Annotated in this window: 103 protein-coding genes (2 of these 103 only partly in view); 79 read left to right on the top strand and 24 right to left on the bottom strand. The window is 29.6% G+C overall.

Annotated features, from left to right (window positions below; genetic code table 11):
• A protein-coding gene (locus CLV86_RS01605) for a hypothetical protein (protein WP_076733147.1) crosses the window boundary here: on the bottom strand, positions 1–276 show its 5' portion. It extends 207 nt beyond the left edge of the window; the window shows 276 of its 483 coding nt (coding positions 1–276); the start codon lies at positions 274–276; its stop codon lies beyond the left edge, outside the window.
• Positions 277–395: 119 nt separating this feature from the next.
• Between CLV86_RS01605 and CLV86_RS01600 the strand changes: the two genes are divergently transcribed.
• The gene (locus CLV86_RS01600) at positions 396–3,308 is read left to right on the top strand and encodes an FAD-binding and (Fe-S)-binding domain-containing protein (protein ID WP_121048862.1); all 2,913 of its coding nucleotides are present in this window, start codon (positions 396–398) and stop codon (positions 3,306–3,308) included.
• Here CLV86_RS01600 and CLV86_RS01595 read toward each other — a convergent pair.
• Positions 3,300–4,151, bottom strand: coding sequence for a UDP-2,3-diacylglucosamine diphosphatase (locus CLV86_RS01595; RefSeq protein WP_076733149.1), 852 nt, complete (start codon positions 4,149–4,151; stop codon positions 3,300–3,302). The genes CLV86_RS01600 and CLV86_RS01595 overlap by 9 nt on opposite strands.
• A 235-nt stretch (positions 4,152–4,386) precedes the next feature.
• Between CLV86_RS01595 and aroC the strand changes: the two genes are divergently transcribed.
• From aroC to CLV86_RS01545, 10 genes are all read left to right on the top strand, one after another.
• Complete coding sequence (gene aroC / locus CLV86_RS01590; protein WP_121048859.1) at positions 4,387–5,445, top strand: chorismate synthase; 1,059 nt, start codon at positions 4,387–4,389, stop codon at positions 5,443–5,445.
• 100 nt (positions 5,446–5,545) lie between these two features.
• Positions 5,546–6,871: a dicarboxylate/amino acid:cation symporter gene (locus CLV86_RS01585; protein ID WP_076733151.1), complete on the top strand. Its 1,326-nt coding sequence runs from the start codon at positions 5,546–5,548 to the stop codon at positions 6,869–6,871.
• A 155-nt stretch (positions 6,872–7,026) separates the two neighbouring features.
• Positions 7,027–8,064, top strand: coding sequence for a glutathione synthase (gene gshB, locus CLV86_RS01580; RefSeq protein ID WP_076733152.1), 1,038 nt, complete (start codon positions 7,027–7,029; stop codon positions 8,062–8,064).
• Positions 8,065–8,113: 49 nt separating this feature from the next.
• The gene (locus CLV86_RS01575; RefSeq protein ID WP_121048856.1) at positions 8,114–9,130 is read left to right on the top strand and encodes a DUF6624 domain-containing protein; all 1,017 of its coding nucleotides are present in this window, start codon (positions 8,114–8,116) and stop codon (positions 9,128–9,130) included.
• A 47-nt stretch (positions 9,131–9,177) separates the two neighbouring features.
• A complete protein-coding gene (locus CLV86_RS01570; protein ID WP_121048853.1) occupies positions 9,178–10,008 on the top strand; it encodes a sulfurtransferase in 831 nt (276 codons plus the stop codon).
• Positions 10,009–10,011: 3 nt separating this feature from the next.
• On the top strand, positions 10,012–10,347 hold the full coding sequence (locus CLV86_RS01565; protein ID WP_076733154.1) for a hypothetical protein: 336 nt from the start codon (positions 10,012–10,014) through the stop codon (positions 10,345–10,347).
• Positions 10,348–10,387: 40 nt separating this feature from the next.
• The gene (locus CLV86_RS01560; protein WP_121048850.1) at positions 10,388–11,218 is read left to right on the top strand and encodes an N-formylglutamate amidohydrolase; all 831 of its coding nucleotides are present in this window, start codon (positions 10,388–10,390) and stop codon (positions 11,216–11,218) included.
• Positions 11,219–13,054, top strand: coding sequence for a peptidase MATCAP family protein (locus CLV86_RS01555; RefSeq protein WP_121048847.1), 1,836 nt, complete (start codon positions 11,219–11,221; stop codon positions 13,052–13,054). It begins immediately after the preceding gene.
• A 98-nt stretch (positions 13,055–13,152) separates the two neighbouring features.
• Entirely contained in the window at positions 13,153–14,193 is a 1,041-nt protein-coding gene (locus CLV86_RS01550; protein ID WP_121048844.1) for a glutathione synthetase, read from the top strand.
• A gap of 203 nt (positions 14,194–14,396) precedes the next feature.
• A complete protein-coding gene (locus CLV86_RS01545) occupies positions 14,397–14,639 on the top strand; it encodes a hypothetical protein (RefSeq protein WP_121048841.1) in 243 nt (80 codons plus the stop codon).
• A 75-nt stretch (positions 14,640–14,714) separates the two neighbouring features.
• Here the strand turns inward: CLV86_RS01545 and CLV86_RS01540 are convergent, their stop codons facing one another.
• Entirely contained in the window at positions 14,715–15,146 is a 432-nt protein-coding gene (locus tag CLV86_RS01540; RefSeq protein WP_121048838.1) for a thiol-disulfide oxidoreductase DCC family protein, read from the bottom strand.
• A gap of 28 nt (positions 15,147–15,174) precedes the next feature.
• Positions 15,175–16,728 carry a T9SS response regulator signal transducer PorX gene (gene porX / locus CLV86_RS01535; RefSeq protein ID WP_121048835.1) on the bottom strand — a complete coding sequence of 518 codons (1,554 nt, stop codon included), beginning with the start codon at positions 16,726–16,728 and terminating at the stop codon, positions 15,175–15,177.
• Between the two features lie 38 nt (positions 16,729–16,766).
• Here porX and CLV86_RS01530 point away from each other — a divergent pair, with 38 nt between their 5' ends.
• From CLV86_RS01530 to hisIE, 20 genes are all read left to right on the top strand, one after another.
• Positions 16,767–17,990, top strand: a complete 1,224-nt coding sequence (locus CLV86_RS01530) for an HD domain-containing protein (RefSeq protein ID WP_121048832.1) — start codon at positions 16,767–16,769, stop codon at positions 17,988–17,990.
• 118 nt (positions 17,991–18,108) lie between these two features.
• Positions 18,109–19,137 (top strand): UDP-3-O-(3-hydroxymyristoyl)glucosamine N-acyltransferase, encoded by a 1,029-nt coding sequence (lpxD, locus tag CLV86_RS01525; RefSeq protein WP_076733162.1) that lies wholly within the window; start codon positions 18,109–18,111, stop codon positions 19,135–19,137.
• Complete coding sequence (locus tag CLV86_RS01520) at positions 19,124–20,530, top strand: bifunctional UDP-3-O-[3-hydroxymyristoyl] N-acetylglucosamine deacetylase/3-hydroxyacyl-ACP dehydratase (RefSeq protein ID WP_121048829.1); 1,407 nt, start codon at positions 19,124–19,126, stop codon at positions 20,528–20,530. Before lpxD ends, CLV86_RS01520 begins: the two co-directional genes overlap by 14 nt.
• Positions 20,531–20,553: 23 nt before the next feature.
• The gene (gene lpxA, locus CLV86_RS01515; RefSeq protein WP_121048826.1) at positions 20,554–21,339 is read left to right on the top strand and encodes an acyl-ACP--UDP-N-acetylglucosamine O-acyltransferase; all 786 of its coding nucleotides are present in this window, start codon (positions 20,554–20,556) and stop codon (positions 21,337–21,339) included.
• 19 nt (positions 21,340–21,358) lie between these two features.
• Positions 21,359–21,925, top strand: coding sequence for an elongation factor P (gene efp, locus CLV86_RS01510; protein ID WP_076733165.1), 567 nt, complete (start codon positions 21,359–21,361; stop codon positions 21,923–21,925).
• Between the two features lie 24 nt (positions 21,926–21,949).
• Complete coding sequence (locus CLV86_RS01505) at positions 21,950–22,885, top strand: UDP-3-O-(3-hydroxymyristoyl)glucosamine N-acyltransferase (protein ID WP_121048823.1); 936 nt, start codon at positions 21,950–21,952, stop codon at positions 22,883–22,885.
• Positions 22,886–23,290, top strand: a complete 405-nt coding sequence (locus CLV86_RS01500) for a nuclear transport factor 2 family protein (protein ID WP_076733167.1) — start codon at positions 22,886–22,888, stop codon at positions 23,288–23,290.
• Between the two features lie 117 nt (positions 23,291–23,407).
• The gene (gene sucD / locus CLV86_RS01495) at positions 23,408–24,280 is read left to right on the top strand and encodes a succinate--CoA ligase subunit alpha (protein WP_076733168.1); all 873 of its coding nucleotides are present in this window, start codon (positions 23,408–23,410) and stop codon (positions 24,278–24,280) included.
• Positions 24,281–24,427: 147 nt separating this feature from the next.
• Positions 24,428–25,174: a 3-oxoacyl-[acyl-carrier-protein] reductase gene (fabG, locus tag CLV86_RS01490; protein WP_121048820.1), complete on the top strand. Its 747-nt coding sequence runs from the start codon at positions 24,428–24,430 to the stop codon at positions 25,172–25,174.
• A 12-nt stretch (positions 25,175–25,186) separates the two neighbouring features.
• Positions 25,187–25,726 carry a hypothetical protein gene (locus tag CLV86_RS01485; RefSeq protein WP_121048818.1) on the top strand — a complete coding sequence of 180 codons (540 nt, stop codon included), beginning with the start codon at positions 25,187–25,189 and terminating at the stop codon, positions 25,724–25,726.
• 1 nt (position 25,727) lies between these two features.
• Positions 25,728–27,761, top strand: coding sequence for a vWA domain-containing protein (locus CLV86_RS01480; protein ID WP_121048815.1), 2,034 nt, complete (start codon positions 25,728–25,730; stop codon positions 27,759–27,761).
• A 17-nt stretch (positions 27,762–27,778) separates the two neighbouring features.
• Positions 27,779–28,591 (top strand): prohibitin family protein, encoded by an 813-nt coding sequence (locus CLV86_RS01475; RefSeq protein ID WP_121048811.1) that lies wholly within the window; start codon positions 27,779–27,781, stop codon positions 28,589–28,591.
• 256 nt (positions 28,592–28,847) lie between these two features.
• Positions 28,848–29,705: an ATP phosphoribosyltransferase gene (hisG, locus tag CLV86_RS01470; protein ID WP_121048807.1), complete on the top strand. Its 858-nt coding sequence runs from the start codon at positions 28,848–28,850 to the stop codon at positions 29,703–29,705.
• On the top strand, positions 29,706–30,989 hold the full coding sequence (gene hisD / locus CLV86_RS01465; RefSeq protein ID WP_121048804.1) for a histidinol dehydrogenase: 1,284 nt from the start codon (positions 29,706–29,708) through the stop codon (positions 30,987–30,989).
• A complete protein-coding gene (gene hisC / locus CLV86_RS01460) occupies positions 30,989–32,023 on the top strand; it encodes a histidinol-phosphate transaminase (RefSeq protein ID WP_121048801.1) in 1,035 nt (344 codons plus the stop codon). Before hisD ends, hisC begins: the two co-directional genes overlap by 1 nt.
• Positions 32,023–33,162, top strand: a complete 1,140-nt coding sequence (hisB, locus tag CLV86_RS01455) for a bifunctional histidinol-phosphatase/imidazoleglycerol-phosphate dehydratase HisB (protein WP_121048798.1) — start codon at positions 32,023–32,025, stop codon at positions 33,160–33,162. Before hisC ends, hisB begins: the two co-directional genes overlap by 1 nt.
• A complete protein-coding gene (gene hisH, locus CLV86_RS01450) occupies positions 33,162–33,743 on the top strand; it encodes an imidazole glycerol phosphate synthase subunit HisH (protein ID WP_121048795.1) in 582 nt (193 codons plus the stop codon). Before hisB ends, hisH begins: the two co-directional genes overlap by 1 nt.
• 132 nt (positions 33,744–33,875) lie before the next feature.
• Positions 33,876–34,610, top strand: coding sequence for a 1-(5-phosphoribosyl)-5-[(5-phosphoribosylamino)methylideneamino]imidazole-4-carboxamide isomerase (hisA, locus tag CLV86_RS01445; protein WP_121048792.1), 735 nt, complete (start codon positions 33,876–33,878; stop codon positions 34,608–34,610).
• 1 nt (position 34,611) lies between these two features.
• Positions 34,612–35,367, top strand: coding sequence for an imidazole glycerol phosphate synthase subunit HisF (gene hisF / locus CLV86_RS01440; protein ID WP_121048789.1), 756 nt, complete (start codon positions 34,612–34,614; stop codon positions 35,365–35,367).
• Between the two features lie 93 nt (positions 35,368–35,460).
• On the top strand, positions 35,461–36,060 hold the full coding sequence (gene hisIE, locus CLV86_RS01435) for a bifunctional phosphoribosyl-AMP cyclohydrolase/phosphoribosyl-ATP diphosphatase HisIE (protein ID WP_121048787.1): 600 nt from the start codon (positions 35,461–35,463) through the stop codon (positions 36,058–36,060).
• Between the two features lie 91 nt (positions 36,061–36,151).
• Here hisIE and CLV86_RS01430 read toward each other — a convergent pair whose 3' ends face one another.
• The 3 genes from CLV86_RS01430 to CLV86_RS01420 all read right to left on the bottom strand — a co-directional run bounded on the left by CLV86_RS01430 (position 36,152) and on the right by CLV86_RS01420 (position 38,784).
• Complete coding sequence (locus tag CLV86_RS01430) at positions 36,152–37,396, bottom strand: S41 family peptidase (protein ID WP_121048784.1); 1,245 nt, start codon at positions 37,394–37,396, stop codon at positions 36,152–36,154.
• Positions 37,397–37,491: 95 nt separating this feature from the next.
• Positions 37,492–38,289, bottom strand: coding sequence for a LytTR family DNA-binding domain-containing protein (locus CLV86_RS01425; protein ID WP_121048781.1), 798 nt, complete (start codon positions 38,287–38,289; stop codon positions 37,492–37,494).
• Between the two features lie 75 nt (positions 38,290–38,364).
• Positions 38,365–38,784 (bottom strand): hypothetical protein, encoded by a 420-nt coding sequence (locus tag CLV86_RS01420; protein WP_076733181.1) that lies wholly within the window; start codon positions 38,782–38,784, stop codon positions 38,365–38,367.
• Between the two features lie 93 nt (positions 38,785–38,877).
• On the opposite strand from CLV86_RS01420, the gene CLV86_RS01415 reads away from it, so the two are divergent.
• From CLV86_RS01415 to CLV86_RS01390, 7 genes are all read left to right on the top strand, one after another.
• Positions 38,878–39,660, top strand: a complete 783-nt coding sequence (locus CLV86_RS01415) for a tRNA pseudouridine synthase A (RefSeq protein WP_121048778.1) — start codon at positions 38,878–38,880, stop codon at positions 39,658–39,660.
• 149 nt (positions 39,661–39,809) lie between these two features.
• Positions 39,810–40,313: a Dps family protein gene (locus CLV86_RS01410; protein WP_076733183.1), complete on the top strand. Its 504-nt coding sequence runs from the start codon at positions 39,810–39,812 to the stop codon at positions 40,311–40,313.
• 56 nt (positions 40,314–40,369) lie between these two features.
• The gene (locus CLV86_RS01405; protein WP_121048774.1) at positions 40,370–41,269 is read left to right on the top strand and encodes a mechanosensitive ion channel family protein; all 900 of its coding nucleotides are present in this window, start codon (positions 40,370–40,372) and stop codon (positions 41,267–41,269) included.
• A gap of 45 nt (positions 41,270–41,314) precedes the next feature.
• Positions 41,315–41,470 carry a DUF1328 family protein gene (locus tag CLV86_RS01400; protein ID WP_076733185.1) on the top strand — a complete coding sequence of 52 codons (156 nt, stop codon included), beginning with the start codon at positions 41,315–41,317 and terminating at the stop codon, positions 41,468–41,470.
• A 77-nt stretch (positions 41,471–41,547) separates the two neighbouring features.
• A complete protein-coding gene (locus tag CLV86_RS01395; protein WP_076733186.1) occupies positions 41,548–41,748 on the top strand; it encodes a hypothetical protein in 201 nt (66 codons plus the stop codon).
• Between the two features lie 26 nt (positions 41,749–41,774).
• A complete protein-coding gene (locus CLV86_RS14195; protein WP_170148501.1) occupies positions 41,775–41,915 on the top strand; it encodes a hypothetical protein in 141 nt (46 codons plus the stop codon).
• An 89-nt stretch (positions 41,916–42,004) separates the two neighbouring features.
• The gene (locus CLV86_RS01390) at positions 42,005–42,679 is read left to right on the top strand and encodes a DUF2461 domain-containing protein (protein WP_121048771.1); all 675 of its coding nucleotides are present in this window, start codon (positions 42,005–42,007) and stop codon (positions 42,677–42,679) included.
• On the opposite strand, the gene CLV86_RS01385 is transcribed toward CLV86_RS01390, so the two are convergent.
• Positions 42,676–43,092, bottom strand: a complete 417-nt coding sequence (locus CLV86_RS01385) for a glyoxalase (RefSeq protein ID WP_121048768.1) — start codon at positions 43,090–43,092, stop codon at positions 42,676–42,678. The genes CLV86_RS01390 and CLV86_RS01385 overlap by 4 nt on opposite strands.
• A gap of 110 nt (positions 43,093–43,202) precedes the next feature.
• Here CLV86_RS01385 and CLV86_RS01380 point away from each other — a divergent pair, with 110 nt between their 5' ends.
• Together CLV86_RS01380 and CLV86_RS01375 are read left to right on the top strand one after the other, a co-directional pair.
• Positions 43,203–44,093 (top strand): DUF72 domain-containing protein, encoded by an 891-nt coding sequence (locus tag CLV86_RS01380; protein ID WP_121048765.1) that lies wholly within the window; start codon positions 43,203–43,205, stop codon positions 44,091–44,093.
• Between the two features lie 2 nt (positions 44,094–44,095).
• Positions 44,096–44,488 (top strand): acyl-CoA thioesterase, encoded by a 393-nt coding sequence (locus tag CLV86_RS01375; RefSeq protein WP_121048762.1) that lies wholly within the window; start codon positions 44,096–44,098, stop codon positions 44,486–44,488.
• Here CLV86_RS01375 and CLV86_RS01370 read toward each other — a convergent pair whose 3' ends face one another.
• Both CLV86_RS01370 and CLV86_RS01365 read right to left on the bottom strand, forming a co-directional pair.
• Positions 44,489–45,718 (bottom strand): TlpA disulfide reductase family protein, encoded by a 1,230-nt coding sequence (locus tag CLV86_RS01370; RefSeq protein ID WP_121048759.1) that lies wholly within the window; start codon positions 45,716–45,718, stop codon positions 44,489–44,491.
• 40 nt (positions 45,719–45,758) lie between these two features.
• Complete coding sequence (locus CLV86_RS01365; protein WP_121048756.1) at positions 45,759–46,040, bottom strand: DUF3817 domain-containing protein; 282 nt, start codon at positions 46,038–46,040, stop codon at positions 45,759–45,761.
• A gap of 102 nt (positions 46,041–46,142) precedes the next feature.
• Between CLV86_RS01365 and CLV86_RS01360 the strand changes: the two genes are divergently transcribed.
• The 3 genes from CLV86_RS01360 to CLV86_RS01350 all read left to right on the top strand — a co-directional run bounded on the left by CLV86_RS01360 (position 46,143) and on the right by CLV86_RS01350 (position 52,869).
• Positions 46,143–48,974 carry a M16 family metallopeptidase gene (locus tag CLV86_RS01360; protein ID WP_121048753.1) on the top strand — a complete coding sequence of 944 codons (2,832 nt, stop codon included), beginning with the start codon at positions 46,143–46,145 and terminating at the stop codon, positions 48,972–48,974.
• 124 nt (positions 48,975–49,098) lie between these two features.
• A complete protein-coding gene (locus tag CLV86_RS01355) occupies positions 49,099–50,013 on the top strand; it encodes a serine hydrolase (RefSeq protein ID WP_076733194.1) in 915 nt (304 codons plus the stop codon).
• 21 nt (positions 50,014–50,034) lie between these two features.
• Positions 50,035–52,869, top strand: coding sequence for an Npt1/Npt2 family nucleotide transporter (locus CLV86_RS01350; protein WP_121048750.1), 2,835 nt, complete (start codon positions 50,035–50,037; stop codon positions 52,867–52,869).
• Here CLV86_RS01350 and CLV86_RS01345 read toward each other — a convergent pair.
• Both CLV86_RS01345 and CLV86_RS01340 read right to left on the bottom strand, forming a co-directional pair.
• Complete coding sequence (locus tag CLV86_RS01345) at positions 52,866–54,170, bottom strand: serine hydrolase (protein ID WP_121048747.1); 1,305 nt, start codon at positions 54,168–54,170, stop codon at positions 52,866–52,868. The genes CLV86_RS01350 and CLV86_RS01345 overlap by 4 nt on opposite strands.
• A 7-nt stretch (positions 54,171–54,177) precedes the next feature.
• Complete coding sequence (locus CLV86_RS01340; protein WP_121048744.1) at positions 54,178–57,081, bottom strand: PEP/pyruvate-binding domain-containing protein; 2,904 nt, start codon at positions 57,079–57,081, stop codon at positions 54,178–54,180.
• Positions 57,082–57,303: 222 nt separating this feature from the next.
• Here CLV86_RS01340 and CLV86_RS01335 point away from each other — a divergent pair, with 222 nt between their 5' ends.
• From CLV86_RS01335 to CLV86_RS01295, 9 genes are all read left to right on the top strand, one after another.
• A complete protein-coding gene (locus CLV86_RS01335; protein ID WP_121048741.1) occupies positions 57,304–57,810 on the top strand; it encodes a peroxiredoxin-like family protein in 507 nt (168 codons plus the stop codon).
• Positions 57,811–57,829: 19 nt separating this feature from the next.
• Positions 57,830–58,879, top strand: coding sequence for an NAD(P)-dependent alcohol dehydrogenase (locus CLV86_RS01330; protein WP_121048738.1), 1,050 nt, complete (start codon positions 57,830–57,832; stop codon positions 58,877–58,879).
• 45 nt (positions 58,880–58,924) lie between these two features.
• Entirely contained in the window at positions 58,925–59,830 is a 906-nt protein-coding gene (locus CLV86_RS01325) for a YihY/virulence factor BrkB family protein (RefSeq protein ID WP_121048735.1), read from the top strand.
• A 158-nt stretch (positions 59,831–59,988) separates the two neighbouring features.
• Positions 59,989–61,380, top strand: a complete 1,392-nt coding sequence (locus CLV86_RS01320; RefSeq protein WP_121048733.1) for an NAD-dependent succinate-semialdehyde dehydrogenase — start codon at positions 59,989–59,991, stop codon at positions 61,378–61,380.
• Positions 61,381–61,483: 103 nt separating this feature from the next.
• A complete protein-coding gene (locus CLV86_RS01315) occupies positions 61,484–62,080 on the top strand; it encodes a GNAT family N-acetyltransferase (RefSeq protein ID WP_121048729.1) in 597 nt (198 codons plus the stop codon).
• 38 nt (positions 62,081–62,118) lie between these two features.
• On the top strand, positions 62,119–63,429 hold the full coding sequence (locus tag CLV86_RS01310) for a DEAD/DEAH box helicase (RefSeq protein WP_121048726.1): 1,311 nt from the start codon (positions 62,119–62,121) through the stop codon (positions 63,427–63,429).
• Between the two features lie 146 nt (positions 63,430–63,575).
• Complete coding sequence (locus tag CLV86_RS01305; RefSeq protein WP_055444847.1) at positions 63,576–63,767, top strand: cold-shock protein; 192 nt, start codon at positions 63,576–63,578, stop codon at positions 63,765–63,767.
• A 110-nt stretch (positions 63,768–63,877) separates the two neighbouring features.
• A complete protein-coding gene (locus CLV86_RS01300; protein WP_121048723.1) occupies positions 63,878–65,218 on the top strand; it encodes a DEAD/DEAH box helicase in 1,341 nt (446 codons plus the stop codon).
• Positions 65,219–65,227: 9 nt separating this feature from the next.
• Positions 65,228–66,766 (top strand): SDR family NAD(P)-dependent oxidoreductase, encoded by a 1,539-nt coding sequence (locus CLV86_RS01295; protein ID WP_121048720.1) that lies wholly within the window; start codon positions 65,228–65,230, stop codon positions 66,764–66,766.
• Between the two features lie 8 nt (positions 66,767–66,774).
• On the opposite strand, the gene CLV86_RS01290 is transcribed toward CLV86_RS01295, so the two are convergent.
• Positions 66,775–67,680, bottom strand: a complete 906-nt coding sequence (locus tag CLV86_RS01290) for an EamA family transporter (protein WP_076733206.1) — start codon at positions 67,678–67,680, stop codon at positions 66,775–66,777.
• A 328-nt stretch (positions 67,681–68,008) separates the two neighbouring features.
• Here CLV86_RS01290 and CLV86_RS01285 point away from each other — a divergent pair, with 328 nt between their 5' ends.
• The 8 genes from CLV86_RS01285 to CLV86_RS01250 all read left to right on the top strand — a co-directional run bounded on the left by CLV86_RS01285 (position 68,009) and on the right by CLV86_RS01250 (position 78,464).
• On the top strand, positions 68,009–69,859 hold the full coding sequence (locus CLV86_RS01285) for an OmpA family protein (protein WP_121048716.1): 1,851 nt from the start codon (positions 68,009–68,011) through the stop codon (positions 69,857–69,859).
• Between the two features lie 222 nt (positions 69,860–70,081).
• A complete protein-coding gene (locus CLV86_RS01280; protein ID WP_249037435.1) occupies positions 70,082–71,098 on the top strand; it encodes a serine hydrolase domain-containing protein in 1,017 nt (338 codons plus the stop codon).
• Between the two features lie 247 nt (positions 71,099–71,345).
• Positions 71,346–73,106, top strand: coding sequence for a helix-turn-helix domain-containing protein (locus tag CLV86_RS01275; protein WP_121048711.1), 1,761 nt, complete (start codon positions 71,346–71,348; stop codon positions 73,104–73,106).
• A 197-nt stretch (positions 73,107–73,303) separates the two neighbouring features.
• A complete protein-coding gene (locus tag CLV86_RS01270; RefSeq protein ID WP_121048708.1) occupies positions 73,304–74,428 on the top strand; it encodes a serine hydrolase domain-containing protein in 1,125 nt (374 codons plus the stop codon).
• Positions 74,429–74,485: 57 nt separating this feature from the next.
• A complete protein-coding gene (locus CLV86_RS01265; RefSeq protein WP_121048705.1) occupies positions 74,486–75,127 on the top strand; it encodes a hypothetical protein in 642 nt (213 codons plus the stop codon).
• A 30-nt stretch (positions 75,128–75,157) separates the two neighbouring features.
• Entirely contained in the window at positions 75,158–76,024 is an 867-nt protein-coding gene (locus CLV86_RS01260) for an SDR family oxidoreductase (RefSeq protein WP_121048702.1), read from the top strand.
• Between the two features lie 66 nt (positions 76,025–76,090).
• Positions 76,091–77,194, top strand: coding sequence for a serine hydrolase domain-containing protein (locus CLV86_RS01255; protein WP_121048697.1), 1,104 nt, complete (start codon positions 76,091–76,093; stop codon positions 77,192–77,194).
• Between the two features lies 1 nt (position 77,195).
• Entirely contained in the window at positions 77,196–78,464 is a 1,269-nt protein-coding gene (locus tag CLV86_RS01250) for a S41 family peptidase (protein ID WP_121048694.1), read from the top strand.
• A gap of 863 nt (positions 78,465–79,327) precedes the next feature.
• On the opposite strand, the gene CLV86_RS01245 is transcribed toward CLV86_RS01250, so the two are convergent.
• From CLV86_RS01245 to CLV86_RS01230, 4 genes are all read right to left on the bottom strand, one after another.
• Complete coding sequence (locus CLV86_RS01245; RefSeq protein WP_121048691.1) at positions 79,328–82,606, bottom strand: P-loop NTPase fold protein; 3,279 nt, start codon at positions 82,604–82,606, stop codon at positions 79,328–79,330.
• A 393-nt stretch (positions 82,607–82,999) separates the two neighbouring features.
• The gene (locus CLV86_RS01240) at positions 83,000–84,751 is read right to left on the bottom strand and encodes an amidohydrolase family protein (RefSeq protein ID WP_121048688.1); all 1,752 of its coding nucleotides are present in this window, start codon (positions 84,749–84,751) and stop codon (positions 83,000–83,002) included.
• 62 nt (positions 84,752–84,813) lie between these two features.
• Positions 84,814–85,674: a mechanosensitive ion channel family protein gene (locus tag CLV86_RS01235; protein WP_121048685.1), complete on the bottom strand. Its 861-nt coding sequence runs from the start codon at positions 85,672–85,674 to the stop codon at positions 84,814–84,816.
• Between the two features lie 5 nt (positions 85,675–85,679).
• A complete protein-coding gene (locus tag CLV86_RS01230; RefSeq protein ID WP_121048682.1) occupies positions 85,680–87,500 on the bottom strand; it encodes an SLC13 family permease in 1,821 nt (606 codons plus the stop codon).
• Positions 87,501–87,762: 262 nt separating this feature from the next.
• Between CLV86_RS01230 and CLV86_RS01225 the strand changes: the two genes are divergently transcribed.
• On the top strand, positions 87,763–88,065 hold the full coding sequence (locus CLV86_RS01225; RefSeq protein ID WP_076733218.1) for an HPF/RaiA family ribosome-associated protein: 303 nt from the start codon (positions 87,763–87,765) through the stop codon (positions 88,063–88,065).
• Between the two features lie 59 nt (positions 88,066–88,124).
• Here CLV86_RS01225 and CLV86_RS01220 read toward each other — a convergent pair whose 3' ends face one another.
• The 3 genes from CLV86_RS01220 to CLV86_RS01210 all read right to left on the bottom strand — a co-directional run bounded on the left by CLV86_RS01220 (position 88,125) and on the right by CLV86_RS01210 (position 92,150).
• Positions 88,125–89,357, bottom strand: coding sequence for a class I SAM-dependent rRNA methyltransferase (locus CLV86_RS01220; RefSeq protein ID WP_121048679.1), 1,233 nt, complete (start codon positions 89,355–89,357; stop codon positions 88,125–88,127).
• A gap of 3 nt (positions 89,358–89,360) precedes the next feature.
• Positions 89,361–90,482: a DEAD/DEAH box helicase gene (locus tag CLV86_RS01215; protein ID WP_121048676.1), complete on the bottom strand. Its 1,122-nt coding sequence runs from the start codon at positions 90,480–90,482 to the stop codon at positions 89,361–89,363.
• 114 nt (positions 90,483–90,596) lie between these two features.
• Positions 90,597–92,150 (bottom strand): DEAD/DEAH box helicase, encoded by a 1,554-nt coding sequence (locus CLV86_RS01210; protein WP_121048672.1) that lies wholly within the window; start codon positions 92,148–92,150, stop codon positions 90,597–90,599.
• A 101-nt stretch (positions 92,151–92,251) separates the two neighbouring features.
• Between CLV86_RS01210 and CLV86_RS01205 the strand changes: the two genes are divergently transcribed.
• From CLV86_RS01205 to CLV86_RS01170, 8 genes are all read left to right on the top strand, one after another.
• Entirely contained in the window at positions 92,252–93,067 is an 816-nt protein-coding gene (locus CLV86_RS01205; protein WP_121048669.1) for a DUF1853 family protein, read from the top strand.
• A gap of 94 nt (positions 93,068–93,161) precedes the next feature.
• A complete protein-coding gene (locus tag CLV86_RS01200; protein ID WP_121048666.1) occupies positions 93,162–95,459 on the top strand; it encodes a type IA DNA topoisomerase in 2,298 nt (765 codons plus the stop codon).
• A complete protein-coding gene (locus tag CLV86_RS01195; RefSeq protein ID WP_121048663.1) occupies positions 95,460–96,035 on the top strand; it encodes a pseudouridine synthase in 576 nt (191 codons plus the stop codon).
• Positions 96,036–96,105: 70 nt separating this feature from the next.
• Positions 96,106–97,353, top strand: a complete 1,248-nt coding sequence (locus CLV86_RS01190) for a mechanosensitive ion channel family protein (RefSeq protein ID WP_121048660.1) — start codon at positions 96,106–96,108, stop codon at positions 97,351–97,353.
• Between the two features lie 85 nt (positions 97,354–97,438).
• Positions 97,439–98,116 carry a TetR/AcrR family transcriptional regulator gene (locus CLV86_RS01185; protein ID WP_121048657.1) on the top strand — a complete coding sequence of 226 codons (678 nt, stop codon included), beginning with the start codon at positions 97,439–97,441 and terminating at the stop codon, positions 98,114–98,116.
• A complete protein-coding gene (locus CLV86_RS01180; RefSeq protein WP_121048654.1) occupies positions 98,116–99,780 on the top strand; it encodes a peptidase domain-containing ABC transporter in 1,665 nt (554 codons plus the stop codon). Before CLV86_RS01185 ends, CLV86_RS01180 begins: the two co-directional genes overlap by 1 nt.
• 1 nt (position 99,781) lies before the next feature.
• Positions 99,782–101,128 (top strand): HlyD family secretion protein, encoded by a 1,347-nt coding sequence (locus tag CLV86_RS01175; RefSeq protein ID WP_121048651.1) that lies wholly within the window; start codon positions 99,782–99,784, stop codon positions 101,126–101,128.
• 1 nt (position 101,129) lies between these two features.
• The gene (locus tag CLV86_RS01170) at positions 101,130–102,515 is read left to right on the top strand and encodes a TolC family protein (protein ID WP_121048648.1); all 1,386 of its coding nucleotides are present in this window, start codon (positions 101,130–101,132) and stop codon (positions 102,513–102,515) included.
• A 60-nt stretch (positions 102,516–102,575) separates the two neighbouring features.
• Here the strand turns inward: CLV86_RS01170 and CLV86_RS01165 are convergent, their stop codons facing one another.
• Both CLV86_RS01165 and CLV86_RS01160 read right to left on the bottom strand, forming a co-directional pair.
• Positions 102,576–103,028 carry a cold-shock protein gene (locus CLV86_RS01165; protein ID WP_076733231.1) on the bottom strand — a complete coding sequence of 151 codons (453 nt, stop codon included), beginning with the start codon at positions 103,026–103,028 and terminating at the stop codon, positions 102,576–102,578.
• Between the two features lie 98 nt (positions 103,029–103,126).
• Positions 103,127–103,819 (bottom strand): hypothetical protein, encoded by a 693-nt coding sequence (locus tag CLV86_RS01160; protein WP_076733232.1) that lies wholly within the window; start codon positions 103,817–103,819, stop codon positions 103,127–103,129.
• A 426-nt stretch (positions 103,820–104,245) separates the two neighbouring features.
• Here CLV86_RS01160 and CLV86_RS14395 point away from each other — a divergent pair, with 426 nt between their 5' ends.
• Positions 104,246–104,380 (top strand): hypothetical protein, encoded by a 135-nt coding sequence (locus tag CLV86_RS14395; RefSeq protein WP_262495103.1) that lies wholly within the window; start codon positions 104,246–104,248, stop codon positions 104,378–104,380.
• Between the two features lie 60 nt (positions 104,381–104,440).
• Here the strand turns inward: CLV86_RS14395 and CLV86_RS01155 are convergent, their stop codons facing one another.
• Positions 104,441–106,429 carry an alpha-ketoacid dehydrogenase subunit alpha/beta gene (locus CLV86_RS01155; protein ID WP_170148500.1) on the bottom strand — a complete coding sequence of 663 codons (1,989 nt, stop codon included), beginning with the start codon at positions 106,427–106,429 and terminating at the stop codon, positions 104,441–104,443.
• A 146-nt stretch (positions 106,430–106,575) separates the two neighbouring features.
• Here CLV86_RS01155 and CLV86_RS01150 point away from each other — a divergent pair, with 146 nt between their 5' ends.
• From CLV86_RS01150 to CLV86_RS01125, 6 genes are all read left to right on the top strand, one after another.
• Positions 106,576–107,523 carry an isopenicillin N synthase family dioxygenase gene (locus CLV86_RS01150; RefSeq protein WP_076733235.1) on the top strand — a complete coding sequence of 316 codons (948 nt, stop codon included), beginning with the start codon at positions 106,576–106,578 and terminating at the stop codon, positions 107,521–107,523.
• Between the two features lie 76 nt (positions 107,524–107,599).
• Entirely contained in the window at positions 107,600–107,926 is a 327-nt protein-coding gene (locus CLV86_RS01145; protein ID WP_076733236.1) for a translation initiation factor, read from the top strand.
• Between the two features lie 3 nt (positions 107,927–107,929).
• Positions 107,930–108,859, top strand: coding sequence for a DUF1835 domain-containing protein (locus CLV86_RS01140; protein WP_121048643.1), 930 nt, complete (start codon positions 107,930–107,932; stop codon positions 108,857–108,859).
• Entirely contained in the window at positions 108,860–109,729 is an 870-nt protein-coding gene (locus CLV86_RS01135; protein ID WP_121048640.1) for a nucleoside phosphorylase, read from the top strand.
• 4 nt (positions 109,730–109,733) lie between these two features.
• The gene (locus CLV86_RS01130) at positions 109,734–110,588 is read left to right on the top strand and encodes a substrate-binding domain-containing protein (protein WP_121048637.1); all 855 of its coding nucleotides are present in this window, start codon (positions 109,734–109,736) and stop codon (positions 110,586–110,588) included.
• A gap of 1 nt (position 110,589) precedes the next feature.
• Positions 110,590–111,096 (top strand): hypothetical protein, encoded by a 507-nt coding sequence (locus tag CLV86_RS01125; protein ID WP_121048634.1) that lies wholly within the window; start codon positions 110,590–110,592, stop codon positions 111,094–111,096.
• Here CLV86_RS01125 and CLV86_RS01120 read toward each other — a convergent pair.
• Positions 111,083–111,748: a uracil-DNA glycosylase gene (locus tag CLV86_RS01120; protein ID WP_121048631.1), complete on the bottom strand. Its 666-nt coding sequence runs from the start codon at positions 111,746–111,748 to the stop codon at positions 111,083–111,085. The genes CLV86_RS01125 and CLV86_RS01120 overlap by 14 nt on opposite strands.
• Positions 111,749–111,894: 146 nt before the next feature.
• Between CLV86_RS01120 and CLV86_RS01115 the strand changes: the two genes are divergently transcribed.
• The 3 genes from CLV86_RS01115 to CLV86_RS01105 form a co-directional block, all read left to right on the top strand.
• On the top strand, positions 111,895–113,388 hold the full coding sequence (locus tag CLV86_RS01115) for a YfcC family protein (RefSeq protein ID WP_121048628.1): 1,494 nt from the start codon (positions 111,895–111,897) through the stop codon (positions 113,386–113,388).
• 17 nt (positions 113,389–113,405) lie between these two features.
• On the top strand, positions 113,406–114,536 hold the full coding sequence (locus CLV86_RS01110) for an FAD-dependent monooxygenase (protein ID WP_121048625.1): 1,131 nt from the start codon (positions 113,406–113,408) through the stop codon (positions 114,534–114,536).
• 208 nt (positions 114,537–114,744) lie between these two features.
• A protein-coding gene (locus tag CLV86_RS01105) for a hypothetical protein (protein ID WP_147427008.1) crosses the window boundary here: on the top strand, positions 114,745–115,343 show its 5' portion. Its footprint extends 367 nt past the window's final position; 599 of the gene's 966 nt are visible here — the first part of the coding sequence; it begins with the start codon at positions 114,745–114,747; its stop codon lies beyond the right edge, outside the window.

Below are 115,343 nucleotides of genomic sequence, written 5' to 3'. Positions count from 1 at the left end.
ACCAACACCAGCGTACCAGTTAAAATTTCCGTCTAATAACCAAACCCATTGGTATAATCCTGCAAGCTTAAATCCATCATAATTACTACCAGAACGAATACCAAGGTCTGCTTCTAAACGATTATTGTCTCCTAAAGCACGTTGGTATGATATTTCGGCACCAAATCCATCACTATCTCCAATTCGTAATCCAATAGCATTTTCTGAAATTTCTTGTGCAGTTGCAGCATAGCTAAATCCTATTACAGCTACTACTAATAAAAGTACTTTTTTCATATTTTTAAGTTTTAGTTAATTTATAATTAGCTAATTTACAAATAACATTATTTTATGTTAAAAAGTTAAAGCTAATCTTTAGTTAATAATTGTTAAGTTATCTTAAATTTGGTTTTATAATGAGTGAAACAATTACTTCTTCAATATTAAATACTTTAGATAACGAACTTGATGGCGAATTACATTTTAGTGATTTAATTAAGCGCCTTTATGCAACAGATGCTTCTGTATATAGAATGCTACCTTTAGCTGTTTCGTATCCAAAGTCTTATAAAGATATTAAAAAATTAATAACTTTTGCTTCTAAATATAAAACTTCTTTAATTCCTAGAACAGCAGGAACATCATTAGCAGGACAATGTGTTGGAAATGGTATTGTAGTAGATGTATCTAAACATTTTAATAAAGTTTTAGATTTCGATAAAGAAGCGCAAACAGTAACGGTACAGCCAGGTGTTGTAAGAGATGAGCTTAATAATTACTTAAAACCTTTTGGATTATTTTTTGGACCCAATACATCAACCTCAAATCGTTGTATGATTGGTGGAATGGTAGGTAATAATTCCTCTGGAACAACATCTATTAAATATGGTGTAACCAGAGATAAAGTAATTAAACTTAAAACTATTTTAAGCGATGGTAGTGAGGTTACGTTTAATAAGTTATCAAAAGAAGCACTTATAAACAAAAGCCAATTAAATACTTTAGAAGGAAAAATATATAGAACAATTTGTTCTGAAGTATTTACTGAAGACACAAAACAAGAAATACAGAATAATTTTCCAAAACAAGAAATACATAGAAGAAACACTGGTTATGCAGTAGATGAATTAATAAATAACAATGAAGCTTTTAATCTTTGTAAATTATTAGCAGGTAGCGAAGGTACGTTAGCGTTTACAACTGAAATTACGTTAAAACTAGATAAACTTCCTCCAAAAGAGAGTATAATGGTTGCTGCTCATTTTAACTCTATAACAGATTGTTTAAAAGCTGTACAGCCAACAATGCTTCACAATTTATTTACTTGTGAAATGATGGATAAAACCATTTTAGATTGTACTAAAAATAACAAAACACAAGCAGAAAACAGGCAATTTATTCAAGGAGATCCGCAGGCTATTTTAATGTGTGAGATTAAAGGAGAAGACCCAGCAGATGTTCAAGAGCAGGCAAATAAGCTTATAAAAACACTTGAAGAAACAGGTTTAAGTTATGCTAATTTTAGTTTACAAAATAAAGATATCCATAAGGCAAACGAATTAAGAAAAGCTGGTTTAGGGCTACTGGGAAATATAATTGGAGATAAAAAAGCAGTAGCTTGTATAGAAGATACAGCTGTTGCACTTCCAGATTTAGCCAATTATATTTCAGAATTTTCTGCTTTAATGAAAAGCTATAAACAAGATGCTGTTTATTATGCACATGCTGGAGCTGGCGAATTACATTTAAGACCAATACTAAATCTTAAAAAAGAAGAAGACATTATATTATTTAGAAAAATAACTACAGATGTTGCAGCTTTAGTAAAAAAATACAATGGATCGTTTAGTGGAGAACACGGCGATGGTATTGTTCGTGCGGAGTTTATAAAATTTATGATTGGTGATAAAAATTATAACCTTCTAAAAAAAATCAAGTATTGTTTTGATCCAAAAAACATCTTTAATCCAGGAAAAATTGTAGATGCATTACCAATGGATAAAAACTTACGCTATACTAGCAATAGAGAAGAGCCTAATATTAATACCATTTTAGACTTTTCTTCATCACAAGGTATTTTAAGAGAAGCCGAAAAATGTAATGGCTCTGGAGATTGCAGAAAACTTCCAGAATTTGGTGGTACAATGTGCCCAAGTTATCGCGCAACTAGAGACGAGAAAGACACTACTCGAGCAAGAGCAAATGCTTTACGTGAATATTTAACACATTCTGAAAAAGCCAACAAGTTTAACCATAAAGAATTAAAGCAAGTTTTCGACCTCTGTTTAAGTTGTAAAGCTTGTGCTAGCGAGTGCCCAAGTAGTGTAGATGTTACTGCTTTAAAAGCCGAATTTCAATACCAGTATTTAAAAGAAAATGGAGTTAGTTTAAGAACTAGAATATTTGCTTATAATAACAAATTAAACAGTGTTGGTAGTAAGTTTTCATGGTTTACTAATTTTATTTTTTCTAATAGTTTAACATCTTTAATTCTTAAAAAAAGTTTCAGTATTGCTCAAGAAAGAAGTCTTCCTTTAATTTCAAGCAAAAGTTTAAATAAGGAGTTTCAACTATTTAAAAATAAGGATTTTATAAAAACACCAATTAAAACAGTTTTTTTATTTAATGATGAGTTTACAAACTATTTAGATACAGAAATTGGAGTAGATGCAATTACACTTTTACATGCATTAAATTATAATGTTAAAGTAATTAATAATAAAGAATCTGGACGTGCATTTATATCTAAAGGTTTATTGAAGCAAGCAAAAAAAGTAGCAAATGATAATGTTGAAATTTATAAAGATATTATATCTGAAAAAACACCGCTTATAGGTATTGAGCCTTCGGCAATTTTAACCTTTAGAGATGAATATTTAAAATTAGCAGACAATAAACTTTCTGCAAAAAAAATTGCAACACATACGTATTTAATTGAGGAGTTTTTGAGTAATGAAATTGCTATAGGGAACATTAAATCTTCACAATTTAGTCAAGAAATAAAAACAATTAAATTTCATGGGCATTGTCATCAAAAATCGCAAAGCAATCAAATACATAGTTTTAATATTTTAAACTTACCTAAAAACTACAAAGTAACTATTATACCTAGTGGATGTTGTGGTATGGCAGGAAGTTTTGGTTACGAAAAAGAACATTTTAAAATAAGCATGCAAATTGGAAATCAAACGTTGTTTCCTGCCGTAAAAAAAGCTGCTACAAATACTATAATTGCTGCTAATGGAACAAGTTGTAGGCATCAAATAAAGGATGGAACAGGTAAAAAGGCTTCACATCCAATAAGTATTTTAAAAAATGCTTTAGCGTGATGCTTTTATATCGTCTGGATTTAATATTGTAATTGCTGCAACAAGTTCTTTAAAGTCCATTTCTTTAAGTTCACTATCTGCAAAAAACGGTGTACGTTTATCATCCTTATAACTATAAAGCTTCCATCTTTTGAATTGATATTCTAAAGCGGTAAAATTCTCAACCCAATCTCCAGAATTTAGATACGTAGTTTCTCCGTTTTTATTTTTTTTAATTAGCATTTTTGGTTGATGTATATGTCCGCAAACCACATAATCATAACCTTTTTCTATGGCTAAATCGGAAGCAACATCTTCAAAATCGCTAATATACTTTACGGCTTGTTTTACACTGTTTTTAATTTTTTTAGAAAGAGAAAATTTCTCTTTTCCCATGTTCACTAATGCCCAATTAACCAAACGGTTTATTAAAATTAATAAATCGTAACCATACCCGCCTAATTTAGCTATCCATTTAGCATTTTGTATAGAGGCATCAAAAACATCACCATGAAAAAACCATGCTTTTTTATTATCGATTTCCATAACTAATTTGTTAACTATTGAAATATTACCAATTTTAGTGTCGGTAAACTTTCTAAGCATTTCGTCATGATTTCCTGTAATATATACTACGTCAACACCTTGTGCAGCGAAGTCCATTATTTTTTTAATTACCTTTAAATGAGATTTTGGGAAGTAACGTTTGCTAAATTGCCAAATATCTATAATATCTCCATTTAAAATTAATGTTTTTGGATTTATACTTTCAAGGTAAGTAAGTAATTGCTTTGCATGACATCCATATGTCCCTAAATGAACATCAGAAATAACAACAACCTCTACTTTTCTTTTAATATTCAAATCAAATTAATTTTAATACAAAGATTAAAACTATTAGTTAATGTAATATTATGTAGATATTATAAAAAGATGCTATTTTGTTAATAGTAAGTAAAGTATTTAGGCTTAATGTTAATTTAGTATTAATTAGAATTTGAAAAAAAATAGCGAATGTTGTATTTTAAATAGCTGTAATAATTAAAATACAATTTTTGTTTCTGTAATATTACTTTTACATTAGCATAAAATAAAATTTATGGCAGGAAATTCCTTTGGCAAACTATTTAATCTCACGACTTTTGGCGAATCTCATGGAGTTGCTATTGGTGGTGTTATAGATGGTTGTCCTCCAAATATAACATTAGATTTAGAAGCTATTCAAAACGAAATGAATAGACGCAAACCAGGACAGTCTTCTATTGTTACACAACGTAAAGAACCAGACGAAGTTAAATTTTTATCTGGTATTTTTGAAGGTAAAACCACTGGAACACCAATTGGTTTTATAATAGAGAATGCCAACCAAAAGTCTAAAGACTATTCACACATAAAAGACTCTTACAGACCTAGTCATGCCGATTATGTTTACGATAAAAAATACGAGCATCGTGATTATCGTGGTGGTGGAAGAAGCTCTGCAAGAGAAACAGCAAGTAGAGTAGTTGCTGGTGCCATTGCAAAGCAAGTACTTAAAGATATAAAAATTAATGCTTTTACATCTTCAGTAGGCGATATATTTATAGATAAACCATATCAAGATTTAGATTTTTCTAAAATAGAATCTAATGCAATACGTTGTCCAGATGAGTCTACAGCAGAAAAAATGATAGCTCGTGTAAAAGAAATTAGAAAACAAGGAGACACAATTGGAGGTACAATAACTTGTGTAATTAAAAATGTTCCTGTCGGTTTAGGAGAACCTGTTTTTGATAAATTACATGCAGATTTAGGTAAAGCAATGCTTTCTATAAATGCTGTAAAAGGTTTTGAATATGGAAGCGGTTTTTGTGGTGCTAAAATGAAAGGTAGTGAACATAACGATTTATACAATCAAGATGGTACTACTAAAACAAACCTTTCTGGTGGTATTCAAGGCGGAATAAGTAACGGTATGGATATTTATTTTCGTGTAGCTTTTAAACCTGTTGCCACAATTATGCAAAACCAAGACACTATAGATAAAGATGGTAATATTGTAGAAATGCAAGGAAAAGGACGTCATGATCCTTGTGTGGTACCTAGAGCAGTACCAATTGTAGAAGCAATGGCTGCTATGGTTTTGGCAGATTTTTATTTGCTTAATAAAATGTACTAACTTAATTTTTTAAAAAAGTAATTTATAATAAAACTAACTACTAAATTTTCCTTATTTATAGTATAAACTCTATTAAATCTAAGGATAAAACAATTATAATATGAAATTAGCATTACACTGGAAAATAATTATCGGAATGATTTTAGGTATCATCTTTGGATTCATAATGAACTCTGTAGATGGTGGAAGAAATTTTGTTTCCGATTGGATTGCTCCATTTGGAAAAATCTTTATTAACCTTTTAAAGCTAATTGCAGTACCTTTAATTTTAGCATCGTTAATTAAAGGAATTTCAGATTTAAAAGACATTTCTAAAATAAAGAAAATGGGTTTACGTACCATATTAATTTATGTTGGTACAACAGTAGTAGCAATAGTAATAGGATTAACTATTGTAAATACTATAAAGCCAGGAACAGGAATGCCTCAAGATACTATTGAGAAAATAAAAATGAAATACGAAAATGATGCTGGAGTATCAGATAAATTAATGAAAGCATCTGCTCAAAACGATGCTGGACCGTTACAAGCATTAGTAGATATTTTCCCAAGTAATATATTTACAGCTTTAGGAGAAGCAAAAATGCTTCAAGTTATCTTTTTTGCTTTATTTGTAGGTATTTGTTTATTGTTAATTTCAGAGAAAAAAGCAAAACCTCTTGTAGATTTCTTCGACTCGTTAAACGAGGTTGTAATGAAAATGGTAGACCTAATAATGTTATTTGCTCCATATGCTGTTTTTGCATTAATGGCAAATGTTATTATAGCTTTTGATGATACAGAAATTCTTTTAAAACTTTTAACCTATGCTTTATGTGTGGTTTTTGGATTAGCTCTTATGATTGGGTTTTATCTAATTTTAATAAAAGTATATACAAAAAAGTCGCCTTTATGGTTTTTAAATAAATTATCTCCAGCACAATTGTTAGCGTTTTCTACAAGTTCTAGTGCGGCAACATTACCTGTAACTATGGAGCGCGTAGAAGAACATTTGGGTGTAGATAAAGAAGTTGCTGGTTTTGTTTTGCCAGTTGGCGCTACCGTAAATATGGATGGAACAAGTTTATACCAAGGTATTGCTGCAGTATTTATTATGCAGGTTATTTGGCCAGAAGGTTTAACATTTACAAACCAATTAATAATTATAGCTACAGCTTTATTAGCTTCTATAGGTAGTGCTGCAGTACCAAGTGCAGGTATGGTAATGTTAGTAATTGTTTTAGAATCTATTGGTTTTCCTGCAGAATTATTACCAATTGGTTTGGCTTTAATTTTTGCAGTAGACAGACCTTTAGATATGTGTAGAACAGTAGTAAATGTTACAGGTGATGCAACAGTATCTATGATGGTTGCAAAATCTTTAGGCAAATTACACGACAATCCTAAACCTAAAGAATGGGATGATAATTACGAAGCTGTAAAATAATTTTAACTGTTTTTTTCTAACATTTTAAATTATTTATATTAAAAAATATCAAAGATTTCATTGTTTTATTAATTTTAAAATAATGAAATCTATTTTTTTATTAAATAATTTATAAATTATCTATAAATTTATACAACAAACCAAAACCAAAAAATATGAATGTTTGCTTTATAATGTATCCATGGGATCAAATAGATGCAGAAAATGATACAAGCTTAGCTCTAATTAAAGAATGTGTAAAACGTGGACATGGTGTTGCTATTTGCACACCAGCCAATTTAACTATTAGAGATAGTGTAACAAATGCATTTTGTAATGTTATTGGGCGTATGGATAAAGTACCTACCACACTTAAAGCATTCTATAAAAAAGCTACTTTACGTGAAGAAATGCTACCGTTAGCAGGTTTTGATACTATTTTTTTTAGAGCAAATCCGCCATTAGATCCAATTATGCTTAACTTTTTAGATTCGGTAAAAGATGATGTCTTTATAATGAACTCTTTACAAGGAATGCGTGAAGCTAATAATAAATTATATACAGCAGCTTTTGGAGATGCACACAGTAATATAATTCCTAATACACACGTATCTAAAAATAAAAACTATTTAATTCAACAAATTAAGGAGTCTAAAGCAGATAAAATGATTTTAAAACCTTTAAATGGTTTTGGAGGTTCCGGAGTAATTTTAATTGAAAAATCTGCAATGAATAATATTAATTCATTACTAGACTTTTATATAAATAGCAGTGACGGTTCTTCAAACTATGTTATTTTACAAGATTATATTGAAGGAGCAGACCAAGGAGATGTAAGAATATTAATGCTTAATGGAGAATATATAGGAGCAATGAAGCGTGTACCTGGTACAGACGATCATCGTTCAAATGTTTCAGCAGGAGGAAGTATAGCAAAACACTCTTTAACTAAAACAGAAAAAGCACTTTGTAAACAAATTGGTCCTAAATTAGTAAAAGATGGATTGTATTTTGTTGGTATTGATGTTATAGGAGGAAAGCTTGTAGAAGTTAATGTAATGTCTCCTGGAGGTATAACTTACATGAATAAAGTTTATAAAAATAAATTTAAATTAGAAGAGAAAGTAATAGACTTTTTAGAAAGTAAAGTGTTAGATAATGTACAGGCATTTAATCGTTTATCTAAATTGCGTAAAACTGTAGAAGATGCTTAAACAATTTGAGTTTTATTATTTATAAAATGTAACATTAATATATACTGCCATGAAAAATGTCCTATTATTAGTACTTGTAATAATTTTTACCTCTTGTAAAAATGAAGGTGTAAAAAAAGAAAATGTAAAGAAAGAAGTAATTAAGGAGCTTTCATTAGAGCAAAAGGAAAAATATCAAACTTTAAAAAATGAAGCTTGGAGTCTTTATGAAACTCAAGAATATTTAAAATCAGCAAAAAAGTATTCTCAAGCATTTAAAAGTACTAATAATAGAAGTAATAATACAGATAGATATAATGCGGCTTGTTCGTGGGCTTTAGCTAATCAAAAAGATTCTGCATTTGTTCAATTATTTAGAATAGCAGAAAAAGGTGAATATTCAAGTTATAGTCATATAACAACCGATCCAGATTTAGCAAGTTTGCATACAGATAGCAAATGGAATCAATTATTGGAAATTGTAATTGCAAATAAAGAAAAAAAAGAGGCAAATTTAGACAAACCATTAGTTGCTATTCTAGATACTATATACAATGAAGATCAAGGGTTAAGAAGAGAAATAAAGACTATTGAAGAAACCTATGGTAGAGACTCTAATGAAATGAAAGCACATTGGGATGCTATTGCAAAAAAGGACTCTATAAATTTAATAAAAATTCAAAAAATATTAGATGAGCGTGGCTGGTTAGGTCAAGATGTTATTGGCGGAAGAGGGAACATGACCTTGTTTTTAGTTATTCAGCATTCACCATTAGAAGTTCAAGAAAAATACTTACCAATGATGCGAGATGCAGTTGCAAAAAATAATGCTCAACCAAGTAGCTTAGCATTGCTAGAAGACAGAGTTGCTTTAAGAATTGGTAAAAGACAAATTTACGGTAGCCAAATAGCCAGAAATCAAGAAACAGGCGAGTTTTATGTTTCTCCTTTAAAAGATCCCGAAAATGTAGACAAAAGAAGAGCAGAAGTTGGTTTAGGACCACTATCAGAATATGTTTCTAATTGGAATATAGATTGGAATGTTGAAAAGCATAAGCTAATGACAGAGAAAATGGAATCTAAATAGAAAATGTAATTACACTTTTTATAATTAAAAAGAAAAAAGGTTTAATAATGTCTATAATTAATAATATTGAAAATATAGTTTCGGCAGAGTGGTTAAATAATCATTTACAAGCAGAAAATTTATTGGTTTTTGATGCTACAATTTCTAAAGTTGTAGGAGATGTTTCTGCATTATCTAATTATAAAATACCTAAAAGTCAATTTTTCGATATAAAAAAGAAGTTTAGTAACATAAAATCTCCTTTTCCAAACACAATTCCATCTGTAGCTCAATTTCAAAAAAATGCTCAAATACTTGGCATCAATAATAATTCGGTAATAGTTGTTTACGATGATCATGGTTTATATTCCAGCGCAAGAGCATGGTGGTTATTAAAAACTTTTGGTTTTAAAAATGTTGCTATACTAGATGGTGGCTTGCCAGAGTGGAAGGCAAAAAACTTTAGCTTAGAAGATAAATCGGTTAAAAATGTTTTTAAAAAAGGGAATTTTAATGCCGTTTATAACCCAAATAAAGTGGTATATTTTGAATCTTTAGAAGCAATATCAAAAGATAAAAACTTTAAAATTATAGATGCAAGATCTAGTGATAGATTTAATTGTATTGTTGCAGAACCTAGAGAAGGTTTAAGAAGTGGTGTTATTCCATCATCAATAAATTTACCGTTTAATCAAGTTTTAGTTGGCAACAAATTAAAAACAAAAAAAGAATTACAAGAAATATTTAAAAGCTTAGCAAAAGAACATCAACACTTAGTGTTTACTTGTGGTTCTGGTATTACAGCTTCAGTTTTAGCTCTTGCAGCAACAGTAGCAGGATATAACAATAGTGTTTACGATGGATCGTGGACAGAATATGGAACATTAACAATAGCATAAATTATGGATACATCTAAAAATTGGTCTAAAAACGAACTGGTAGCCTATATACTTTTATATGTTGCAAATTCAGATTTGCACGAAACTAACGAAGAAAAAGAATTTATAAGATCTAAAGTAGATAAAAAAACTTACGCCTCAATCCATAAAGAGTTTGATAGAGATAACGATTATCAATGCATTCAAAAAATACTAAAAAGTGTAAATGAGCACGACTATTTTAGAGATGATTATGCAGGTCTTTTTGCAGATATAAAATTATTACTTTATGCAGATGGAGAAGCCAATACTATGGAAGAAGCTACATTAAAATTTTTACGTAAAATTTTAAAGGAATAAATAAAATTGCCTTTCTTCATTATTAATTTAAACCTTTAATATGGAAAAGTTATCCATTTCTCAAATAGTCGATAAAATAAATGCAGAAGAAACCTTTCATGCCGTTTCTACAGATTATTCCTTTACTCTTAAAATAGATAATTATGTACATTACGTTTGTGGTGCTGTACACGATGGGCACCAATTTCGTAAAGAGTTATGGGATAATTGCTTGCATACAGAATATGAGCGTTGGTACGAAGAAGATCCAGAGACCAAAACCATGGTAAACTCTCATCCAATAGTTATAGCTGGTATGGATTCAAGGTTTGAGTACGATTTAAATCGTAGTCCTGAAACAGCAATCTATAATGATGCTTGGGGAAAAAAATTATGGAAAACACCAATATTAGAAAATCAAAAACAGAAATCACTTTTAAAGCATGAAGCTTTTTATAAAGTAGTCCACGCCTTAATTTCTAAAATTGAAGACAAATTTGGAGTTTGTATTGTATTCGATATGCATAGCTATAATTGGAAGCGTTGGGATAGAGAAGTACCAACCTGGAATTTAGGTACGGACAACATCGATAATAAACGATTTGGCAATCATATAGAAATTTGGAGAGAAAGTTTATCACAAATAAAACTTCCTAATGGTATAAAATCCACATCAAAAATTAACGATACCTTTAGAGGTAACGGTTATTTTTTAAAGTATATTACCCAGAATTTTAGCAATACTTTAGTTCTAGCTACAGAAATAGCTAAAATTTACTGCGACGAGTATAATTATATTATATTTCCAGAAGTTGTGGCAGCAGTAGAACATCAATTAAGAGATAGAATTAAAAAAAATTCCGAAATTTTTTACAAAAATTTTTCAAGATAAATGACCAATACAAAAGCACCAATAGATATAATTGAAAATCTATGTAACTCCATTTCAAATAATAAACCTTTAAATATCAATTTACCAGAAAATGGCTTATTACATATAGATAAATTATTACCTTTTATATGTGTTTATAGATTTAAAAAACCAGATGTATATTTTTCTAGATTACTAAAAACACAAGCGTCATATATATTAGCTCACGAATCTCTTGATATATCGAATATTATCGACGCAATTAGAAAAGAATCTTCAAAAAAGTTTAATACATTTTTGTTAATAGAATGTTGGCCAGATAACGAGAGTAACAGTTCTAAATTTAAAATCTCTTGTCCAGTAGATAAAGCACCTGGAACAGTAAAAAGTTTAACAGAAGGGTTTAATGAGTTAAACGATATCTATCCCAATGTATCTACAGAAGTTTCTAATACAACAATTAGGCACCCTAAACACTTAAATAGCTTAATAAACCTTGAAGATTCTAAAAAAACAGGAACATTAGTTTTTGGAATTTCTGTTCCAACACTTTATAAAAATGACGAAACAGAAGAATTATATTCTCTGTTCTTTAGAGAATTTTATACTATTTTTTCTGAAACTATAAAGAAAGCTGTTTTCGAATTTATTAGAATTCAAACGTCAGATGATTTTAAACATTACTTAATGTTAGGAAAAACACATATAGACGATGTTACAATCCAGTCTGATGCAGAGTTAGCCGAAATAAGTTCTGGCATGTCTTTTCTTTTAAGAACTACACCAGTAAACAGTACAGAAGAATGGGAAGTTTTTAAAAAAAATAAATTTAAAAAAACACCATCCTTTAAATATAGGCTAATAGCGTTAGATCCAGAATTAGAAAAGCGTAAGCTCTACAATATTCCAATGGACAAAATAGAAGATCCAACTATTGCTTTTATTCTTCGAGGCAAACGTTTAGAGATTGAAAAACAATTAACTATGCTAGAAGAGCGTGGTACAAAAAACTTTCGTTTTGTTGGAGAAAGTCTTTATGGAGTTATAAAAAAGAACGTTTTAAAAGAATCAAAAAAAATATTAAAAGCTTTCCCAAAACGCGAAGAGATAAAAAGTAAAGAAAGATATAACTGCTCTGAGTTTGCAGCACATGCACAAAAAGAATTAGATTATTATAATTCAAAATTCCCAAATTTAAACCTTACACTTGAAGTAAGAAACGATGTTGCAGGTATAATGGTTTCTAAAACAAAACTATTAATTAACGATCAAATATCTTTAGATGCTAATAGGTGCGACGCTTTAATACAACATGAGGTAGCAACTCATATTTTAACCTATTGTAATGGAAAAAGACAACCATTAAAACAAATGTACGAAGGTTTTGAAGGTTACGATCAATTACAAGAAGGTCTTGCCGTGTTAGCAGAGTATTTAGTTGGAGGACTAACAGTAAACAGATTAAGGTTATTAGCCGGACGTGTTATAGCAGTAAACTCTATGGTAAATGGAGCAGATTTTATAGAGACTTTTAAATTATTAAAGAAAAAATATAATTTTTCAGATCGTATTTCATACTATATAACAATGAGAGTTTATAGAGGTGGAGGTTTAACTAAAGATGCCGTGTATCTTGCAGGATTAATAGACTTATTAAAGTATATTAAAAAAGGAGGAAAACTTGAAACCCTATATACTGGTAAGTTTAATACAAATCATATAGAATTAATTGAAGAGTTACTTCATAGAAATGTACTTAAATCTCCAGAGTTACCAAGATTTTTAGAACGTAAAAGCGTTCAAGAAAGATTACAAAAACTTAGAAAAGGTATCGCTATTTCAGAATTAGTAAATTAAAATGATAATTTATTGTGAAATGAGTCCTAATACATTGTTAAAGCGTTAATTACTTATAAAGAGAAATGGTATTTTAGAGAGAATCAAAACTAAAATACATGAAAATTGCTTTTATAATAAACGACCACGATACCGAAAAACCAAATTATACAACACCAGGTTTAGGTTATGCAGCCTATAAACGCGGACATGATGTTTACTTTATAGGTGTTGGAGAGTTGTCTTACGCATCTAAAGGTCATTTATCTGTACGTTGTAAAACTATAAATGAGAAAAAATTTAATTCACAAGAAACTTATTTTAAAGCTGTACAAAAGGAGAAGTTTACCAGAATAACTTCTGAGGATTTAGATGTTTTATTTCTTAGAAATAATCCTGCAGATGAAATTAACGAACGCGATTGGGCACAAAATGCAGCATTTATATTTGGAGAAATAGCTATGCGTAATGGTGTAATTGTTTTAAACCATCCAAATAGTTTAGCCGGAGCAGTTAACAAAATGTATTTTCAGCATTTTCCAGAAATTTTAAGACCTAAAACAATAATATCAAGAGATCATGATGAAATTAAAGCTTTTTTTAAAAAGCAAAAGCAAAAAATGATTTTAAAACCATTACAAGGTTCAGGTGGCACCAATGTATTTATGATGGATAAAAAAAATGAACATAATTTAAATCAAACAATAGATGCTATAGCAAGAGATGGTTACATAATTGCTCAAGAATATTTAACAGAAGCAAGTAAAGGTGATACTAGATTAATTTTAATGAATGGAGAGCCTTTACAAGTTGACGGCAAATATGCTATAATGCAACGTGTAAATTCTTCTGATGATATTAGAAGTAACATTCATGCTGGAGGCAGACCAGAAGCTGTAAAAATGACCGATAAAATTATGAAATTAGCAGATATTGTTAGGCCTAAATTAGTTCAAGACGGAATGTTTTTAGTTGGAATAGATATTGTTGGAGACAAACTAATGGAAATTAATGTGTTTAGTCCTGGTGGTTTAAATGTTATAAGCGAAATGTATGATGCCGATTTTTGTACTCCAGTAATTAAAGCTATAGAAAAGAAAGTGTACTATAAAAATATGTATTCAGATTATTTATTTAATAGTAGGTTAGCAACGTTATAATATTAATTAAAAACTAAAACTTTAGCTGAATAGAAATGTTTAGCTTTTTTTTTAAATAAATTTTACAAAAAGTGTATTTGGTCGATTATTTATGTAATATTATCTCGTAAATCAAATACTTTGACAGTTTACCGATTTTTTTTAAAGTAAACACACAAAGCGCTATATATTAGCAGTGTAAATCCTACTTAATTACCTAAATAATGAAATTTTTAACAACATTACTTTTATTACTTTTTGTTTCTTTTGCCTCAGCTCAAGAAAATAAATCCCTCGAAAAAAAAGAATTAAAATCCGAAGCAACTAATACATTAGCTGTTGAAAAAACTGTTGTTATAAGCGTTAAAGGAATTAAGACAATGGAAGAAATTGACATTGAAAATTACAACAAAGCATCTTATTTAAAGTTAATTGCTTCAAAAAAGCAAAAACCTAAAATGTGCTAATATTATTTAGTTATCCAATTTTAATAAAAATAAAAAAGTCTGAAATTTAAATTTCAGACTTTTTTATTTCAAATACTAATTAATTTCACCTAAAAATTTAGCTTTTAATTTTGGAGTAGGAATCCAGCAAGATTCTTTTTTGCCATACCACTTGTAACGGTTTTTAGCAACAAAATCGTAAACCCAATTGCGTATAAAAGTTGGGACAATTAAAAAAGCAATCATTAAATTTTGTGGAAAACCTAAATGTTTCGCTGTATGTAATGCTGCAGATGATTTTATTTTTAAATCATTATTCTTTGGCGAATACAGTAAAATAGAATCGGTCTTCGAAGTATCAATTTTAAAATGTTCTAATATTTTGTAACCAACATCGCTTTGCAAAGCAGCAAACATAAATTTATCTTTTTTATCACGTTCTATAACATATTGAACAGAAGCATTGCAAAGGTTACAAACACCATCGAATAGGATTAATTTTTTATTATTTGGTAAGCCGTTTATCATTCTATAAAAATACGAAATGGTATGTTTATTATTTAGGATTTAAAACAACAAAAGGAATAATCATCTCCTCTAAAGATACGCCTCCATGCTGGTAAGTGTTTCTATAATAGCTTACATAATGATTGTAATTGTTTGGATAAGCAAAAAACAAATCGCTTTTAGCAAAAATAAAAGAACTATTCATAGATAATGAAGGTAAATGAATTGTTTTAGGGTTTTTAGCAGCTAAAACATCCTTATCTTCATAACTTAAACTTCTACCGGTTTTATAACGTAAATTTAAACTTGTATCTCTATCGCCTATAACTTTAGATGGGTTTTTTACATTAATAGTACCATGATCTGTAGTAATAATTAACTTAAAACCCATTTGTTGAGCTTGTTGTATCATTTCTAATAACGGAGAGTTTTTAAACCAACTTTGCGTTAAAGAACGGTAAGCTTTATCGTTAGAAGCTAGTTCTTTTACAACATCCATTTCGGTTTTAGAGTGCGATAACATATCTACAAAGTTGTAAACAACTACTGTTAAATCGTTATCCTTTGTACCTTTAAAATTATCTGCTAATTTTTTTCCATTTTTTAAGTTTGTAATCTTATAATACTCGTGCTTAAAATTAGTAAGGCCAAGTCGCTTCATTTGCGCTTCTAAAAAATCGTTTTCATGTAAGTTTTTACCACCTTCATCTGTATCATTTTTCCATAATTCAGGATGAAGTTTTTCCATATCACTAGGCATTAATCCAGAAAAAATTGCATTTCTGGCATATTGCGTTGCAGATGGGAGTATACTATAAAAAGGAGTTTCACTTTCTTTTTTATAATGGTTAGCAACAAAAGGTTCGAACGCTTTCCATTGGTCGTAACGTAAATTATCAACAACAACTAATAATGTTGGTTGTTCCTTACTAAGTTCGGGTACAATTTTATCTTTAAATAAATTGTAAGATAGTGTAGGTGCATCAACATTTGGTTCAAACCAAGTTGGGTAATTTTTATCAATAAATTTACCAAATTGAATATTTGCTTCATTTTTTTGAGATTCTAAAATTTCAAACATTCCAGAATCTTCAATATCTTCTAGTTGCATTTCCCAATAAATTAGTTTTTGGTATAATGTAGCCCATTCTTCATGACTATTTACCATAGCCATATCCATAGCAATTTTTCTAAATTCTTGTTGGTAATTAGATGTTGTTTTTTCTGAAACCAAACGCGAATGATCTAAGTTTTTCTTTAAACTTAGTAAAATTTGATTAGGGTTTACTGGTTTTATAAGGTAATCGGCAATCTTATTACCAATAGCTTCTTCCATAATATATTCTTCCTCACTTTTGGTAATCATAACCACAGGAAGTGTGTCTTGTTTTTCTTTTATCTCGTTAAGCGTTTCTAAACCTGTTAAACCTGGCATATTTTCGTCTAAAAATACAATGTCAAATTTTTCGTTTTCTAAAATTTCAAGTGCTTCACTACCACTATTACATTTTGTAACTAGGTAGTTTTTTTGTTCTAGAAAAATAATATGTGGTTTTAATAAATCGATTTCGTCGTCAACCCAAAGTATTTTTATTTTATCCATGTATATTTGTTTAAGTAAATCAATTAAAAATTATCAGTTTGCAAAAAAGTAACAAACTTAAAATATTAAACGACCCAATTTACGGATTTATTACTATCCCTAATTCCTTAATATACGATTTAATTGAACATCGTTATTTTCAAAGACTACGTCGTATTACTCAAATGGGAATGAGTTATCTGGTTTATCCTGGAGCCCATCACACAAGATTTCATCATGCCATAGGATGTATGCATTTAATGCAAAAAGCTGTGCAAGTACTTAGATTTAAAGGTGTTGAAATTTCTGAAGACGAAAAAAATGCGTTGTTTATAGCTATATTATTGCATGATATTGGTCATGGTCCATTTTCTCATGCTATGGAACATAGTATAGTAAATGGTGTTTCTCACGAGCATATTTCAATGCTTTTTATGGAGAAATTGAATGCAGAATTTAACAACGATTTAACGTTGGCTATTCAAATTTTTAAAGGTGAATATCCAAGACAATTTATGTGCGAGCTTATTTCTAGTCAAATAGATATGGATCGAGCAGATTATTTAAAACGAGACAGTTTTTACACAGGAGTTGCCGAAGGTAATATAAATAGTGAGCGTTTAATTACAATGCTTAATGTAAAAGATAATAAACTAGTAGTTGAAGACAAAGGCATTTACAGTGTAGAAAAGTTTTTAGTAGCAAGACGTTTAATGTATTGGCAAGTATACCTACACAAAACAAGTTTAGCTGCAGAACAGTTATTAATTAGAGTGCTTAAACGTGCTAAAGAATTAACAAAAAATGGAGTAGAACTAACAGCGAGTAAGGCATTACAATATTTTTTAAATGAAGAGATAAATCTTGAAAACTTTACAACAAAAAGTCTTGAAACATTTTCTAAGTTAGACGATTACGATATTGTTTCTGCCATGAAAGCTTGGCAAGATTATGATGATTTTGTATTAAAAAACCTATGCCGAATGATAATTAATAGAGATCTTTTAAAAGTAAAGATTAAGAAAAGAGAGATTAAAGAATCTTTATTAATAGAGCATAAAAACAATTTAATGTCAAAATATTCTATTACTGCAGAAGAAGCAGATTATTTTATATTTACAGGTAAAATATCTAATCAAGCTTATACTCGAAAAAAACAAGGAATTAATATTTTACATAGAAACGGAAAAATTGAAGATGTAGTAAAAGCTAGTGATCAATTAAATTTTAAAGCACTTTCTAAGCCTGTTACTAAATATTATGTTTGTTACCCTAAAGTATAATTTTATGCATTAAACTTTAATACTAAACTAAATTGTAAAATTTAGTACTAAGTCAATCAAACAAACAACTTAATAACTTTTAACATTATATGATACATTTTTTCTATTTTTGCGAGAGATGAAATTTACAGCAGAACAAATAGCTGGTATTTTAGAAGGTGATATTGTTGGTAATCCACAAGTAGAAGTTTCTAAACTATCAAAAATAGAAGAAGGTGTAGAAGGTGCATTAACCTTTTTGGCAAATCCAAAATACACACCTTATATATATAGTACAAAAGCATCAATTGCTATTGTAAATAAAGATTTTGAGCCAGAACAAGAGATTTTAACAACCTTAATAAAGGTTGACGATGCTTATAAATCTTTTTCAAGGTTATTAGAATACTACAATCAAGTAAAGTTTAATAAGTTTGGAATAGAGCAACCATCGTCTATATCAGAATCGGCAACATTAGGTAAAGATATTTATGTTGGTGCTTTTAGTTATATAGGAGATCATGTAAAACTAGGTGATAACGTAAAAATTTTTCCAGGATGTTATATTGGAGATAATGTAACAATTGGAGACAATACAGTTGTATTTGCAGGAGCAAAAATATACTCAGAATGTATAATAGGTAAAAACTGTGTTATAAATTCAGGAGCAATTATTGGAGCAGATGGCTTTGGTTTTGCACCTAATGAGGTTGGTGAGTATGATAAAGTTCCACAAATTGGAAACGTTATCTTAGAAGATTTTGTAGATGTTGGTGCTGCCACAACTATAGATAGAGCAACCTTAGGATCTACAATTATAAGAAGAGGAGCAAAATTAGATAATCAAATTCAAATAGCTCATAATGTAGAGGTTGGAAAAAATACCGTAATAGCAGCACAAACAGGAGTAGCAGGTTCTACTAAAATTGGCGAAAATTGTCAAATTGGTGGTCAAGTAGGTATTGTTGGGCATATTACAATAGGTAACGGTGTTAAAATTCAAGCACAATCTGGAATAGGAAGAAATGTAAAAGATAATGAAGTCTTACAAGGTTCTCCAGCTTTATCTTATGGCGATTATAACAAATCATATGTTTATTTTAAAAATTTACCAAAACTAGCTAAAAGTATAAACGCATTAGAAAAAAAAGGACATGGCAATAGTTAATTCGGAAATCAAACAAAAAACCATTGAAAAGGAAGTCTCTTTAACAGGTGTTGGTCTACATACAGGAAAAGACGTTACTTTAACTTTTAAACCTGCTCCAGTAAATTCTGGATTCGCTTTTAGGCGAATAGATTTAGAGGGAAATCCTATAATAGAAGCAGATGCCAATTACGTAACAAATACACAACGTGGTACTTGTTTAGAAAAAAACGGAGTAAAAATACAAACATGTGAACATGTTTTAGCTGCTTTTATTGGTTTAGATATAGATAATGCAATTATAGAATTAGATAATTCTGAACCACCTATAATGGATGGATCTTCAAAATTCTTTGTCGAAGCAATAGAAAAAGCAGGAATAGTAGAATTAGAAGCATTTAGAGAAGAATATATTGTAAAGGATGTAATTTCTTATACAGATGAAGAATCTGGTAGTGAAATTTTGGTAATGCCTTCAAAAGAGTATCAAATTACTACTATGGTAGATTTTGGCACTAAAGTTTTAGGAACACAAAACGCAACGCTTAATAAATTATCAGACTTTAAAAAAGACATTGCAGACTCAAGGACTTTTAGCTTTTTACATGAACTAGAATCTTTATTAGAACATGGTCTTATAAAAGGAGGAGATTTAAATAATGCTATTGTATATGTAGATAAAGAACTATCTCCAGAAACAATGAAAAAACTGCAAATAGCTTTTAAAAAAGATAATATTGCAGTAAATGCCAATGGCATTCTAGATAATTTAACTTTGCATCATCCTAATGAAGCAGCTAGACATAAACTATTAGATGTAATTGGAGATTTAGCTTTAATAGGCACACGTATTCGTGGAAAAGTTATAGCAAATAAACCAGGACATTATGTAAACACTCAGTTTGCAAAAAAAATGTCTAAATTAATTAAAAATGAAAGACGTAATAATGTTCCTGCTATTAATTTGAATCAAACACCATTAATGGATGTTAATCAAATTATGGATATGTTACCTCATAGACAGCCATTTTTGTTAATAGACAAGGTATTTGAGCTTACAGAGAATAAGGTTATTGGTATGAAAAATGTTACCATGAACGAAGAGTTCTTTAAAGGTCATTTTCCAGGAGCGCCAGTTATGCCCGGTGTTTTAATAGTAGAAGCAATGGCTCAAACAGGAGGAATTCTTGTATTAAGTACTGTTCCAGATCCAGAAAACTACCTGACATTTTTTATGAAAATGGATAAGGTTAAATTTAAACAAAAAGTAGTACCAGGAGATACCTTAATTTTTAAATGCGAATTAATAACTCCTATTAGAAGAGGTATTTGCCATATGCAAGGTTATGCGTATTCTAACGGAAAATTATGTGCAGAGGCAGAATTAATGGCGCAGATATCTAAAATTAAATAATATTACAAAATAACATCAGTATAATGAACCAACCACTAGCATATGTTCATCCAGGAGCAAAAATTGCAAAAAATGTAGTTATAGAACCTTTTACAACTATTCATAATAATGTTACCATAGGAGAAGGAACTTGGATTGGAAGTAATGTTACAATTATGGAAGGTGCTCGTATAGGTAAAAACTGTAACATATTTCCTGGATCAGTAATATCAGCAGTACCTCAGGATTTAAAATATAATGATGAAGACACCCTTACTATAATTGGAAATAACGTAACAATAAGAGAATGCGTTACAATTAATAGAGGTACAACAGACAGGATGAAAACTGTGGTTGGAGACAATTGTTTAATTATGGCATACTGCCATGTTGCACACGATTGTATAGTTGGAAATAATTGTATTTTTTCTAATAACTCTACATTAGCAGGACATATAACTATTGGTGATTATGTTATTCTTGCAGGAATGACCGCAATACACCAATTTTGCTCAATAGGAAGTCATGCCTTTGTAACAGGAGGATCTTTAGTTAGAAAAGATGTTCCTCCATTTGTAAAAGCAGGAAGAGAGCCTTTATCTTACGTTGGTATAAACTCAGTAGGTTTAAGACGTAGAGGTTATGAAACAGAAAAAATTAGAGAAATTCAAGATATTTATAGAATACTCTACCAAAAAAATTATAATAACACACAAGCTGCAGGAATTATAGAAGCAGAAATGGAAGCAACCACAGAACGTGACGAGATTCTTCAATTTATTAAAAATTCTCATCGTGGAATAATGAAAGGTTACTTTAAATCTAATTAAAAAATAAAAAAAACAAAATATGGCAACTACTTCAGATATTAGAAACGGACTATGCATAAAATACAATAACGATATTTATAAAATTATTGAGTTTTTACATGTAAAACCTGGTAAAGGACCAGCTTTCGTTCGTACTAAAATGAAAAGTGTAACTAACGGCAAAGTAATAGATAATACATTTTCTGCTGGACATAAATTAGAGGACGTTAGAGTAGAAACTCATAAATTTCAATATTTATATAATGATGGAGAATTCTATCATTTCATGAATGAGTCAGACTACACACAAATCAGATTATTAGAATCTGCATTAGATACTCCTAAATTAATGAAAGAAGGAGAAATTGTAACTATACAAATTAATACAGAAGATAATATGCCATTATCTGTAGATATGCCGGCAACAGTAATTTTAGAAGTTACTGCAACAGAGCCAGGTGTTAAGGGAAACACTGCAACAAACGCTACAAAGCCAGCAACTGTAGAAACAGGAGCAGAGGTAAACGTTCCTTTATTTATTAATGAAGGAGATAAGATAAAGGTTGAAACAGAAAAAGGTACTTATAAAGAACGTGTAAAAGAATAAAAATAGTTTACAGCATTTAAATTTATGAAATTCCCAAATCCACATACCTTAAAACAAATAGCTCACTTAATTAATTGTGATTATGTAGGAGCAGAAGATTTTCAGGTACTTGGCATGAACGAGATTCATGTTGTGGAACCTGGAGATATTGTATTTGTAGATCACCCTAAATATTATGATAAAGCATTGCAATCTGCAGCTACAATTATCTTAATAAATAAAAATGTAGAATGTCCAGAAGGAAAGGCTCTATTAATTAGTGACGATCCTTTTCGTGACTTTAATAAGTTAACGCTTCATTTTAAGCCTTTTAAATCTGCAACAGCAAGTATATCCCCATCAGCTAAAATAGGTGCAAATACAACAATTCAACCTAATTGTTTTATTGGACATAATGTAACAATTGGAGATAATTGTATTATTCATGCAAATGTTACTATTTATGATGATACAATTATAGGTAATAATGTTAATATTCATTCTGGAACCATTTTAGGAGCAAGCGCATTCTACTATAAAAATAGACCAGAAGGATTCGACCAACTAAAATCAGGAGGAAGAGTTGTAATAAAAGATAATGTAGATATAGGTGCACTTTGTACAATTGATAAAGGCGTTACAGGAGATACAACAATAGGCGAAGGTTCTAAACTAGATAACCAAATACAAGTCGGACACGATACAATTATTGGTGAAAAATGTTTAATAGCATCACAAGTTGGGATTGCAGGTTGTTGTATAATTGAAGACGAAGTAACTATTTGGGGACAAGTAGGTACTAACAGCGGGATAACTATTGGTAAAAAAGCGGTAATTCTTGGTCAAACAGGAGTTACTAAATCTGTTGCTGGTGGAAAAAGTTATTTTGGAACACCAATAGAAGAAGCAAGAGTAAAATTAAAGGAGTTAGCCCATGTTAAGCAAATTCCTAATATATTATATCAATTAAAAAATAAATAAATGTCTGCTAAGAAAATTGTTAAAGCTTTTTACGATTCAAATTTGGCTAAAGATGAAAATCTAATCGATATGTTTCATAACGATTGTGTATTACATTGGAATAGTAGTCAAGGTTTTACCACTTTAAATAAAAGTGAAATAGAAGAAAAACTTAATGGTGTAAAAGAATCTTATTTATCATTTACCTATAGACTTAGCCATCTTTTAGAAGACGATAATATAGTAACTGCTAGATATACAATTTATTACACCACAATAGAAAGACCATTAAAAGAAGAGCCTTTAGCACATTTTATCTCAATTTGGGAAATTAAAGACGGAAAAATGTATAAAGGATACGAAATTAGTCAGAAGTTAGATGAGAGTGTTGAGAATTTAACCTCATTTTCTAAAATAAAAATATAAATTCATTTAAAAAATAGCTTTCAAAAACTTACTTTTGTGGCAAACAATTAAAAATAACTCCATTTTTGTTTCCTTTTAGGAAATGTCTTGTAAGACAATGGTACAAAACTTATATAAATGAGCGTTTTAGTAAACAAAGATTCAAAAATTATTGTTCAAGGATTTACTGGTAGTGAAGGTACATTTCACGCTGGACAAATGATTGAGTATGGAACAAATGTTGTTGGTGGTGTAACTCCAGGAAAAGGAGGGCAAACACACTTAGACAGACCAGTTTTTAACACAGTAGAAGAAGCTGTAACAAAAGCAGGAGCAGATACTACAATTATTTTTGTACCGCCAGCTTTCGCAGCAGATGCTATAATGGAAGCTGCAGATGCAGGAATAAAAGTAATTATTTGTATTACAGAAGGAATTCCTGTTGCAGATATGATTAAAGCTTCAGATTATATTAAAGATAAAGCTTGCCGTTTAATAGGACCTAACTGTCCAGGAGTAATTACTCCAGGTGAAGCAAAAGTAGGTATTATGCCAGGTTTTGTATTTAAGCAAGGTAAAGTAGGTATTGTTTCAAAATCTGGAACATTAACTTACGAAGCTGCAGACCAAGTTGTAAAACAAGGTTTAGGTATTACTACTGCTATTGGTATTGGTGGAGATCCAATTATTGGAACTACAACAAAAGAAGCTGTAGAGTTATTAATTAATGATCCAGAAACAGAAGCTGTTGTAATGATAGGTGAAATAGGTGGGCAGTTAGAAGCAGATGCTGCAAACTGGTATAAAGAGTCTGGAAGTAAAAAACCAATTATTGGTTTTATTGCTGGAGAAACTGCACCTGCAGGTCGTACAATGGGACATGCAGGAGCAATTGTTGGAGGTAGTGATGACACTGCACAAGCTAAAAAAGCAATTATGAAAGATTGTGGAATACATGTTGTTGATTCTCCAGCAGAAATTGGAAAAAAAGTAGCAGAAGTTTTAGGATAAAATTTCTTTAACAATATATTTTAACCTCACAAATACTTTAATTTGTGAGGTTTTTTTATTCTGAACAACTTTGTAATTACTATATTTGAATTACTAAAAATTAATCATCCTAAAACCGTAGGGAATAGAATTAAACCAATTTTTTATATGAAACTTTTAGAAGGAAAAACAGCTATAATCACTGGAGCAAGTAGAGGCATTGGAAAAGGAATCGCACAAGTTTTTGCACAACAAGGTGCTAATGTGGCGTTTACATACAGTTCTTCTGTAGAAGCAGCAAACGAGCTTGAAAATGAATTAAATGCTTTAGGGATTAAAGCAAGAGGATATAAAAGTAATGCAGCCAGTTTTGAGGAAGCACAACAATTAGCAGAAGATGTTTTGGCAAACTTTGGAAGTATAGATGTATTAGTTAATAATGCAGGTATTACAAAAGATAATTTGTTAATGAGAATGGGAGAAGAGGATTTTGATAAAGTAATCGAAGTAAACCTTAAATCTGTTTTTAACATGACAAAAGCTGTACAACGTACTATGCTTAAACAACGTAAAGGCTCAATTATAAATATGAGTTCTGTTGTTGGAGTGAAAGGTAATGCTGGACAAACAAATTATGCAGCGTCTAAAGCTGGAATAATTGGTTTTTCTAAATCTGTAGCTTTAGAGTTAGGTTCTAGAAATATTAGAAGTAACGTTATTGCACCTGGTTTTATAGAAACAGAAATGACTGCTAAATTAGACGAGGAAACAGTTAAAGGTTGGAGAAATGCAATACCTTTAAAACGTGGTGGTACGCCAGAAGATATTGCTAATGCTTGTGTGTTTTTAGCAAGTGATATGTCTGCATATGTAACAGGACAAACGTTGAATGTTGATGGAGGCATGTTAACCTAAATCTTAATTATAGTGAATAAATTAATCTATTCTTTAACCTTATTTGTATTATGTTCAACAGTTGCATTTTCGCAAGATTGGATTAATTATAAATCTGAAGACTTAGCGTTTATTGCAGAGTTTCCATCACAACCAAAAAGAACTTTAGAAACTGTAGATACTTCTGCTGGAAATCTTGATATGCATATGATTATGTGTAAACCATCAAGTGATAACAACAATCTTGTTTATAGTATTATTAGATCAGATTATCCTAAATCATTATTTGAGGATGCAAATGCAGAGTTTAATAATGATACATTAGATAGAGCTGTAGATGGAGCCGTTAATAATGTTAATGGAGAACTTTTATATAGTAACAAAGTCACATTTAATGGCTTTCCAGGAAAAAATGTTAAAATAAAAATATCAGGTGGTTTTATATATATAAATGCTTATTTAGTAAATAATACTATGTTTATAGCACAAGTTATATGTTTAATAGAGAATGATGAAAATAAATCTATTAATAGGTTTTTTAACAGTTTTGATATAATAAAAGTAAAAGAATAATTTGTCTACACAAACTATATTATACATCATATTAGCTGGAATTATAGCGCTATTATTAGCGCTTTTCCATTATAAATATAAAGCTAAAGGCGCGTCTAGAAAGAATGCGCTTTTTGCATTATTACGGTTTATAAGCATATTTAGCGTGCTTTTATTGCTTATAAATCCTAAATTTAATCAAGTAACAGTTTACAACCAGAAACCAAACTTGGTTTTAGTAGTAGACAATTCAAATTCAATAGCACATCTTAATCAAGAGAACAACGTTTCAAAAATTGTAGAAGATTTAAAGAACAATCAATCATTAAATAATAAGTTTACAATAGATGTATTCTCTTTTGGTAATACACTTCATACTTTAGACACTTTATCCTTTAAAGAAAAACAAACTAATTTAGATAAAGTATTTAAGGAATTAACACAGATATATAAAAATACAGTATCTCCAACCATTATAATATCAGATGGAAATCAAACCTATGGTAATGATTACGGGTATACAGCAAAAAAATATAATCAACCAATATATCCTATTGTTGTTGGCGATACTACACAATATTCAGATTTAAAACTTAAGCAACTTAACGTTAATAAATATGCGTTTTTAAAAAACAAGTTTCCAGTAGAAGCTATTTTAGTCTATAATGGTGAAGAAAATATTAATACTAAGTTTGTTGTAACTTCAGGAAAAAACACAATATTTTCTAAAAATATTAGCTTTAATAAAATAGAAAATTCTAAAATTTTAAACTTCACACTACCAGCAAATAATGTTGGTGTAAAAAGTTATAAAGCAACATTAATTCCTACAGAATCAGAAAAAAATACAACTAATAACAGTAAGAATTTTGCGGTTGAAGTAGTCGATGAAAAAACTAAAGTGGCTATTGTCAGTTCTGTTTTACATCCAGATTTAGGTATGCTTAAAAAAAGCATAGAAGCTAATGAGCAACGTAAAGTGGTTTATTTGAAACCACAAGAAGCAATAAGTCAATTAAATGATTTGCAATTAGTTATTGTGTGCAATCCAAACAATTCATTTAAGAATTTGTTTGAAGCTTTAAAGCTTAATAATAAAAATAAATTTGTAATTGCAGGACCCAAAACAGATTTTAATTTTTTAAATACAGTTAGTGATTATTACCAACATGATATTATTTCTCAAACCGAAGATTACCAAGCAAAGTTAAATGCAAATTATAATTCTTTTATAGTCGATGATTTAGATTTTGAATCTTTTCCACCATTAATATCAAATTTTGGAGAGCCTTCATTTTCTGTTCCTTTTGAAAGTATTCTTTATAAAAAAATAAAATCTATTAATACCGAAGAGCCTCTTTTGGCAACCTTCGAAATTAATAAAAGACGAGAAGCTATTTTATTTGGTGAAAATCTTTGGAAATGGAGATCACAAAGTTTTATAAACAATAAAAGTTTTAATCAATTTGATAACTTCATAGGAAAATTAGTTCAATATTTAGCTTCAAATAAGCGTAAAAATAGATTGGATGTTGACTATGAATCTTTCTATCAAGGAAGTAGTAATATCATTATATCTGCTCAATTTTTTAATAAAAATTATGAGTTTGATGCCAATGAAAACCTTAATATAATTGTTACAGATAGAATTAATAAAACATCTAAAACAATTCCTTTTATATTAAAAAATAATAATTATCAAGTAGATTTAAGTGATTTAGCAGCTTCAGATTATACGTTTACTGTTAAAGCTACTAGTGAAAATATTTCAAAATCTGGAAACTTTAAAATACTAGAGTATAATATAGAGCAACAATTTTTAAATGCTAATATTTCAAAATTAAAAACTATTGCAAATCAAAGTAATGGAACTAGCTATCATTTTAACGACTATAAATCTATAATTAATGATTTGCTAAATGATGAACGCTATAAACCAATTCAAAAAAGCAGCAAAAATATTGTACCTTTAATCGATTGGAAATACCTTCTTGTGTTAATAGCATTATCGCTAGCAATAGAATGGTTTATGAGAAAATATAACGGATTAATATAATTTTAAAAAAAAATAAAATGGATAAATTACCAAAGTTAGGAGTACCAGTAATAATTGGAATTGTTGTAGTAATATTTTTAATAATTAAATCTGCAGTTACTATTGGTCCTGGAGAAGGTGGCGTTATTTTCGAACGCTTAGGAAATGGTATAAATACAGATAAAACCTATGGAGAAGGTTTTCATATTGTAGCTCCTTGGAATGATATGATTGTTCGCAAAGTGCGTCAACAATCAATCTCAGACCAAATGAATGTACTTTCTGTTAATGGTCTAGAAGTAAAAGTTAACGGTACTATTTGGTACGAACCAGAATACAGTAAATTAGGACTTTTAATAAAAACTAAAGGAGAAGATTACGAGCGTGAATTACTTGATCCTGCCGTAAATGCTGCGGCAAGAAGTGTAGTTGGGCGTTACACACCAGAACAGTTATATTCTAGTAAAAGAGATTTAATAGAACAGGAAATTTTAGACGAAGTTACAAAACTATTAGAAGGACAATACTTAAATGTAAAGCGTGTTTTAGTTGAAGATGTACAATTACCACCAACTATTAGACAAGCAATTGAACGTAAATTAAAGCAAGAGCAAGAGTCTTTAGAATACGAATTTAGATTAGTTACAGCTAGTAAAGAAGCAGATAAACAACGTATTGAAGCACAAGGTAAAGCAGATGCAAATAAAATTTTAAGTGCATCTTTAACAGATAAAATTCTGCAAGACAAAGGTATTGAAGCTACTGTAAAGCTTTCAGAATCAAACAATAGTAAAGTAATTGTTATTGGTTCTGGAGATTCAGGAATGCCAATAATTTTGGGAAATCAATAATAGATAATAATTAATTAATACATATTAATTAGGATTTGTAAAATTATTTTCACAATATTTGTACATACAAAAAATAAAACAATGACTTTTATTCAATTACATCATCATTTTCATACTTGCACTCAAGCGAGCTGAAGATGTATTGACTAAAATCAACATATTTTTAAAACCGTTTGAGTAAATCAAGCGGTTTTTTGTTTTTATACAATTTACTAAATGATTTACTCAAGCTTTCAAAAAATAAAAAGAAACCAAAATGAGTAAATTAAAAATTGCAGTTCAAAAATCAGGAAGACTTAACGAGGATTCTATGCAAATCCTTAAAGCTGTTGGTATTTCTATAGACAATGGTAAAGACCAATTAAAGGCTTCGGCTAAAAATTTTCCTCTAGAAATTTTTTACCTACGTAATGGAGATATTCCACAATACCTTAAAGATGGTGTGGTAGATGTTGCTATAATTGGCGAAAACGTACTTATAGAAAAAGGAAACGATATTAAAATTGCCGAAAAATTAGGCTTTTCATCTTGTAAAGTGTCTGTTGCAGTACCAAAAGGCGTAAAATATAATTCGGTTAAAGATTTAGAAGGAAAGCGCATTGCAACTTCATATCCTAACACAGTAAATCAGTTTTTAGATAAAAACGGAATTAAAGCAAACTTACACATTATTAATGGTTCGGTAGAAATTGCACCAAATATTGGTTTAGCAGATGCTATTGTAGATATTGTTTCTAGCGGAAGCACACTATTTAAAAACGGTTTAAAAGAAGCAGAAGTTATTTTAAAATCGGAAGCAGTATTGGCTGTGTCTCCTAAAATTTCTGAAAACAATCAAGCCATTTTAAATAAATTACAATTTCGACTACAGTCTGTTTTAAAAGCAAGACAATCGCGTTATGTATTGTTAAATGCACCAAACAATAAGGTGGATGACATTATAAACATTCTTCCAGGTATGAAAAGTCCAACAGTTTTACCACTTGCTAAAGAGGGTTGGAGCTCAATTCACTCTGTGATAAATAAAAATGATTTCTGGGAAATTATAGACGAGTTAAAAGAAAATGGAGCAGAAGGCATCCTAGTTTGTCCAATTGAAAATATGGTGATATAAATGAAAACTATTAGCAATCCTAAACAATCAACTTGGTCTACTATTTTAAAACGACCAACACAAACCGTTAACGATATTGAAACTACAGTCACTCAAATTTTTGAAGATGTACAACGTAACGGAGATCAAGCAATAGCAAAGTACACGCAATTATTTGATGGAGCAGAATTAGCGTCAAATACTGTAACTACTGAAGAAGTAGAAGTAGCAAGTGCTAAAATTTCTACCGAATTAAAACAAGCTATTCAAGAAGCAAAAAGCAATATCGAAACCTTTCATAAAGCACAAAAAACCGAAAAAATTATTGTGCAAACTGCCGAAGGTGTTAACTGCTGGCAAGAAAAAAGAGCCATTCAAAAAGTTGGGATCTATATTCCTGCTGGTACTGCACCTTTATTTTCAACCGTTTTAATGTTAGCTGTTCCAGCTCAAATTGCAGGTTGTAAGGAAATCGTATTATGTTCGCCTCCAAATAAGGAAGGAAACATTGCTAACGAAATTTTATATACAGCACAATTATGTGGTGTTACTAAAATTATTAAAGTTGGTGGCATTCAAGCCATTGCTGGTTTAACCTTTGGAACAGAAAGTATTCCAAAGGTTTATAAAATATTTGGACCAGGAAATCAATACGTTACTGTAGCAAAGCAATTAGCTACTAAATATGGTGTGGCAATCGATATGCCAGCTGGACCAAGTGAATTATTGGTTGCTGCAGATAATAGCTCAAATCCTGCTTACGTAGCTTCAGACTTATTAAGTCAAGCAGAACATGGTATTGATAGTCAAGTAATTTTATTGTCAGATTCTTTAAAATTAGTCCAAGAGGTGCAAAATGAAATTGACAAACAGATTGAAGCATTGCCAAGAAAAGATATAGCTAAAAAAGCCATAAAAAACTCTAAAGCTATTATAATGGAAGACGCCAATGCTGCATTAGATATAATTAATGACTATGCTCCAGAACACTTAATATTATGCACTAATGATAATGATTTTTTTGTGAATAATATCATTAATGCAGGATCAGTATTTATAGGTAATTATACACCAGAAAGCGCAGGAGATTACGCATCAGGTACCAATCATACTTTACCAACAAACGGTTTTAGCAAAGCATATTCTGGAGTAAATTTAGACAGTTTTACAAAAGCCATTACATTTCAAAAAATTACTAAAGAAGGTATTCAAAATATAGGAAAAACTATAGAGTTAATGGCTGAAGCCGAAGGTTTGCAAGCACATAAAAATGCAGTAACTCTTCGTTTAAATGATTTAAAGTAATGAACACAACATTCAACATAAATAACCTAGTTAGAGCTAATATTAAAGCTTTAAAACCATATTCATCTGCAAGAGATGAGTTTAAAGGAACAGCAGATGTGTTTTTAGATGCCAACGAAAATCCGTTTGGAGAGTTAAACCGTTATCCAGATCCACAGCAATCAAAAATTAAGGAAAAATTATCTACCATTAAATCTGTAGAAACAAACCAAATTTTTATTGGTAACGGAAGCGATGAAGTTATCGATTTAGCCTTTCGTATTTTTTGCGAACCAGGAAAAGACAAGGTCTTAACTTTTATACCAACGTACGGAATGTACGATGTATCTGCAAACATCAATAATATAGAGGTGATTAAGCAACCTTTAATAAACGATTTTCAAATTAACTTAAATCAATTACAACCGTATTTAGATTTTCAAGATGTAAAAATCATTTTTATTTGCTCGCCAAACAATCCAACAGGAAATACAATTAACACTGATGATATTGAATATATTCTTGAGAATTTTAATGGTATCGTGATTGTAGACGAAGCTTATATCGATTTCAGTTCGCAAGCATCATTTATTAAAAATATAAATAAATTCAATAATCTAATTGTAAGTCAAACCTTTAGTAAAGCTTGGGGATTAGCAGGTGTTAGAGTAGGCGTTGCTTATGCTAGCGAAGCCATTATTGCACTTTACAATCGTGTAAAACCTCCTTATAACGTAAGCACTTTAAATCAAGAAGTAGTTTTAGAATGTTTAAATAATCAATCTGAAGTTTCTAAAAATATCGAGACTATTCTTTCAGAAAGAACAAAGTTAAAAGACGCTTTAAATCAGCTATCTATCGTTAAAAAAATATATCCAACAGATGCTAATTTTTTATTGGTTGAAGTTGATAATGCAGATAAAACCTACCAGTATTTAATAGATAAAAAAGTAATTATAAGAAACAGAAATACTCAAGTTGAGAATTGTATTCGAATTACTGTTGGAACTGCTGTTGAAAACCAAAAACTAATTGAAGCTTTAAAAAATATATAATGAAAAAAGTACTATTTATAGACAGAGACGGAACCTTGGTATTAGAGCCACCTGTAGATTATCAACTAGATAGTTTAGAGAAATTAGAGTTCTACCCAAAAGTATTTCAATACATGGCTAAAGTAGCTTCAGAGTTAGATTTTGAGCTAGTTATGGTAACCAATCAAGATGGTTTAGGAACCGATTCTTTTCCCGAAGATACCTTTTGGCCCGCACAAAACAAAGTAATTTCAGCATTCGAAAAAGAAGGTGTTGTTTTTTCTGAAGTGTGTATAGACAAAACATTTCCGCATGAAAATGCTGAAACACGCAAACCAAGAACAGGTTTATTAACAAAGTATTTTGATAAAGCCGAATATGATTTAGAAAATTCATTTGTTTTAGGTGATCGCATTACAGACATGGAATTGGCTAAAAATCTAGGAGCAAAAGGTATATTTTTATCTGAAGATCCTGAATTAGGAGCAGATGAAATTGAAAGTTCAAAACAAGCCATTTTAGATTGTATCGCATTAACAAGTACAGATTGGCAAGCGATTTACGAGTTTTTAAAACTAAATGATCGCGTAGAAGAAATCACGCGTAACACCAACGAAACCAAGATATATATTAAATTAAACCTTGATGGTTCTGGTAAAAATAATATCGATACTGGTTTAAAGTTTTTCGACCACATGTTAGACCAAATTGGTCGTCATGGTGCTATGGATTTAACCATAAAAGTTGATGGCGATTTAGAGGTTGATGAGCACCATACCATTGAAGATACTATGATTGCTTTAGGTAAATTATTCAACAAAGCTTTAGGTAATAAATTAGGTATCGAGCGTTACGGTTTTTGTTTACCTATGGACGACTGCTTAGCACAAGTAGCAGTTGACTTTGGAGGTCGAAACTGGTTAGAATGGGAAGCCGGTTTTAAACGTGAAAAAATAGGCGATATGCCAACCGAAATGTTTTTCCACTTGTTTAAATCATTTACAGATGGAGCAAAATGTAATTTAAATATTAAAGCAGAAGGCACAAACGAACACCACAAAATAGAAGGTATTTTTAAAGCCTTTGCAAAAGCTATGAAAATGGCTGTAAAACGTGATGCAAATAAAATGTTTTTGCCATCAACTAAAGGGATGTTGTAATGAAATTAGTAATAATAAATTACGGAGCAGGAAATATAAAAAGCATTCAGTTTGCCTTTAAACGTTTAGGTTACGATGCTATTTTATCAAATAATCCTGATGAGATTAAGGCAGCAGATAAAGTTATTTTTCCTGGTGTTGGTGAGGCAAGTTCTGCAATGCAAATGCTAAAAGAAAGTGGTTTAGACACTTTAATTCCAACTTTAAAACAACCAGTTTTAGGAATTTGTTTAGGCATGCAATTGATGTGTAAATCTTCAGAAGAAGGTAATACCAAAGGTTTAGGTATTTTTAATGTAGATGTAAAGCGTTTCAATAATACAGTTAAAGTACCACAAATGGGATGGAATACAATAACCGATCTAAAATCTAAGCTGTTTAAAGGTATTAAAGACGAGGCATTCATGTACTCTGTACATAGTTTTTATGCAGAAGCTTGTAAAGAAAGCATTGCCACAACTACATATAGTGTAGATTTTGCTTCAGCTTTACAAAAAGATAACTTTTATGGTGTACAATTTCATCCAGAAAAATCATCTGTAGCAGGAGAACAAATATTAAAGAATTTTATAGCTCTTTAGTGTGTTATTCAGTACTTGTAATTCAGAATATAAAATAAAAAACAACGCATTGTTATTCCACACTTAATGTGGAATTCACAATAAAAGAATGAATATTAATTAAAAAGATTCCCACTTTCGTGGGAAATGAATATGAGAATAATACCAGCAATAGATATTATAGACGGAAAATGTGTACGCTTAACAAAAGGCGATTACAATACCACTAAAATTTATAATGAAAACCCACTTGAGGTTGCAAAACAGTTTGAAGGTGCAGGAATAGAGTATTTACACATGGTAGATTTAGATGGTGCAAAAGCCGATCATGTTGTAAACTACAGAGTTTTAGAGCAAGTTGCATCTAAAACAAACTTAAAGATTGATTTTGGAGGTGGTTTAAAATCGGATAACGATATAATTACAGCATTTAATTCTGGAGCAAAACAAATTACAGGAGGTAGTATTGCTGTTAAAAACAGAGATATGTTTGAGCGTTGGATAAGTAAATATGGTTCTCAAAAAATCATTTTAGGAGCAGATTGTAAAAATGAAAAAATAGCCATTAGTGGTTGGTTAGAAGAAAGTAGTTTAGAGGTAATTCCATTTATAAAAGATTACCAAAAACAAGGTATTCAATATGTGGTTTGTACAGATATTTCAAAAGACGGAATGTTAGAAGGCCCATCAGTAGATTTGTATAAAAAAATAATTGAAGAATGTACAAACGGTAGTTCTGGTCAGTCCATAAAGCTTATAGCTTCTGGTGGAGTAACGACTATTGAAGATTTAGAAACGCTTTCTGCAATTAATTGCGAAGGTGTAATTATAGGTAAAGCGATTTACGAAAACAGAATTACATTAAAAGAATTAGAACGATTTTTATAATATGCTTACAAAACGAATTATACCATGTTTAGACATTAAAAACGGAAGAACCGTTAAAGGTGTCAATTTTGTAAACCTTCGTGATGCTGGAGATCCTGTAGAATTAGCGAAGCAATATGCTGTAAAAGGTGCAGACGAGCTGGTTTTTCTAGATATTTCGGCGACTTTAGAAGGACGAAAAACCATGATTGATATGGTTTTAAAAGTTGCAGAACACGTTAATATTCCGTTTACAGTTGGTGGAGGAATTTCATCTATTGAAGATGTAGATGTGCTTTTAAAATCTGGAGCAGATAAGGTTTCTATAAACTCTTCAGCTGTAAAAAGACCAGGATTGGTTAACGAATTGGCTAATAAATTTGGTAGCCAATGTGTTGTGGTTGCTATAGATGCTAAACAAATTAATGATGAATGGATAGTACATTTAGCAGGTGGAAGTATTCCAACCGATTTAAATTTATTCGATTGGGCTAAAGAGGTTGAAAGTAGAGGTGCAGGAGAAATTTTATTTACCTCAATGAATAACGATGGTACCAAAGCAGGTTTCGCAAATGAAGCTTTAGCTAAGTTATCAGAAACTTTAAATATACCAATTATAGCTTCAGGTGGAGCAGGAAACGTTCAACATTTTATAGATACCTTCAAAGAAGGAAAAGCAGACGCAGCATTGGCTGCAAGCGTATTTCATTTTGGTGAAATTGCAATAAAAGATTTAAAAGAAGTATTAAGAGATAATAATATAGCAGTACGACTATAAGTCGTCATGCTGAACTTGTTTCAGCAGCTCATTAAAAAATAATAAGATTGCCTCAGCAAATAAAATTTGCTTCGCAATGACAAAGCAAAAATTATGAACATAGATTTTAATAAAAACAACGATGGTTTAGTACCAGCAGTAATTCAAGATGCCACAACAAAAAATGTATTGATGTTGGGTTACATGAATGAAGAAGCGTTTAATAAAACTAAAGACACCAAATTGGTTACTTTTTTTAGCAGAACCAAAAACCGTTTATGGACTAAAGGTGAAGAAAGCGGAAACGTTTTAAATCTGGTTGATATTAAGCTAGATTGCGATAACGATACATTGTTAATTCAAGCAAAACCAAAAGGTCCAACATGCCATACAGGAAGCGATACGTGTTGGAATGAACAAAACGATGAAAATTTCGGTTTTATTTCTAAATTAGAAAACACTATTGAAAGTCGTGTAAAAGTAGGAGACTCAGAGAAGTCTTATGTGGCGTCATTATTTGCAAAAGGTATAAATAAAGTCGCTCAAAAAGTAGGAGAGGAAGCAGTAGAAGTAGTTATTGAGGCAAAAGATGATAATGACGATTTGTTTTTAAACGAAAGCGCAGATTTATTGTTTCATTATTTAATGTTATTGCAGGCTAAAGGATTTAAACTTAAAGATGTGGTTAACGTTTTAAAAGGAAGAGAAAAATAAAAAAGCTGTTACAATGTTTGTAACAGCTTTTATCTAATGTTGAAATAGAAAGTTTAATCGCGCATTAGAACTACGTTATTTTATTGTTTATTTATTCGTTTTCGGTTGCAATAACTTCTAAAGTTTGAGCTATCCAATCACGATTAAAATCTAAAGGATATTCTGGCACAATGCCTTTTCCTTCGTATTGTAAGTATTCGCTAAAGTCCATGTCTGTTGGTTTTATATTAAAATATCCAGAAGGTGTATTGTAGTTGTAGCCATAATTCATACCATAAGCAATAATACCTCTTGTGGTTTGGCCTAAATGTTTTGCACTTTTTAACTTTTTAAGTTTAATAGTAAACTGTTCGCCATTACTACCTGTAAAACAGTTGGTTAAAATGTAAACGTTTTTCTTTTTTAATAATTTTATAAAAGGATCTGATAATTTTTTATTTCCGCCTCCATTACTTCTTAAATCTACAATTACATTTTCAGCAGTTAAATCTTTTTTCATTTTATTGTAAAAAGTCTTAAAAGCGTTCTTATTTTTTTTACTAAATGAACTAAAATTCCCAAAATACATGTATTGTGTATTGCTATTTAGTTGTTTAAACTCCCAATCAGATTGATTTTTAATTGGTAACTCTGCATTAGCTGTATTTCCTTCTTTTTTATAGGCCCAAAGTCGACCATTTTCAAAAGAAATACTCCTTACAAAACCTGGAATTCTTGTAACAGGATGATAATAATAAAGGTTGTATTTAATACCGTTTGTTGGCGTTGCTTCAAAAATAATTTCTCCAGGTTCCCATTGTTTTAAATCACTACTTAGTACAACACCAATTAGCTTATTTTTATCTGCTGAGAAATATATGCCAATTTTTTGTGATTCGTTATAACTGTAAATTCCTTCTAATTCAGCTTCATTTTTTTGTGTTAATTTGTCCTTAAGCGTTTGAAGATGATGTTTTGTTTTGGGATGATTTTTAAATGTATCTGTTGTTTTAAAATCTATTATTTTGGTGTCGTCCTTAGTGTCTTCTTTAGATAAATAAAGTTCGTTGAATGTTAAACTACAATGCACATCGTTAATTAAAACCATTTGTTGTAGTAATAATTTATAACAAGTTTCAATAGGCATTTGTGCTTTCATTTTTGAAGCTAATGTTTTATATGTTTCATTAAAAACATCTAATTTTTCACCTTTTATTTGATCTTTATATGAAGGCATTGCTTTTAATTTTTCAATTACAAAATCTAAATCGGTTTTACAATCGCAAGTTTTATTTTGTGCAAAAGAGAAATAAATTCCGAAGAAAAAAACTAAAATAAAAGTGGTTACATTTTTCATGATTATTGAATTTTATTGATTAAACTTTCTGAAACAAAGATATGTTTCAAATTTAAACAAACTCAATATTAATAGGTGTTTGGGGCGAAATAATACTATGTTGTGGCGAAATTAAAAGTGTTTTTTACTTTTTCTAAATAGGTTTTAGAGATTGGCACTTTAACATCGTTAGTAAGTAATATAAAATGCTTTCCTTTTTCTATTTTCCAAGATTGAAAATGATAAGGATTAATAATATTAGAGCGATGTGTTCTTAATAATTCTGGAAAGCTATCTTCAATAACAGATAGTTTATTTCTAATAAGACTCTTCTTTATATTTTGACCAGAAAGATATAAAACTTCAATATAATTGTCTGAAGATTGAATGGTAATTAAATCATTTAAATGTAATTTTAAATTCTCGTAATTGCCTTCTCCATTAATTTCAATTTTTTTATCCTCTAGTTTTTTTTCATGATACTTACCAAAAGCAAAACGACCAATTATAATAATAGGTAATATTACAGAAAGCGCAGGAAAAAAAATAGATTTTACCATATATAGTAACGTATATGGATTGGGCTCGTTAATTACTACTACGTATAAATACAGTAGTCTGGCTAATATTATGGAAACAATAGCTAGACATATTATAAAAATAATTTCATGCTTTAATTTCCATGCTTGTTTACTGTTTTTAAATAGAAAACATTGTAGTGGTAAAAACAAGTAATATGAAATAGCGCCAATTAATCCGTAGAGTGGAAGATAGGTTAGTTTTTCTGTAGTATTTAATTCAGAAACATCTAAAGGTTCTGTAAAAAACAGAAAAATAAAAACCCAAATAGCTATGGATAAACCAATGATTATATGGTGTTTTAAATTTGGATCAAAAGGATATTTAAGTTTCAAAAAATATAATAAGTATAGAATAAAGCATCAGTTTTATAATATAGTACTGATGCTTTAAACTGTTTACATAACTTTTTATTTAAGCCAACCTTTTTGTTTAAAAAGTCTTGCTAAAAGAACAAATATTATAGCAAAAACAATAATCATTATAGTCATGCCTATACTACTTGCGTAACCATTAATTAAAATATAACTCATTTGAATTAACACAGCTAAAAGTGATAATAACATTAGAGTATAGCCTAATTTTTTTCTCAATAAAATAAAAACAAAACCAAAGAATCCTGCAAATACAGCTATAGCAAAAGCAGCAGTAACCCAAGTAGGAGTGTTAGCTACAATATCTAACTGTTCTTGGGTATACATTGCTCTATGGCTTTCTGTATTAAAGGCTTGTTGCAAATAAGCATTTACTCCCATTCCGTTCCAAATAAGCCCAATTACAGCTATAATCCAGAACCAAATTGGTGGTTTCTGTGTCGAGTTTTCTGTCATAATTTTAAGTTTTAGTTAGTTATTAGTATTACAATTTATAAAAATTTTGTTTAATGCTATTAATAAGTTTACTTTCGAAATCAATTTCAAGCAATGTTTACAAAAAAATTCTATTATTTAATAAAGCTTCAATATTTAGGCTACCGTTTTCATGGTTGGCAAAAACAACCAGATGTAAAAACATTACATTTAATGGTAGATCGCACTTTAAATTTTATACTAGAAGGAAAACGATTTAAAAGTTTGGCTTCTGGAAGAACAGATGCAATGGTATCTGCAGAAGAAACAGCGATAGAATTATTTGTATATGAAGAAATAGGTAATAAAAATGATTTTTTAAAACTCTTTAATACTAATTTACCTCAAGATATTAGAGCATTATCTATTAAAGAGGTAGATGAGAAATTTAATATCATTAATAACCCAAAAGTAAAAGAATACATTTATTTATTTGCTTTTGGAGATAAGTTTCATCCATTTTGCGCACCAATATTAACAACAATCTTGGATGATTTAGATGTAGAAATAATGAAGAAAGGAGCAAAGCTCTTTGAAGGTGAACATTATTTAAAAACCTATTGTTATAAACCATCTGATAACGGAATTTACAATCGAGAAGTTCTAACTTGTGAGATTGTAGAAAATACTATTTACACAGCAAACTTTTTTCCAAAGAAAAGTTATTTACTTCGTGTAAGAGGAAAAGGCTTCATGAGAAACCAAATACGTTTAATGATGGGTACTCTAATAGACCTTGGTAAAGGTAAATTAACTTTAGACGATATAGAAGCTTCTTTAAAGCCTAATAACACTATAAAAATGGAGTATATAGCTCCTGCATCAGGCTTAATTCTTAAAAGTCTTGATTTCGAATAATTCTGTTAATTAAATTAACAACACTTCATTTTCATTAACATAATTTAAGTTAATAAATTTCTAATTTGGTTAAAAGCCGTTAAATCAAAGAGATACAAATGCATATATGCCTATATTGATAATAGAACCAAAAAAAACTATTATAAATTATGAGCTATTTGAATATGCAAGATGAAAAACTACTACCAGTAGTTATGGAATTAAATACTTTATTATCCGATTACCATTTATACTATCAAAAATTAAGAACTTTCCATTGGAACATTCTAGGAAAGAATTTTTTCGATTTACATATTAAATTCGAAGAAATGTATAATGATGCACAATTAAAAATTGATGAAATAGCAGAGCGTATTCTTACACTTAGGCATCATCCAGTGAGTAAATTTAGCGATTATTTAAAAATTTCTTCACTTAAAGAAGTTTCGGGTATGACTACAGATAAGGATATGGTAGACATTTTGCTAGAAGACCACAAACTTATACTGTCTCAAATGAGTACAGTTATACAAAAAGCAGAAAATGCTGGAGATGAAGGTACAATAGACCTTATTGGCGCTTACATTCGTGAATTAGAAAAAATGAGTTGGATGTTAAATGCATGGTCTAAAAGCACTAACGATCAATTAAAACGTGATGAAGTTAAAAGTTAATTTTTTCAAGGTAGAAAAGAAAATTAATTAACAATAACTTTATAATAACAAGAAAAATGACAGAAGAGTTAAATAGAGCTTATGAGCTATTATCTGATAAACTTATAGGATGGTTTAATGCCATTGTAAAAAACATTCCAAACTTAATAATAGCAATTATTGTTTTAGTTGTTTTTTACTACATATCTAAATATGTATCTAGAATTATTGGAAAGTTAGTATCTAAAAAAGTACACCAAGATTCTTTAGTTAATATTATAACCAAGATTGTTGCAATAGTAATTATAGCAGCAGGTTTATTTCTGGCACTAGGAATTTTAAATCTTAGTAAAACACTAGAAACATTAATAGGAGCAGCAGGAGTATCTGGTTTGGTAATAGGTTTAGCCTTACAAGGCACATTAAGTAACACATTTGCAGGTATTGTTTTAAGTTTTAGAAAAAGTATAGAACTAGGGCATTGGGTAGAAACAAATGGTTTTGCAGGTGAAGTTGTAGAAATTAGTTTAAAAAACTTTGTTGTAAAAGAAGCAGATAATAAACTAGTAATGATACCAAATAAATCCATATTGGAGAATCCGGTTAAAAACTATTCTTTAACCAAAAAAATGCGAATTATTGTAAGTTGTGGCGTTGGTTATGAATCAGACTTGGAGAAAGTAAAGCAATTAACAAAATCGGCTATTGCAAAACAATTTGCAGAAGTTGAAAAAGAAGAAGATGTAGAGTTTTATTACCAAGAATTTGGAGACAGTTCCATCAACTTTATAACAAGATTTTGGATTAAGGGAAACAAAGCAAAAGATAAAATTACAGGACAAAGTGATGCTATTATAGCTATTAAAAAAGCATTCGATGCAGAAAATATTAACATTCCTTTTCCTATTAGAACGCTACAGTTTGATAACAAATTAAGCTTAGCAAAAAATGAGAAATTTAACGAGGCAGAAGCCTAATAAATTTATATAAAAACAATTATTAATCACTAAAAACTAAAAATTATGTTACGTTGGACAATCACATTTATTATTATTGCAATAATCGCCGGAGTTTTAGGCTTTGGTGGCATTGCAGGAGGAGCAGCAGGAATTGCTAAAATATGTTTCTTCATATTTCTAGTATTATTCGTACTATCTTTAATTAGAGGAAAAAGATAATTTATCAATTTGTATTTTCAATTAAATTTAATTGTAAATTTATTTAATGAATTAACAAAATCTAAATTTTAAAAACAATGAAAAAATTATCATACCTTTTTATACTAATGTTCTCTCTATCAATATTTTTAACAAGCTGTAGAGAAGAAAAGAAAACACCTGAAGAAAACATAGAAGAAGTAATGGAAGATGTTAGCGATGACATTGATAATGCTTCAGACGATGTGCAGGATGCTATTGAAGATGTACAAGAGGAAATAGAAGAAGTTGAAGACTAATTTTAAATAACTTAAAACCAAAAACAATGAAAAAATTACCATATTTATTTATCGTACTGTTTACAATGTCTATTGCTTTATCAAGCTGTAGAGAAGAATCAACAGGAGAAAAAGTAGAAGATGCAGTAGAAGATGTTGCAGATGATATTGAAGACTCAGTAGATTAATCTATCTAAATTAAATACTAAAGTCTCAGATTCGTAATTCGAGTCTGAGACTTTTTTGTATTTTTATATTCTCATTTTTAAACTAAAATATGATTTCTAAAAAAGTACTTGATTTTTTAAAAGCTCTAGAAAAAAATAATAACCGAGATTGGTTTAACGATAATAAAAAAGAATTTAAAACTTTAGAAACAGAAGTTAAAGAGTTTTATAATGCTATAAACCAAAAATTAAGTATTCACGACGAAATCGATAAAGTAAAAGCCTTTAGAATTTATAGAGATGTTCGTTTTTCTAAAAACAAACAACCATACAAAACTAATTTTGGAGCTTCTTTTCATAGAGTAAAACCTAGATTACGCGGTGGTTACTATTTTCATATTCAACCTAATAACCAAAGCTTTTTAGCTACAGGTTTTTGGGCTCCAGAAAAAGAAGATTTATTGCGAATAAGAAAAGAGTTTGAGATGGATGACCAAGAGATTAGAGAAATTATAAATAATAAAGCCTTTAAATCTATTTGGGGAGAACTTGAAGGAGAAGAATTAAAAACAGCTCCAAAAGCTTTCGATAAAGAGCATCATGCTATAGATTTAATTAGAAAAAAACAATTTGTATTTACTAAAAAACTTACTGATAAAGAAATACAGAGTAAAGAATTAATAGATATTATAGATCAATCGTTTAAAGCCATCAGGCCATATTTTAATTATATGAGCGACGTCTTAACTACAGATTTAAATGGTGTATCTTTAATTGATGGTTAAACAGCTATAAGTGTCTCTGCTTTTTCAAATAATTGAATATTGCTTTGTAAACGTTGAATAACAATATTCATCATGCGTTTGTTTAATGCCGATGAATTTTCTATATAAATTTTATATTCATCTGTAGTAAATTGGCCTATTACCATACCTTTTAAAGAATTTCTAAATTTAATATCTTTATGTATAGCATTATCTATATAATGCAAGCGTCTCTCAGTAGTAAGTTCATAAAAAACGTTCTTATGTTTTTTAATGTAATTTTTAAAAATAGCTATAAGCAAATCATTTTGTAATTTAATAATAGGACGTAAAGTTATGTTTTGAAAACGTTCATCTTTACTCATATTATCACTTATTTTAATAGAATCTATTGTAGGCCTAATATCTAATAGTTGTAAGTCTCTAGTTGTCATATCATAAGGGTTTTTATAAAAATATTAATTATATAACTATAATGATTTCATATAGTAATTTCTTGTTAACTGTTTTATGAACAATTACCTTTAACTTATAAAATATAAATATGAAATTTGGAAGCGTTGATAATCCAGAATTAATAGACTTTACTTTACCCAAAGACCATAAAGACACTAAACGTGTTTTAAATTTGGTTAAAGACGATAACATAGCAGAAATATATGTTGGTTGTGCAAAATGGAATAGAGCAGATCTTAAAGGATTTTATCCTAGAGGAACAAAAGATGAATTAGCTTACTATTCTACACAATTTAATGCTATCGAGTTAAATGCAACGTTTTACCGCATATTTCCTGCAGAACAATTTGCTAAATGGTACCAAAAAACACCTTCAAATTTTAAGTTTTTTCCAAAATTAAATCAAGAGATTTCTCATTGGAAAAGATTACAAGACACTAACGCTATTGTAGAAAACTACTTATATAATGCCTCAAATTTACAAGAAAAATTAGGAACAGTTTTTTTGCAAATGCATAATAATTTTGCGCCTAAAGATTTTAATCGTGTTATAGATTTTGTAGAGAGTTGGCCAAAAGAAATTCCGTTAGCAATAGAGTTTAGGCATACAGATTGGTATAATACAGAGGTTTCCGAAGAATTATATAAACTGTTAGAAACAAACAATATTTCTAATATAATAGTAGATTCTGCAGGACGAAGAGATATTATGCATATGCGTTTAACAAACAGCACAGCATTTGTAAGATACGTTGGAGCAAATCACCAAAGCGATTACACTCGTTTAGACGAGTGGATAGAACGTATAAAACAATGGACAGCACAAGGCATTAAAGAGATAGATTTTTTTATACATCAAAATTTAGAAAAAGAATCGCCTTTACTGGCAGCCTATTTTATTAAAAAATTAAATAATGAATTGGGATACAATTTAAAAATTCCAAATCAAGATAATGAACCACAACAAAATTTATTTTAAATATGAGATTTCATACAAGAAAATGGGTGAAACCCGAAGATTTAAATCCTAATGGAACACTTTTTGGCGGAAGATTATTAGCTTGGATAGATGAAGAAGCAGCGTTATATACCGTTGTACAGTTAAATAACTCTAAAATTGTTACTAAATACATGAGTGAAATTAATTTTAATAGTAAAGCTGTAGAGGGCGATATTGTTGAAATTGGTATGGAGGTTAAAAAATTTGGTAAAAGCTCAATTACTCTAAAATGTGAAGTTAGAAATATGATGACTAGAGAAACCATTATAACCGTAGAAGATATTATTATGGTTAACCTTGATGAGGATGGTAAACCTAAACCACACGGAAAAACAAAAGTTGAGTTTGTAAAAGATAGGCTAAAAGATAAATAACTATTCTTTTAGCAGCTCTTTTATACGGTTTTCTAAAGCGCTACCAGAAATTTTTTCGCTGGCAATATTACCATTTTTATCAATTAATAATTTAAATGGAATAGATTCTACACCATATCTAAATGCTATTCTTTTATTTTTATCAATAATATGGTAGTCCCAAGTTAAACCATCTAGTGCAATAGCATTAAGCCACTCTGCTTCGCCTTTGTCTTCACTTACGCTTAAAATCTCAAATCCTTGGTTTTTATATTTATTATATAAAGATACTAGCGTTGGGTTTGTTGCTCGACAAGGCGCACACCAGCTTGCCCAAAAATCTACTAAAATAACTTTTCCTTTTGGTATAGAATTTAAAGAAAGCGCTTGCCCATAAGGATTTAAACCGTCAATTTTATAGGCCTTTGGCCTGTATTCATTTTTAAAAGACTGCTCAACTTTTTTAGCAACAACAACAGGTAAGCGTTTTTCAATATTACTTTCTTTAATAACAATTAAAGAGTCAATACGCTTTGCAAACTCTATATCACGTAATTCTTGAGATAATCCATTATATAAAGCTCTTAATGTTTTAGAATTATATGTTTCTAAATTATCGTTTATTAACATAGCAGAAAAATAAGAATCGGAATGATTTTTAATAAACGACTTTACATATTCATTTTGCTCACTAAATAACTCTAGTCTTCCTTGCCTTAGTGTTTTTAAGTTTTGTGAAGAAAAATCGCCTTTCATACCATAGTACAAAGCAATACCTTTGTCTTTAAAGTCGGTCATTTGCGAAATGTAATCTAAATATTCTTTTTGAATTTTAGATGCTGAATATACCGTTGAAAAATCTACGCGCTTATTTAGAAAAACATAAATATCGGATGCATCAACTAAAAAAGAAAATCCTTTATTTTTATTCTTAACGTTAGAGATTTTATATATAGATGGTGTTTCTGCAGATCCTTTAAATTTAAAATTAGTGTTAATAACTTTAGTAGAATCTATTAAATCAAAAGTATCATCTTCAGCTTTAAATAAATAAACGTAAGTATCATTATCTAAGAAAGATACTCCATTAATTAAAAACTCATTATCAAGCCTAGTATTAACTTTAACAACAGTGTTAGATAATGTGTCTTCTTCTTTAGCTGTATTTGTTGGTTCTTTAGCAGAAAAAGACTCGCAATTAAATAAAAATAAACAGCAAGCAATTAGTAAAAAGCGAGGGAAACTAGACATAAATTCAGTATTAATTACTGAATATTACAACATTTTTCGATTAAGCCAACGGCTTTAAATATTTTTTATCAACATAAAAAGTTCCAAAAGGAATAAGAGAACCCAATAAAATTAATATAAAGGTTTTTGAATTCCACTTGTAAGTTGTGCGCAAAAATATAGCTATAGCAATGTAAGCTACAAATAATAAACCATGAGGCATACCAAGTAACTTAACATATTCATCACTACCATCAGGTAATCGTTTATATATTGCAGCAACCATTAATAATAAATACGAAACACCTTCCAAAAAGGCAACAATTCTAAAGGTTTTTAGCATAACATTTTAATTATAAAAAAAGCAAAGTTAATAAAAGTGGATTTTGAAATAGCCATTTTTATATTTAATATTTATCTTTAACAAAAACATAAAATTTTAACCATGAAATTATTAAAACTTTGTACTTTATTCAGTTTATCTATCGTGTGCTTTAATTGCTCAAATAATAATTCTAAAGAGCTTAATGTTAGTGAGAAAGAATTTAAAATAGAATATGAAAAATTTACTTTAGATAATGGATTAGAAGTTATTTTACACGAAGATCATAGCGATCCTATAGTAGCAGTTGCAACATTAATGCATGTAGGCTCAAACAGAGAAAAACCAGGACGTACTGGTTTTGCACATTTTTTTGAGCATATGAGTTTTAATGATAGTGAAAACGTTCCAGTTGGAGCCAATAGAAAAATGATACCAGAGTGGGGAGGAAGCAGAAACGGAGGGACATCAAACGATTATACAGTATATTATGAAGTAGTACCAAAAGATGCTTTCGAAAAAATTTTATGGATAGACTCAGACCGTTTTGGTTACATGATTAATACCGTAACAAAAGAAGCTTTAGAACGAGAAAAACAAGTGGTTAAAAACGAAAAACGTCAACGAGTAGATAATGCAGCTTATGGTTATACAGATGAAATTAAACGTAAAAATCTTTATCCAGAAACACATCCATATAATTGGACTGTAATTGGAGCATTACCAGATTTACAAGCAGCAACAATAGACGACGTAAAAGAATTTTATAAAAAATATTATGGTGCAAGTAATGCATCGTTAGTAATCGCTGGTGATATTAATATAGACGAAACTAAAAAGCTGGTAGAGAAATGGTTTGGCGAAATACCTAGCGGACCTAATGTAGAAAGCTTACCACCAATGCCTGTAACGCTAGACAAAACAAAATCCTTATACTTTGAGGATAGTTTTGCAAAATTACCAGAATTACGCATGACATTTCCTACTGTTGAAGAATACAATAAAGATAAATATGCTTTAGAAATTTTAGGTCAGTTATTAAGCGGAAGTAAAAAATCACCATTATATCAAACTATAGTAGAAGAACAAAAATTAGCACCAAGAGTTAGTACGTATCAAAGCAGTAGTGAATTAGCAGGAGAGTTTGTTTTTAGAGTGCGTGCAAATGCTTTTGTAGATTTAGATAATGTTAAAACCGCTATTAATGAAGGATTAGAACGTTTTGAAAACAATGGCGTAAATGAAAAAGACTTAAATAGAATTAAAGCAGAGTTAGAAACTAATTTATATAGAGGAATTAGTACCGTTTTAAATAAAGCTTTTCAATTAGTACAAGATAACGAGTTTAATGGAGACCCAAGTTATATAACAGAAACAGCAAAATTAACAAACGCAGTAACTGCCGAAGATGTTATGCGAGTTTACAATAAATACATAAAGAATAAACATTATGTAATGACTAGTGTGGTGCCAAAAGGCAATTTAGATTTAGCAGTGGCAGAATCTAAACAAGCAAGTGTGTGGATTGAAGAAGTAAAACAAGATGTTGCTAATGAAGAAGTAAGCCAAGGAGCAGAAGCTGTTTACGAAAAAACTAAAACTAAGCACGATAGAAGTGAGCCAGAATTTGGAGAACTACCATTATTTAAATCGCCTAAAGTGTGGACAGATACCTTAGAAAATGGAATGGCTATTTATGGTATAGAAAATAACGAAGTACCTTTAGTGCAATTCGATATTACTATTCCTGGAGGACATTTATTAGATCCAGAAAATAAATCTGGAGTAGCTAATTTGCTTAGTGATTTAATGATGGAAGGTACCGCAAATAAAACACCAGCAGATTTAGAAGAAGCTATTGGTTTATTAGGAGCAAGTATAAATACATATTCATCTAACGAAGATTTTCATATAACAGGTACCTGCTTAGCTAAAAACTTCGATAAAACTATAGCACTAGTAAAAGAAATAATTTTACAACCACGTTGGGATGTAGATGAATTTAATAGACTTAAATCGGCTTTAGAAACAAGTTTAAAAGATAGAGAGTCTAACCCAAATAGTATTGCTTCAATGGCTTATAATAAGTTAATTTATGGCGATAACCATATCTTGTCAATACCAAGTTCTGGAACGCAAGAATCCATAAGCAATATTAGTATTCAAGATTTAAAAAATTATTTCAAAAATTTATCACCAGAAAACGCATCATTTCATATTGCAGGAGCTTTAAATAATAATGAAGTAAAAAGCACATTAAGTACACTAAACGAATGGAATGTAAAAGCTGTTAACATACCAGATTTTCAAATAACCAATACAGTCTCAAAAAACAAACTATATTTTATAGATTTTCCAGGTGCTAAGCAATCAGTTTTTCAAATAGGAAAATTAGCATTATCTAAAGAAAACGAAGAGTTTAATAATTTAAATTTTGCAAACGAAATTCTTGGTGGAGGATCAAGTGGTAAATTATTTCAAACATTAAGAATAGAAAAAGGTTATACTTATGGAGCATATTCGGGAATTTCATCTAATAAAGAAATATCTCCCTTTACAGTAAGAACTAGTGTTCGAGCAAATGCAACATTAAAATCTTTAGAAATTATAAAAAATATGATTAGTAATTATGCTAACGATTTTACAAACACAGAAGTAGAACTTACTAAAAATAAAATTTTAAAAGGAAACACTAGAGCTTATGAGAGTCTTGGAGCACAATTAGGAATGCTTAGAAATATTAGTAAATATAATTTATCTAAAACATTTACAGAAGAAGATCAAGAGGAGTTAATTAACATGACATTAGAAGACTACAAAAACATAATTAATAAATATCTTAACGAAGAGGATATGATTTATGTAGTAGTAGGCGATAAAAAAACACAGTTTGAAGAGGTAAAAAAACTTGGGAAGACTATAATTGAATTAGATATTTATGGTAATAAACTATAAAACGTATATATTTGATTTTCAAAACGTTATTTAAATAAAATTAACAACAAATTATGAAAATAATTTATGACCTTTGACGTTTATTATCTAGATTATATATATCACTTAATTTTTAAAACAATAAATGAAACACATATTTAAAAACACAATTGTAATATTATTAATGTTATTTGGTTTTTTAGCGTTTTCACAAAACGATTTGCCTTTAAATGCTGATGACCAGATATATCCAATTTCAAATCTACAAGATAACGAACTTCAAAAGTTATTAAAAACAGAAATTAATTTAAATGGTAAATGGAAAAAGCTAATTGAAAATAAAAAAATGTCAATTGGTATTGTAGACTTATCCGACCAAAGCAACATAAAATACGCTGGTTTAAACGACGACCACATGATGTATGCTGCTAGTTTACCTAAAATAGCTATTCTTTTAGCTGCAATGGATGCTATAGATAAAGGAGAGCTAAAAGACACTGAAGAAGTAAGAAAAGACATGCGTTTAATGATTAGTAAGTCTAACAATCAAGCATCAACAAGAATGATTGATCGTGTAGGTTACGAGAAAATTGAAGCAGTTTTAAGAGCTCCAAATACAAATCTATATGATGAGAAAGAAGGAGGAGGACTTTGGGTTGGAAAAAGGTATGCTTCAGGAGGAAGACGTTATCCAGAACCAATGAAAGGTTTAAGCCACGCCGCTACAACAAGACAAGTGTGTAGCTTTTACTACCAATTAGCAATGGGAAACTTAATTAATACAGAACGTTCTAAAGAAATGTTAGATATTATGAAAGATCCTGCATTACACCATAAGTTTGTTAATACGTTAGATAAAATTGCACCGCAAGCAACCGTGTATAGAAAGTCTGGTTCTTGGAAAAATTATCATGCAGACTCTGCACTTGTTTGGGGACCTAAACGAAAATACATTATTGTGGCACTTATAGATAATGACTATGGAGAACAAATTATTAGAAACTTAGTGGTTCCTATAGAAAAAGTATTAAAAAAATCACGTTATTTAGCATTAAAATAAAACCTTTAAGTTTAATTATCCTTGCTAAAAACAATAATTAATAAAACATTTGGACTAAGAGATGGCGAAATATACATCTCTTTTTTAATGCAGTTATATATCTTTTTAATTATAACTGTATTGTTAATTGTAAAACCTACAGTTAATGCATTGTTTGTTAATAAATTGGGAGCAGATAGTTTACCTTATGGTTATTTATTAGTTGCCTTAGTAGCAGTTGTTACTACTATATTTTACAGTAAAGCTATACGTGAGTTTTCACTTTTAAAAATTACAATTGCATCTCTAATTATTTTTAGCTTAGCATTTATAGTTTTAAGTATAGTTTTACATTTTGAAATTTTACATAATTGGATTCTATACTTTTATTATTTAAGTATTTCTCTTTTTGCAGTAATTGCCACATCACAATTCTGGATTTTGGCCAATATGGTTTTTAATGCCAGAGAAGCTAAACGTTTATTTGGTTTTATTGGAGCAGGAGCTATAGCAGGAGGTGTTTTTGGAGGTTATTTAACCAGTTTAATTGTATCTTCTTATGGTAACAAATATGCCATTCTTGTAGCTGCATTTTTTATTTTATGTTGTATTCCAATTATTCAAAAAATATGGAAATTAAGAATACAAAAAATGACTACGTATGTTAGAAAACAACGTAAGCATAACGAATCTAACACACAAGTTTCATCTTTAAAACTCATTTTAAAGTCCAAACATTTAACTTATTTAGCTTTAATAACTGGAATTAGTGTTATTGTAGCCAAATTGGTAGATTTTCAATTTAGCGATTTTGCAAATAAAGCCATTTCAGATTCCGATGAATTAGCATCTTTTTTTGGGTTTTGGTTCTCAACATTTAATGTGCTAGCTTTAATTTTACAATTATTTGTAACTAACAGATTGTTAAGTCGTTTAGGCGTTTCATCTACATTGTTAATTCTTCCTTTAGGCATTGCTTTATCAAGCTTATTATTTTTAACTTTTCCAGTGCTTTGGGTGTTAGTTATAATAAAGGGAATTGATGGAAGTTTTAAACAATCTTTAAATAAAGCAGCGGTAGAACTATCTATAATGCCAATTCCTTTAAACATTAAAAATCAAGCTAAATCATTTATAGATGTTGCTGTGGATAGTGTTGCAACAGGTATTGCTGGATTTCTTTTAATTTTTTTAATTAAGAAATTAGATTTAAGCACATCCTACATAACAGTAATTATTCTACTGTTTGTATTTATTTGGATTGTTTTAATTTACAGACTCCGTGAAGCTTATTTTAATTCTTTTAGAACAAATATTCAAAAAACATTAGTTCCAGATAAAAACTTAAAGCAAAAAAGAAAATACGAAACAACACTTATTGCAGCTAGACGAATATTAAGTTCTGGCACAGAACCAGAAATTTTAAGTTTATTAAACCAACTAACTTCTTATAAATTAATTCCTTTAAAAAACAGCATTATTGCTTTGTTAGACCATCCTTCTAAAGCGGTTAAAACCGAAGCAATAAACCAATTGTTTCAATATGATAAAGGTACAGCAGTAAGTAAGGTAGAAGCCCTTATTATAGCGCAAAATGACGATTTAGTTTACACTGCTTTAGATTATTTATTGCATCATTCATATATAAACGCTAATCAATTTTTTGATAAATATTTAAATCATGAAACAGATTTTATTTCTAATGCTGCATTGCTATGTTTGGCAAAAGAAGCTAAGAATAACAACAAACTTGCAGTAAAATATAATTTACATTCTAGAATTGCAGATCGTGTTAGAAATCTAAATACACCAGAAGGATTTAGCCGAAAAGAAGCTGTTGCAAACCTTTTAACCACAATTGCTTATTCGGGTATTTTAAAATTTTATCCTTTTATAACTGTACACTTAAATAACAAAGACTCTTTTATTGTAAAGCACGCTATTAAAGCTGCTGGTATAACTGCAGACCAACGTTTTATAGATGAATTATTAGAATTAATAACAATTAAAACTTACAGAAAAACAACTGTAAAAGCTTTAAAAAAATATGGGTCTGGTATTACTAAAACTATTTTAATTCTTGACAAATCTGAAGATTTAAAAGATAACATAAAAGAACACCTACCTAAAGTTGTTAGTGAATTTAACTCGCAAAGCGCAATAAAAGTACTATTAAGATTATTAAAAAGTAATGATGTAGTTATTAGATTTGAATCTGCAAAAGCACTTTCAAAAATGCGAGCTAAAAATCCAGAATTATATTTTAATAAACGAATATTTAAGCGTGAAATAATTAGGGAAAGTAAATATTATAAAAACACTATAGATGTTATTGCATCAATTCAAAATACTATTAGTAATAATAGTGATTTAGAAAATAAAAACGACAACGATATTGAGATTTTAATTGCTAGACAGAGTTTAATAGACGTTCTTGAAGAACAACTTGAAACTAGCTTAAAAAGTATTTTTAAGTTATTAGGTTTAGTGTATGATGAGTCTGATATTGATGTTACTTATTCTGGATTATTTAGTGAAGTAAAAGAAGCGCGTTTAAATGCTTTAGAGTTTTTGGATAATATGTTAAATTCTCAATTAAAATCTAGGGTTTTTCCATTAATTGAACATTCTATAATTGATGAAGGAAATTTAGCTTCATCAATATTAAAAATAAATGTAATTCCTGAAAACGCATATTTATCAATGCTTATTAAGCGTAGAGGTAAACGTGTAAAATTAGAAGTATTATACCTTATTAAGGTTTTAGATGATAAAAGCTATGTACCTATTGTTATGCCTTTAAAAAAGCATCTTAATAAAGAGGTTAAGTTTTTTGCATATTCTACTATAGAAGCTCTTACAGATGTAAGGCGTTAATTACCTTCATCATCTTTATCTTTAAAATTCTCATCTAATTTAGCGTCGGAGTTTTCGTTATTTTTTGCAATTAAATCATCAATCTTGCTTGCCATATACATATGCGCGCCAGCAGAGTTTTTATTTAATACATTAGACATTAAACATACTATATATTTGGATCCATTATTTGGATGCTCTACAATTATTACCGAATTCATATAATTAAATACATTTCCAGCATAATCTTTACAATCTGGGTTTTTAGTTCTATCACATTTGTAATAACTTCCCGATTTAAAATATACAGCAGCACTGTCTAATCTATTAGATTTAGCATAACGTATACGTCTGTCTGTAGAGTAGAGAAGACGTTTCATTTCTAAACTCGAATTTTCATCAATAATTTTACCTTGTTCTAGTTTTACTAGCCATTTCATTAATCCTTTTGGCGTACCAATGCTTCCTCCTTTTCTTCCTACATATTTTCCTGCAGGCCTTGTAAACATACCTCCAAGTCTCCATTCATCTTCAGTTATGCCTAAATCTCTTAAAGGTTGATTTACAACAGTATTTGCGAGGTTAGTTAAGCTATCTCTCGGTGTTTCTTTAAAATAATTTTCGGCTTGTTCTTCGGTTAAATTTACATAATCTGGTCCAAATGCAGCCATTAACATTGCCTCACGATACATAACACTTGCTGCGCCATTATTACTTACAGATACCATGTGGTCTAACCATTCAAACAACGAGAATTTATCACTTGCAATAACTTGTCTTTTGGTTAGTTTATCTTTTTCAATATCGTATATAGGCACTGTATGATGGTCTCCAGTTCCCCAATAACGTGACGATACTTTAATGTCTTTTAAGTACATAATTCTATCGTCCCAATTTTTACAAACGTTTGCCATTTGTGTAAAAACTGTATTTAAAACAGCTATTTTACCTACACTTCCTGGTTGATAACCAACATTTTCTCTATGCGAAGCATATTTTAATGCTTTAGGATTAGTCATGTCTAAAACCGCTATAGAGTAATTTCCACTAGGTATTAAACGTTTTATTTTTCTCATAAACTCTTCGTCATCAACTAAAACATTGTTAATACTATCTTCAGTTAAAGACGTTAAGTTTAATTTTATATCTTCTAATTTTAAATAAGCACCAGCAGGAATACGGTTATACGGCGTGCTATCTAATTTCATTTTTTGTATTTGATACAAACGTTTTATTCCTGTGCGTTTATAACCGTCTATAGGATAGAAACCGAACGAGACGATAAAACAAAATATAATAGATGTATAAAATAAATTTTTCATAGTAATTTTATAGTTTTTCTGAAAGATTAATCAATTTATCTTCTTCAATTTTTGGAGAGATAGATGATAAGTACTCTGAACTTTTTGCTTGTTTATTTTCTACAAAAGGACGAATTTGAAACAACCACAACTTATTGTTTTTAAAACCAAATTCCACATCATAAGCTTGGTTTGAAGCTTGAGAATGCTTTTCCATTGTTTTCCTAATTTTAGAAGCTAAAGCTCTAATATCTTCTATATTTTTAGTGTTAAGAATTGGAGTTTCAAAAGTAGTTGTGTATTTTTTTGTTCCACCATAATCTGGCAATCTAATATAGTCGCTTTGCCTTGCAGGAGCTAATAAAACATTATTATCTTCTGTAATTAAACGGGTTTCGGCACTTTGTCCATCTACAGCGCCACCAGCACCTCGACTAAATGCTACAGTTAAATCATCTTCATTACCAGAGTTTATTCCTTTAGTAATCATTACACCAGAATAGTCTACATCTACACTCGGAATTATTAATATAGAAGGAAATACGTTTTCAGGATTGCTTAAATATTTTTGACGCCATTTAAAACTTCTTTCTGTATAAGCACTTGCCCAAACGCGTTTAATACCTTTTACAATTTCGTCTTCAGCCTTAATATTAAATAGTGTTAAATTTAAACCAGCTCCAGTAAACTCCTTTAAATCTTCCATATTAGTGTCGCTTCTTAAAAATACTGGCACATTACCTATGCTATTACCAAAAGCATTTTTAAAACTAGCTTTCATGTCTTTAATAAAGCTTGTTTCTAAAGGCATATTTATAATAGCTTTATGTAATATGTCTAAAGCTTTTAATTGGTAATCTTCAACCTCATGTTCTGCTTTATTAGCAGCTCTCATTTCGTTTGCTGTATTAAATGTTGCGTTTAAATATTGCCAATAAGTTTTATTTTGGTTTGGCATTTGCTGGTTCATGTGCGCTCTAAAAATTCCAAATGGAATTATAATACCTTCTACAACTTGTTCTGGAAATAGTTTTTTTAATTCTCCTAAATTTGCTGCTTTTGGTCCGCAAAGCTTACCAGAATCATTAGCATCAACCTCACGCATATTAATTACCTTAGATACATCTAAACGAATTTGATCTACAGGAACTGCAATAACATTTTTACTTCTTTCATTTTTACTAAATAGCTCTTTTTCTGTAGAAGACATATCATCTTCAGATTTTAAAATTACATTTCCTTTGTTAGATACAGCATAAAATACTTTTTCGCCATTATATTTCTTCATCGCTTTTAAATTATTGTAAGATAAAGCTGCATTTGGTATGCCTAAATTACGTGCTAAAAGCTGCACATGAGATACTAAATTACCTTCGGAAACAGTCATAATTCCTGCTACAGGTTTTAAATCGTGCGGTGGCTTTTCAAAAATATAAATATTGTTAGTGTTCACTTCAATATTATCAGGATTTCCGTCTACTACAACTAATTCTCCAAAAGCATAACCAGGATTTAAACCTCGTATAGCACTTTGATTTTCAATATGCATTACATCGTTATTAATATTAGAAGTTTTAGATACAAAAGCACCAAAATCGCTTACGGCTTCACCTAAACTTAAAGCAATACTACTTCTTACACGATCGTCTATAAAACTATACGAAAGTGGTTCGAAAACGGTATATTTATCAACAATCTCTTGATAATTAGCCTTTACCATAGAGGCACTCCATTCTACAATACTTCTAGAAGTAGTTAATAACTCGTTTAGTTCGTTTACAGTTAAGTTGGACTTAGTTATTTTATTATTAATCGAAGTTTCTATAGCATTATATTCCCAATTTTCAATTAATCCGGTTCCCATTGCTGCGCAGGATAAAACGCTTATTTTATCAAGAGTTTCACCAATGGTTTTTGTTTCCCAATTTTGAGTTTCAGTAAGTAACGTATGTTCTAATTGATTAGATAAATCTAAAAGTTGTAAGCGGTCTTTACCACTTTTATAACTCAAAATATTATGTCGTATTTCAGATAAAATATTAGCTAATTCCGAAACAAATGAAGCAGAAGTTTTATCGTTTTTATTGGAAACTATAAACGCGTTAATTTTTTTTGTTGTGTTGTTTGAAGCTGGTAGTTTTTGTAGTTCCTTTTCTAAACGATTAAAATCTATTGGAGAATAGAATTTATACATAGTTTCTATTAAAGCGTCAAAATCCTTTTTTAAATGTTCTGGAATTTTATTTTGAGCCATAAAATTCTTTACTAACATAATATCTGTTATTTCTGGTTGGCCATGAATTTTAATTCTAATATCCATAAAAGCCTTCATGTCTTCAGAAATGGTTTTACTTTGACTACGCATTAATTGCGCAACATTATCATCGCCATTATGTGGCACATCTTTTAAAGCTTGTCTTATTAAATAGAAATTATTTGAAATAAAATAGTCGTTTTTTAAAACAGACTCAAAAAATTCTTTTCCCCAAGTTTCTTCGTCTTCGCTTTGCACAGCACCTCTATAATATTGAGCTTTTTGTAAAATCCAACCGTCATTTACGCTAGCCAAATATTTATTAATTTGATACTGTTTTAAGCGATTGTAATTATTGCTTTCGTCTAGAAATTCTTTTTCTTTTAATGATGCAATTATATCTGAAAAATAGAGCTGATTCGTTTTTCTTAAGCTAATTACAGATGGTTTAAAACTAGCATGTTGTATACCTCCACCTATTGAATCTGGACATGGATCTCGTGGTTCGCGTTCAGAACCATCATCGCAAAACCATTTGATCCGGTTGTATGGCCCACGAGGATCTTTTTTAAAAGATTCTATTAGATTTTTAATTTGCTTAACAGATAATTCTTGTGCTTCAGTTTTTATATTAAAAACAAAAAGCAAGATTAATAATGGTAGTATATTTTTTAGCATGTTAGATATCTATTTATAATCAAACAAAAATATTTAATTAATAATTGTTTCTCGTCAATTTTATAACTATTAAAATATAATAATTAACTTAATTAAATAATGTATTTGTCGATTACATTAAATAATTTTTAATTACTTCTATTTTAAGTTTTAATAAATGTTTAACGCTCTATTGGTTTTTAAAGCATTATTTTAAAAGAACATAATTTTAAAAAAAAGAAAATGATTAAACCAAGAACAATAACACCAGAATTAGAAATAGAATTAATTAATGGTACAACATGGAAATTAAGTGAGCAATCTCCAGAGCATTTTACTTTAATATTATTTTACAGAGGTAAGCATTGCCCAAAATGCAAAGAACAATTAGAAGAGGTGCAAGAAAATATCGAAAAATTCTCAAAAAGAGGTATTAATGTTATTGCAATAAGTTCGGATACCGAAAGTGTTGCAAAAGAAACTTATAAAGATTGGGATATTAACGATATTCCATTAGCATATGGTTTTCCAATTGAAGAGGCTAGAAAATGGGGACTATTTATTTCTTCAGGAATTAAAAAAGAACCAGATTTCTTTACAGAACCAGGTTTGTTTCTATTAGATAAAGAGCATAAAGTTTATTGGGAATCTATACAATCTATGCCATTTGGTCGTCCAAGTTTAAGAGCAATATTAGGTGGAGTAGACTTTATATTAAAAGAAAATTATCCAGCTAGAGGAGAAGCATAATAATTAATAAAACAGCAAAATGAAAGAAGTAAAAGCATATGGTACCGAAGCAAAAGATAAAGATTTAGAAGAATTAACTATTAAAAGACGAGAACTTTTAGAAAATGATGTAGAAATAGACATTTTATATTGTGGCGTTTGCCACAGCGATATTCATGCTGCAAAAAATGATTGGGGAAACACCACTTACACATTAGTACCAGGTCATGAAATTGTTGGAAAAGTAACAAAAGTTGGAAATCAAGTTAAAAACTACAAAAAAGGAGATTTGGTTGGTGTTGGCTGCATGGTAGATTCTTGTCAAGAATGTAGTGCTTGCAAAGAAGATTTAGAACAATTTTGCGAAGAAGGCATGGTAGGAACTTATAATGGAAAAAATAAGCATACTGGTAAACAAACTTTTGGAGGTTACTCTACAAGTATTACAGTACGTGAAGAATTTGTAGTAAGTGTACCAGAAAATTTAGATATAAAAGCTGTAGCTCCACTATTATGTGCAGGAATTACAACATTTTCACCTTTAAACCACTGGAAAATTAAAAAAGGTGATAAAGTTGGAGTTATTGGGCTTGGTGGATTAGGACATATGGGTATAAAATTTGCTCACGCTATGGGAGCAGAAACAATTATGATTACTACATCTCCAGACAAAGCAGAGGATGCCAAAAGATTAGGAGCAGATTCTGTATTAATTTCTAAAAATAAGGACGACATGAAAAAGCATAGAGGAACTTTCGATTTTCTTTTAAATACTGTTCCTGTTAAGCACGATATTAATCCTTATATACAACTATTAAAACGTGACTCAACAATGGTTTTAGTTGGCGCTATAGAACCTTTAGAACCAATGAATGGAGGAAATATTATTATGGGAAGAAAAAGAGTTGCAGGATCATTAATTGGAGGTATTAAAGAGACACAAGAAATGTTAGATTTTTGTGGTAAAAATAATATTGTTTCAGATGTCGAAATGATAGATATAAAAGATATTAATAATGCCTATAAACGCGTTCAAAATAACGATGTTAAATATCGTTTTGTAATAGATATGGATAGTTTAAAAAAGTAATTTAAAATTACAGATATTAGCTAAGCAAATATTTTTTAAGTAAAAATGAATAACCCAAGTAAATTTAAATTGAAGCATTTACCAAAACTACTAGTTAAAGCTGGTAGTTCTTGGTTTAATGGCGAACCATTCGAGCGTAGTGCTATAGTTGCTTATTATGCTATATTATCTTTGCCTGCTTTAATAATTATAATATTAAATGTCGTTGGAAGCATTTGGGGACGTGATATTGTACAAGGAGAATTATTAGATGAAATTACAAAAGCAATTGGTCCAGATACTGCAGAATCCATTAGATTGATGATGGTAGATAGAGGAAATGAATCTACGTCTATATTTGCTACAGTTGTAGGTATTATTACTTTAATATATGGTTCTACAGGAGTATTTTTTCAGCTACAATCAGCCTTAGATAAAATTTGGGACCAAAAACCTAAATATAAAAATAGCATTATTGCAACTTTAATAAGTAGAGCTAAAAGTTTTGGATTTATTTTAATTATTGGTTTCTTATTACTTACAAGTTTTATTTTAACCTCATTATTAAGTACATTTAGTAAAAATTTAGAGCGCTTATTACCAGATAGTTTGTTCGAGTATCTTTATGTTTTCGATTTTCTTATCTCTATAGCATTTATTTACGTGCTTTTTGCTGCTATGTTTAAATTTTTGCCGTCGGCGACAATTACATGGAAATCGGTAAGAGTTGGAGCTTTATTAACAACTTTACTTTTTTTAATTGGTAAATATCTATTAGCTATTTATTTTCATGAAATGCAACCTGGCTCTACTTATGGAGCAGCAGGATCAATAATATTAATAATGCTTTGGGTGTCTTATACTAGTATTATATTATTGTTTGGCGCACATTTTACCAAAGTCTATTCAGATAGATATGTAAAATCATTAATTCTTCAAAAGACACTTCAAATCCCTCAAAAAGAAAAATAGAAAGAGTAATATAAAGTTTCTTAAAATTTATACTCTTTAAATGTTAATTAATCATCTTTCTCATAAGATAATCATAAAATGGTACTAAGGTAATCTTAAAGTCATTGCTATTGTTTTAAGTATTGTCTAACTTAAAAAAATAACCAAAAATTTAAATAATGGAAAGAGAAATAGAGAATGGGTTTATAACAATAAATCCTGCTACCGAAGAAAAGATTAAAGAGTATAAATATTTAACAGAGTCCGAAGCAAAAGATGCAGTAGAAAGCTGTCACAAAGCTTTTTTAAATTGGAAAAAAACAGACATTAAAGAGCGTGCTAAAATAATTAAAGCAATAGGTAAAGCATTAATAGATTCTAAAGAAGAATTAGCAGAATTAATGACTGCCGAAATGGGTAAACTTGTAAAACAAGGACATCAAGAAGTTAAATTATGCGCTGGCATATGTGATTTTACAGCCAAAGAAGGTGTCAAGCAATTACAAGATGAAGAAAGAGAGTTACCTGATGGAGGAAAAGGTATTATACAATATGCACCAATTGGTGTTATTTACGGTATTCAACCATGGAATTTTCCAATTTATCAAGCCATGCGTTATGCTATAGTTAATTTAATGGCAGGAAATGGCGTGCTGTTAAAACACGCTCAAAACGTTACTGGAAGTGCATTAAAATTAAAATCTCTTTTCGAAAAAGCAGGATTGCCAAAAAATCTATTTACAGTTCTTATAATTAATCATGACACATCAGATAAAATTATAGAACATGATAAAGTAAGAGGTGTAACACTTACAGGTAGCTCTGGAGCTGGAAAAAAGATAGCAGCAAAAGCTGGAGAGGCGCTTAAAAAAACTGTTTTAGAATTAGGTAGTAATGATGCGTATTTAGTTTTAGACGATGCAGATATTGAACTTGCTGTAAAAAAATCTGTTGAAGGTAGAATTTATAATAATGGAGAAACTTGTGTTGCAGCTAAACGTTTTGTTGTAGTAGAAAGTGCTTACAGTGATTTTAAGAATGCATTTGTTGAAGCTATGAAAAACATAAAATATGGTGACCCAACAGATTCAAAATCTCAATTAGGCCCAATGGCTAGAAAAGATTTAAGAACTAAACTGCATAACCAGTTAAAAGATAGTGTTACCAAAGGAGCAAATGTACTTTGTGGTGGAGAAATACCAGAACAAAAAGGGTTTTATTATCCATCCACTGTTCTAGACAATGTAAAACCAGGGCAACCTGCATACGACGAAGAACTTTTTGGACCAATAGCTTCTTTAATTAAAGCAAAAGATAATGATGATGCTATGCGTATTGCTAATGATAGTAGATTTGGTTTAGGTGGCGGTATCTTTTCTAAAGATGAAAAAAAGGCAGTCAATTTAGCAAAAAACCATTTCGATACCGGAATGATTAACATAAATTCGTATGGTTTAGCAGTACCAAACATGCCATTTGGAGGCATAAAAGACTCTGGTTATGGTAGAGAACATGGTGGCTTTGGAATAAAAGAATTTGTTAATGTAAAGTCGATACTTTTACATAAATAAAATAAATTAACTAAAAACCTTCAAAGATTAATCCTTTGAAGATTTTTTGTTATTATAACTTGTATTTTTACTACTATTAATTTTTTTGTTAAAAATATTATATATGAGTACTTTACAATTTAATTCAGAATATATTTTAGAAAATGATAGAGTAAAACTATCACCTTTAAAAGCTGAAGATTTTAATATATTATCAACTTTTGCTATTAACGAATCTACGCTTTGGCAATATTCTTTACAACCAGCAGACGGGCTAAAAAATATGAAGACTTATATTGATAATGCATTAAAAGATAAAGCTGATAAAAAATCTTATCCTTTTTTAGTTTTCGATAAGCAAACAAGTAAATATGCCGGAAGCACACGTTTCTACGATTATAACGAAAAATTTAAAACACTGCAATTAGGTTATACTTGGTATGGTAAAGCTTTTCATGGTACAGGATTAAATAAAAATTGTAAATACTTAATGTTGTCGTTCGCTTTCGAAGAACTTAATATAGAACGTGTTGAGTTTAGAGCAGATAATAATAACAAAAAAAGTATTGCAGCAATGAAAAGTATTGGTTGTACAGTTGAAGGTGTTTTAAGGCAAAACTGTGCAACTCCCAATGGTTCTAGACGAGACAGTATAGTTTTAAGTATTTTAAAAGAAGAATGGTTTAAAGGTGTTAAAGATAGTTTACTATCACGATTATAATTTGTAAAACTGTATCTATCTTTGCCAAAAATTAAAGCATGTCAAGTCAGAAAAAATCTCAAAAAGCAATTTTAAATAAATTGAATATAGAAGCCTTAAATCCTATGCAGGAAGAAGCTTTACTATCAATAAATTCTACTGCAAATACAGTTTTGCTATCACCTACAGGAACAGGTAAAACAGTTGCTTTTTTATTGCCTACACTTGAGAATTTAGATTTGAAATGTGAAAATGTGCAACTATTAATTTTAGTTCCATCTCGAGAATTAGCAATTCAAATTGAGCAGGTTATTCGTGAAATGGGAACAGGTTTTAAAGCTAATGCTGTTTATGGAGGAAGACCTTTTTCTAAAGATAAAATAGAATTAGCACATGCTCCTGCAATATTAATAGGAACTCCAGGTCGTGTGGCAGATCACTTAAGACGAGAAACTTTCTTAGTTAAAGATATAGAAACATTAGTATTAGATGAGTTTGATAAATCGCTTGAAATTGGTTTTGAAAAAGAAATGAGCGAGATTTTAGCCAGTTTACCAAATATTAAACGTCGAGTATTAACTTCTGCAACTCAAGATATGGAAATACCAAGATTTATAGGTCTCGAAAACGAAATAATTATAGATTATTTAGATACAAAAATTTCCAATCTAGTAATTAAAAAAGTAATTTCTCCAGACAAAAATAAATTACAAACATTAGTCAATTTATTGCACCATATAGGTAATAAGCCTGGTATTATTTTTTGCAATTTTAAAGACACTATTCAATATGTTAGCGATTTTTTAGAAGATAATAACATACCGCATGGCACGTTCTATGGTGGTTTAGAACAAATAGATAGAGAAAGAGCGCTAATTAAATTTAGAAATGGTACACATCAAATTATAATAGCTACAGATTTAGCTGCCCGAGGCTTAGATATACCAGAATTAAATTTTATAATTCACTATCAATTACCATTAAAAGCAGAAGAGTTTACACATAGAAACGGTAGAACCGCTAGGATGAATACGCATGGAACAGCTTATGTATTACAATGGGAAAACGAATACCTTCCTGAGTTTATAACAACTTCAGAAATTGAAAAAATAGAGGAGAAGCAAAATAAAATAAATAGCAATTGGGCAACTTTATTTATATCTGGAGGCAGAAAAGATAAAATTTCTAAAGGAGATATTGCAGGATTATTTTTTAAACAAGGAGATTTACAACGTAATGAATTAGGAGTAATAGAATTAAAACAAGACTGTGCTTTTGTAGCTGTTACTAAAACAAAAGTATTAGACGTTATTAATAAAACAAATAACACAAGACTTAAGAAAAAGAAAGTACGTGTAACCTTAATTTAATTAAGCGCTTTTTAATGCTATGAGTAATATATTTAAATAGCATAAAGCGATAATAATTTTTATTAAATAGAATAAGTAGTGCTTTCTAATAATAATGGCACTATCTTTGTAAACTATTATATATTAATAAATTAAATTACATTACAATGAGTACAGGAACAGTAAAATTTTTCAACGACACTAAAGGGTTTGGATTTATCACAGAAGAAGGTGTAGACAAAGATCATTTTGTTCACATTTCTGGGTTAATCGATGAGATTAGAGAAGGTGACCAAGTTGAATTTGATTTACAAGAAGGAAACAAAGGATTAAACGCGGTTAACGTAAAAGTTATCTAAGATATATTCATATATTTTCAAAAAAGAGCCTATCTATAAAAGATGGGCTTTTTTTATGCTCAAAAGCTTGTGCTATAAAAAGTGTAGTTATATTTACAAAAAAATATTTTATGTCAAAACAGTTTTTAAATATTGGAATTAATAACGACTTTAAAGAACGTTTATCTTCATTACAAATCTCTGTACCAACAGATATTCAAGAAAAAGTTATTCCTATAATTCTAAATAAAACAGAAGATCTTGTTGCGTTAGCAAAAACAGGAACAGGAAAAACAGCTGCTTTTGGCCTACCATTACTTCAATTAATAGATGCAAATAACAAAAATATTCAAGCTGTTATTTTAGCACCAACAAGAGAATTAGGGCAACAAATTTTCAATAACTTACAATCTTATAAACCAGATAATTTGGATGTGGAAATTTCTGGACTATTTGGTGGTATACCCATAAAACCACAAATAGAAAAACTAAAAAGTACAACGCATATAATTGTTGCAACACCTGGTCGTTTAGCAGATTTGTTAGAGCGTCAAGCTATAAATATTACAGAAGTAAATTATTTTATTTTAGATGAAGCCGATGAAATGGTAAGCGCTCACAAAGAAGGAGTAGATACTATTATTAAAGCATTACCAAAAAAGCGAAGAACGCTCTTATTTACGGCAACTTTACCAGGAAGTATTAAGCAAATGATACAAAATTACATGTCTAAAAATGTAATTCAAATTGAAGCTAATATGGAAACGCTTGGGCATCAAGGTATCGATCATCAATATATAGTTGTTGAGCCTATAGAAAAGTTAGAAGTATTACTTCATTTTTTAAATTCTAATTTGGGAAATCGTGGTATTATTTTTTGTAAAACAAAAGCAGCCGTTAATAAATTAGCAAAAAAGTTAGCCATTAATAAATTCTCATCTGGAGCAATACATGGAAGTTTAACACAAGGTATTCGCGACCGTATAATGGAGCAATTTAGAGAAGGACATATTTCTATATTAGTAGCTACAGATTTAGCTGCTCGTGGCATAGATGTTAAAAATTTGTCTTGGGTTGTAAATTATCATTTACCAGACACTTACGAGGCTTATGTGCATAGAAGTGGACGTACAGCAAGAGCAGGAGCAAAAGGCCTTTCTCTTACAATTATACAACATGAAGAAATAGAAGATATTAGTGATTTTGAAGAAGAATTAGATATTACTATTACACCTTTTAAAAAACCTGATGCTAAAAGTATTGCCGATAATAACACACTATTATGGGCAAAAAAAATATTTAAAACTAAACCTAATAGGGAAGTAGATGAAGGTTTAAAAGGAAAAATTAAAACCATTTTTCATCATTTAACAAAAGAAGAATTGGTAGATAAAATTTTAGCAAATTATTTAGCGAGCACAAATACTTTAAACGAAAAAAAAGAAAATTCTAAAACAAAAAAAAGCAAATAGCTTTTATATATGGAGGAAAACGAAATTAATAAAGACATAGCGCGTTGCATTAAAACCATTCAAAATTTATTGGATGATACTAATCAGCTTTTCGATTTACCAGAAGCACAACGTATAGAACTTTTTAAAGTAGCAGGAGCTTTAACACGACCAAATCGTGATGAGTTTCAACGCAGACGAAAAGATGCTAAAAAAGCAGCAAAGCGTAAAATGATTGAAAGCGACAAGCACGCTAGAAAATCTACGGGAATTCGTTCGGCAAGAGAAGCCGCTTTATTTGTTGCTCCTAAATTATTAGCCGCAGCAGCAATTAATAATGAAGATACTCCAGAATTAGAATCGCCAAGAAACTGTTACGTTTGTAAAACAGTATACACTAAACTGCATCATTTTTATGATGCTATGTGCACAGAATGTGGAGATTTAAATTATGCTAAACGTTTTCAAACTACAGATTTAAAAAACCAAGTCGCTGTAATTACAGGTTCTCGATTAAAAATAGGATATCATATTACATTAATGTTATTACGTTCTGGTGCAACAGTTGTTGCAACAACACGTTTTCCTGCAGATTCTGCTATTCGTTTTTCTAAAGAAGAAGATTATAATACATGGAGCCATCGTTTACACATACATGGCCTAGATTTAAGACACATACCTAGTGTAGAGATTTTTTGTAATTATATAGAGCAAAAATACGATAGATTAGATATTTTAATTAATAATGCAGCTCAAACTGTTAGAAGACCATCTGGTTTTTATCGTCATTTAATGGAAAATGAAAAATTACCAATAGATAAACTTCCAAAATTAGCACAAACCTTATTAAAAGATCACGAAAGTTGTTTAGACGAATTGTCTAGTTTAAGTATTGGTCCATCAAAAGCAAATAAAAATAACGTATTACCGGTAACTTGGCATGGTCCAGAACCAGGAATAGGACTTAGAAATTCTGCAGAACTTTCTCAAATTCCATATAGTTTCGATAATTCTTTACAAACATCTGAAGTGTTTCCTGAAGGAAAGCTTGATGCCGATTTACAACAAGTTGATTTAAGAAAAACCAATAGTTGGAGACTTAAATTAGGAGAGATTGAAACTACAGAAATGGTAGAAGTACAACTTGTAAATGCAGTAGCTCCTTTTGTATTGTGTAATCGTTTATCTAACTTAATGATGAAAGAAAATACAGGCAAAAAACATATTATAAATGTGTCTGCAATGGAAGGGAAATTTCATCGTTTTAAAAAAGAAGACCGACACCCACATACCAATATGGCAAAAGCAGCCTTAAATATGCTAACACATACGTCTGCAGCAACTTTTGCTAAATCTGGAATATATATGAATGCAGTAGATACTGGATGGGTTACAGATGAAGATCCGGCAGCATTATCTAAAAAGAAAGTAGAGGTACACGATTTTCAACCACCATTAGATATTGTAGATGGAGCAGCACGTGTAATGGATCCATTAATAGACGGTATAAATACAGGTAAGCATTGGAGTGGTAAGTTTCTAAAAGATTACTTTCCTATAGATTGGTAGCAAAAAAACTATTTATTAGAATATAAAATCAAGAACACACCTATTAAAATACCAATTAGTGGCACCAATTTTTTACGTTTATTATGCTCTTTAAATACTAAACCTCCAATAACAACAGCTATAATTATTTGACTTCGTTTTATTGCCGATAGCAACATTATTAATGCATCGGGATCTTGTAATGCTTTAAAGTAAAAATAATCTGCTGCTTGTAGTAAAACACCAACAGCAATTATAGACCAACGAAATTTAAACGCTTTACGTTTTGAAGCATAAGGAAACCAAGTAATACTTAGTATTATTAGTAGTATTAAAATTGTATAAAAACAAAACCAAAATTGTAGCGTTTGTGGATTTAAACTTAAACTTTGTATTAAAAACTTATCATACAATCCGCTTGATGCACCTAAAAATGTAGCTGCTATAATGGCAAAAATCCATTTATTACTTTTAAAAATAATACCTTCTTTTTTTCCTATTTTAGAATATAAAATCACAGAAAAAATAATAATAAAAAAACCAAACCATTGGTATAAATTAGGGCTTTCTTTATAAATTAAAATTGCACCAATAAATGTGAAAAATGGTCCAGCACTTCTAATTGGAGTTACAATAGTTATAGGCAAATGTTTTAAAGCTTGATAAGCCAATACCCAAGACGCAGCCATAATAATAGATTTTACCACAATAAAAGCATGAGTTTGTAATGAAATGTCTTGAAAAACATAACCATGTTCTGCAGCATAATCTGGATAAACAATAGATAATACTTTAAATACAAGTACAAATACAAAACCACTAGAAACAGTACCCAATAACACTGGAAAAACTTCGTTTCCTTGTACTGCGTGTTTTTTACAAAGATTGTGTAAACCTAAAAAAAGAGCTGCTAATAAGCCTAAATACATCCACATGGCGCGAATATAGTTTTTTGTAAGTTTTTTGTTTTAAAAATTATCAAGGATTTTAAATAATTTCCTGTTTAACCCTAATAATATCTAAGTAACAGTAATTTAAACAAAAATTAACAACTGTTTAAGTCGTAATAATAATCACAAAAATCATGTTTTTTATTACTAAAAAATGATTGTTTTATAATAAAAAACAAAAGTTCCTCTTTAAAATTATAAATTCCGTAATAGCCACTGTAACACATGTTTTTATGTAGGAAAATTATTTAAAAATTAGGTTTGTTATATCAGTGTTATTTCGTTAATTCGCGCACTCAAAAAATAAATTTATATGAAACATAATTACAATTATTTTGCAATAGTATTATTTCTGGCATTTTTTGCTCAGTTATCTTTTTCTCAAGAGACAAACAAAAATTGGTCTTTTGAAATTGGTACTAGTGCTGTAGATCTTTTTCCTGTAGGAGAAAACACTCCACAAGGAGATTATTTCGACGAATTTTTTAACCTTAACGATCACTATAATTTTGGTGCTTATGTAGGTGTTACTAAAAACTTCAACAAGCACTTATCTATAACTGCTAAAGGTACAGTTAACGAGATAAGTAAATATGGTGAGTTTGGTGAAACAGATGAAAGTGTATTAGTTGATAATTTAAAATACTATGGTTTAGATGGTATGATAAATTATAGCTTTGGTCAAGGGAAATTACAACCATTTATTGCTGTAGGTGGTGGTTACACTTGGTTAGAAGAAGGACCATATAACACTTTCTCTAGCACATCTAACAGCTTAGTTGGTGCTGGAACTGTAAATGGATCTATTGGTCTTAAATATTGGGTAAGTAACAGGTTTGGTATTAATTTGCAAACTACTTACAAGCATGTTTTTGAAGATTACTTACCAAAACATTGGGATCACAATTTAGGTATTGTTTATAAATTAAATAAAGAAGAGCAAGAAGGTGTAGTAACAGAAACAACTACTACAGAAAATAGTCGTTGGTCTTTTGAAGCTGGTTTTAGTGCTATCAACCTTTTTCCTGTTGGAGAAAACGCACCACAAGGTGACTATTTTGACGAGTTTTTTAATTTAAACGATCACTACAATTTAGGTCTTTATGTTGGAGTAACTAGAATGTTAACTAATAACTTATCTATTACAGCTAAAGGTTCTGTAAACGAAATAAGTAAATATGGTGAGTTTGGTGAAACAGATGAAAGCGTATTAGTAGACAATTTAAAATATTACGGATTAGACGGTATGGTTAACTATAAGTTTGGTCAAGGAAAATTACAACCATTTATTGCTGTAGGTGGTGGATATTCTTGGTTAGAAGAAGGACCATATAACACTTTCTCTAGCACTTCTAATAGTTTAGTTGGTGCAGGAACAGTTAATGGATCTATAGGAGCTAAATATTGGTTTACAGATAAAATTGGTGTTAACTTACAAACAACTTATAAGCACACTTTCGAAGATTATTTACCAAAACACTGGGATCACAACTTAGGTCTTGTTTACAAGTTTGGAAAAGAAAAGAAAGAAGAAGTTAATAATGATATTGATGGAGATGGTGTACCAAATGAATTTGATTTATGTCCAGAAGTAGCAGGTTTAGCTAGTCTTGGTGGATGTCCAGATGCAGATGGTGATGGCGTTACAGATAAAGACGATTTATGTCCAGAAGTAGCAGGTTTAATTGAATTTGGAGGTTGCCCAGATACAGATGGTGACGGTTTCCCAGATAATAAAGACAACTGTCCTAAAGTAAAAGGTACAGATAATGGTTGTCCTGCAAAAGTGGTAGAGACACCAACTGCTCCAGCAGAAATTAAACCAGCAAGTTTAAGAAAAGTTTACTTTGGCTTTGATAGTGTTGAATTAGATGATAATGCTAAAGAAACATTAGATGAAATTGCAAATAGCATTTCTAACATGCAGTACAACATTGCTATTGAAGGTCATGCAGATAGTAGAGGAAGTAATGATTACAATTATAACCTTTCTGTAAAAAGAGCTCAAGCAATTAAAACATACCTTCTTTCAAGAAATTTAAGTAACGATGCTATTTCTATTTCAGGTAAAGGAGAAACTCAACCTATTGCTCCAAACACAACAGCGTCTGGAAGAGCAAGTAACAGAAGAGTTGAATTAACTATAAATATTTCGGCTAAGTAAATATTTATTTTGTTGTTAATTTTAAAGTGCTACTATATTTATAGTAGCACTTTTTTTTGTTATAAATTAAAATGATTCATTTAAAAAAATAACTCAAAACAATTCATCTATAAAATATTACAGATCGGTAAGTAAAAATATACTCTATTAGTAATCCAAAATATATTTGCATCAGAAATAAATTTAATATTAACGATTATGAACAAAAAAAAAATAAAAATCATGTTTAGAGTTATATTAATAGTTGGGTCTATTGCTTCATTATGCTTTGTACCATGGATATTGGTAAAAGCGTGGATTTTACCTTTACCAAATTCAGTCGAAGAACAATTAGACGAAGCTGTAAATCATGGGTTTGAAGGTGTTGTTGTTTATGTAGATCAAGCCGGAAAAAGTCCTAAAAAATATGCTTCAGGTTGGCATAATAAAGAAGAAAAAATACCTGCAAAACCAGATGCACTTTATAAAATAGCTAGCATAAGTAAACTATACGATGCTGTTGCTGTAACCAAATTAGTAAGTAGTGGAAAACTTTCTTTAGATAAAACACTTGCACATTATTTGCCAGAACTAATCGATAGAGTAGAGCATGCAGATAAAATTACATTAAGATTAATGATTCAACATAGAAGTGGAATTCCAAATTTTACAGACACACCAGACTTTTGGGCAGAACCTACAGAAACATTCGAGGAAAGTTTAGCTCTAATTGATGGTAAACCAGCAAACTTTAAACCAGGTAAAAAATATGAATACTGTAACACTAACTACTTATTTATCAATAAAATAATGGATAATGTTTTAGGTTATCCTAATTTTAAATTCATTCAAGAAGAAATTTTAAACCCTTTAAATCTTAAAAACACATTCAGTTCGGTTAATGAAGTAAACATAGATAATGTAATGAGTGGTTACCATATTGGTTATGAACATGATTTAAAAACAAACGATTATGGCATGCACGCTACAGCCCAAGATGTTGGTAAGTTTATTAGAGCATTAAATAATGGAACTGTGTTTAAAAATAATGAACAGGAAATATATGCTTCAGTTTATAAATTTGAGCACGATGGGTGGGTTCCTGGATATCAAAGTTTTACTAAATATTATAAAAACATAGATGCCGTAGTGGTTTTTTTCTACAGTACAACCGATCCAAAATTGCTTAACTGGAATTTATCTCAGATTTTAAATAAGAGAATTTATAGAATTATTAAAAAATCGAATAATGAAGATTAATAAAGAAATTGCATTCATTTTTTTAAACAAGGTAATTTGTACACCAATATAGATTGTACATACGCTTTATCAGACATCACAGAATATCATTTTAGCTTAACCATGATTTTATGTTAAATGAATTTATGTATAAAATATTAGGACGATTTTATACAACTTATTTAACAATTTATGTTTTTTGTTTTAATTTGTATAAAACCAAACTTTGATTAACCAGAAATCCATAGCAGTATTACCTTTTGTCAATATGAGCAATAATATTGATAACGAATATTTTTGCGATGGTATTACCGAAGAAATAATTAATGCATTAACCTCTATTCAAGGCTTAAAAGTTATTGCAAGAACTTCTTCTTTTGCTTTTAAAAATAAAAATATAGATGTTCGCCATATAGGGAATCAATTAGGAGTAGCAACAGTTTTAGAAGGCAGTATAAGAGTTTTTAAAAAAAGAATTAGAATTACTGCACAACTAATTAATACTACAGATGGTAGTCATTTTTGGTCTAATAATTTTGATAGAGAACTCTCAAATATTTTTGAACTTCAAGATGAAATTAGTCTTTTAATTGCCGATAAAATAAGAGAGAATTTTGGGCATTTTGAAGTTAAAGAACAATTGGTAGAGCATCCTAACATTTCTACACAAGCGTATCAAGAGTTTTTAAAAGCTAAAAAATTAACAGCACAATTTAACAAGCAAGCCATTTTAAAAGGTATTTCTATTTTAAAAAATATAATAGAAGCGTTTCCTAATTTTGCCTTAGCTTATATTAACATACATTATGCATATAATAGTATGGCTGCCGGCGGACTTATGCCTGTAAAGGATGCCTTTAAAAAAGGAGAAAATTACCTTAAAAAAGCACATCAATTAAATGTAAATCTACCAGAAGTATATCATTCTTATGGATGGAATGCTTTAAATAAAAAATGGGATTTTAAAACAGCAAGCCAACATTTACAAAAAGCACTTGAGTTAAAGCCTGGATATTCAGATGCGCATCAAAAACTTTTTATCACTTTAATTTTAGAAGGCAATCTTACAGATGCTAATTACCATATTAAAAAAGCTTATAGTCTAGATCCATTAAATGATTTAAATAATTATTTCATGGCTTATAATGCCTATGTAAACAAAGATTTTTCTGGTATTAATACATATTTTAATCGTTGTTTTGAAATAAATAATCAATTTATGGTTGGTTATGGTATTTATGCACTTGCTTTAAGCTTGCAAAATAAACCGTTAGAAATAATTAATGTAGCCAATAATATTCCTGAAATTGAAGGAGCAAAAGTAGAGCGTTTAATAATGACTACTATAGCTTATTGTTTACAGCAAGAAAATGATAAAATTCAAGCTAACATAAATGCATTATTGCTTTTAATGGAGTCTGAAAGTCGTGAACGAGTAAGCTTTTTTTTAATTTACATTTATACATTAATTGGCAGTTATACTAAAGCTCTGGATATTATTGAAACAGGAATTTTGCATAAAGAGCCATTAATGACATTATTAAAAGTAGATCCTTTATTATTGGCGTTGCAAAAGTTCGATAGGTTTAATGAGTATTTACAAATCATTTTCGAACGCTCTAACTCGCATATCTCTAAAAAAGAAGCTATTGTTAAACAACTCTTTTCTAAAGCTCAAGAAAAGCAATATAAAGTACTGTTAATAAAAGTAATAGAAGAAGAGCAGTTGTTTTTAAATTCAGATTTATCGTTACGTATACTGGCTCAAAAAATAGACATTAACGCTAACCAAATGTCATGGTTACTTAATTCTAGCTTTAAAAAAAACTTTAATGATTTTGTAAACCAATACCGTATTAATCATTTTAAAACTATTGCATTAAATCCAAAATTTAATCACATTACTATTTTAGGTTTGGCTTATGACAGTGGATTTAATTCTAAAAGTGTATTTAATACTTACTTCAAAAAAAACGAAGGTATTACACCTAGTCAATGGGTAAAAATTAATAAAAGCTCTTTGTTATAGCACTTGTTTTTTCTTTATTTAAAACACTCCATATTATCTTCTAAAAACAGTTAGTATTTACATTTTTAAATGGAAATGAGATAGTTAATGTTATAATTCCAAACGTTCTAAATTATAATTTAAGACGATTGGTGACACCTTATGCTTCAAATTTGCACTATCAAAACAATATTAATCCATTTTAAAACTAACCAATAATGAAATCATTAAATCAAACATTAAAAAAGGAAAAAACGTTTCTAAAAAGGAGAATAGTAAATCGCTTTATAATAGTACTTTCTCTATGCATGTTAACTTTTATGTCATCTTGCTCAAATGATGATGATATCTCATCAACAATAAACTATTCGACTGTTGAAAATTTACTAAATAGCATCGATTTTAAAGGTTATGCTATTGTAACTAAAAACGGAAATGATTTAGTCCGTAAAGGATTTGGACTAGCAAATAATAGTACAGCAATGCCTCAAGGTTACGATGTTGCTTATCGCATAGGTTCTGTTACAAAAACTTTAACCGCAGCTGCAATAATGCAACTAAAACGAGATGGCTTAATAAGCAGTTTAAATCAAACTTTAAGCGAATTTGATACCGAATTTCCAAACGGAAACGAAATTACAATAGCTCAATTATTATCGCATCAATCTGGTATTCCAGATTATCAATTTGTGGTTGAAGAGGCATATAACCAAGGAGAAACATTAGACGAAGAAGATATTTATGAAGTTATTATAGCATTAATTCTAGAAACCGGTCTCAATTTCTCACCTGGTTCTAATAAACAATATAGCAATTCAAATTTTCTCATCGCAGCTTTACTAGTGCAAGAACTAGCTCAAATGTCTTACCACGATTATATTCAGCAAAATATTTTTAATTCATTATTAATGACAGATACTAATAAAGGTACAAGTGTTATTGACGTTAATACGCACGCTCAAGGTTATAATAATGGAAGCGTTAATAGCACTTATCCAATAAACATAGCTTTTGGTGCTGGAGATTTTAGTAGCACACCAAAAGACATGGAAACTTGGACCAATGCCGTAAAAACAAATTGGTTTACAGACACTGAAAAAGCCGAAATATTTGCTCAAAATGTGCCTAGTGGTTATGTAGATTTTGGTTTAGGCTGGTTTACCACGCAAGAAGGAAACACCACACTTTATTGGCATGGCGGTGATATTGATGGCTATTGGAGTATGATAGGTTTTATACCAGAATACGAGGCTACAATAGTATTGTTAAGCAATCAACAAGATGACACAGGATTGCAACGTAATACAATTATTGAACAGCTGTTAATAAACGAGTTTAAGTAAAAAATCTTTAAAAGGTAACATCAATCAAAAAAACGAACTATCAAATACTTATTAAAAATGAAAAAATTATTAATCATCTGCTTAGCATTATGCACATTTAGTGTTTTTGCACAAGAAAATTTAAGGGCATCACAAGCTAACACTAGTTTAAAATACAGGTTTAGTTTTCCTGCAATTATCTTAGGCAACATTGGTAAAGGAGGAGAAAGAACTAATACGCAACATATAGAATTTCATTTAAAAAAAGAACTAGATGCTAAAAATATTATAGGTGTAAAGTTCGCTACATGGAGATTGTTTCAACCTATGGGAATTCAATGGTGGGATGACCTTACTAACAAAATAGATTCTAAAACTGAGTTTTATCCAGGTTATCTAAGAGAAATAGGTATAGGTGTATCTTACCAACGTATGCTTTGGAAAGGACTATTTGCTTCGGTTGAAGTATTGCCGCAATACAAAACCTATTTAGATCTTAACAACAAAAAAATAGCAAATGGTTTTAAGCTTTATACATCTTATCATGTAGGTTATCATTTTGCTTTTGGAAAAAAGAAACAATTCTTTATAGAACCTCAGTTTCATTGTCAAAATTGGATGATTGATACTAATACACCAGATGCATTTAAACAATTAGATAACAAGTGGGATTCTTATTTTTTATTTGAACCTAACCTTTATTTAGGCATAAAGTTTTAAAAAACAACATAGCGTTTAAAACTTAAAAAAATGGAAAAATCTATTTCACAAACTGTTTTATTAGCTGGAGCTACTGGATATTTAGGAAGTTATATTGCAAAAGCACTGGTTGAAGATAATTTTAAAACAAAACTAATAGCAAGAACAACTAAAAAGTTAACACATTTAAAAAGTAAAACGGTAGAAATTATAGAAGCTGAAGTAACAAAGCCAAAAACGTTATATGGTATTTGTGAAAATGTAGGAACAGTAATTTCAACTGTTGGTATTACTAGGCAAAAAGATAGATTAACTTATATTGATGTAGATTATCAAGCAAACCTTAACCTTTTAAACGAAGCTAAAAGAGCAGGTGTTAAAAAGTTTATTTATATATCGGCAATACATGGAGATAAATACAGATATCTTAAAATATTTGAAGCAAAAGAAAAATTTGTAGATGCATTAAAAACGTCCGGATTGGAATATGCTATAATTCGTCCAAATGGTTTTTTTTCTGATATGAAAGATTTTTTAAACATGGCTAAAAAAGGGAAAATCTATCTTTTTGGAAATGGAGAACAAAAGTTAAATCCTATACATGGTCAAGATTTAGCTATTGTTTGCTTGCAATCTATTAAAAGCACAACTACAGAAATTACGGTAGGTGGACCAGACATTTTAACATTAAATGAAATAGGAGAAATGGCTTTAGATGCTTTACAAAAACCAAATAAAATAATCCATTTACCGCATTATATAAGGCGATTTATATTATGGAGTTTACGAAATTTTACATCGTCTAAATTTTATGGACCAATAGAATTCTTTTTAACTTTAATGGCAGAAGATAATATTGCGCCACGTTTTGGATCTAAACGATTGTACCATTTCTTTAGAGAAAATATAAACCAATAGTTTAGAATTAAACTGCTAGTACTGTATTTATTTTTGGATAATTACACTTAAAAAATTAAACAAATTATGAGACGACTTATACTAATCTTATGCTTTTTATCAACTTTAGCAAGTGCACAAACAGACACTATAAACAAAATGATAGAAAGTAAAATAAACCATAATTTACAAGAACCATTACACAGTATTTTGTTTTATTTCGAAAATGAAAACTATCGTTATAACGAAGGTTTTGGTTTGGTAGATAAAAACAAGGATACTGTTTCAAAACATAGTGCTTATAAAATAGCAAGCAGTACTAAAATGTTTGTTTCAACTATTATTTTACAACTTGAAGAAGAAGGAAAACTTAATATAACAGATAACGCGTTTCAATATTTACAAGATATAGAATATCTTAAATTTAAAGATTTTCATATTTTTAATAATAAGCATTTTGCCAAGCATATTACTATTAAACAACTTTTATCTCATCGTTCTGGATTAGCAGATATTTTTACCGATAGGAAAGAGGCCTTTTTTTTAGAAATCACTCAACATCCAAATACACAATATTCACCAAAAAAAATTATAGAGTTGTATTATAAATATAACTTAAATAAAGAGCCACATTTTAAACCTAATCAAGGTTGGCATTACTCAGACATAAACTATGTTTTACTTGGTTTAATTATAGAAAAACTAGACAATACAACACTTGCACAATCCATAAGAAATAGAATAATAGCACCTTTAAATATGAAGGATACTTATTTTGAATTTTACGAAAAACCAACTCATAAAAAAGAAGTAATACATCAATATATAAGTAATATTAACTTTTCTAAAATTAATACGTCTTTTGATTGGGCTGGTGGCGGATTAGTATCTACAAATTTAGATATGGCAACATTTATACAAGGTCTGTTTCATTTTAAATTAATAAACCAAAAATCTTTACAAAAAATAATTGACGTAAAATTTACCAAAGAAAACGAAAGTAGATACGGCTTAGGTGTTTATGAGTTTGTGGTAAACAAAGATACCTTTTACGGTCATTTTGGGTTTTATGGTACTTTTATAGGTTATTCTCCTAAAACAAAAACAACACTCTCGTATAGTATTAGTCAAGCAACTCCTTATTTTAACACTTATAAGTTTGTAAATGAAATAATTAAAAGTGCAAAATAAAATGAAACCAATACTAATTTCAGTTTTTTGCCTATTCATTTTTAATGGTTTTTCTTATGCTCAAAACAAAAAGGAATGGCTAGAAGATATAGAATATTATAAAAATACGTTAGAAGATAAGCACATAAACCTTTACCATACCATTTCAAAAAAAGAATTTAATACTGAAATTAAAACTTTAAAGCATAAACTATCTACGTTAAACAACTTTCAAATTATAGTAGAGCTCATGCGTATTACTCAAAAAATTGGAGCAGGAGCAGGAGATGGCCATACTTCGGTGCCTTTATGGAATAAAGAACTTAATAAATATCCTTTAGAGCTTATAAATTTAGATGGACAATTAAAAGTTGTTAGTATTGCCAGTAAGCATCAACAATGCCTTGGTAAAACATTAAAAAGTATTAATGGTATTCCTGTAGAAGAGATTTATAAAAAAGTCTCAAAATTAACTCCATTTACAGAAAATAATTACTCTTTAATGGATAGAACTTGCAGTTATATGGTTATTTCGGAAATACTAAAAGCTTTACATATTATAACAAATACACAAAATGTAGAGTTTACTTTTAAAGATGAGCAAGGAATAGATATGTCTATTATACTTAAAGCTTATAGCAAAGATGCTTTAACTAAAATTAATTATAAAAAAATAAAAAACACGCATTCAAGTATCGCTGTATCAAAGGATGAAAAAAATAAGAATTTTTGGTTTACAACGTTAAATAATTCTAAAACGGTTTATATAAATTTTAATACGTATCCGTTAAAAGATGATATTACAAATTTCTCAAAACAAATTTATAATGTTATAGAAACCAACAAGTCTAAGCATTTAATTATAGATTTACGAGACAATTATGGTGGCGATTTTTTTAAAGGTTTAATACTTGCAAATTATTTAAACGCTTGTAATTCTATTAATTGGCAATCTAATGTGTATGTTTTAATTAATAGAAAAACATATTCGGCGGCAATGGTAAATGCTATACATTTTAAGCAAATATTACACGCTAAATTGGTAGGAGAACCAACAGGATCTAATCCTAATGGTTATCAAGATTTGGGACAATTTAGTTTACCAAATTCTAAATTATTAATAACATACTCAAAACGTAAATTTCGTTTTCAAGATGCAAATACTAATGGTTTGCAACCAGATGTTTACATTAATTTAAAATGGAATAGTTATAAAAATAATAAGGACGACGTTTTAAATTGGGTTTTAAAAGATATTGCTAAAGTAGAATTAAAAAAACGTAATCTCTGAGAATCGCGTATTTTAAAATTTATATAAGATTGTACAGAATATTAAAATTACAAGAAGCATTAAATTTTATGTTTTTTATCTAAAAACTAAATATTATAAAATACAGCAAATCGTTATAGTATAATTAAATAGAGTGAGTGTTAAAGTTTTCTATTTTACATAATATTAATTATAGTACATTTTATAACAATTAGCGTAATAGCGCATTTTGGCGATATTTGACATAATTACAGATATAACGTCTTTAGACTTATATCTATAGTAATTATGTCAAGCTAATTGTGGCTTCGTTAGAAAAATTTAGATGTGTAGCTATAATTAGTCGCTATGGAAAATAGCCGCTATTAAGCGCTCGATTGTTTTATAAAATCAAATTGCTCTGGCAATTTATTTTACACACAATTATCCAACGCTTGCCAACGCCAAAATAAAAGCTAACCTTTTTACGCTGTTTTAAAAATCGCGTATTCGATAAAATGTACGTAATAAAAAATTTTAGACGATTCTCGTGGATTGCCACAAGAGCATAAATTTTAAGAAAAATAAAATTCTATGCACTTGTTATATGTAGAACTTCAATTAATCCTTTTTTAATGTTTAATTATCTTTTGTCTTGAAACAAAAGAAACAAAAATTCAAGGCTGCATATAATTTTGGAAACAATTAACGTCTCATTCGCTATATTTTAGGAAACATTGGAACATATCAAGATTGCTTTGAAATCCCTTGTATAATTGAAATTATTAAGAAACTGTATTGCTAAACCCCTAAAATATGGACGCTCAATTCACCTATTGTTTTAGCCAAAATTTTATGAGGCCAAGTTTAACATCAATATTCTATTTTACATAATATTAGGCATATTAGTTTTTATCTCCTTCAGACTGTTCATCTTGTACTTCAAGATTTAATATTTTAGAAATTTTGAGCATTCTTTCATCTTCCTGATATTTTTCAGTATTAAATTTCAATTGAAGCTCTCCAATTGCTGATTCTTTATGTTCCTTGGATGAATTAATAATTTCAATTAAATCTTCATAATTATCTAAAAATATTGAAAAATTGTCATCAGACTCTATCAATGGAATAATTATTTTTAAAGTACTACTTTCAGGTTTACTCGATAAATTACCGTGTTTAATAAGTCCTTTTTCAAAAAAATGAAGTTCACTTTCTTTTACTTCTCCCCTTTCGTTTATAAAGATATCTCTTATACTGGTATAAGTACTACGTAATTTATTCCCATTTAGACTTTCAATTAATTCATCCCAGAAGCCAACATCTGCTGGAATAGATTCCTTTTCTAATGCTATATCTTTCATATAATCATCATAAGTACTGTAGAACGCATTTGAAAATTTGTCAATTAAGTCATTTTGTAATAACACAGAGAAAATCTTAAAGTTTTTATTGCTAGACTTAAAGGCATCAAGAATTTCTTCTTTTGATAGAGCTGTAAAATAATTTAATGATTCTTTAGATACTAACTCAATAAGTTTTAGTTCTTGACGATTTAAATGTTTAAAAAAGCCTTCAGTAATCAAATCAGGGCTTGTTTCAAAATACATATGCCAAGTGCTTAATTTCTCTATAAACCTATTCACTTTTTCTTCATCATCAGCAAAAACTTTATTGGCAATATTATTAAAGTTTTTTAATGCCCAATCAAGATTTAAAGTTGAAGTACCATAACTATTGATAGTTATATTATAAATAACATCTTTAAGTTTAGGGAATCCATTTGCAGTATTATTCGTAATAATTAACTTCAACAGACTACCATATGTATTGTAAACCTCAATCTTGTTTGAAATCTTATTTATTTGTTCTTCGTTTAGACTTCGTAAAGAATTTTGAAAATTTCCAGAATTATTATGTGCAGTTTGAAAATCTGATATTGCAATACAATATGCATCTATATAAATTTCATCTTCATTTATTCGAGCAGAAGATAGTTGATTATAAAAAGCTGCTGCTAATTTTAGCTTTAGTGGTTTCTTTTCAAGTGTTTTTAAAATGTTTATGAATTTTAAAAAATTCACTTTATCATTATATGCTACAGTCTTAATTTTTGTGTTTATTGCGTCAGTAATTCTATCAAAATTATATTCGCTATTAAGTATATTCAATTCTTCTAATCTAGCATCTGTTTTATCAATATCAAGAACATTACTATCATCAAAAAATGAATCTATACAATCTTTCTCTTTACAGCTAATTTTATATTTCTTATAATCATTTTTTACTTCATATATAAAATTTAAATATGAATCAGGATTGAAATTTACTTTGGGTATTAATGAAAATAAATCCAAATCTATTTTCTCAAGTTTAATATAGTTTTCAATAACTAATAGTTGTTCGGAATATTTCTCTTGAACTTTATTTTCGTTAAAATTTTCTTGTAACTTTCTTATTATTTTTTTTATAATATCCTTACTAATTATTTTATTGGTGTTTTTTAAGATGGCTTTATGATTATCATTGAATTCAGTAAATTGACCTTCTACATGAATTAATCCTTTGCCAAAATCTTTCCAAAAAGTATCCATCATGTTTTTTGAAAAAGTATCTTTTATAACTTCGTAAACTCTTACTAAACCTCGGAATTTTTCATTTAATGAAATTGAGGAATTTGCTTGAAGAAAATATTTTTGAAAAGCACGATGTTTTAACGAAGATTTTATAATGTCATCTTTACCTTCTCTTAAAGCAGTTTTCAATTGTCTGTCTAATAAAACTTCATCTGCCAATTCTTTTTTGACTCCAAAAGTTAACATAGAAATACTTGTATCTAAATTTTCATCATCATCAAATAAAACTTCGGCATTGCCTAAATAACTGCGATTTAAAATAGCTTCATTTGTCTTTTCAAGTATCTTATCTTTAGTAAGAATAAATAGAGATACATATCTAAATTTAATATTACCTTCTATAATGTCATCTTCCCATTCTTTATACATTGCTACTAAATTATTAACGTAATTAATAATTTGCCTTGGCTTTATTGTATCATGCGACGATAAAATGTCAAATAATTTGATTACATATTCTTTTTCGTCTTTTGAAATCAATTTTTTTCCAAATGCCTCATCAATGTTATAGTTTAAAAAGGATTCCCATTGAGTTACAACTGGAGGTGTAATTCGAAAGTTAACAGAAAATGTTTTACTAATAAAACCATGATATCCATTTTCTAAATGCTCTTCTAATTTGGCTTTATCATAGGGAATTATAACCCATGATTCAAAGTTATAATTATCTTCTGCAAAAAATGTATGTATAGATGACCACAGAGACTTTATTTTATCATTATCTAGCCTATCCAAATTATCAAAAACAAGGATTAATTTTCCTTTGCTTTTTATCTCACTTTCAATATTTGTAAAATATTCTCTGAATTGCTTAACTGATGGCTCGTCTTCAATAATATTCTGTACTTCTTCAGAATTAATTTCACTCCCATTAAACCAATAAAACATTTTTCCTAAAGTCACCCATTTAGTATCTCTATCAATTACATCCTTTTTTTCATTTCTTCCCCTCTCTATTTTATACTCTTTTCGTGAAAGACAAAACCCCCAAATAAACAATACTACAGGTAATAAGTATATCCACAAAATTGGTTTCCAAATACCAAAATTTACAGATTTCCAAATGTCATAATCTGTTAAAATATTTTCATATGAGCTTGAAAGTATTGTAAATAGTAATATAGCAAATGATATTATTAACCAATATGGTTTAATTTGTGGAAATTTTTGGGTATGTGTTGTGGAAGTATTTGATAGTAATCTGTTTTTTAAATCTTTCCATTTTTCTTTTTCAGTTAAAAATTCTTTAGAAAATAATTCATTTATTAGCTGTTCCAAAAAAGATTTCCTCGTCAAGTCCTCTTGACTTCCCCAAGAATCAAAAATAAAAGTATGATAATTGCTTCCTAATTCAGTTTGAATAATTTTAATTAAATTAGATTTTCCAGAACCCCATTCACCTTCGAGACCAATAACTTTCTTTTCAATTTTATCCTCTTTGATAACTTTTGAAATTACTTTAGCAAGATTGTCTTGAGAACCTCCTTCAAATTTATCCTCGCCTTTAGCTATTTTTGATAGGAATTTTGGGTAATCACTTTTTGTCATCAAAATATGTTTTATAATTTATAAAATTTCGTAATACCGTAATACGGTTCAACCATATAGATAATATGGAAGTGCTTTACAATTAATCATTTCAGGAGAGTTTAAATTTACAAAATAATGTAGGAATATATGTGAGGGAAAACCGTAAACTAAACAAAGTTTTTAACATTTTCAGACCATTCCACACACATTACGCTTACCTCCTACGTCGTCGCATAAAAAGTGTTCCATTAACATCGTAGAAGAAACTTTTGGGAATAAATTTTTTGAAGAAACTGTAGTAACAACTTTCGCTTTTAACCAAAGCTCAAGTTACATAACGCAGAACATTATAGTACATTTTATAACAATTAGCGTAATAGCGCATTTTACTGATATAACACCATTTCATATTTAAAGGATTAAATCGTCTTCCTTTTGCAATAAATAATTTTTACTAAAATATTTACGTAAAAAAGCATCTGTATTGTTATAAAACACTTTATCTATAGCTTCTTCCCAAGGTTGTCCAGCCATTAAATCGTCTATTTCTTTTAAAGAATATTGTGTTTCAGACGGCAAATTAATAACATTAAAACCTTGATATTCTGGCATTACATAATTGTTTAAAGCTTCGGTTATTTTTGCTCTAAATGCAGGTAAATGTGCAGCTGTATTATAATGGTCGAAAGGATCTACAATACCATCGTTATCTGTGCCTAAACAAATGGTTTTCCAAGCATCAATTTCGTTTATTTTAGAGGTTGTTCTTGTTTTGTTTACCTTTCTAATATAAGCCATATTAACTTTTACAATATGGAATACATTTGTTAAAAACATTTGTACATGTAGTTTTTTAGTGGTTTCCTCGTCTGCTTTTTTTAATAATTTTCTAAATTTATTACCAGGCATTCTACCATCATGCATACAAATACCTATTAATCCGTCTGACTTAAAAATTTCTACTATATCTTGGTCTGTTAAATTAATATCCCAAATACTAACGTATGAGTTTTTATCTAAATTAAAACTGTCTTTTGTTATAAGCGCATTGGCTAAAGTATCTATACCGCTTACAGCTGCATGACTACAAATAATAGGTACATTGTCTTTTAAAGCATCGCTTTTTTCTCGCATATTTTGTAGTAAATCGTAATAGCTTTTTCGTGCCAAAACAGACATGTGTTTAACGTCTATTAAAATGCGCTGTCCGTTTTCTCGAGACAGTAAATGGTCTATAATTAATAACATTCCAAAACTAGAAATACCTAAATCTTGACCAATGGTTTGATCGAAAATATCTGCAAATCCAGGATCAAAAGTTCCTTTTGCATCCATAAAACTTTTAGCATGCCCAACAAGTAAATTATTAAAATGATGTGCATATGTTATAAAAAATGGAGGAAATTCTTCCTTCTTTATGGCTTCAATATTTTTTATAAATGCTAATTTTAATTTGTTTTGTCGCTCTAGCGGAAGCGTTTCAATTTCAGCTGTTTCAAACAAATCTTGTTTATTATAAACACCTAATGCGTGCATACCTTCTATGGTCATGATACCACAAATAGTATCTTGAGCTTGTGTTTCTAAAAAATGCTCGTAATTTTTTACTAACTGAAACTTTGGTTGCATGCCATTAATTACGTTTTTAGAAGTAGTACCACTGGCATGTAGTAAGTATTGATATTCTAAAATATAATCGTAAAAATAATCTATGGTAGTTATGCTATTGTCATGAATAGGATCTATAAGTCTACTTGCTGTTTTTAAAGAAATGCCCGATAGTAAAGACACAATTTTTTTATCGACATAGATATTATTTTTAGTAAATTTTTTACCAAAAATTAATCCTAAAATAAATCTATGAACACCTGTACTTTTAGAAAACGGTCTGTATGGTTTTAAAAAAGGCTTTTCTATTGGGTAAACAGAGCAAAACACTAACCTATTATTACCTTGAAAGCAGCTATCTAAATTAGATTGCGAATAGGTTGCCATTTTTTTTAGTACAATATTAATAATCCATTTACGCGGACTTATATCTTTAAAATAATCTTTAGGTTTATTGTTTTTAAAAAAATCCCAAATACTCTCTATTTCTGCAGGATTTCCATATGGTTTTAAACTAGGATGATTGTGTAAATCGGAAATAGGCTTATTGCTCATAAAGCATTTTTTTGGTTGGATTGATGCAGTAATTTACAAAATATTTAAAGCTTTTAATGTTATTATTTGTCCATTTTAATTGTTCTAATAGGAAAAGGAATATTAATATTATTAGCATCAAAAGTTTCCTTTATACGCATTATGGCTTCGCTTTGTGTGGTGTACATCTGGCTTTTTTTAGTGAAATCGATATAAAAACGAGTAATAAAATTTATAGAGCTGTCTCCAAATTCTGTATAGTAAAACTCTATTTTTTCGTTACTATTTTGAGGGAACTCTGCTTTAATTAAATCTAACACCAACTGTTTGACTTCTCTTAAATTAGACTCGTAACCAACACCGCAAGCAATAGTTATGCGTCCTCTTTTATAAAATGAGTAATTAATAAAAGGTTCTTCTATAAATTTAGAATTAGGCATAACAACAATATGGTTATCTGGCCTTCTTAATACTACATTTCTTAAATTAATTTCTTCTACAAAACCACTATGCTCCGATGTTTCTACAAAATCGTTAATTCGTATTTTAGGTAAAAAGGAAAGCATAACACCAGAAAAAGTATTGCTTAAGGTACCTTGTAAAGCTAAACCAATTGCTAAGGCTACTACTCCTGCTCCAGCCAAAATAGATGTTAACGCTTTATCTAAATCTAATACGCCTAAGGCAATAAAAAAACCAGCTGAAAGCATTACAACGTAAATCATTTTTACAATAATGCGTCTAACAGATTGATTTTTAAGTTTTTTTCTTAAAATTTTTCTTAAAACTGAAGCTATTCCTCTTGCTAAAAAATAAAAAAGAATAACTACTAAAATGGCAATTATAAGATTAGGAACTCTTAGTATAATTGCTTCGTACCAACCATTTAGTTTATCCCAAAGTTTATCGACTGCTTGTTCTGTTTGCTGAAAGTAAAGAAACATGATTTTTATGTTTTTAATAATGTTGAAAGTATAAACGTACCAGAAATTAATAAGATGATAGAAAGTAAGCCACCTATTATTAAAAAGTGCCTAAACCTATAAATTCCTGTTCCGTAAATTAAAGTGTTTGTTTGGTAACCCATAGGTGTGAAAAAGCTAAAATTTGCACCAAACATTACTGCAAAAATAAATGGTTTTAAAGGTAAATTTAAGCTTGTAGCTAAAGCTATTGCTATAGGCGTCATAATTACCGCCGTAGCATTGTTTGAAATAAAACCGCTAAAAAGCATAGTAAACCCGAAAATAGAACCTAAAATAATAGTTTCGTTTTGGTCTTTAAGTAAAATTAAAAGTTTCTCTGATACCCAAACATCGGAACCAGAATTACCCATAGCAATACCTAACGGAATCATGCCTGCCAATAAAAAAATAATTTGCCAGTTTACACGTTTATATATTTTAGATAAATTAATACAGTTACCCAATAATAAAGCACCAACACCAGCTATAGAACTTGCTAAAATAGATAGTACGCCACTTGCAGCTAAACCTACAACAGCAATTATTGTAAAAATGCACCAATACTTTTTAAAAGGTTCTACTTCAAAATTATCTTCGTGACTTCTTAAAACTACAACATTTTCTAAATCGTAAAAATGAGATAATTTATCTTCGTTTACTTTTACTAAAACTCTATCACCAGATTTAACATATAGCTTTTTAAAAGCTTTTGGTAAGTATTGTTTTTTATTATTGGTTAAACTGTTTTTTTGAATACCTATAGGTTCTGCAATGTTCACTAAATCGCGTTTTAATTGTTTTAAAGACCTACTAATTAAATCGGAACCAGGTAAAACTAAAAGCTCGATATAATATAATTTAATGCTTTTCTTTTTACTATTATCTTCTTCGTTTTCATCTTCATAGATACTTAAACTGTCTTTATTTAGTGAAAGTTCAAAATCATCATCAGAAATAAGAGAAAAATCACTTACATCAGTTAATAGCACAATTTGATCGTGTTGTCTAACTGTTGTGTTTTTTCCTGGCGCGGTAAAAGCATTATTATCTCTAAGAAGTTTTAATATTTTAATATTAGGATTATCGTGAAATGAAATTTCAGAAAATGGTTTACCAATTAAATCGGAGCCATCTTTTACAGATAATGTGAATAAAAACTCTGATTTTTCATTGTATTGGCTGAGTTTACTTTCTGAATTTTTAGGAAGCCATTTACTTGCAATAGTCATAAAAACGATACCTATTACTAACAAAATAAGGCCATAGATTGAAAATTCAAAAAAACCAATAGTTTCTGCTCCACGCTCCATAGCCACAGCATTAACAATTAAATTTGTGCTTGTACCCATTAAAGTGCAACTACCACCTAAAATACCAGCAAAAGAAATTGGCATTAATAATTTTGATGAAGAAAAGTTATATTTTTCTGAAAGCTGAGACATTATCTTTAAAAAAATAACAATAACAGCCGTTGTGCTAATTACCGAAGATATACTTGCAGAAACTAACATAAATACTGGCACCATAAGCGCTAGTGGTAAAATTTTAAGTTTTTTTATTCCATCGCTCAATAAGGAAATTACGCCATTGTCTTCCATACCTATAGCAATAATCATGAGCATTAAAACTGTTATAGTTGCAGCGTTAGAGAAGCCGCTAATTGCCTCTTCTGGAGTAGTTAAGCCTAGTAGCACTAATGCTACAATAATAAAAAACGAAATTTTATCAATTGGCATAATTTCGGTTATAAACAATATAACCGTAACCGCAATTATAACAAAAACTAAAATAATTTGTATATCCATATAAATAAGCGGTTTATAAAATTAAATTCTTAATTAAAAATAATTTATACCTATTAAAGTGTACTATTAAATATATAATATTATTTATTATATAATCTATTAATTGCAATATGTATTTGTATAAAATAACACAATACGCAACCTGTACCATATTCTAAATAAAAATCTTAAAAAAATAAAAATTTATTACTAAAAATATATTAAAATTGAAAACAATGTTTTTATATTTTGTATATTTAATAATAACTTAAAATTTAATAATATGACTGTGAACTATGAATACGATGGTGTAACTGCTAGCCCAGAATTAGAAGAATACGTAAAAGGTAAATTAGATAAATTATTTAATAAATATGAATTTATAGTAAGAGCAGATGTTTTTTTTAAAACAGAAAACACCTCTGATAGAAATTCTAAAATGAAAACTTCTATTAGATTAAGTGCTCCTGGACCAAGATTGTTTGCAGAAACTGCAACAGATTCTTTTCATAAAAGCTCAGCAGATGTTGTTATAGCTCTTGAAAGACAATTAGAAAAACGAAAAGGTGCTATGCAAACACATTAAAAATAAACAATAGAAATACCTAAAAAAGCTACTTTAAAAAGTAGCTTTTTTATTTTTAATTAGCAATCTAACTTGTAATAACCACATTTTAGATAAGCACCTTCGGGAAAACCAATAGGATGATCTATATCATGAGTAGTTTTTAATATGCATTTTGAAGTTCTACTACTTTCTCTTAATACTTGCATATTTATATCGAAAAATGTTTGAGACAATACACGAGAAGAACATGATGCCAAAACTAGTAAGCCTTTTTTAGCAGTAAGTTGAATGCCTAATTGTGCTAATTGTGCATATTTTTTCTTTGCTAATTCTATTTCACTTTGCTGTTTAGCAAAACTTGGTGGATCTATTACTACAACATCAAAAGTTTGCTTGTTTTTAATTAGCTTTTTTAAAGCTACAAAAGCATCGTCTGCTATAGTTTTATGTATACCTGTATAATTATTTAATTTCCCGTTTTGGTAAGCAATTTCTAAGGCTTGCTTACTTATATCTAAACTAGTAACTTCCTTAGCGCCATTAGCTAACGCATGTACCGAAAAACCTCCTGCATAACTAAATACATCTAGTACTGTTTTTCCTTTACTCCACTCACCTACTTGTTTTCTATTGGCACGATGATCTAAAAAGTAGCCAGTTTTATGACCTTTTATAACATTAGCAGAAAAATTAACGTCATGCTCAACAAACTCAACAACTTCATCCTCTAAAACACCATAAACCACTTCACCATTTTTAAGGTTATGTAGTGTTGATTGTTCTAAGCTTCGGCTTAATCTAATTACAATAGTTTTTGCATTACTAACGTTTTGCAAGCTTTCTAAAATGCCTTCTAAATACGGAATCCATATTTCAGAATATATTTTAACTACTAAAACATGTGTATAAACATCTGCTATTAATCCAGGAAAACCATCGTTTTCACCAAATAATAATCTATAACTATTGGTATTTGTTTGAAGAAGTTTAGAACGTTTTGAAAAAGCTTCTTCAATTTTAGATTTAAAAAAAGCATTATCTATTGTTGCTGCTGTGTTACCGCTATGCAACATTTTAATACGTATTGGTGAGTTAGCATCATACAAACCTAAACCAATAACTTTGTTTTTATTTTTACTAAAAATTATGGCTAAATCGCCACTATTGGCATCGGTATTAATTTTAATAATATTATCACTAAAAACCCAAGGATGCCCTTGTAAAACAAATTGTTCTCCTTTAGAGTTTAACTTGATTGCTAAACGCTTAGGACTGTAACTTGAAGTAATACTTTTAGTAAACTGCAACATGAATTAAAGCGTCATTTCTTTAATTTTAATACCTAAAGCTTTTTCAATTTCTGCAACTCTTTTTAATTCTGTTGGCAACACTAATGCTATAGATTCTCCTTTTTTTCCTGCTCTTGCTGTTCTTCCGCTTCGGTGTGTATAATACTCTAAATGTTCTGGAAGTTGGTGATGAATTATAAATGCTAAATTATTAACATCGATTCCTCGCGCAGATACATCTGTAGAAATTAAAATTTGCAGGTTAGTGTTTTTAAACGCACGCATAACTTTGTCGCGTTCTTTCTGCGTCATATCACCTTCTAAAGCATCTACATTAAATCCTTCTTTTTGTAATTGTTGTTTTAAAGCCTGAGTACCTGCTTTTGTTCTACAAAAAATTATTCCGCGCTCATCTGCTCTATCGTCTAACAAACGCATAATACTATGCGCTTTATCTACTATTGCTGTTTGCACAAAGTGGTGAGAAATATTAGCATTAACAATGTTATTTCTATTAATTTCTACACGAGCTGCATCTTTAGAGATGTAGCGTGATACTATATTTTTTAAATCGGCTGGCATTGTCGCAGAAAAAAACCAAGTATTTCTTGCGCTTTTTGTTGTAGCGTCTAAAATGATATTTAAATCCTTTTTAAAACCCATACTTAACATCTCATCAGCTTCATCTAAGATTAAAGTATTAATGTGTTTTAAATCTATTATATTTTTGTCTAATAAATCTACTAAGCGTCCTGGAGTTGCAACAATAATGTGTGTAGGACGTTTTAAGTTACTAATTTGTATATCTATTTTTTCGCCTCCATAAACACCTTCAACAAAAATCTTTTTATCGTTGTATTTAGTAAACTTAAATAGCTGTTTTTTAATTTGCTGTACTAATTCTCGTGTTGGCGCAATTATTAAACCTTGCACAGCTTTTTTATTCGCATCTACTTTGTGTAAAACAGGTAAACCATAGGCTGCAGTTTTTCCAGTACCGGTTTGCGCTAAACCAATAAAATCTATTTTAGAATTTAATAAAACAGGAATCGCTTGCGCTTGAATTTCTGTTGGTGTTTTAATACCTAACTCTTTAAGCGATTTTATATAATTATTGTGTATTCCTAAGTCTTTAAAAGTCATAATTATGTGTTGTTAAATTGGTTTAAAAATATTTTACACTAATTAACTATCTCTATTTCTTGTTATTAGGTTTAGAGTTAGTAATTGTGACTGCGACTAAATACTATAATTTAAAAATTAATCTTCTGGTGGATAACCGTGAATTTCTTCAAATAAATCATCAAAATTAGCACGTAAATATGCGTTTAATTTCTTTTTGTAATCATCTTTTAGCCATTCTACAAAGTTAAAAGTACTTTTACTAATACATTTTGTGTAGCGCTGTATACGGTAATCTATATCATCTTTAAGCATTTTCGCCAAACCTAAAGCATCCCATAAATCTTCACTATTTTCAACACACATTTTTGCATGATGCGCTATAGAACGCTCTAAAATTACTTTAGAAGAATCGCCTTCTCTTACAGATCTAATGTACATGGCTTTAACATCAAAATACACATCTTCAGACTTAGCAAATTCTGCTCTAAGTGCTTCTGGCATTTCGTATCTAAAGTTTTCTTCTAAATCTTCGTCACTTAAAATACCATCTAAATAGAAGTTAGGCGATCTAAATATTTTGTGCCAATCTAAGTCACTTCCCCAAGGTCCAAAACGATGAAGGTTGTTTCCTAAATCTATAACTGTAAACTTGTTTTTATTCTTTAAAATACGCGATCCACGACCAATCATTTGGTAGTAAAGCGTTAATGATTTTGTGGCTCTGTTTAAAATAATACAATCTACCGTTGGTTCATCAAATCCAGTAGTTAAAATACTTACAGATGTTAATATAGCATCTGGTGTCTCTTTAAACCATTTTAAAATGGCTTTACGCTCTTTTTTTGTATTATTATTATCTAAATGCGCAACCGGATATCCAGCTCGCCTAAAGGTGTCATAAACATGTAAAGAGGTATTAATACCATTATTAAATATTAATGTTTTTTTACCTTTACAACGCTCTTCGTAAGCTTGAATAAGCTTAGTAAGCATGTCTGTATTGGTATATAAATCTTCAGATGATTTTACAGTATAATCACCATTTGCACCAACAATTAAAGAGGTTAAACCAACATTGTAAGAATATACTTCCGCACGTGCTAAAAATTCGTTATCTATTAGAGATTGAATAGTTTCTCCAACAATTAACTCGTTATAATTATCCTTCATAGGAAGGTTAATATTACTACTTAAAGGTGTAGCAGTAACTCCTAAAATAAATGATTTTTCAAAAAACTTAAACAGTTTTGTAAATGAGTTGTAGTGTGCCTCATCAATAATAACTAAACCAATATCACTAATATCTAGTTTATCATCATTTAAACGATTATTAAGTGTTTCTACCATGGCAACAAAACAGTTGTAGTCTCTTTGATCACTCAAATCTGCTTTAGAGTCTACAATTTTGTTTGTTACACCAAACTCTGTTAGCATACTCGATGTTTGCTTACAAAGTTCAATTCTATGTGTCATTACTAACACTTGTTTTTTATGATGTTTTAGGTACTGCCTAACAATCTCAGAGAAAATAACCGTCTTTCCACCTCCGGTTGGAAGTTGATATAATAAATGATAATCCTCTGGAGCATCCTCAAAACACTTAAAAATTTTATCAATAGCACCTTTTTGATAGCTATATAAACTCTTGCCTTCTTGTCTTTCTTCTATATCTAAAGTTGTACTTTTCATTAATCTTTTTTCAAATTTGAGATGTGCAAAAATACAACGAATTAAAGGCTTTTGACGAATATTTTTAAAAAAATTTAAAATGTTTACATTAGTAGTCGCTTATGAAAGACTTTTTTACTAGTTTACAAGCCCAATTTAGTGGGTTTTACAATACACCTCACTTATTTTTAAATCCCGTAAATGGTATGCAACCATTGTGTCCTGTTAAACAAAAAACACCTGTTTTTAGTGGCAATGGTTTAGAGCGTATTAGATTAGGACAACGTGTAGAACGTTTTGTATCTACAGAGCTACTTTTAGATAAAAATATTTCTATTTTAAGTGAAAATCCTCAAATTCAAACTCAAAATAATCGAACTATAGGAGAGTTAGACTGTTTGTTTTTAAATAAAAAACAGCCTATTCATTTAGAAATTCAATTTAAATTCTATTTGTATGATGAATCGCTTGGTGATACAGAAATTAATTGTTGTATTGGACCAATGCGGCGAGATAGTTTGGTTGAAAAATTAAACAAACTAAAACAAAAGCAATTACCACTACTCTATGCGCCAGAAACCAAACCTTTACTAGAAAAACTAAGCTTTAATAAAGCTGAAGATTTTAAACAACAAATATATTTTAAAGCACAAATTTTTATTCCTTTTGAAAAAGAAATAAAACTAAAAATCTTAAATCCAGAATGTATTTATGGGTTTTACTTTAAATACACAGAGTTATCGCAATTTAAAGATTGTAAATTCTATATTCCTAAAAAAACCGATTGGTTAGTTGATGTTACACCTAATGTAGCCTGGAAAACCTATAACAATATACTGCCTGAACTAACACTATTTAAAACCGAAAAATATTCGCCAATGTTATGGCTAAAAAATAAAAATGGTGAAATAAACAAGTGTTTTGTAGTCGCTTGGTAATCGTCTTATAAAAACCGTTAATAACTCTCTAAAAATAAGCTTTAGCAATACAGTGTAAAGTCTTATTTTGCGTCTCCAAATTTTATTAAGTTAAATGAAAGTCTGTATCGCCGAAAAACCATCTGTGGCAAGAGAAATTGCTGCTGTTCTTGGAGCCAACACAAAACGTGATGGCTACTACGAAGGCAATGGCTATGCGGTAACTTATACTTTTGGTCACCTTTGTACACTTAAAGAACCTAGCGATTACAAACCGTATTGGAAAAGTTGGGATTTAAACAATTTACCAATGCTTCCAGAGCGGTTTGAAACTAAAGTTTCTAAAGATTCTGGAATAAAAAAACAGTTTAATATTGTAAAAGGTTTATTTGAAAAAGCAGATGTTGTAATAAACTGTGGTGATGCCGGTCAAGAAGGAGAATTAATACAACGTTGGGTTTTAAACCAAACCAATTATAAAGGTAAAGTTGAAAGACTTTGGATTTCATCACTTACTACCGAAGCTATAAAAGAAGGTTTTAACAATTTAAAACCAGCTAGCGATTACGATAATTTATACTATGCTGGCTTCTCTCGTGCTATTGGCGATTGGTTGCTAGGCATGAACGCTACCAGACTTTATACTGTAAAGCATGGTGGTTATAAACAAGTATTATCTGTTGGTCGCGTACAAACACCAACATTAGCAATGCTTGTAAATAGGTTTAAAGAAATTGAAAACTTTAAACCACAACCGTATTGGGAGCTACAAACATTATATCGCGATACTCTATTTAGTTACGAAGAAGGTCGTTTTTTAAAAGTTGAAGACGGCGAAAAACTAGCTAACATTGTAAAAGAACACGATTTTGAAATTGTATCTATCGCAAAAAAAGCAGGTAATGAATATGCACCAAAACTATTCGATTTAACAGGTTTACAAGTGTATTGTAATACTAAATTTGGTTTTAGTGCAGACGAAACTTTAAAAATCGTACAAAAACTATACGAGCAAAAAGTAGTAACCTATCCAAGAGTAGATACAACATTTCTACCTAACGATGTGTACCCAAAAGTACCAGCGATATTAAAAAATCTAACTAAATACGCTACTTTAACACAACCTCTTCAAGGAAAAAAACTTAAAAAAACCAAAAAGGTTTTTGATGATAGTAAGGTAACAGATCACCATGCCATAATCCCAACGGGACAAGAAATGAACCTGCAGTATAACCAACAGCAAGTTTACGATATAATTGTACGTCGTTTTATAGCCGTGTTTTATCCAGAATGTAAAGTATCAAACACTACTGTTATTGGTAAAGCCGAAAAAGTAAAGTTTAAAACTACAGGAAAAGAGATTTTAGAAAAAGGTTGGAGACTTGTTTTTGAAACGTCAGGAAAACCTACAAAGGAAACAGGAATGTTACCTACGTTCGAAAAAGGTGAAAAAGGACCACATGAACCATCATTTTTAGAAAAACAAACCAAACCACCAAATCAATATACAGAAGCTTCACTCCTACGTGCTATGGAAACCGCAGGAAAACAAGTAGATAATGATGAGCTTCGTGAAATAATGAAAGAAAATGGCATTGGTAGACCATCTACACGTGCCAATATTATTGAAACTCTTTTTAGAAGAAAATACATAAAGCGAAATAAAAAGCAAGTATTACCAACAGTTACAGGTATTCAATTAATAGATACCATTCAAAATGAGTTACTAAAATCTGCAGAACTCACAGGAAAATGGGAGAAACAGTTAAAAGATATTGAAAAAGGCGAATTTAGTGCTGCTAGTTTTATAAAACAAATGAAGCAAATGGTAGATCGTTTAGTTTACGAAGTAAGAAGCGAAACTAGAAAAGCCAATATATCATCTGTAAACAACAAACCTGCTGGTGCTAAAAAGAAAAAAGCATCAAAAAAAGCTGCTGGTATAACTTCGCAAAAATGCCCGAAATGTAAACAAGGTTCTATTTTAAAAGGTAAAACAGCATACGGTTGTTCAGAATACAATAAAACTTGCGATTTTGTGATGCCGTTTAAGTTTGAAAGCAAAACAATTTCTGAAAAGCAATTTATACGTCTATTAGAAAAAGGCTCAACTGTAAATTTAAAAGGCTTTAAAATTGATGGTACTTCCGCAGAAGGACTTGTGAGATTTGATGATGATTTTAAACTAAAATTTGAACCTAAAAAAGGGAAAATTCAACCTAAAAATATTTCCGAAGAAAATACGTGTCCAAAATGTAAAAAAGGCACCATTATAAAAGGTAAAACAGCTTACGGTTGTAGCAATTATAAAAGTGGATGTGATTTTAGATTTAGCTACGATTTAATACGTGAAAAAGCAAAAGGACAACAATTAACCAAAGCACTAGTTTTTAAAATATTAAACGAAAACTAATTGCATAAACACTATAAAATATATAAGCCTTACGGTATGCTTTCGCAATTTGGGAGTAACTCAACCCAACAAAAACGCAAGCGTTTTTTAGGCGAATTAGGAAGTTTTCCAAATGGTACAATGCCTATTGGTCGTTTAGACGAAAAAAGTGAAGGTTTGTTGTTATTAACTACAGACGGTAAATTAAGCGATTATATTAATTCTAGTGGTATTGAAAAAGAATACTATGCCTTAGTAGATGGCGATATTACAAACCAAGAAATTATTAGGTTAAAAAATGGTGTAGAAATTGGTTTTGATGGTAAAAAGTACCAAACCAAACCATGTAAAGTATTTAAGTTAAACAATGCTCCTATTTTACCAGAACGCGTAAAAAAAATACGCGATGCCAGGCATGGTCCTGTTTCGTGGATTTCTATAACTTTAACCGAAGGTAAATTTAGACAAGTAAGAAAAATGACCAGTGCTGTTAATTGTCCAACACTTCGTTTAGTACGTGTTAGAGTTGGAAATATACAACTTGGGAATTTGGAATCTGGCGCTGTAAAACCAATAGATATCCCTAGTTTACTTTAACTATTTTTTATAGGTTAATTTAGCTAAGACAAATTAAATCTCTTTAATTTTGCTAAAAATTTAATATACTATGCAAGAGCAAATTGCCTGTTTTTTTTATGATTACTATGAGGTTTTTGGTTTTAATGAAACCGCAGCCAAATATCTTAATATGTTTACATTATTAATAATAGCCTTATGTGTTATTTATTTTGTAGATAAAATTATCACAAAAACATTACGCGTAGCCTCTGTTCGTATTGCAGAGCATACAAAATCTCCTTTTGACGATTTATTATTAGCCAATAAAGTTCCAAGAAATGTAGCACATATTTTTCCGTTAATATTAGCTTTAAACTTGCTACCTATAATTTTTGCAGATTTTGGCTATATAGAATCACCTGTTAGAAAACTACTTCAGGTTACATTTATAGTTCTAGTATTATGGATTGTTAGAAGTGTTTTACATACCATTGAAGATTTTTTAAAAACCTTACCTAGTTTAAGAGACAAACCAATAGACAGTTACATACAAGTATTCATGATTTTTGCTTGGATAGTTGGTGCTTTTGCGGCTATTGCTGTGTTTACAAACCTCTCTATTATAAAATTTATAACAGGATTTGGTGCCGCTTCAGCTATTATTTTACTTATTTTTAAAGATACTATTCTTGGTTTTGTTGCGAGTATTCAAGTATCAATTAATGACATGGTGCGTATTGGAGATTGGATTACTTTCGAAAAATATGGTGCCGATGGTGACGTTACAGAAATTAATTTAGCAACTGTAAAGGTTCAAAATTTTGATAACACGATAACTACAATTCCTACTTATGCTATGATTTCAGACTCGTTTAAAAACTGGCGAGGCATGACAAACTCTGATGGTCGTAGAATAAAAAGACATTTAATGATTAAGCAAGACTCTATTAAATATCTTACAACAGAAGATATAGAGCGTTTAAAAAACGTACAGCTTATTTCTAGTTATTTATCTGGAATGCAAGAAAAAATAGATAAATATAATACTGAAAATAATATAGATAAAACACTTTTACTAAACGGAAGAAACCTTACTAACATTGGTGTTTTTAGAAAATATATTCAAACATATTTAGAAAACCACTCTGCCATTAACAAAGAAATGTTACTAATGGCAAGACAGCTACAACCCACAACACAAGGTGTTCCATTAGAAATTTATGCTTTTAGTAAAGATAAGCGATGGGAAAATTACGAATATGTAATGTCAGACTTATTTGATCACTTTCTAGCAGCTGTTCCTTTTTTCGAATTAGAAATTTTTGAATTACCAAGTTCTAAGTCTTTTCAAGCCTAATTTTTTTTAAAAAAAGTTAATTAATAGTTAATTCGATTTCAAAAATGATAGTATTACTATTATATTTGCAATTAAATTTATTATTATGAAATATTTACTATCAAATATTAGAATAAGTATTAAAGAAAATATTTATTTAAAAGATCCCGAATCATCTTCGTTGGGAAAACGTATTGTAGAAAACAGTATTTTATTAATAGACGAAATAGGCTTTGATTTATTCACATTTAAAAAATTAGGTACTAAAATTGGCTCTAACGAAAGCTCGATTTATAGATATTTTGAAAATAAGCATATGCTACTATTGTACTTAACGACATGGTATTGGACTTGGCTAGAATATCAATTAGTATTTTCTACAAACAGTTTAGAAGATAAAGAATTAAAACTAAAAAAAGCAGTAGAAGTACTTACACAAACAACAACAATAGATAGTGCTTTTAGCCATATAGATAAAGTTGTTTTAAAACGAATAGTTATTAGTGAATTTTCAAAATCTTACTTAACAAAAGAAGTTGATGCAGAAAATAAAGAAGGATATTTTTCGGTTTATAAGCGATTAGTAAATAGGTTAAAAGATTTTATTATAGATGTAAACACAACTTACAAATACCCAAAAGCACTTGCAAGTACAATAATTGAAGGCGCAATGCATCAACATTACTTAAAAGATCATTTTAAATCTATTACAGAATGTAGTAAAGACCTAGCTCCTACTATATTTTTTAATGATTTGGTTTTTAAAATTTTAAAACAAAACTAATGGCAAAAACAATATTAACAACTACGCAAAGGTTAATAAATCTTTTAAAACTTGATAAAAAAGACATTAAACAAATATTTTTCTATGCCATATTTGCTGGAATAGTAAGTCTATCGTTACCATTAGGAATTCAAGCTATAATTAATCTTTTACAAAGTGCGCAAATAAGCACATCTTGGATGGTGTTAGTTGGTTTGGTAACATTGGGCGTTGTTTTTGTTGGCGTTTTGCAGCTCATGCAAATTAGAATTATAGAAAATGTACAGCAAAAAATCTTTACACGCTCATCTTTTGAATTTGCATATCGTTTTCCAAAAATGACAATGAAAGGTTTAAATGGTTCTTATCCGCCAGAATTAGCAAATAGGTTTTTCGATACTTTAACTGTACAAAAAGGACTTTCAAAAATTTTAATAGAATTTCCTGCTGCATTGTTGCAAATAATTTTTGGATTAATACTACTATCCTTTTATCATCCATTCTTTATTATTTATGGCTTTTTACTATTACTGTTAGTTTATATTGTATTTAAATTTACTGCACAAAAAGGCTTAGAAACAAGTTTAGAAGAATCTAACAGTAAATATAAAGTTGCACACTGGTTACAAGAAATTGCAAGATCTATTTTAAGTTTTAAACTTTCTGGTAAAACAAGTTTAGCAATGCATAAAAACGATAGGCTTGTAACTAATTATCTTGAAGAAAGAGAAAAACATTTTAATGTTTTAATTCTTCAGTTTATGCAATTAATAGGTTTTAAAGTATTAGTAACTGCTGGTTTATTAATTATTGGAGGCCTTTTAGTTTTAAACCAAAGAATGAACATTGGGCAATTTGTTGCTGCCGAAATTATTATACTTCTTGTAATAGCATCGGTAGAAAAACTAATTCTTGGTTTAGAAACTATTTACGATGTTTTAACTTCTATTGAAAAACTTGGAAAAATAGTAGACAAACCTTTAGAATCTCAAGAAGGAGAATTATTAACAGTTAATAATGAATTTTATTTAGAATTAGATGATATATCGTATGCCGTACCAAACCGTGACGATAAAATACTAAGCAATATAACGCTACAAATACAACCTAAGCAAACCTTACTAATAACAGGACAAAATGGATCTGGTAAATCAACACTTTTAAAACTAATAGCAGGATTAATTACACCAACAAGTGGTAAAATTTATATAAATAATAAATCGCTATTAGGAATAAATATTAATTCTTACAAATCTTTTATTGGCCAAACACTTGCTCAAGAAATGCCTTTTGAAGGCACTTTGCTAGAAAATATAACTTTTGGAGATAAGAATATAACCTTAGATCAAGTTAACGATGTTATTAAAAATTTAGGGCTTAAAGATTATGTAAAAAGCTTGCCATTAGGACTAAAAACAATGCTTTATCCAGAAGGAAAAGGAATGTCTTTTACCATTTCTAAAAAAATCATGTTAGCTAGAAGTATTGTTAAAAGTCCTAAACTTTTATTGTTAAAAGAACCATTAGAGCAATTTGAAACCAAAGAAGCTCAAAAAATAATTGAATACCTAACCTTACCATCTCACGATTGGACACTAGTAGTGGTAAGTCATAACAAAAATTGGCTATCTAAAGCTAATAACATTATAGAGTTAAATAAAGGTAGAATAATTAATAAGAAATAATATGCTAAACATATCTACAAATAAATTAAACGAAAAAGTAGACATTTCTAAGTATATGTCTTATAAAAAAGCTTTTAATAAAAAGCATTTTAAACAGTTTAACAGACTTCTTATTTCATTTGCTATAATTTGTATAATAGTATTGCTTTTACCATGGACACAAAGTATTTCGGCTAGTGGAGCTGTAACAACACTTACGCCAGATCAAAGACCACAAAGCATACAATCGCCTATTCCTGGACGTATAGAAAAATGGTTTGTACGCGAAGGTGATTTTGTAAAAAAAGGAGATACAATTCTTTTTATTTCTGAAGTAAAAGATGATTATTTTAACCCAAATTTGGTCAAAATTACAGGCGATCAAATAAACTCTAAAGCAGCTTCTGTAGAAAGTTACGGTTTAAAAGTTAAAGCGTTAAACAATCAAATTTCAGCACTATCTAAAGAACGTGTTTTAAAAATTAAACAAGCCGAAAACAAACTATTGCAATCTAAACTTAAAATGAAAAGCGATAGTATAGATTTTGAAGCAGCAAAAACAAATATTGAAATAGCAAGAAAACAACTTAATCGTGCAGAGATTTTAGAAAAAGAAGGACTAAAATCTTTAACCGATGTTGAACAAAAACGCTTAAAACTTCAAGAAACAGAAGCAAAATTAATATCTCAAGAAAATAAATTTCTAGCTTCAAAAAACGAAATTTTAAATGCTCAAGTAGAAATTACGCGTTTAAAAGCTTCATATATAGATAAAATATCTAAAGCACAAAGCGATAAATTTACTGCAGAATCTAACCAATACGATGCCAAAGTACAAGTTTCAAAATTAGAAAATAACCGTACTAATTATGAAATAAGAAATGCTATGTATTATATAAAAGCACCATTAGACGGCTATATAAACAAAGCTATAAAAACAGGAATTGGTGAAAGTTTTAAAGAAGGCGAACGCATTGTTGGTATTATGCCAGCAAATTACGATCTGGCTGTAGAAACCTATATAGATCCTATAGATTTACCTTTAGTGCATATTGGCGAAACATTTAGAGTACAGTTTGATGGTTGGCCAGCAATAGTATTTAGTGGTTGGCCTAATGTATCGTACGGTACGTACGGCGCAAAAGTAATTGCAATAGAAAATTTTATAAGTAGTAACGGTAAATTTAGAATTCTTTTAGCTCCAGATAAAAACGATTATAAATGGCCAACTGCAATTAGAGTTGGATCTGGCGTTAAAGCTATTGGCTTATTAGAAGACGTACCTATTTGGTTTGAAGTTTGGAGACAATTAAACGGATTCCCACCTAATTATTACCAACCAAAAAACAGTGACAACAAAACAAAATAGTATGAAAAAACACCTATTGTTATTTTGCATTTTACTGTATGCTAATGCGTTTTCACAAAGCATAAATGACTTAGAATTAAGCTTTGAAGAATATATAAGCTACGTAAAACAATTTCACCCAATTGTTAAACAAGCAAATTTAAAACTAGAAGAAGGAGAATATAATTTATTAAAAGCACGTGGTAGTTTTGATCCAAAAATTGAAGCAAATTACGACCGTAAAGATTTTAAAAATAAAGATTATTATAATTTATTTAATGCAACATTTAAAGTGCCAACTTGGTATGGTGTAGAATTAAAAGCAAATTTTGAAAATAATGATGGTCAATATTTAAATCCACAAAACAATGTACCAGATGATGGTTTATTTTCTGCAGGAATATCTGCTTCTTTAGGACAAGGATTAATTATTAATGAAAGAATGGCTACTTTAAAAAAGGCCAAATATTTTATAGAGCAAAATAAAGCAGAAAGAACCTTAACTGTAAATAAAGTTTTATACGATGCATCAATAGCTTATTTTGAATGGCTTCAAGCTTACAACGAGCAAAAAATGTACAGTCGTTTTCTAGAAAACGCTAAAACGCGCTATAATGGAGTACGAAAAAGCGTTTTAGCAGGAGATAAACCAGGAATAGATAGTTTAGAAGCCAATATTAATATTAATAACAGAAAATTATCTTTAGAGCAGTCTAGCATTAAATTTTTAAAAAAAACTTTAAAAGTGTCTAATTTTTTATGGTTAGATTCTGGCGTACCTATAGAGATTAATAGTAGCGTAACACCTGCTCAATTATCAGAAAACACAGTAAACCAAGTTTTAAATTTAAATCAAGACATTGAATTTGAAATAGATAATCATCCAAAATTAAATGCTTTAAACAATAAAATTAAAAGTTTAGATGTAGATGCTAAGCTAAAAGCTAATAAGTTATTACCTAAGGTTGATGTGCAATATAATTTTATTACCGAAAATCCAGACATAAGCAATAGCTACAGCCTAAACAATTATAAACTAGGGTTAAATGTCTCGTTTCCATTGTTTTTAAGAAAAGAACGCGGAAACTTAAAATTAACAAAGCTAAAAATTGACGCTTCAAAATTTGAACGTTTAAATACCGGCATAGCAATTACTAATAAGGTTGAAGCTTTAAAAAAGGAGCTTGATTCTTATATTACACAAATAGAATTAATAGACGCTGTAGTTAAAGATTATAATACACTACTTAATGCTGAAGAAAGAAAATTTAGCTTTGGAGAAAGCTCTGTGTTTTTAATTAACTACCGAGAGTCCAGTTTAATTGATGCAGAATTAAAAGCTTTAAAACTAAAAAATATGTTTTATAAAACTAAAGTAAAGCTTTTTGAAGCATTAGGAAATATTTAAAAAAAAAGCCTTGATTAAAAATCAAGGCTAACGTGTGTTCAATCACAGTTAATAGCAATATTATACTTTTTTAACACGAACGGCGTTTAAACCTTTCATGCCTTTTTCTAGTTCAAATTGTACTTTGTCGTTTTCTGTAATTTCATCAATTAAACCACTAACGTGACAAAAGTATTTTTCTTGGTCTTCGGTATCTATAATAAAACCAAAACCTTTAGACGAGTCGTAAAATGAAACTTTTCCTTTTCTAATTGGATCTACTTCTGGCAAATCTTCTTTTTTAGGCACACCTAAAATAATATTATCTGCTTTTACTTTAATTTTATCTTCTGGATCTGGCGGCGTATCTACTAAATTACCGTTAAAATCTACGTAAGCAAACTGTATTCCGTCTGTACCATTTTCTTCCTTAGCGGCCTTTCTAGCCTCCATTTTCTTACGTTTGTCTTCTCTTTTCTTTAAGCGCTTTTTTTCTTTTTCTAATTTGTTAAATGTCTGTTGCGACTTTGCCATTCTTTTTTTGTGTAAGTATTAATAATTGACTGAATTGTCAATTAATTTTGTAAAAATACGATTTTCTATTGATTTATTAAAGGAAATAATAAAGTTTACTATTCTTCGTCCTTTGCCTTAACCACTGTTATAGTTGCTTTTACTCCTGTAGCCAAATTCCATTGGTTAGTAATAAATGCTTTACCAGAGTCGTCTAAGACTTGAAATTCTGCTGTGTTTGGACCACTTGTTCCTTGATTTAAAGCTTCGAACTCTATAATATTGTCTCCAGGTTCTAATGTTAAAAAGAAACCTTTACTATGGTTTTGAAGCAATACTCTAGATTGAGCTATATTTCCATTAACATAAACACGTATTATATCTCCATCTTCTGCTTGATGATCTCTATATATAATATTAACGCGTTTGGCTTTAGTACTATATTCTCCTAAATATTGAGTTACCTCACTCCCATTATGTTTTCTCTCTTCGTCTGGTCTTAATTTTAAAGCATTTTTTAATTGCTTTTGGTATAACTCGGCAGGATTTCTAAACTTATTCTCTTTAATCATAGAAAACTCCTTGCGCTCTGCAACTGGTAACTTTTCTTTTTTTGGTAAAACTATTTCGTTTTCTTCTTCTTTATCAGGCTCTGCACTGTTTTTTTCTTCAGGCATGATAATAAGTTCGTTATCTGCTTTTGGGTCCTCAACTTCTTGAGCGGGAATAATTATAGATTTATTTTCACTATCTATTTGTGCATTTAAACAAAATGCTAAAAGTGTAAAAACAAAAAATAAATTATACTTCATTATTAATAAAAAATTGTATTTGTCAAAAATAAACCAAAAACCGTACCGAAATATTAAAATTTTATTAATTCTAATATTTTATCATTCAACTTTATAAAATGCTATTATAGAAATAATATAAAAGCACTTTAAAATAGAAAAAATCTTTACAAAAATGTTAAAATATGTTAAATATGTACTTTGTAATACATAGTACTGTAACAAATTTATTTTTACGTCGTCTTTATAATATAACAAATAATTTATCAATCATTTTTAAAACCAATCATTATGAGAACTTTAAACAACAATCAATTATCAGGAACTTTAGAAGGAACAAAAAGTAACACTTGGAATTCTAGAAGACGTTATAGATAACAAAAAAAAAATCATCAATCAATACTGGAATACATTATTGCAGTAAACCAATCAACAAAAACCTAAATTATGAAAGCTATTATTAACAACTTAAGAAGAACAAATTGCATTACTGAAAACAATTTACATGTTAGTAGAGAAATCTTAAAATTCAGCAATACAACAAACGGATTATGGAATGGTGCAAAACGCTATGCATATTAATAATAACTTGATTAATTGATAAAAAACCAGTGAATTAGGGTTCACTGGTTTTTTTATTTTTTAATAAGCAAGTAACGCTAATAGTTCATCTTCAAACTTATCTCGCGCTAAATATTGATCTTCTAATTGATTTATAAAAGGTATTGGTGTTTCTAAACTAGCTACACGTTTAACAGGAGCATCTAAACTTTCAAAACAATTTTCCATTATTAAGGCTGAAATATCACTAGCAATACCTCCAAAAAGTGAATCTTCTTGTAAAATAATTACACGACCTGTTTTTTTAGTTGATGCATAAATAGTTTCTGTATCTAATGGTTGTAAGGACCTTAAATCAATAACATCGGCAGAAATATCTTGATGATTTTCTAATGTGTTTAATGCCCAATGTACTGCTTGCCCATATGCAATTATAGTAATATCGGTACCTTGTTTTAGTGTTGCTGCTTTACCAAAAGGTATTGTAAAGTAATCTGTTGGAACTTCTTGTCGAATGCTTCTATATAGTGCTTTATGCTCAAAAAACAACACTGGATTGGGATCGTTAATTGCTGTCGCTAATAAGCCTTTAGCATCTTTTGGAAATGCTGGATAAACCACTTTTAAACCTGGTGTTTTTGTAAACCAAGCTTCGTTTGTTTGACTATGAAAAGGTCCTGCCGCTACTCCTGCTCCACATGGCATTCTAAGTACAACATCTGCATTTTGATTCCAACGATAATGCGACTTCGCTAAATAATTTACAACTGGATTGAAACCTGAGGTTACAAAATCGCTAAACTGTAATTCTACAATACTTTTAATTCCTGCTATACTTAATCCCATAGCAGTCTCTATTATTGCAGACTCACAAATAGGCGTGTTACGTACTCTATCTTTACCAAAAGCTTCAACAAAACCATCTGTAATTTTAAAAACACCTCCATATTCTGCAATATCTTGACCCATAATTACTAAGTCGTCATGCTTTTCCATAGACTGCTTTAAACCTTCATGGATAGCGTCTATTAAACGCAGTTCGTTTGTGTTTGAAGATTCTTCAATGTTTTGATAATCAAAATCTTTATAGACATCATATAATTCATTACTTTCAGTAGAAACAATTATTTCTTCTGCATTAGTTTTATCTAAATGCGTGTCTATTTCTGCTTTAATTTCAGCTTTAAAAATAGCATCTTCTTTTTCTGTTAAAATACCTTCTGTTAATAAATGTAATCTATAATTTTCTATTGGATCTTTTTGTGCCCACTGGTCCATTAAATCTTGCGGTACATATTTGGTACCACTAGCCTCTTCATGACCACGCATTCTAAATGTTTTAAACTCTATTAAAACTGGACGTGGTTTTTTTCTAATACTTTCTGTAATCTCAGAGATTTTAGTGTAAACTTCTAAAATATTATTACCGTCTATAATGTGAGACTCCATGCCATAGCCTAAAGCTCTATCTGCTAAATTTTCGCAATTATATTGCTCTTTAGTAGGTGTCGATAATCCGTATCCATTATTTTCAATACAAAAAAGTACAGGTAATTGCCATACAGACGCAACATTTAAAGCCTCGTGTATATCACCTTCACTAGTTCCGCCTTCACCAGTAAAAACTGCTGTAACTTGATTTTTGTTTTTTAATTTACTTGCTAAAGCAATACCATCTGCAACGCCAAATTGTGGTCCCAAATGAGAAATCATACCAATAATATTAAACTCTTGAGTTCCAAAATGGAACGAACGGTCTCTACCTTTTGTAAAACCATTTGCTTTACCTTGCCATTGGCTAAACAAACGGTAAAGAGGAATTTCTCGCGTTGTAAAAACACCTAAATTTCTATGCATAGGTAAAATATATTCTTCTGCTTGCATAGCCATTGTAACTCCTACCGAAATAGCCTCTTGACCAATACCAGAAAACCATTTACTTATTTTACCTTGACGTAGCAAAATAAGCATCTTCTCCTCTATTAAACGAGGCTTAAGCATAGTTTTATAAAGCGCTATTTTAGTTGTTGTAGAAAGTTTGGTTTTTTTATATTTTATGTTAGATTTCATTAGTATATTAAATATGGTAAATAAGGTTTATCAAATATAACATTATTGACTATAAATTGATAAATGAAGCTAATTATTATTGATTATTAAATATGCAATCTTTTCTTTACATTTGTATATAGACGATTTAAAAATTATTGTAATAGATGACAAGTATACCAAGTGTTAATTTAGAAGATTTTCTTTCTGATGACCCAAAGAGAAAACAAAAATTTATAGATGAAATAGGAAAAGCTTATCAAGAAATTGGTTTTGTTGCTTTAAAAGGACACTTTTTAGATGACAAACTAGTAGATAGTTTATACTCTGAAATTAAAAACTTTTTCTCTCTTCCAGTTGAAGAAAAACGTAAATACGAAATTCCCGGTATAGGTGGCCAACGTGGTTACGTTTCTTTTGGAAAAGAAAGTGCAAAAGGCAAAAAAGAAGGTGATTTAAAAGAGTTTTGGCACTTTGGTCAATACGTAGAAGATGACCCAGAACGTGCTAAAGAATATCCAGAAAATGTAGAAGTAAAAGAAGTACCAGCATTTAATAAAGTAGGAAAAGAAGCCTACCAAATGTTAGAAAAAACAGCAAAATATGTTTTACGTGCTTTAGCTTTACATTTAGATTTAGAAGAAACATATTTTGATAACTATATTCATAATGGTAATTCTATTTTAAGACCAATACATTATCCACCAATTACCGAAGAACCTAAAGCTGCGGAACGTGCTGCCGCTCATGGAGACATTAATTTAATTACATTGTTAATGGGTGCTCAAGGTCGTGGATTACAAGTACAAAATCATGATGGCGAATGGATTGATGCTATTGCAGAGCCAGACGAGTTAATGATTAATGTTGGAGACATGTTATCTCGCCACACAAACAACAAATTAAAATCTACAATACATAGAGTAATTAATCCACCAAGAGAACTTTGGGGAACTAGCCGCTACTCTATTCCTTTTTTCATGCATCCAATTAGCGAAATGAAATTAGATGTTTTAGATAGTTGTGTAGACGAAAATAATCCTAAGCAATATGAAGATATTACTGCAGGAGAATTTTTAAACCAACGTCTTATTGAATTAGGACTTAAAAAATAAACAGTAGTCAGTCATCAGTTAGAAGTAGATAGTTTTAAACTGATGACTGTTTTATTGAATACTTCACACTTAAAAAATGGATTTAAAAGACCAATTAAAAAATCTTTTTCCCGATCACGAAGAAAAAGACATTGAACCTACAACAGAAGATCAAGGTCTTTGGTTGCAGGATGATCCTATTATTTGTAAATACGAAAAACGAAAAGGAAAACCTATTACCATATTAGAAGGTTATACCGGTGCCACAGAAGATTTTAAAGCTTTAGCTAAAGAGTTAAAACAAAAATTAAGTGTTGGTGGAAGTTTTAAAGACGACAAAATTATAATTCAAGGAGATTATAGAGATAAGATAATGACAATGTTAAAAGAAAAAGGTTTTAATGTGAAACGTGTTGGAGGATAAATAATGAGCAATACAACTCTACATATAACTAATGGCAATGCTTTAACAACTTACTTAGAAAAGCTTAATTTTGAAGGAGATATACTTACATGGCACGAAATGTTATGCGAAGGTCCAACACAAAAAGAAATTAATACAAATAGTTTTTTTAAAGCTAGGAAAGCATTTTTAGAAAGTACTTATGATGCCGAGTATGATATAGATAAAATAAAATCGGAATTAAATAAACTAAACAATGTTTCTAATTATACGGAAATAGTATTATGGTTTGAGTACGATTTGTTTTGCCACATTAACATGATAGCCGCAATAAGTTTAATAAAACAAAAAGAAATAAAATTACCTTTATATTTAGTGTGTAGTGGTCGTGTTGAAGGAGAAAAAGGCCTAAAAGGAATTGCTCAATTATCAGAAAAACAATTATTACAACATTATAAAGACAAGATAAAGCTAAATGTAGATGATATTGCAACAGCCCAGAAAGCTTGGCGAATTTATAGTGAAAAAGACCATACATTATTTAAAGAGTTAATTATTAGGCCCTCTAACTTTAAATATTTAAGCAATTGCTTAAAAGCACATTTAAGACGTTTTCCAGATACAAGAAGCGGACTCAATACTTTAGAATACAACACATTAAAGCTAATTAAAGAACATAGTATAAAATCTAGACATCACCTTTTAGGTTATTGCTTGCATTACCAAGGCTATTATGGTTTTGGAGACCTTCAATTAAAACGTATGATAGATGAATTAGATTTATTTTACAATGAAACCGAAGACACTTTAACATTAAATAGGAATGGACACCTTGCCTTAGAGCATCAAAAAAACTTTTTAAAAATGTTAAATGTTAATTTTGAGTTTGGTGGTACAAACAAATCAGAATATCAATACTATAAAAAAGAGAGCAAACTAATTGCTAGTATTTAAATGACAATTAAAGAATCAGAATTAATATTAAATCCAGATGGTAGTGTTTATCACTTAAATCTTAGGCCAGAACATATATCTAACACTATCATAACTGTTGGCGATCCAGACCGTGTGTCTAGCGTTACAAAACATTTTGATAATATAGAATTCGAAACTAAAAAAAGAGAGTTTCATACACAAACAGGTACATATAAAGGCAAACGTATTACAGTAATTTCAACAGGAATTGGTACAGATAATATAGATATTGTTTTTAACGAATTAGATGCTTTAGTAAATATAGACTTAGAGACTAGACAAATTAAAAAAAATCTTACCGCTCTAAATATTGTTAGAATTGGTACTTCTGGTTCTATACAAAAAGACATTGCCATAGATTCTTTTTTAATAAGTGAATTAGCTGCTGGTTTTGATAGTTTATTGCATTTTTACGATAGTGAGGCATTTCAAAATAAAGACATTTCAAACGCATTAATAAAACATACCAATTGGTACGAAGCAAAATCTAATCCATACGTTGTTAATTGCAATAAAGAGCTACTAAACAAGTTAAGTTCTAGTAAAACCGTAAAAGGATTTACTGCTACAAATGTTGGCTTTTATGGACCACAAGGTAGAATTTTAAGGTTAGCGCTTCAGGATAACGAATTAAACAATAAATTAGCAAGCTTTAATTATAACGGTAAAGCCATTACAAATTTAGAAATGGAAACCGCTGGAATTTATGGCATATCAAATCTTTTAGGACACAAAGCATTATCTATGAATGCAATTATAGCTAATCGAGCCACAGGAGAATTTAGTGAAAACCCAACAAAAACAGTTGACGATTTAATTGTTTATACATTAAACAAACTAGTAGAATAAGTAGATGAAAACAATAAACATAGGAGGTGTTCCAGAGCATTTTAATTTAGCCTGGTATTTAGGTTTAAAAAATGCTGAGTATAAAGAAGCAAATATAAACCTACGTTGGAAAGACTATTTTGGTGGCACAGGTGCTATGTGTAAAGGACTTCGCGATGGAGACATAGATATGGCTGTTATTTTAACCGAAGGTATTATTAAAGATATTATCGCAGGAAATGGTTGTAAAATTGTTCAAGTTTTTGTTGAAACGCCTCTTATTTGGGGAATTCATGTAGACGCAAAATCTAATTATAAAACTATTGAAGATTTAAAAGGAACAAAAGCAGCAATTAGTCGCTATGGTTCTGGATCTCATTTAATGGCTTACGTAAACGCACAAAATAACGGTTGGAATTTAGAAAAAGATTTAAACTTTGAAGTTATTAAAAATCTTGATGGAGCTGTAGAAGGCTTAACAAAAGGAACAGCCGACTATTTTATGTGGGAAAAGTTCATGACAAAACCTATAGTAGATAAAGGCGTTTTTAGACGTATTGGTAATTTACCAACACCGTGGCCTTGCTTTGTTATTGCTGTTCGTGAAGATTTTTTAACAGAGAATAAAGCAGATATTAAAACCATTTTAGAGATTGTAAACAATACAACTTCAGAGTTTAAAGATATTCCAAGTATAGACAGAATGATTGCAAATCGTTACGAGCAAGAATTAGAAGATGTGCAAGAATGGTTAAGTTTAACCGAGTGGTCGCAAGAAAACATTAGTAAAGAAACAATAGCAAAAGTCCAAGACGAGTTGTTTGCTTTAAATATTATTCCTGAAAAATGGAAATATGAAGATTTAGTCGGAAATTTATAATGTGAAGACAGTTAACTTTCTATTATACTTTTTCTTATTACTAACTTATGCTTGTAACGATTCTGCAAAAGCTAATGCTCTTTTTATAGATTGCTTAAACTCTAATAATATTCATTCTGAAGAACATTTAAAAAATGCAATTTATAGTTACGAGTTATATTTATTATCTATAGGAGAAATAAAAGATAATTCTGGAGAGAGTTACTTAAAACTATTAAGAAGTTTAGCAGATAATAAAACTACAAACATTAAAGAACCTTTTTCAAAAAACATAAGTCCTTTTAGTATAGATTTTAAAGGTTGTGGCAAGCATTTAAGTGCTGGTGATAATAAAATGAAACAGGTCAAAAAACTTGTTTCGTCTTTATCAAACAAAAAATCAAATATTCATTCTATTAGCGATAAACTATACTATATTTTAAATAAAGATGATTTTGAAATAGTATTTTTTAAACTAGTAACTTTTACACTTATAGATTATAATGTTTTAAAAATCACCAATTTATAGCTTTAAAACCGTTAGCTTTTAAAAGATTATTAGTCTCACTAAAATGCTTATTACCAAACCAATAACCTCTATTTGCGCTTAATGGAGAAGGATGACCTGAACTTAAAATAAAATGTTTTTTGGAGTTAATAAGCTTAGCTTTTTTCTTAGCAAAACCTCCCCAAAGCAGAAATATTACATTTTCTTTATTATCACTAATAGTTTGTATTACAGCATCTGTAAACGTTTCCCAACCTTGTTTTTGGTGACTTCCAGCTTCGTGAGCGCGAACCGTTAAAGTCGCATTTAGTAAAAAAACACCTTGCTCTGCCCAACGTTCTAAATTTCCACTTTTAGGATATGGAATATTTAAATCGTTTTCAATTTCTTTAAATATATTAATTAATGAAGGTGGATGTTTTACACCGTCATTAACACTAAAACATAGACCATTAGCTTGGTTAAAATTATGATATGGATCTTGACCAATAATAACAACTTTTAAATCGTTGAAAGCACATTTTTCAAAAGCATTAAAAATTAATGGTCCAGGCGGGAAACATTGCTCGTTTTTATATTCAGATTTTACAAATTGAATTAAAGACTCAAAATACGGTTTATTAAATTCATTTTTTAAATATGGCTTCCAGCTATCGTGAATATCTATTGTCATTCTTTTTTAAAAATTGAAAATAAAAATAATACTATATTTAGTATTGTTAAAGAAATTTCACGATTTTGTCCTTTAAAATAAAATTGAAAAACGTAACTCAAATAAATATTCTAAAATAAATTCCTGCTTATGCAGTAATACCAAGCATGAAAACACTTAAATTCCCAACAGCTCAAACCATTTTACTTATAATAGCAGCATTAGTTACACTCTTAACTTGGGTTGTACCAGCAGGTAAATACGACACATTAGTTTATAATAAAGAAACTAATAATTTTACACAAGCCAATTCCGAAAAGTCTATAAACCTGCCTGCCGCACAAGAAACTTTAGATGGTTTAGCTATTAAAATTCCTTTAGAAAAATTTACAAGTGGCGATATTTATAAAGCTATAAACATACCAAATACTTACAAGCAATTAGAAGCAAAACCTCAAGGAATATTCGAGTTTATAAAATCTCCTGTAAAAGGTATTATTGAAGCCGCAGATATTATATTTTTAGTATTAATAATTGGCGGATTAATAGGCATAATAAATAGCACTGGTGCTTTTGATGCTGGTATTGCATGGTTAGCCAATGCCTTAAAAGGCAGAGAGTTTATCCTAATTATTTTAGTTACAACTTTAGTTGCCATTGGTGGTACAACATTTGGCTTTGCCGAAGAAACTATTGCCTTCTTCCCTATTTTAATTCCTGTATTTTTAGCTGCTAAATACGATGCTTTAGTTGGTGTTGCCTCTATATTTATTGGCTCTTCTATTGGCACTATGTGCTCAACAATAAATCCATTTAGTAGTATTATAGCTAGTGATGCCGCAGGAATAAACTGGACAACTGGAGCAGTAGGAAGATTAATAATGCTTCTATCTTGTTTAACTATTTGTATTATATATATATTACGCTATGCAAGTAAAGTAAAAAAAGACCCAACAAAATCAATAATTTACGATCAACAACAACAAATTGCAGCATTATTTTCTACTAACACAACAGAAACAGTGAATTTTACTACACGTTTGCGTTTAGCTTTATTTGTTTTTTCAATGTGTTTTGCAATTATGATTTACGGTGTTGTATTTTTAGAATGGTGGTTTGTAGAAATGACAGCTACATTTTTAGTTGGAGCCATTATAATAGGAATTATAACCGGCATAAAAGAATCTACATTTGTGGATACATTTGTAAAAGGCGCTTCAGATTTATTAGGAGTAGCATTAATTATTGGTATTGCACGTGGTATAACCGTAATTATGGCAGATGGCTTAATAAGCGACACCATGTTATATTATGCAAGCGATGTTACAAATGGAATGAACAAAGGTGTATTTGCAAGTGCTATAACAGGCATTTACGCTGTACTTTCATTTTTTATACCTAGTTCTTCTGGAATGGCAGTATTAACTATGCCTATTATGTCGCCTTTAGCCGATGGTGTAGGCGTTGGACGCGAAATTGTAGTAAATGCTTATCAATATGGTATGGGATTATTTTACTTAATAAACCCAACAGGATTAATTTTAGCCTCATTAGCCATAGTAAAAGTTGGATTTAATAAATGGCTAAAATTTATAATGCCTTTGTTTATTATTTTGGTTGTATTTACTTTATTAGTAATGACTGTTTCCGTATATTTATAAGAAGAAAACAAACCTAAATGTACACTATTATAGGCGCTGGAATTGGTGGTTTAACTACTGCTCTAGTCTTCGAGAAATTAAACATTAAGTATCAATTATTTGAAAAAGCAAAAGGTCCAAACGCATTAGGTGCAGGTATTTGGTTAGCGCCAAATGCACTACAAGTTATGGAGTTTGCTGGTGTTTTAGACACTGTAACTAAAGTTGGAAATGTTGTTAATCGAATTACATTAGCCAATCAAAAACTAAAACCTTTGGCCGATAGTAGTCAACTACCAGCTAAAGAAAAATATGGTTTTTCAACACTTGCCATACATCGTGCTAAACTACAGTTAGCGTTAATACAATCTATACCAAAGGAAAAAATACACTGGAATAAAGCCTTTAAATTTTTTAAAGAAGAACAAGACGCTTTAACTATTGCTTTTCAAGATGGCTCCACTATAAAAAGTAAGTATCTTATTGCCGCAGATGGCATAGATTCTAAAGTACGAGCACAGTTGTTTCCTAAATCGAAAATACGTTATTCTGGCCAAACCTGCTGGCGTGGTGTTATGCAACATCCTTTACCTTTAGAGTTTAAAGACAGAGGTATAGAAATGTGGGGAAAAGGCATTAGGTTTGGGTTGTCTCAACTCTCGGAAACAGAAACTTCTTGGTTTGCCGTTAAAAACAGTAAAGCTTTTCAAAAAGATGACAAAACGGTTTTAAAAAATAAGCTTACCTTCTATTTTAAAGAGTTTCATCCTTTGGTTAATGAGTTAATTAATAAAACAGAAATAAATCATATTTTAAGAAACGATATCACCGATTTAAAACCCATAAAAAGTTGGCAAAAAGGTAACATATGTCTAATTGGTGACGCCGCACATGCTACAACACCAAATATGGGACAAGGCGGAGCTCAAGCTATTGAAGATGCTTACTACTTAGGAAAATTAATAGCAAAACATCCCAATAAAAATAATTTTGAGCAATTTGAAAAAAAACGCTTTAAGCGCGTTAATAGTATTGTAAAACAATCCTGGTTCACTGGTAAAATTGCAAACTTAAACACAGGAACCGCTATTAGAAATGCTATATTTAGTACAATTCCTAAAAAAATGATAGACAGAAACATGTACTCTGTTTACGATTTAAAAGACTAAATAATAAGATTAATTGATTGTCAATCAATTTCGTGATACACTTTCTTTAAAAACTATAACATGTACACAATCAATTGTTAAAAACTTAGCTATCAAAAGATTAAATTCTCTTGATTTAAAAACTGTAAAAATCTAACTTCGCTTAACGAATGATAGAAAACATTCCATCGTTTCATATCAGAGAAAATTGGCAGTAATTTGACAAAAATTGAACATCGAAAAACTAATTAAATATTGGAAACTGATAAGACCCAAATATTATAATACCTTAACTAGGATTTTAATTTTGGGTGGACTTGCACTTCTCTCAAAACCATTGTGGTTAGACTTTCTCAATATTATTTTCGAAGAGCTTGAATTTTCCTTGATTGGAGAAAAAGACTGGATTATCGGACTTACAATAATAGTTCTTGCTCTTATCTATAACACAATTCATAGATACATTGATTTAAATCACGAAAGAAAAAGCAAACCAGCTTTTAAAAACGTAAGTAAAAATAATATTAAAACATTTGGAGAGTTATGTCAAGAAATTATACCAATTTTAAACGATAACAAGTATATTTTTCAAACAACAGGTCCGAATTCCAATGCTCATAATGTTGAACCATTACGAACAGATTTAACGATTTGGAATAAATTAAAAAAAGAGGTTATTGCACCCAATAATTTAGCAATAAAACAATTAATTGAATCTAATCAAAAATTAATTCCTAATAAGCACGAGAACTTGTTTAGGGAAATGGTTTTGCATATTGAGGCTTTCGATGAACATTTAAAAAATCCAGAATTTGATTATTCGAATTT

Source organism: Lacinutrix venerupis (assembly GCF_003663945.1).
Lineage (GTDB): Bacteria > Bacteroidota > Bacteroidia > Flavobacteriales > Flavobacteriaceae > Lacinutrix > Lacinutrix venerupis.
The sequence above is the reverse complement of the archived record's forward strand: the minus strand, read 5'-3'. Positions and strand labels throughout refer to the sequence as shown.

What these genes read in the sequence shown, in the direction of transcription:
- CLV86_RS01225 (WP_076733218.1), top strand. Translation starts at nt 87,763, where the DNA reads ATGACTGTGAACTATGAATACGATGGTGTAACTGCTAGCCCAGAATTA.
- CLV86_RS01145 (WP_076733236.1), top strand. Translation starts at nt 107,600, where the DNA reads ATGGATTTAAAAGACCAATTAAAAAATCTTTTTCCCGATCACGAAGAA.
- CLV86_RS01390 (WP_121048771.1), top strand. Translation starts at nt 42,005, where the DNA reads ATGATTTCTAAAAAAGTACTTGATTTTTTAAAAGCTCTAGAAAAAAAT.
- CLV86_RS01300 (WP_121048723.1), top strand. Translation starts at nt 63,878, where the DNA reads ATGTCAAAACAGTTTTTAAATATTGGAATTAATAACGACTTTAAAGAA.
- CLV86_RS01410 (WP_076733183.1), top strand. Translation starts at nt 39,810, where the DNA reads ATGAGCTATTTGAATATGCAAGATGAAAAACTACTACCAGTAGTTATG.
- CLV86_RS01245 (WP_121048691.1), bottom strand. Translation starts at nt 82,606, where the DNA reads ATGACAAAAAGTGATTACCCAAAATTCCTATCAAAAATAGCTAAAGGC.
- CLV86_RS01190 (WP_121048660.1), top strand. Translation starts at nt 96,106, where the DNA reads ATGCAAGAGCAAATTGCCTGTTTTTTTTATGATTACTATGAGGTTTTT.
- CLV86_RS01290 (WP_076733206.1), bottom strand. Translation starts at nt 67,680, where the DNA reads ATGTGGATGTATTTAGGCTTATTAGCAGCTCTTTTTTTAGGTTTACAC.
- CLV86_RS01155 (WP_170148500.1), bottom strand. Translation starts at nt 106,429, where the DNA reads ATGAAATCTAACATAAAATATAAAAAAACCAAACTTTCTACAACAACT.
- CLV86_RS01240 (WP_121048688.1), bottom strand. Translation starts at nt 84,751, where the DNA reads ATGAGCAATAAGCCTATTTCCGATTTACACAATCATCCTAGTTTAAAA.
- CLV86_RS01115 (WP_121048628.1), top strand. Translation starts at nt 111,895, where the DNA reads ATGAAAACACTTAAATTCCCAACAGCTCAAACCATTTTACTTATAATA.
- CLV86_RS01370 (WP_121048759.1), bottom strand. Translation starts at nt 45,718, where the DNA reads ATGTCTAGTTTCCCTCGCTTTTTACTAATTGCTTGCTGTTTATTTTTA.
- CLV86_RS01255 (WP_121048697.1), top strand. Translation starts at nt 76,091, where the DNA reads ATGAGACGACTTATACTAATCTTATGCTTTTTATCAACTTTAGCAAGT.
- hisB (WP_121048798.1), top strand. Translation starts at nt 32,023, where the DNA reads ATGAAAAAAGTACTATTTATAGACAGAGACGGAACCTTGGTATTAGAG.
- CLV86_RS14195 (WP_170148501.1), top strand. Translation starts at nt 41,775, where the DNA reads ATGAAAAAATTACCATATTTATTTATCGTACTGTTTACAATGTCTATT.
- CLV86_RS01375 (WP_121048762.1), top strand. Translation starts at nt 44,096, where the DNA reads ATGAGATTTCATACAAGAAAATGGGTGAAACCCGAAGATTTAAATCCT.
- CLV86_RS01305 (WP_055444847.1), top strand. Translation starts at nt 63,576, where the DNA reads ATGAGTACAGGAACAGTAAAATTTTTCAACGACACTAAAGGGTTTGGA.
- hisG (WP_121048807.1), top strand. Translation starts at nt 28,848, where the DNA reads ATGAGTAAATTAAAAATTGCAGTTCAAAAATCAGGAAGACTTAACGAG.
- CLV86_RS01560 (WP_121048850.1), top strand. Translation starts at nt 10,388, where the DNA reads ATGGAAAAGTTATCCATTTCTCAAATAGTCGATAAAATAAATGCAGAA.
- CLV86_RS01315 (WP_121048729.1), top strand. Translation starts at nt 61,484, where the DNA reads ATGAGTACTTTACAATTTAATTCAGAATATATTTTAGAAAATGATAGA.
- lpxA (WP_121048826.1), top strand. Translation starts at nt 20,554, where the DNA reads ATGAACCAACCACTAGCATATGTTCATCCAGGAGCAAAAATTGCAAAA.
- CLV86_RS01205 (WP_121048669.1), top strand. Translation starts at nt 92,252, where the DNA reads ATGAAAGACTTTTTTACTAGTTTACAAGCCCAATTTAGTGGGTTTTAC.
- gshB (WP_076733152.1), top strand. Translation starts at nt 7,027, where the DNA reads ATGAATGTTTGCTTTATAATGTATCCATGGGATCAAATAGATGCAGAA.
- CLV86_RS01250 (WP_121048694.1), top strand. Translation starts at nt 77,196, where the DNA reads ATGAAACCAATACTAATTTCAGTTTTTTGCCTATTCATTTTTAATGGT.
- CLV86_RS01405 (WP_121048774.1), top strand. Translation starts at nt 40,370, where the DNA reads ATGACAGAAGAGTTAAATAGAGCTTATGAGCTATTATCTGATAAACTT.
- CLV86_RS01160 (WP_076733232.1), bottom strand. Translation starts at nt 103,819, where the DNA reads ATGAAGTATAATTTATTTTTTGTTTTTACACTTTTAGCATTTTGTTTA.
- CLV86_RS01345 (WP_121048747.1), bottom strand. Translation starts at nt 54,170, where the DNA reads ATGAAAAATTTATTTTATACATCTATTATATTTTGTTTTATCGTCTCG.
- CLV86_RS01110 (WP_121048625.1), top strand. Translation starts at nt 113,406, where the DNA reads ATGTACACTATTATAGGCGCTGGAATTGGTGGTTTAACTACTGCTCTA.
- CLV86_RS14395 (WP_262495103.1), top strand. Translation starts at nt 104,246, where the DNA reads ATGAAAGCTATTATTAACAACTTAAGAAGAACAAATTGCATTACTGAA.
- CLV86_RS01170 (WP_121048648.1), top strand. Translation starts at nt 101,130, where the DNA reads ATGAAAAAACACCTATTGTTATTTTGCATTTTACTGTATGCTAATGCG.
- CLV86_RS01540 (WP_121048838.1), bottom strand. Translation starts at nt 15,146, where the DNA reads ATGATAAACGGCTTACCAAATAATAAAAAATTAATCCTATTCGATGGT.
- efp (WP_076733165.1), top strand. Translation starts at nt 21,359, where the DNA reads ATGGCAACTACTTCAGATATTAGAAACGGACTATGCATAAAATACAAT.
- CLV86_RS01585 (WP_076733151.1), top strand. Translation starts at nt 5,546, where the DNA reads ATGAAATTAGCATTACACTGGAAAATAATTATCGGAATGATTTTAGGT.
- CLV86_RS01570 (WP_121048853.1), top strand. Translation starts at nt 9,178, where the DNA reads ATGTCTATAATTAATAATATTGAAAATATAGTTTCGGCAGAGTGGTTA.
- CLV86_RS01130 (WP_121048637.1), top strand. Translation starts at nt 109,734, where the DNA reads ATGAAAACAATAAACATAGGAGGTGTTCCAGAGCATTTTAATTTAGCC.
- CLV86_RS01120 (WP_121048631.1), bottom strand. Translation starts at nt 111,748, where the DNA reads ATGACAATAGATATTCACGATAGCTGGAAGCCATATTTAAAAAATGAA.
- CLV86_RS01550 (WP_121048844.1), top strand. Translation starts at nt 13,153, where the DNA reads ATGAAAATTGCTTTTATAATAAACGACCACGATACCGAAAAACCAAAT.
- CLV86_RS01555 (WP_121048847.1), top strand. Translation starts at nt 11,219, where the DNA reads ATGACCAATACAAAAGCACCAATAGATATAATTGAAAATCTATGTAAC.
- lpxD (WP_076733162.1), top strand. Translation starts at nt 18,109, where the DNA reads ATGAAATTTACAGCAGAACAAATAGCTGGTATTTTAGAAGGTGATATT.
- CLV86_RS01430 (WP_121048784.1), bottom strand. Translation starts at nt 37,396, where the DNA reads ATGAAAAATGTAACCACTTTTATTTTAGTTTTTTTCTTCGGAATTTAT.
- CLV86_RS01310 (WP_121048726.1), top strand. Translation starts at nt 62,119, where the DNA reads ATGTCAAGTCAGAAAAAATCTCAAAAAGCAATTTTAAATAAATTGAAT.
- hisIE (WP_121048787.1), top strand. Translation starts at nt 35,461, where the DNA reads ATGAACATAGATTTTAATAAAAACAACGATGGTTTAGTACCAGCAGTA.
- hisA (WP_121048792.1), top strand. Translation starts at nt 33,876, where the DNA reads ATGAGAATAATACCAGCAATAGATATTATAGACGGAAAATGTGTACGC.
- fabG (WP_121048820.1), top strand. Translation starts at nt 24,428, where the DNA reads ATGAAACTTTTAGAAGGAAAAACAGCTATAATCACTGGAGCAAGTAGA.
- CLV86_RS01380 (WP_121048765.1), top strand. Translation starts at nt 43,203, where the DNA reads ATGAAATTTGGAAGCGTTGATAATCCAGAATTAATAGACTTTACTTTA.
- CLV86_RS01385 (WP_121048768.1), bottom strand. Translation starts at nt 43,092, where the DNA reads ATGACAACTAGAGACTTACAACTATTAGATATTAGGCCTACAATAGAT.
- CLV86_RS01395 (WP_076733186.1), top strand. Translation starts at nt 41,548, where the DNA reads ATGAAAAAATTATCATACCTTTTTATACTAATGTTCTCTCTATCAATA.
- CLV86_RS01565 (WP_076733154.1), top strand. Translation starts at nt 10,012, where the DNA reads ATGGATACATCTAAAAATTGGTCTAAAAACGAACTGGTAGCCTATATA.
- sucD (WP_076733168.1), top strand. Translation starts at nt 23,408, where the DNA reads ATGAGCGTTTTAGTAAACAAAGATTCAAAAATTATTGTTCAAGGATTT.
- CLV86_RS01230 (WP_121048682.1), bottom strand. Translation starts at nt 87,500, where the DNA reads ATGGATATACAAATTATTTTAGTTTTTGTTATAATTGCGGTTACGGTT.
- aroC (WP_121048859.1), top strand. Translation starts at nt 4,387, where the DNA reads ATGGCAGGAAATTCCTTTGGCAAACTATTTAATCTCACGACTTTTGGC.
- CLV86_RS01185 (WP_121048657.1), top strand. Translation starts at nt 97,439, where the DNA reads ATGAAATATTTACTATCAAATATTAGAATAAGTATTAAAGAAAATATT.
- CLV86_RS01135 (WP_121048640.1), top strand. Translation starts at nt 108,860, where the DNA reads ATGACAATTAAAGAATCAGAATTAATATTAAATCCAGATGGTAGTGTT.
- CLV86_RS01285 (WP_121048716.1), top strand. Translation starts at nt 68,009, where the DNA reads ATGAAACATAATTACAATTATTTTGCAATAGTATTATTTCTGGCATTT.
- CLV86_RS01210 (WP_121048672.1), bottom strand. Translation starts at nt 92,150, where the DNA reads ATGAAAAGTACAACTTTAGATATAGAAGAAAGACAAGAAGGCAAGAGT.
- CLV86_RS01295 (WP_121048720.1), top strand. Translation starts at nt 65,228, where the DNA reads ATGGAGGAAAACGAAATTAATAAAGACATAGCGCGTTGCATTAAAACC.
- CLV86_RS01260 (WP_121048702.1), top strand. Translation starts at nt 75,158, where the DNA reads ATGGAAAAATCTATTTCACAAACTGTTTTATTAGCTGGAGCTACTGGA.
- porX (WP_121048835.1), bottom strand. Translation starts at nt 16,728, where the DNA reads ATGGATAAAATAAAAATACTTTGGGTTGACGACGAAATCGATTTATTA.
- hisH (WP_121048795.1), top strand. Translation starts at nt 33,162, where the DNA reads ATGAAATTAGTAATAATAAATTACGGAGCAGGAAATATAAAAAGCATT.
- CLV86_RS01220 (WP_121048679.1), bottom strand. Translation starts at nt 89,357, where the DNA reads ATGTTGCAGTTTACTAAAAGTATTACTTCAAGTTACAGTCCTAAGCGT.
- CLV86_RS01505 (WP_121048823.1), top strand. Translation starts at nt 21,950, where the DNA reads ATGAAATTCCCAAATCCACATACCTTAAAACAAATAGCTCACTTAATT.
- CLV86_RS01545 (WP_121048841.1), top strand. Translation starts at nt 14,397, where the DNA reads ATGAAATTTTTAACAACATTACTTTTATTACTTTTTGTTTCTTTTGCC.
- CLV86_RS01265 (WP_121048705.1), top strand. Translation starts at nt 74,486, where the DNA reads ATGAAAAAATTATTAATCATCTGCTTAGCATTATGCACATTTAGTGTT.
- CLV86_RS01320 (WP_121048733.1), top strand. Translation starts at nt 59,989, where the DNA reads ATGGAAAGAGAAATAGAGAATGGGTTTATAACAATAAATCCTGCTACC.
- CLV86_RS01280 (WP_249037435.1), top strand. Translation starts at nt 70,082, where the DNA reads ATGTTTAGAGTTATATTAATAGTTGGGTCTATTGCTTCATTATGCTTT.
- CLV86_RS01365 (WP_121048756.1), bottom strand. Translation starts at nt 46,040, where the DNA reads ATGCTAAAAACCTTTAGAATTGTTGCCTTTTTGGAAGGTGTTTCGTAT.
- CLV86_RS01275 (WP_121048711.1), top strand. Translation starts at nt 71,346, where the DNA reads ATGAGCAATAATATTGATAACGAATATTTTTGCGATGGTATTACCGAA.
- CLV86_RS01340 (WP_121048744.1), bottom strand. Translation starts at nt 57,081, where the DNA reads ATGCTAAAAAATATACTACCATTATTAATCTTGCTTTTTGTTTTTAAT.
- hisC (WP_121048801.1), top strand. Translation starts at nt 30,989, where the DNA reads ATGAACACAACATTCAACATAAATAACCTAGTTAGAGCTAATATTAAA.
- CLV86_RS01235 (WP_121048685.1), bottom strand. Translation starts at nt 85,674, where the DNA reads ATGTTTCTTTACTTTCAGCAAACAGAACAAGCAGTCGATAAACTTTGG.
- CLV86_RS01360 (WP_121048753.1), top strand. Translation starts at nt 46,143, where the DNA reads ATGAAATTATTAAAACTTTGTACTTTATTCAGTTTATCTATCGTGTGC.
- hisD (WP_121048804.1), top strand. Translation starts at nt 29,706, where the DNA reads ATGAAAACTATTAGCAATCCTAAACAATCAACTTGGTCTACTATTTTA.
- CLV86_RS01140 (WP_121048643.1), top strand. Translation starts at nt 107,930, where the DNA reads ATGAGCAATACAACTCTACATATAACTAATGGCAATGCTTTAACAACT.
- CLV86_RS01330 (WP_121048738.1), top strand. Translation starts at nt 57,830, where the DNA reads ATGAAAGAAGTAAAAGCATATGGTACCGAAGCAAAAGATAAAGATTTA.
- CLV86_RS01420 (WP_076733181.1), bottom strand. Translation starts at nt 38,784, where the DNA reads ATGACAGAAAACTCGACACAGAAACCACCAATTTGGTTCTGGATTATA.
- CLV86_RS01335 (WP_121048741.1), top strand. Translation starts at nt 57,304, where the DNA reads ATGATTAAACCAAGAACAATAACACCAGAATTAGAAATAGAATTAATT.
- CLV86_RS01475 (WP_121048811.1), top strand. Translation starts at nt 27,779, where the DNA reads ATGGATAAATTACCAAAGTTAGGAGTACCAGTAATAATTGGAATTGTT.
- CLV86_RS01355 (WP_076733194.1), top strand. Translation starts at nt 49,099, where the DNA reads ATGAAACACATATTTAAAAACACAATTGTAATATTATTAATGTTATTT.
- CLV86_RS01500 (WP_076733167.1), top strand. Translation starts at nt 22,886, where the DNA reads ATGTCTGCTAAGAAAATTGTTAAAGCTTTTTACGATTCAAATTTGGCT.
- CLV86_RS01180 (WP_121048654.1), top strand. Translation starts at nt 98,116, where the DNA reads ATGGCAAAAACAATATTAACAACTACGCAAAGGTTAATAAATCTTTTA.
- hisF (WP_121048789.1), top strand. Translation starts at nt 34,612, where the DNA reads ATGCTTACAAAACGAATTATACCATGTTTAGACATTAAAAACGGAAGA.
- CLV86_RS01415 (WP_121048778.1), top strand. Translation starts at nt 38,878, where the DNA reads ATGTTTACAAAAAAATTCTATTATTTAATAAAGCTTCAATATTTAGGC.
- CLV86_RS01165 (WP_076733231.1), bottom strand. Translation starts at nt 103,028, where the DNA reads ATGGCAAAGTCGCAACAGACATTTAACAAATTAGAAAAAGAAAAAAAG.
- CLV86_RS01150 (WP_076733235.1), top strand. Translation starts at nt 106,576, where the DNA reads ATGACAAGTATACCAAGTGTTAATTTAGAAGATTTTCTTTCTGATGAC.
- CLV86_RS01400 (WP_076733185.1), top strand. Translation starts at nt 41,315, where the DNA reads ATGTTACGTTGGACAATCACATTTATTATTATTGCAATAATCGCCGGA.
- CLV86_RS01600 (WP_121048862.1), top strand. Translation starts at nt 396, where the DNA reads ATGAGTGAAACAATTACTTCTTCAATATTAAATACTTTAGATAACGAA.
- CLV86_RS01200 (WP_121048666.1), top strand. Translation starts at nt 93,162, where the DNA reads ATGAAAGTCTGTATCGCCGAAAAACCATCTGTGGCAAGAGAAATTGCT.
- CLV86_RS01520 (WP_121048829.1), top strand. Translation starts at nt 19,124, where the DNA reads ATGGCAATAGTTAATTCGGAAATCAAACAAAAAACCATTGAAAAGGAA.
- CLV86_RS01175 (WP_121048651.1), top strand. Translation starts at nt 99,782, where the DNA reads ATGCTAAACATATCTACAAATAAATTAAACGAAAAAGTAGACATTTCT.
- CLV86_RS01325 (WP_121048735.1), top strand. Translation starts at nt 58,925, where the DNA reads ATGAATAACCCAAGTAAATTTAAATTGAAGCATTTACCAAAACTACTA.
- CLV86_RS01575 (WP_121048856.1), top strand. Translation starts at nt 8,114, where the DNA reads ATGAAAAATGTCCTATTATTAGTACTTGTAATAATTTTTACCTCTTGT.
- CLV86_RS01270 (WP_121048708.1), top strand. Translation starts at nt 73,304, where the DNA reads ATGAAATCATTAAATCAAACATTAAAAAAGGAAAAAACGTTTCTAAAA.